Source organism: Ruegeria sp. H9, assembly GCF_056532915.1.
The window spans coordinates 1,077,958-1,187,506 of the sequence record NZ_JBQFNX010000001.1; the positions used below are offsets into that span (position 1 = coordinate 1,077,958).

Consider the following 109,549-nt stretch of genomic DNA (forward strand, 5'->3'; position numbering starts at 1 on the left):
TCTTTGGAAGCCAGCGAAGCTTTCTGTAGACTCTCCCATTGGGGGTCATTGGGGGCGATTTCGGAGCCATCTTCACGGTATCCTGCACACATCCGGCACCAGAAAGCTTCGGCCAGCGCGAGCCCGCTTATGGAAGAGCCTGCCGCAAGTGCATCACGAAGTGACGGCAGCAAGAACCCGGGGTGTCGCGCCGATCCATCGAAAGCAACCCGGCGCGTCGTGTCGTGAATGGCCGTATTTGCAAATCGCGTCTCAACCTGCTCAAGGTATTCATTTGCAGTCGCTCCGGGGACGGCTGCGACATGAGGCAGAATTTCTTCTTCTTGGACCTTTCTGAAAAACGCCAGGATATCCCGGTCCTGCATGCAATCCGAAATTGTCGGGACATTAAGTATTTCGCCGACATTAGCAAGCAACTGGTGACCGCCGTTCAAAATGCGCAGTTTCATCGTCTCATAGCTTTGGACATCACGGGTCAGCGTGACGCCAACCTGTTCAAGGGGTGGGCGCCCGGCGCAGAAATCGTCCTCGATCACCCATTGGCGATAGTTCTCGTGCGATACGGGTGCTTGGTCATCGACGCCAAGTGCGTGGCATTGTGATATCACTTGGTCTGTTGTAGCAGGCACGATGCAATCCACCATTGAATTGGGGAATGCGCCGTTCTGGTCTATCCAGTCGGCCAGAGCAGGGTCAGACAGGCGTGCTAGACCGACAACGCAGTTCCTCAGGATAACGCCATTATCCGAAAGGTTATCGCAGCTCAGCGCGGTGAAGGGTTTGATGCCCTGCGCCCTGCGCTGCTTGAGCGCCGCAATGATCGCACCGAAGGCCGTGCGCGGCTGGTTTGGATTTGCTGCATCATGAAGAATTTCTTGGTGATCTGTGTCGAGGGCACCCGTGTTGGCATCTCGGTAATATCCACCTTCGGTCACTGTCAGAGACACAATCTTGATGGAAGGCTCGGACATCTTGCGGATCAACGCTGCATTGCCGGCCTCGACCGGAAGATAATCGATCATCGGACCAATTACCTCGGCGGACATCCCTTTCGGGTCCAGTTCGATCAATGTCGTCAAGCAGTCCTGCGCCAGCAGACGCCCTCGCATCTCGGAATCGTAGCTTCGCAAACCGGCTCCGATGATTGCCCAGTCGTGGGCCTGACCTTGCTGCATCAACTGGTGGATATACCAAGCCTGATGCGCGCGGTGAAAATTCCCGAGACCGATATGGACAATGCCGGGCGTCAGGTCCGAGCACCTGTAAGATGGGGTCCTGACAGTTGTCGGCAGGTTTGAAAGGTTATCTCGCCTTAGATGTACTGCAGGATTTGCGTTTGCCACAGGGTTCATCAGCTCATCCAGTTTCCGCCATCGACGTTATATGTCTGGGCGACAATGTACCTGGCTTCGTCAGAGGCCAGAAACACCGCCATCCCGGTCAGATCCTCTGCGCGACCCATCCGCCCATAGGGAACAGCTGCCGCCACTTCGCGTTTCTTTTGGCCGAGCGGTTTATCTTCATGTTTTGCAAAGAACGCATCAACGCCGTCCCAATGCTCGCCATCAACAACACCCGGAGCAATTGCGTTCACGTTGATCCCATGAGCGATCAGGTTCAGCCCTGCCGATTGGGTCAGCGATATGATCGCCGCCTTGCTGGCGCAGTAAACTGCGACCAAAGGTTCCCCCCTTCGCCCAGCCTGAGATGCCATGTTGATGATCCGACCTTTGGTCCCGTGCTCGATCATGTGCCGGGCGACCGCTTGCATCGTGAACAAAGCACCCGAGACGTTGATGTCAAAAACGCGGTTGTAGTCTTCCCGCTCAATCTCAACGATTGGGGCGGCGGTGAAGATTGCCGCATTGTTGATCAGAATGTCGATAGGGCCGAAATGTGTAGCGGCTCTTGCGACGGCCTCATCTATGCTTTGTTGGTTTGTCACGTCCATCTCGATGGCGAATGCAACCTGACCCAATTCTGCGGCGGCGTCTTTCGCACGCTGGATGTCGATGTCGGCGATGGCAACACGCGCGCCTTCTGCAACATAAGCTTTGGCAAAGGCCAATCCGATGCCTCGCGCAGCCCCGGTGATCAGGGCGGTTTTGCCTGCCAAGCGTGTCATTCGATCCGCAAGCCTTTCGCGTCAAACCGATGGATGACATCTGCACGCGGTGTCAGGTGAATTCGATCCCCATGGCGGAAGCCGACCTCACCATCTGCGCGGACGGTAATGGTTTCGGCCAGGCCGGTCTCGTGGACGTGAAAAAAGGTGTCCGATCCCAAGTGTTCTGAAACGCTGACGATCCCGGACCATTCACCTTCAGTTTCCGAAACCGCGATGTGTTCCGGGCGAATACCGATTGTTTGTGCACCGTGTTTCGCCGCCTCTGGTCCTTCGATGAAGTTCATTTTGGGCGAGCCGATGAACCCTGCAACAAACAAGTTGCGCGGCGTCCGATATAATTCAAGCGGGCTGCCGACCTGTTCGATCACACCGGCCTGAAGCACGACGATCTTGTCGGCCATTGTCATGGCTTCAACCTGATCGTGCGTCACGTAAATCATCGTTGTCGCCAGACGTTCGTGCAGTTCGCTGATCTCTAGCCGCATGCCGACGCGCAGCGCCGCGTCTAGGTTTGAAAGGGGCTCGTCGAACAGGAATGCCGCGGGCTCACGAACAATGGCGCGACCAATGGCAACGCGCTGGCGTTGCCCACCGGAAAGCTGTCCCGGGCGGCGGTCGAGATAATCGCTCAGGTTCAGGACGCTTGCCGCGCCTTCGACTCGCTTGTCGATTTCGGCCTGATCCAGCTTGGCCATACGCAAGGGAAAGGCGATGTTCTTGCGCACACTCATATGCGGGTACAAAGCATAAGACTGGAACACCATTGCCAGACCACGTTTGGCGGGCGGTACGTCGGTTGCATCCGCGCCATCAATGTCGATGGAGCCCGAAGTGATGTCCTCTAGCCCAGCAATGAGCCGCAACAGCGTGGACTTGCCACAACCAGAGGGCCCGACGAAGACGGTGAATTCACCGTCCTCGATAGTCAAATCTAGTGGTGGAATGACCTCTACGTCACCGAAGCTTTTGGTCACTGACTTGAGTTGGATACGTCCCATAGTCGTCTTCCTTATTTCACAGCGCCGAAAGTCAGGCCGCGGACAAGTTGTTTCTGGCTGAACCAGCCAAGGATGAGGATTGGTGCGATCGCCATGGTCGATGCCGCGCTGAGCTTGGCGAAGAACAGGCCTTCGGGGCTGGAATAGCTGGCGATGAATGCGGTAAGCGGCGCTGCGTCAACGGCAGTCAGGTTGAGCGTCCAGAATGCCTCGTTCCAGGCAAGAATGAAGTTCAGTAGCACGGTCGAGGCGATGCCGGGCACGGCCATGGGTGTCAACACATAGAGGATTTCTTCTTTCAGCGTGGCACCATCCATCCGGGCGGCTTCCAGAATCTCACCGGGGATTTCACGGAAATAGGTGTAAAGCATCCAGACGATGATCGGCAGGTTGATCAGCATCAGCACCACGACCAGCCCTCCGCGCGTGTCCAGTAGACCCAACCGGATGAACAGCAGATAGATCGGGTAGAGAACACCCACCGCGGGCAGCATCTTGGTGGACAGCATCCACAGCAGGATGTCCTTGGTACGCTTGGACGGCACGAAGGCCATGGCCCATGCTGCGGGCACTGCGATGATCACGCCCAGAATGGTTGATCCACCTGCGATGATCACCGAATTCCACAGGAACCGCATGTAATCCGAGCGTTCCTGTACGATTGCATAGTTCTCGAGCGTCCAATCGAAGTTCAGGAACAGCGGTGGGCTGGCGATCGCCTGAGCCTCGGTTTTGAAGCTGGTCAGGATCGTCCAGAGGATCGGGAAAAAGATCAGCAGACCAACGGCCCAGGCAAGGGCGGTGTTCAGCGATTTACGACGGGATGTGACGGCGCGGGCCATGGTCGTTCCTCCTCACGCGTCCAGGTTTTTGCCGACGATGCGCATCAGGAAGATGGCAACGATATTGGCAAGGATGATGGCGTAGACACCTCCGGCTGATCCAAGGCCGACATTCTGGCTTTCCAGCACGCGCTGGAATATCAGGTAGGTGAGGGTTCGGGTGCCGAAGGCGCCGCCGGTGGTCACGAAGATTTCGGCGAAGATCGACAGAAGAAAGATCGTCTGGATCAGGATCACGATGGTTATCGCGCGGCTCAGATGTGGCAGGACGATGTGATAAAAGCGTTTCAGGACTGGCGCACCATCCATTTCGGCTGCTTCCAGCTGTTCACTGTCCAGTGACTGAATTGCGGTCAGCAGGATCAGTGTCGCGAAGGGTAGCCACTGCCATGAGACGATCATGATGATCGAAGTCATCGAGGCCTCGGATAGCCATGAGATCGGCTCGGCCCCGAAAAAGCGCCATAGATGGGCCAGCAACCCATTCACAGGATCCATGAACATGTTCTTCCACACCAACGCAGACACCGTGGGCATGACAAAGAAGGGAGCGATCACGAGGATACGGACAACGCCCTGACCCCACATGGGTTGATCCAGCAGCATCGCTAGTAGAATGCCTAGAATTACGGTGATCACCAAGACGCCGCCTACGATCATCAACGTCGCTTGCACCGCGGGCCAGAAGGAGCTGGACGAGACGAACCGGACATAGTTGTCGAACCCGACCCAGCCCAAGTCGCCACCGCGAAGGGGCAGATACTTCTTGAAGGAAAAATACAGCGTCATCGTCAGGGGCACGAGCATCCAGCCAAGTAGCAGGACCACTGCGGGTGCCATCATCAGGCGCGCGACGGATCGGGAATGTTGAGTTGCCATGACGCAAACCCTCTCTGTTCAGGCATAACCAAAGCCTGCGAGAAAAACGCGAGTTGTGGAAGGGTAGAGCGGGGGGCAGACCTCTGCCCGCCCGCCGGGGAGGGATGCCTCAGTAGCCTGCGGCTTCCATTTCTTCGGTGGTGAAGGCCTGCGCTTTGGCGAGTGCTTCGTCCACTGACTGCTGTCCGGCATAAACTGCCGAGAACTCCTGACTTACTTGCGTAGCGATACCGGCAAACTCGGGGATCGCGACGAACTGGATACCCGTGTATGGCGTCGGCTGTGCGCAGCAATTCTGTGGATCGGCCATCAGGATCGACTCTAAGGTCATGTTCGCAAAGGGAACTTCCTTGTAGTTCGGGTTCTCATAGAGCGAGGTTCGCGCGCCCGGCGGCACATTGGCCCAGCCTTCATTTTCGGCCACCAACTCAATGTAGTCTTTCGAGGTCGCCCATTCGATGAATTGCTTTGCCGCGTCCTCTTGCTGCGTGCCCGCTGGGATCGCTAGCGCCCAGGCCCACAACCAATTGGCGCGTTTATCTACGCCTTCCGAGTTCGGTGCCAGTGCAAAACCAACCTTGTCTGCCACTGTCGAGTCGTCAGGGTTGGTCACGAAGGACGCCGCGACGGTTGCGTCGATCCACATGCCACACTTGCCCTGCTGGAACAGCGACAGGTTTTCATTGAACCCATTGGTGGCGAAGCCCGCCGGGCCAGATTCATTCATCATGTCGACGAAGAAAGTGAGCGCTTCTTTCCATTCCGGCTGATCGAACTGGGGCTTCCAATCCTCGTCAAACCAGCGTGCGCCGAAGGAATTGCCTGTCACGGTGATAAAGGCGCCGCCTTCACCCCAACCAGCCTTGCCACGTAGGCAGATGCCGTTGATGTCATTGTCCCGATCCGTCATCGCAGCGGCAGCTTCGCGGATGAATTGCCAGGTCGGCGCGTCGGGCATTTCAAGGCCGGCCTGTTCCATCAGGTCAGTGCGGTACATGATCATCGAGCTTTCACCATAGAATGGCGCTGCGTACAGCGTCCCTTCATGGCTTAGGCCCCCCGCCATTGCGGGCAGAATGTCCCCGACATCGTAGTCTTCGGACAAACCATCCAGCGGAACCAACCAGCCATTCGCGCCCCAGATGGGCGTCTCGTACATGCCGATGGTCATGATGTCGAACTGACCGCCCTTGGTCGTGATGTCGGTGGTGACGCGCTGACGCAGCACGTTCTCTTCCAGCGTTACCCATTCGACGTCGATACCGGTCGCTTCGGTGAATTTGTCAGTATAGCCCTGCATCCGGATCATGTCGCCATTATTCACGGTGGCGATCGTGATGGATTGCGCGTGGGCTGCGGCCGTAGCGACGAATGTCAATGCAGTCGCCGCGCGAAGTGCGTGCTTCAGATACATCCCTGTCCTCCCTGAGCTTGGATGTCGTGCAGAGAGCGTAGAGTGTAAATTGTCGCGCCGTCAATAAAAACTTTACGCGCGTTAAAATTATCGAGCTATGCCGAATTCCTTAATACGAGCCGCGCAGGGAAAAGGGTTTCTGTTCGCGCCTCAAATTCTCCCCCGTTTTCAATGAGTTCGAACAGCGTTTCGACACTTCTTCCGGCTACGTTGTCGTAGTCATGCGCAGCTGTGGTCAGAGAAGGGCAGGTGAATTTTGCGAACGGATGATCGTCATTTGAGGCCACGCGCAGCGTGCAATCGTTCTTGCGTCCGACCCGAATCCCCTGTTCGTAACAGGCCGCAAGAAAGCCAATTGCCAGTCGGTCATTGCTGCATAGAACTGAATTCGTCCTCAATTGACGCTCGTCCAGAACTTTCAACGCGCCCCGGTGACCGATTTCTTCAAATGCCCAGCCTATGCCGTCGACTTTGATGATATGAGGCTCAAACCCGAGACGCTCCATCACCTCAACATAAGCTTTTCGACGTTTGTTGGCGTTCGGATTCGCAGGCGTACGCATTTCAAAGAAAGATGGCGGTTCGCCCGTGCGGGTCATGTATTCGACCGTTTGTGACACAAAACTGAAATTGTCCGATCCAACAAAGGCAGCCCCCAAACCATCCAGGTTACTGTCAAACAAGACCGTTGGCACGTTGGCACAGAATTTCTCGATCGCGGATCGGTCCGAGATACGCCCCAAAGGGGCTAGCAAAACTCCGGCGGGTTTCAGGGATTGCAGGCCGTCCAGAATTTCGTTCTCGAGCTTTTGCTCGCCATGTGAGCTGAAGAGAGACGGTCGATAGCCCGCCGCGATGCAGGATTGTTCCAGATACCGTGCGATTTCTGCAAAGAAAGGGTCAGACAAATAGGGTACGACGATGCCGATATTCTTGGTCAGCTTTCGGTTCTGGTTCACCGCATAAATGTTAGGGCGGTAATCAAACCGTTCGAGCGCTTCTTCGATGCGCGCCCTTGTCGTCGGGCGAACACTTTCGGGATCATGGAAATATTTGGATACTGTGGGCCGCGAAATGCCGCTGAGGGCTGCGAACTCTTCCATGTTCTTAATCTTGGTCATGCTAGTCTGCCTGCGGATCATAGCCGCCTTGATCTTATCGTATCTTTACATATTCTTTGCGCGCGCTAAAAAATCAATAGCCAGACGGTCTCCGAGTAGTCGAATTGGGCGAGGGGTTTGAATGTATCTCGGGATCGATATCGGAACTTCGACTGTCAAGCTTGCGTACGCGGATAGGGACCGGATTCTCGCGACATCTTCGGTGGGGATACAGACATCTTCACCCCAACCCGGCTGGTCTGAGCAGCACCCGGACCTTTGGTGGAAGGCGACAGTAGACGCTTTGAACCAACTTGTGGGCCGAATTGAGTTGTCCGAAATCAAGGCCGTCGGATTGTCCGGTCAAATGCATGGTGCCGTTTTGCTGGACTGCGATCTGCGTCCGATCCGCCCGGCGATCCTTTGGAATGACAGCAGATCAGCACGCGAGTGTGATGAACTGCGTGCGGTCGAACCACAGATTGGACAGATTGCGGGTGTCCTGCCCTTGCCAGGCTTTACCGCACCTAAGATTGCATGGCTTAGACAACATGAGCCCGAACATTACGGTCGACTTGCCCATATCCTGCTGCTCAAAGACTATATCGGCTTATGTCTGCATGGAGAATTGGCAACCGATACGTCCGATGCGGCCGGAACAATGTGGCTTGATCAGGCGTTGCGCAAATGGAATGCCGCTGTCACCGAAGCCACATTTGTAAAGCCCGACTGGTTACCGCCAGTATTCGACGGTCAAACGGTTGTTGGGAAAGTGACCGCACGTGCTGCGGCAGAGACAAGGCTGAAACCCGGTATTCCCGTCGTGACCGGAGGAGGGGACGCGGCAACAGGGGCGGTGTCATTGGGTGCTACCGAGCCAGGGCGTGGGTTCATCTCACTTGGGACATCCGGTCAGCTATTTGCGGCTAATCGAAGTTATAAGCCTAACCCTGAAAGCTATGTTCATGCTTTTGCACACACGCTGCCCGATCGTTGGTATCAAATGGCTGCGATGCTGAACGGGGCAAGGCCCATTTCATGGATTGGGGATCAGTTGGGGCTGACTTCTACCGAAGTTGTCGCGCTTGCTGAAACGGTCAACGGTGATCGCGTTCCGATTTTTCTGCCCTATCTGACGGGTGAACGCAGCCCGCACGGAGACCCACGTATTCGGGCCAGTTTCTTTGGACTGGAGGATTCAACAACACGTGCTGACATCTGCCGCTCTGTAGTTGAGGCAATTGCGTTTAGCTTTGCCGATGCAGCGCTCAGTTTTGGTGACACAATTGACGACCTGCCCGAATTGGCCGCCATAGGAGGCGGCAGCCGATCAGAATTGTTGCTTGGTTTGATCGCAACGGTGATTGGAAAACCCATTGTACGATCTGATGGGGCGGATTCCGGTCCGGCATATGGCGCATCCCGGCTGGCGGCGTGTGGTCTCGGCGCGTTGACGAAAGCTGATTTGGCATATCAGCCGCCCACAACCGAAAGGTTTGAACCCACTGAAATGACTGCACTTTCCGAACGGTTGATGAAATTTCGCCGACTTTATTCTGCGGTTAAAGGTGTAAATTGATCGCACTAATAATCTTCAGTATTTAGATCGTCCCCCGCGCTAGATGGACCTGCGTTGGTGAAGCAATAGGCATGACATGGATCGACGTATGGGTGATAACTAGGTCTGAGAGGTGCAGATCATGCCTTCAATTTTCGGTAGGAATAGGTGCTGAGGATCTGAGTTTTGGGCTGAGCTATGGCTATCTTGACCACAATGAAATGCGTGATGTTAGCGACCCAGAGCCCCTCAGGAACAAATCTGCACCATTAAAGCAAGAGCGAAAGGGGTTGCGAAGCAAAAACTCGTTATCGGCATAGCCATAGATTAATCCATGTTTCTTGGCGGTTGTTGATAGATACTCGTGGCCTTCAATCTTGTGCTCAGGCGGTAGCACATACTCCCTACCTGCGCGATCCGCTTGCCGTGATTGGTAGTCTTTTCGGGCGCTCGGAAGAACTCTTTCCAACACTTTTGACTGCGAAGCATTTTTTCGATAGGCAGTTTCAATTACTCGACCGAAACGTGTTTCGCACCACAATCAGCGAATCCGCGAATTAGTTTTGCCGCGTCTTCTTCGTTGTCCGGTACAAGCGGCTGCAGCCTCGCCGAGACGGGAATCCCCAGCCTTACGAGTTCAGCCATCGCATTGAGTCGCTCGGAGACCGCCGGAAAGCAACACTTCTCTGCAGCTAGTGGTGATCGAGGTTCTTCGGGACCCGTCGTGTGAAGTAGAAGACCTCTGCATTCACAAATGAGAAGGGAACGGTTTTGTTCTCCAGCATGTACTACGCCCTTGATCAGCTCCGGTTAAAGCTGAAGGGAAACAGAAGTTTACCTGTTGGGAATGGTGCCCGGGGGCGGAATCGAACCACCGACACGAGGATTTTCAATCCACTGCTCTACCCCTGAGCTACCCGGGCACGGGAATGGCGTTTGCCATTGGGTGGAGGCCTTCTATGACTTGCCACAGGCAGTGTCCAGAGGCTTTTTGACATTTTTTCAATGCGGGCGAGACGTGGGGCTTTCGGTTGGTTGCGAGGTCGTCTCGGCGTCTTCTTCACGTTGCGATGGCACCGCATAAGAACCGTTTAGCCATTTTGCCAGATCGATATCCGCGCAGCGTTTGGAGCAGAATGGTCGAAAAGCCTGCTGGGTATCTTCTCCGCAGATCGGGCAGCTCATTTCAGAATCTCCGTCAATGGGATACGACCACGTTTGCGCTGTAGTTCGAAATGGCCAAGCGGGGTCCAACCGGCCAAAATCGTCTCGTCAGGATCGGACTTGAATGCCGACCGCAAGGCCGATTCGAAACCCCTCCGGTCTTTCTTGGGCATCGGTGCAAGGTCCAGAGTGATCTGCCCCCCCAACCCGCGCACGCGCAGGGCGCGCGGCAGGGCTTTGGCGCAGGCGAAGTTAGCTTTGGTTCCCGCCGCGAGAGATGTGTCGGCGCCGGTGTTCACATCCACCGCAACCAGCGCGCGGGTCGGTTGGATATAGAGGTGTCCTCCACCGGGAAGCGCTTCGGAAATCCCCTTTGTTGCATCGAGCGCATCAACGACACCGTGGTCCTCAAATCCGCCGGATGCGGTCACGACCTCGGCCGGGTCCGTCCAATCACGCCAGGCCAGGATATGCGGACCATCGCCCTCGCTCAGCAATTCTGGTTCACTGCCCGTATCAGCCAATACCTGCTCGGCAAGTACCAGCATGGCTGAGATATCTTCAGCGATTTCATCTGCATCCGCCGCCTGACAGCACGAGCGCAGGATCAGGCCGTGCGTGCTGTTTCCCATTTGCTCATGCGCGATTTCGAGAAGTTGGTCGCGCATATCTTCATCACGGATTCGGCGCGAGATGTTCAGGCCGGGCGCGTCAGGTGTCACGATCGCAAAGCGGCTTTTGAACAAAATACGATTCGAGACGGGTATGGCTTTGCCGGGCTCGGCATATCCAGTCACCTGCACCAGTAGCAAAGCACCGGGCGACAACCCTTTGACTTGCCTCAGAAAAGCCGGGCCGTCGGGTGTGGTGAGAAACATGCCGCCCTGACCTTTGACCGGGCGATCGGCGCGGGCGCGGTAGATCGTACCTGGCGCAGGGGCATCTGTGGCGATCAGGAAATCGTCGAGAACACCATCCACCATCAGAGCTGCAGCTTCGCGTCCCTGAATATGATCCAGAATGATGGTACGACCCTTCATGAAACCTCGCGATATAAGGGATAGCCGATGCCTTGCAGCAGTGCAGCAGTTTCGGACAGGGGTAGGCCGACAATACCGGTGAACGAGCCTGAAATCCACGGGATGAACGCACCGGCAGGACCTTGTATTGCATAGGCTCCGGCCTTGCCCTGCCAGTCATCCGTCGCAAGATAGGCATTGATTTCGCTGTCGGACAGACGTTTCACTTTTACCTGAGAAACCACATCACGCTGGAGGATTTTAGCCCCGCTCCGCACAGCGACCGAAGTGATCACCCGATGGCGTCGGCCGGACAGGGCGTGCAGAAACTCTGCAGCTTGTCCCGCGTCTTCGGGTTTGCCAAGAATGCGGCGACCCAGTGCGACCGTAGTGTCAGCACATAAGGTGATATCATCGCTATCAGCTTGAACAGCCTGAACTTTTTGCCGGGTAATGCGGCTGCAATAGGGGGCTGGCAGTTCGCCATTCAGCGGCGTTTCATCGATATCCGGCGGACGGATCGCATCGGGCCGAACGCCAAGCTGCGCCAGCAGGTCCAGCCGCCGCGGGCTGCCCGATCCGAGGATAAACGCCATGTACGAAGCGTTACTTGAAGCGATAGTTGATCCGACCCTTGGTCAGATCATATGGGGTCATTTCGACCTGAACTTTGTCGCCGGCCAGAACACGGATGCGGTTCTTGCGCATCTTGCCTGCCGTATGTGCGATGATCTCATGGCCGTTTTCCAGCTCGACCCGAAACGTCGCATTAGGCAGGAGTTCCTTCACGACACCGGGAAATTCGAGCGTATCTTCCTTGGCCATGTTGTCTCCATCATTAGGTTGCACCTGCAGAATCTGCAGATCGTGCGCTTAAATGAGCCTATTTCGGCCTTATTTCAAGGGCGAAGTCACCTAAAGGGGTGATATTGTGACTGAATCGACCCGAGCGTCTTGCTCGGTCCAGTGCGTGCGGTTCAATACCCACCCGTCTGCGCGGACGTTTGCAATTGTGGACAGGTCGGCCTCGGCATAGGTCCAGCCGGCGGTATTCAGCGTGCCCTCGGCAAGCACTCCCGTCGGTGGGAACCCGATATCGGGCGGGCCAAACACGCCACCCATGCCGGTATTCATGTCGACTGCTTCGGACCATTCATTGCCGCCAACTAACGATGACATTACCGTAACACATTGATTTTCAAGGGCACGAGACATGGCACCGATCCGCACACGCCAATACCCGGACAGGGCTTCGGTGCAGGATGGAACGAGGATCAAATCGGCCTCGCTCAGGGCCCGACCCAAGAGAGGGAATTCACTGTCATAGCAGATCAGAACGCCGATTTTACCCAATGCGGTATCAAACAGTTTCAACGGACCGCCCGGGGCGATGTCCCAGGCCTCGCGTTCAAACCGTGTCATGATCTGCTTGTCCTGATGATCGAGACGACCGTCAGGAGCGTAGAACACTGCGCGGTTCACCGGGCGCCCTGGTCCGTCGATGACCGGGGCGGAAGCCCCCAGAATGTATGTGTTGTACATCTTTGCAAGGCGCGAATGCACAACTTGTACATCTTCCATCCGGTCGGAAACCGCCCGGATTGAGCGTTCGAGATCACCGGCCACCTTAGGGCCGTCGAGCGTCGACAACTCCATTGCGCCGTATTCGGGAAAGACCAGAAGGTCGGCACCTTGTCCCGCGGCCTCGGAAACCCATGCCTCAAGCTTGTCTTCATATTGAGCCCAACTATCGAGCCAATCGAGGTCGTAGGCGGCGGTGGCGATTTTCATTCCCAAGTCCTATGTCTGGTCGCTGCGCGACACTAGAACAGCAGATCGTCCAGGGCTACTGCAATCGCGGCGCGGGTGGTTCTGAAACCTATGTTGCGACTTACTGTTTCGAGGCGGGTGTGTGTTTATTGGCAGGCTTTCTCGGCCGCCGGTGCAGAGATTGCATCGAATGGCTGATCAGAGGTCGTTTTGACCTATCGAAGAACCTGAACGAAACAGGCAAGGAACTCCACCTCGGGCATCAACTTTGCAACTTCTTCAAGCGCGCGAAGGGGTAGTTTTACATCAAGAACATTGGCCCCGGGGATATCGACTCACAGAAACAAGGCGTTGTCATTTGTAACGGCACCGAGCACCAAGGATGCGGTCTGAAGGGCAAATCCGGAGATCAGGTATGTCGTCGATCCGGTCGGTCAGGCTGGTTTGTGCAATCCCGAAAAAGCGGTGAAATGCCCTGTCCAGACTTTCGTGAATCTCGAACCCTTCATCGAAAGCGAGGAAGGCAAATCCTAGTGAAATCTACAGCCAGATGATGTGCTTCCGTCGCAGGAAAACCTGAAAATTAGCCAAGGCGACTTAATGGACGCGATCAGGCTGTCGCAAAACGGTCACTAACACGCGCTCTGATCGTCGATAAACTGCGGCTCAATCGAGGCTTCAGGTTCATTTTGGGTGTGGATGTCGGGCTTGATTACCGGATCGGATCACTCGGGATTTTCCGCACGGAACAGGGCCCATGCGTCCTGCGAGGTGCCGTCCGGCTTGGTGCATATGCCTACCTGACCCGAACCAGTGTCTTTGATCTTGTAGCTGCCGCCGATCTCAAGGCAGTAGGCTGCTGCTGGGTTCACCACCTGATGCGTTTTTTCATGTGCCTTGCGGTACAGCTCCCATGCATCGGCGGACGTACCGTCGCTCAGTGCGCAGCGAGACGTGGTCAGGTCATATTCGCCTCCAATTGAGCCACAGTACACGGCGGCGGGATTTGCAAGGCCGACCGGCTTGCTGCCATCCGCGCCCGCATGGTGTTCACGAAAATAGGTCCAGGCATCGATCCGGGTGCCGTCGGGCAATTGGCAGATACCGCTCTGACCGTCCGGACCGTTATGGATACCGTAGAGCCCGCCTTGCGCGATGCAATATGTTGCCGCGGGATTGGCCAGACCGGTGTTGGCAGAGCTTGCGGCGGGCAGGGCCATTGAAAAGGCCATCGTCAGGGTCGCAATCGTGCCTGCGGAATTCAATAGACGCTTTGTCATGGTCACCTCGCAACATTGTGGACAGGGCAGGTTCTGAGGATTTTCGCCGTTTTGCAGATCGATCCGGTCCTGCGCGGATACTTGGATCAGAGTTGTTCCACCTTGATCGAGTCTGCGGGATAAAAGGCCAAGTGATCCTTGATTTCGGCCACCGCGTCGATCGGGTTTTCATAACTCCAAGCGGCGTTTTCGGTGACTGAGGATTTGTTTATGATCGAGAAATGCGTGGCGTCTCCCTTGCCTGCGCATTGGGTGACTTTGTTGGTCCGATCCAGAAAGGCCATCGCAATGTCCGCACGCGGGAAGTAGATAACCGGGTCTTTGTCGCCTTCCAGAAGTTCCAGCGCGTTGTTGGTTTCACCCAAAATCGCGCCGCCTGAACGGACGCTCCATTTGCCCGGTGCTTTGCGGATCGTGATGGTGTCTGTCATTCCTGTTCCTTCCCTCGTCGTGTCAGGGCTTCTCCTCTGCCCAAACTATGTAACAATCCGGTGTCAGACCGGTGCGGTTGCGGCATCCAACCACAGTTGAGCGGCGTCGCCCAGCCTTGGCCGGACTTTTTCCGCCACGTCGCGGTGATAGGCGTTCAGCCAAGCACGTTCCTCTCGTGACAGCATATCGACTACAATCAAACGCCTGTCGATTGGGACATAAGTCAGCGTACGCCAGTTCAGCATGGCGCGTTCGTCGTCACCGCTGGGCAGGTTTGGGGCATCTTCCACTACGACAAGGTTCTCAAGCCGGATGCCAAAAGCACCCTCGCGGTAATATCCCGGCTCGTTCGACAGGATCATGCCCGGCTCAAGCGGGACATGGCTGACCCGAGACAGGCGCTGAGGGCCCTCATGCACGCTGAGATAGGTACCGACCCCATGACCAACCCCATGGTTGAAATCCTGCCCGGCCAGCCACAGCGGCAGCCGCGCTACGCATTCGATATCGCGTCCTGCCAAGCCAACAGGCCAGCGTAGCATCGACATGGCGATCATGCCTTTGAGGACGCGTGTAAAGCAGGCCTTCTCCTCATCCCCAACATCGCCGATTGCAATTGTGCGGGTGATATCGGTGGTGCCGTCCAGATATTGCCCACCGCTGTCCAGCACCAGCAGGTGACCGTTTTCCAGCCTGCTGTCGGTTTCCTCGGTCACGCGATAATGCATGATGGCCCCGTTCGGCCCGGTGCCCGCGATGGTGTCGAATGAGATATCCTGCAGCGCGTTGTCCCGGCGGCGGCTTTCTTCCAGCCGCGTTACTACCTGTGTCTCGGTCAGGGTGCCGGGCTTCTGCGCGTCCAGCCAACACAGCAGTTCGATCACCGCTGCGGCATCTCGCAGATGTGCCTCGGCCGTGCCTGCGATTTCGGCCGGGTTCTTGCGGGCTTTGGGCAGGGCGCAGGGATCGCCGCCATCGACCATACGGTCCCCCAGCGCATCCGCTACGATCTGCGGAACCGTTCCCGGATCGACCTGTACCTTGCCTTCAAGTGCCTCAACCGCTGTCAGGAACGCGTCGGGTTGGTGTTGGGTGACCTGCGGGCCCAGATGATCCCCGATCCCGGTCAGTTTGGCAGCGGCCATGAACAGATCCACCCGCCCATCACCGTGCAGGATGGCAAAGCCATGGGCCACAGGGTTGTATGCGATGTCCGCGCCGCGAATGTTCAACAGCCACATGATCGAATCCGGCAAGGTGATCACCGCTGCCGCACGATCTGCGCTCTGCAGGTCACTCGCGAGGCGCTTGATTTTGCTCTCGGCGCTTTCACCTGCAAATTCAATCGGATGTGCCCTGACAGGATTCATCGGAGGGTCGGGTTGATCCGCCCAAATTCGGTCTACAAGGTTATCACAGCGCACCAGTTCGACGCCGCTGCCTTCAAGCTCTTTCTGTGCAGACGAAATCTGTCCTGCAGCGTGGAGCCACGGATCAAACCCGACTTTGCCGCCATTTGGCAATTGCTCTTTCAACCAGGCGCTCAGGCTGACATCTGGCCATGGGACCGGCGTGTAATCCTGTGCGACCTGGGCCTTTACCTGAGTGCGATAGCGCCCGTCGATGAAAACCCCGGCAATGTCCGTGAGCGCCGCGCAAAACCCCGCAGAACCGGTGAATCCGGTAAGCCAGGCCAGCCTTTCATCCCGAGGGGCCACATATTCACCCTGATGCGCATCCGCACGCGGGATCAGGAAGCCCTGCAGGCCTTCGCGCGCCAGCTCGTCCCGCAAAGCGGCCAGTCGTGGTGGGCCTTGCTCGGGGCGTGCGGTCACTTCGAAACTCTGGAACATGGGCGGCCTCATTCGTCAGTCTTGCTGCGCGCAAACCTGCGGCCTGCGGTAGGAAAAGTCCAGCGCCCCGGCGCACACTATTCTTCTGTCTCAAGAAAGCGTTGAATGGCCTGGATATACGGGTTGTAGGCCTCATTTCCAGGTAATGGTATCTGGTTGCCGGTCTCAAGGATCACAAGCGAGGCATTGGGGATTCCAGCCGCCAGTTTGCGCGCCTCGGACAGGGGGTGAACGGCTGTGTGCCGCCCGTGCAGAACCAGCGTGGGGCATTGCACCATCGGAAGAAGTTGCAGCACCGAGGTGCTATTGGCGATGTCACGGTAGTGAAGTCTTTCCTCGCTTGAATAAAGTGTCTGCAATTCATTCACCATGTGCCGAACGCTATCCAGCGGACCTTCGGGAAAATAGCTGAATTCAGCGCCCATAGCATAGCCGCTGCCCGGCTTGTTCCAGCCTTCCGCGATCAGTGACCGGATCGAGTCGGGTTGTTTGGTGTCTTCCCGGTAATCTCGCCCTTCAGCCCATCCGCCGGAGATAACCAGCTTGTCAATCCGCTCGGGGTGTCTTGCGGCGAAGTGTAGGGCAGGGAAGGTGCCGCCCATTTCACCGAGAATGGAAAAGCGGTCAAACCCCGCTGCATTCACGACGGTCAGGATTTCTTCTATTCTGCGGTCATACACCGCCTGATGGTCGATGTTTGAGGTGACGTCATTGTCCTTGTTGTAGCGTAACAGGCGGAAACGGTTTGCCATGTCCTGTAACCGGGTACGCTCGGACGGGATGCGCCATTCCGCCTCCAGATCGTGCACGACCGAACCGATGCGCAGCACCGGCAACCCATCACCGGAAAGCGTGTATGGAACAGCGCGGCCCTTCGCACCGCGCGCGTAACGCAGCCGTTGCGTATGGTTGTCTACGCCTGAATCGGTGTCGGCGTCACAGGTCACATCCGCCGCCATTTGCAACCCGCGCCGTACGACTGTCCGAATGATCCGCTGCGCTTTGCCATCATCGCCGACTGCTTTACGCGCCGCTGCAATTCGTGCGCTGATGGTAGAATCCGAGACAAAGCGGCCACTCCATACCCGCGCGATGATCTCGTCCCGGGGCACCAGCTTACCTGGGTGCTGGGCCAAGAGGACCAATAGATCGAATACCTGAGGTTCGATTGCGACGGGCTCACCCCGGCGGGTCAGGACGTGTCGATCCACATCCAGAATACAGTCTGCAAACTCATAGCGCATGGGGCAAATACACTCCGTTTCTCGCGGAACGACAAGGTTCAACAACAATCTCAAGGGTTTCTAGGGCGTATCTCAGGACCAGCTACAAGCAGGCCGGGCAGGGTTGGGACACTATCCAAGCAGATAAACAGGAGAACGAATGATGTTCCTGCCCTTCGATATAGCGCTTATGCGCTATCCGTTGCGCCACCATAAGCAAAGTCGCCTTCAGCGGTGCAAAAACTGGCTTGGATGGCACTAAGTCTGCACTGTCGAAGCAGGGCCGTCAACTGGCCCGCTTCATCCCCATCACGCGCGCGCGGGCGCGCGGGTCGCTGTCGAACAGTGCGGCCAACTGCTCGGTCATAGCACCTGCAAGCTGCTCGACATCGGTGATCGTGACGGCGCGATCATAATAGCGGGTCACGTCATGGCCGATCCCGATGGCCAACAATTCTACCATCTTGCGTTTTTCCACCATTGCGATCACGTCGCGCAGGTGTTTTTCCAGATAGTTCGCCGGGTTCACGCTGAGCGTGGAATCATCCACCGGCGCGCCATCCGAGATCACCATCAGGATCTTGCGGGCCTCACGCCGCGCGAGCATCCGGCGATGCGCCCATTCCAACGCCTCACCGTCGATGTTTTCCTTCAGCAGGCCCTCTTTCATCATCAGACCCAGATTGGGTCGCGCGCGACGCCATGGGGCATCGGCGCCTTTGTAGATGATGTGGCGCAGATCGTTCAGACGCCCCGGTTGCTGCGGGCGGCCATCGTTCAGCCACGCCTCGCGCGCCTGACCGCCTTTCCAGGCCCGGGTGGTAAAGCCCAGAATCTCGACCTTGACGTTGCAACGTTCCAGCGTCCGCGCCAGGACATCTGCACAGATCGCGGCAATCGAGATCGGACGGCCCCGCATCGAGCCGGAATTGTCCAAAAGCAGCGTCACCACTGTATCGCGGAATTCGGTATCTTTTTCGACCTTGAAGCTTAGCGGCGTGGTCGGGTTGGCCACGACGCGCGCCAGACGTCCGGCATCCAGAATGCCTTCCTCGCGGTCGAATTCCCAAGACCGGTTCTGCTGTGCCTGCAAGCGGCGTTGCAGCTTGTTGGCGAGACGGCTGACCGCACCTTTCAGCGGCTCCAACTGCTGATCCAGATACGCACGTAGGCGCTCCAGCTCTGCCGGTTCCGCCAAATCTTCAGCTGCGATCTCTTCGTCGTGGGTGTTCAGATAGACCTTGTAATCCGGGTCCGCCTCGGACGCAGGTGGCGGGGCAGGCGGTTCTAGCGGAGCCTCGCCCTCGGGCATTTCAGCCTCATCGCCCATCTCATCCTCGGCCATCTCGTCCATCGAGACCTGGGCTTGAGACTGGTCCTGCTGTTCTTCCTGAGTTTGCTCAGGCGTCGCGTCGGCGTCCTGTTCGTCCTGATCATCCTGCCCGGTGCTGTCGGGATCGGGCTGCTCTTCGGCGTCTTCTTCGGCCTGATCTTCCTGTTCGTCGTCCAGTTCATCCGGGTCATCACCCAGCTGATCGCCGTAACCCAGATCTTTGATCATCTGTCGGGCGAACTTGGCAAATTCGGCCTGGTCCGAGAGGATTTCGTCAAGATTTTCCAGCGTCCCGCCGGCCTGTTCCTCGATAAATCCGCGCCACAGGTTCATGACATTCTCGGCGGCAGGCGGCATGTCGCGGCCCGTGGCCAGATGCCGGATCAGATAGCCCGCCGCCACAGCCAATGGCGCATCCGCAGGCTGTTTGCACTGATCATAGCCGCGCCGGATCGCCTCATGCCCGATCTTGACGTCGATATTCGACGCGGTGCCGGGCATATCCCGCGCACCCATCGCCTCGCACCGGGCGGTCTCCATCGCCTCATAGAGATCCCGCGCCATATCACCCGGAGGGGCATATCGCGCATGGGTCGCGTCATCATGATATTTGCGTTGTAAAGCTAACGCGTCTGCCGTCCCGCGCGCCAAAAGAACCTCTTCGCGCGTCATCCGGCGAGAGACCTGCGGCAAACGCATCGACTCGCCCGACAGGCCCGATGGATCAACAGTGTAGCTCACCGACAATTCGGGGTCGTCGGCCATAACTTTAGTAGCCTCGGCCAGAGCCTTCTTGAACGGATCAGCAGGATTGTCGTTCTTCTGCACCATGTTCAATCGCCCTTTGTGTTGCAGTGACCCGCCGCATCAATGCGAAACCGGATCCCCCTTCATCTGGCCAAAAATACCTCCGCCGGAGGCATTGCGCCCCGGAGGGCGCAATTCATATTGCTTAGCCCAAGCTCGCGCTCGCCGCGCTTTCCGGCAGTTCCTCATCAAAGCAGCGCTGATAGAACTCAGCAACCGTCTGGCGCTCTAGCTCGTCACATTTGTTCAGGAACGACAGGCGGAAGGCATAGCCGATGTTGCGGAAGATTTCTGCGTTTTGGGCCCAGTTGATCACGGTCCGGGGGCTCATCACGGTGGACAGATCGCCGTTCATGAAGGCGGTCCGGGTCAGGTCGGCGACGGTGACCATCTGGCTGACGGTCTTGCGGCCCTCGGCGGTGTTGTAATGCGGCGCTTTCGACAGAACGATCATAGTCTCGGCATCGTGGCTGAGATAGTTCAGCGTCGAAACCAGAGACCAGCGGTCCATCTGCGCCTGGTTGATCTGCTGAGTACCGTGATAGAGGCCGGTGGTGTCGCCCAGACCCACAGTGTTGGCCGTCGCAAACAGGCGGAAGTTCGGGTTCGGTGTGATGATCTCGTTCTGGTCCAGCAAGGTCAGTTTGCCGTCATGTTCCAGCACGCGCTGGATCACGAACATCACATCCGCACGGCCTGCGTCGTATTCGTCGAAGACGATGGCAACGGGGTTGCGCAGCGCCCAGGGCAGGATGCCTTCGTGGAATTCAGTGACCTGCTTGCCGTCGCGCAGTTTGATCGCGTCCTTACCAATCAGGTCGATCCGGCTGATATGGCTGTCGAGGTTCACGCGCACGGCAGGCCAGTTCAGACGGGCGGCAACCTGTTCGATATGGGTCGATTTCCCGGTGCCGTGATAGCCCTGAATCATCACCCGGCGGTTATGGGTAAAGCCCGCAAGAATCGCCAACGTGGTTTCGGGATCGAACTTGTAGGTCGGGTCGATCACCGGCACGCGGTCGCTGCGTTCGGCAAAGCCTTTGACTGCCATATCGCTGTCAATGCCAAACACCTCGCGAACCGAAATGTCCTCGGTGGGTTTTGCGTTGATGTCGATCGATCCGTCAGCCATGCGCCTTGTCCTTATCCTTTGGCCCGTTCACCGGGTTTGAACCCGTGTGTGGTGCAACATATTGCGGGCAAGGGCAAGGGAAAGAGGTGACCGGATCACGTTAGCCAGATGTTTCTTTGAAACTGGCCTTATGCTGGCGCGGGTTCTAGTGAAAATCCCGGCTTGGGAACAGACGCTTGGCCTGTTCGCGCGGATGGCGCGCGCTTGGGCCGTTCTGCCGGGGGCGCGGGGTGTCGTCCGCTTGCGGTTGGGTGATGCCGATGGCCTCGTCCAGCGGATGCCCAAGCTCGGACAGTTTGTGCGACATATCGGTGATTTCCTGCGCGATCAGATGCACGACGATTCCCTCACGTTGCAGATATCCACGGACCTGCAGCAGCCGCCCGCCCATCACGATGCGGCGAAATCGTTCATAGACCTTGGGCCAGACAACCACATTGCTGACACCGGTTTCATCCTCGAGCGTCAGAAAGATCACGCCCGAGGCAGTTCCCGGCCGTTGGCGTGTGATCACCAGCCCGCACACGCTGTAGCGGCCCAGCGGGATGTCCTGCAGCGTGGCATGGGGCACAAGGCCGGGGATGGAGGGGCGCAACAGCTCCATCGGGTGCGAGCGCAGGGTCAGGCGGGTCGAGACGTAGTCTTCGACAACCTCCTCGCCCAGATGCATCACCGGCAGGTTGACCTGCGGCTCATTGATGCTCTCGCCATCGATGGGGTCATTGAACAGCGGCAGAGCGGTTCGGCTGCGGATGGCTTTGACATGCCACAGGGCGTCGCGCCGGGTCAGGTCCATGCCGGAGAACGCATCCGCCTCGGCCAGGCGCGTCAGAACATCCGGGCGCAGTCCTGCGCGCAGCCATAGCGTTTCGGGGTCCGGATACCCATTGCCGCGCGCAGCCACGATCCAATCCGCATCCTCCTGCTTGAACCCCTTGATCTGGCGAAAGCCCAGCCGCAGGGCCAGCGCCCCGTCAGCACGGCGTTCCAGCAGGTTATCCCAGGTCGAGGTGTTAACGCAGACCGGACGAATCTCGACCCCATGCTCGCGCGCGTCGCGCACGATCTGGGCGGGGGCATAAAACCCCATGGGCTGCGAGTTCAGCAGCGCGCAGGCAAAGACCGCCGGGTGGTGGCATTTCATCCAGGCCGAGACATAGGCCAGCATGGCAAAAGCCGCTGCGTGGCTTTCGGGAAAGCCGTAATCGGCAAAGCCTTCGATCTGGCCAAAGCAGCGGTCGGCGACCTCGGGCGTATAGCCGTTGTTCAGCATCCCCGCGATGAACTTGTCGCGATAGGTGCCAATCGTCCCCATGCGCCGGAATGAGGCCAGCGAGCGGCGCAGGTGATCCGCCTCTTCCGCCGAAAACCCTGCACCAACCACGGCGATTTGCAGGGCCTGTTCCTGAAACAGCGGCACGCCCAGCGTGCGCCGCGTCACCTCTTCCAAGGCAGGGCCGAAGGGTTCGGATTTTTCCAGCCCGTTGCGCCGTCGGATATAGGGCTGCACCATATCGCCCTGGATAGGGCCGGGGCGGACGATGGCAACCTCGATCACCAGATCGTAGAATTCGCGCGGTCGCATCCGGGGCAGGAAATTCATTTGTGCCCGGCTTTCGACCTGAAACACGCCCACCGCATCAGCGGCACACAGCATGTCATAGGTCGCCGTGTCCTCTTGCGGGACGGTCGCGATGCTGAGGGTTTCGCTGTTGTGCTGTTGCATCAAGTCAAACGCCTTGCGGATGCAACTGAGCATCCCCAGCCCCAATATATCCACCTTCAGAATGCCAAGCGCGTCGATGTCATCCTTGTCCCATTCGATCACGGTACGGTCTTCCATCGCGGCGTTTTCGATCGGGCATAGCTCATCCAGCCGCCCTTTGGTGATGACGAACCCGCCCACATGCTGCGACAGATGGCGCGGGAAGCCGATGATCTCGCCAATCAGGCGAACCGTCTGCATCAGGCGCCGGTCTTTGAGGTCGAGGCCCAGTTCCTGCAACCTCTCGGCATCAACGCCGCCATTGCTCATCCCCCAGATCTGGCCGGACAGGCCCGCGGTCACGTCCTGAGACAGGCCCATCACCTTGCCCACCTCGCGGATTGCCGCGCGGGATCGGAAATGGATGACCGTGGCACAGAGGCCCGCGCGGTGGCGGCCATATTGCTCGTAAATCCATTGGATCACCTCTTCGCGCCGCTCGTGTTCGAAATCCACATCGATATCCGGCGGCTCACCTCGGTATTTCGAGACAAAACGCTCGAACACCATGGCGATCATGTCGGGGCTGACATCGGTGATGCCCAGCAGATAGCACAGGATCGAATTGGCGGCCGAGCCCCGCCCCTGACACAGAATGCCCTGCGAGCGGGCGAATTGCACAATGTCATGCACGGTCAGGAAATAGGCCGGGAAATCCAGATCGGCGACCAGGGCCAGTTCCTTTTTCATCAGGTTGATGGCCTTCTCGGTCGGGCCATCGGGATAGCGCCGTTTCAACCCCTCGCGCGCCAGACGTTCTAGCCGCGCCAGCGGGGTTTCAGTGCTGGCGATCTCGTCGGGGTATTCATAAGACAACTCACTTAAGTCAAAGCTGCAGCGGTCGGCGATTTCCAGCGTGCGGCGCAGCGCGCCGGGGTGGTCCTGAAACAGCCGGGCCATATCCGCGTAGCCTTTTAGCCGCCGCTCGGCATTGGGCAGGGCGCGGGTGCCGATCTGGTCAATCGTGATGTGTTCGCGCATGCAGGTCAGCACATCGGCCAGTTGGCGGCGGTTGCCACGGTGCATCAGCACATCGCCTACCGCCACCATCGGGGCCGAGGCCCGCAGCGCCGCCTGCGCACAGGCCGCCAGATAGGCCCGGTCACTGCCGTCATAACGCGGCACGGCCCCCAGAAACACCGCATTGGGGAACTGCCGCCGGACGGTCTGAATGTCGGGGATGGCCTGTTTCAACCCTGCCTGAGGCAGCGCGATTAGGATCATCCCCTGACAGGCCGCCAGCATGTCCTGCAGGTCCAGATGACAGTCGCCTTTCTCGGCCCGTCGCTTGCCCAGCGTCAGCAGCCGGGTCAGCCGCTGATAGGCGGCTCGGTCGCGGGGCAGGGCCAGCCAGTGCACCGCGCTGTCGCGCAGAACCAGACGGCAGCCGACGATCAGCTTGGGCAGAGCGGGCACATCTGGTTTGTCGATCGGCTGCACATGCCCGACCTCTTGCCGGGATGAGGAATCGAGCCGGTGTTGCGAGCGGATTTGAACTGCGCCTTCCGCCTCGCGCCGCAGTTCTTTCAACGCGCTCCAGCCCCGGACCACCCCGGCCAGTGAGTTCCGGTCGGTGATCGCGATGGCCTTCAGGCCCAGCTCTGCCGCGCGGGTCACCAGCTCTTCTGGGTGCGAGGCTCCGGTCAGGAAGGTGAAGTTGGTGGTCACGCCCAGCTCGGCATAGCCGGGGTCCTGCGCGTGCGAGCTGGGCGGGTTCGGTTTGCTCATGCGAATTCCCCATGCACAAACCATCCCGGATTTTGCGGCGTGTAATACAGCCACAACCGCCGCCCCTGCCGGGTTTCAACCTGCCAGTAATCGCGCAAGCCCGTGCGCCAGTTTTCATCTTCTAGCCACCATTCGGGGCAGATGCGTTCGGGGCCGGTTGATCGGCCTGTGGTCAGCGACATGCGCCGCCAGCGAAAGCGGCGCGGCGGGTGCGGGCCTGATCCGGCGATAGGTTCTGGCGGAAACAGCTGCAGAGGGCGAGGGCGCAGGGCGACCCAACCGCCTGCAGGGTCGGAATAGGCGGCGGGCGAGATGATGAAGCTGCGTTCGGGGATATGGCTTTGCGCGGGCAGCAGGCGGTGGACCTGTTCCAACCCGATGCGGGTGCCGATGCGGGTGATCAGGTCATCCAGTTGATCTTTGCCCCGGCTTGCGGCGCGGCTGATCTGGCGCACCGGCAAGGGTTCCACCAGCGTGGCCTCGAGCCGCAGTTGATCGACGCCAAAGCCTGCATCCACCTCGGTCAATCCACGCTCGAACAGGGGCAGGATGCGATACGGATCACGCAGAGGGCGGGCCAGCCGCAGCTCGACCTGTTGGTGGTCCTGATCCACCCGGCGCAAGGTGATGCACAGCTTGCGCGCGCCCATTTCCTGCGCTTTCAGCTTGTCGCAGAGCCGTTCCAGCAGCCGTTCCGCCCCGGCCATCATGTCGGACAACAGCCCAATGGGCTCGGGCAGGGTCATGCGCACGCCGTAATGGGGCGGATCGGCCAGCGGGGTAATCTGTTCGGGCTGATCCCCCAACGCCTGATCCAGCCGCATCAGTACCTCGGGGCCAAAGCGGCGTGTCAGCGGCGCGCGCGGGGTTTGCGCCAGTTCGCCAATCCGGCGCAGTCCCAGCCGTTGCAGCGCGACCGAGGTATCCTCATCCAGCCGCAGTGCTGCCACCGGCAGGGCGCGGATGGCCTTCAGCGTATCCTGGGTCGCAACCCCTTCGCCATAATGGGCCAAAGCCCAGGCCGCACCGCGTGTCGGGGCCAGACCGATCTGCACCGCCAGCCCGGCCCGGGCCAGACGCCTGCGTATGTCGGTCAGCATCATCTCTTCCCCGCCCGCAAGATGCGCCGATCCTGTGATGTCCAGAACCAGCCCATCCTCACCTTCCAGCCCGACCCAGGGGCAATAGCGCGTGGCCCAGCGGCGCAGGGCGTGCAGAAACCGTTGATCTCCTTGCGGGTCGGCAGGATGGCTTTGCAGATCGGGACAAAAGGCGCGGGCATCAGAATAGGGCATGCCGCTGTGCAGGCCCTGCCGCTGGGCCTGTACATTCAGGCAATACACCCGGTTTGCATTGTTCTGTTTCAGCGTCAGAACAAACGGCCCATCGACCGGGCGCACACGCAAAGCCCGGTCACTTGCCAGCCGGGGAAACCAGAGTGAAACGATGCGGCGCTGCATCCCGCCGAACATATAAAAACCCCCAAATGTTCTACATTTGTTCTTATATGTTCTTGACCCTCAAAGAGTCGAGTCCTTGAGGGTCAGATTGTCAGGGATTCAGAGCCGGGCGCTTACTTCAACGCCCGTGCCAGAAAGGCTTGTGTGGTCTGGTGTGTCGGGTGGTCAAACACCGCTTCGGGCGGGCCTTCTTCGATGATCCGACCGCTGTCGAGGAAACAGATCTTGTCGGCGGCCTCGCGGGCAAAGCCCATTTCATGCGTGGCCATCATCATCGTCATGCCCTGTTTCTTGAGCATCAGCAGAACATCCAGCACCTCGCCCACAAGTTGGGGATCGAGGGCCGAGGTGATTTCATCAAACAGCATGACCTCAGGCTGCATGGCCAAGGCGCGCACGATGGCAACGCGCTGCTGCTGCCCGCCCGACAATTGGTCGGGATAGTTGTGCATCCGGTCGGCCAACCCGAACCGGGCGAACAGCGCTTCGACCTCGGGCTGCAATTCAGCGCGCGTGAGCCCACGCACCCGGCGGGGCGCGAGCATGACATTCTCAAGCGCGGTCATATGCGGAAACAAGTTGAAGCTTTGGAACACGATCCCGATCCGGGCGCGCACCGATTGCGGGTTCAGACCGGGGATCGAGATATCCTCGCCATCCAGAAAGATCGCGCCGTCTTCGATGGGTTCCAGCAGGTTGATACAACGCAGCAGAGTTGACTTGCCCGACCCGGATGCGCCGATTAAGCAAACCATTTGGCCCTCATCAACGGTGAGATTAATCCCTTCACAGACCGTGCGGTCGCCAAAGCGTTTCACCACGCCCTGAAGTTCCAGTTTGGGCATCAGCGCCTCACTCGCATTTGGCGGGCCATCAGGTGATCGGCGTAGCGTGTGGCGGGGATGGTGACGATCAGGAAGATGATCGCCGCGCCCACATAGGGGGTGAAATTCGCCAGCAGCGACTTGAACACTCCGGCCTGACGGAAGATTTCGACCGGGCCGATAAAGCTGAGCAGAGAGACATCCTTTTGCAGCGCAATCAGCATGTTCATCTGTGAGGGCACCACGTTGCGGATCGCCTGCGGCAACACCACGTCGCGCATCACTTGCCGTTCCGACAGACCCAGCGACAATGCGGCGGCGCGTTGGCTGTGGTGAACACTATCGATGCCGGAACGGAAGATCTCGGCCACATAGGCCGAATAGGTCAGGATCAGCGCCAGCGAGCCCCATATGTAAGGCGAATTCCACGGGCGCGGCAGGCCCAGCCCCGGAATGCCGAAGCCGATCAGATAGACCGTCAGGATCACAGGCACGCCGCGAAAAATGTCAGTGAACGCCGCGCCAAAGATGCGCAGCGGAAACAGGGCGGGCGATTTGGCATCCCGCGCCAAGGCAATCAACAGGCCAAGCACGGCGATCGCCGGTGCGGACCACAAAAAGATCATCACGTTGATCCGAAACGCTTCAAGCAGTTTCGGGAAGGTTTTGACAAGCGTCTCGCCGTTAAAAAAGCTCTGCTGAACCTTCGACCAGCCCGGAGCCAGCGGCACCAGAAAGTAAATCGCGGCCACAACTGTGACCGTGCTTATCGTGGCGATCACCAACGACCTGCGTCGTTGGTGCGCCTCGTACCGTTCGCGGCGGGTCATCCCCGCCGCCTTATGATCTGCCATGTTACTTGATCAGAGGGACACCAGTGGTGTCCTGCAGCCATACGGCTTCGATTTCGGCCAGTTTGCCGTTAGCTGCCAGTGCCGCCAGCGCCTCGTCCACGCAGGCTTTCAGCGGGTTGCCTTCTTCCATCAGCATGCCGAAATGATCCGGATTGTCATTTTCATCCGCCGGGAACTGACCGATGACCTTTGAGCCTTCGATCATCACTGCGCTCAGGAACAGGGCGGTGGGCAGGTCGAACAGGGCCGCATCGATCTGGTTGGCCGACATGGCGGCGTTAACGTCAGCATTGTCACCATAAAGCAGCGGATCACTGTCAGGTTGGATGATGCTGGCCAGTTTTGGCACCGCCGTGGTCGAGCCAACGGCCCCCCATTGCAAACCTTTCAGCGCTTCAAGCGTCGGGGCTGTGTCGGTCGAATTGGGGCTGACCAGAACTGCCATCGGGGCGGTGTAGTAGGGGGCAGAGAAATCGACCACCTGATCCCGCTCGGGCGTGATCGAGTATTGCTGCATGTTGACGTCGAATTCCTTGGCGCCGGGCTGGATCGCCTCGTCGAAGGACGAGCGGACCCAGACCACATCATCAGCCGCGAACCCCATTTCTTCGGCGACGGCGTAAGCCACAGCAGCCTCGAACCCTTCGCCGCTTTCAGGCGCGTCGTCGATCACCCACGGATAGTAGGCCGGGTTGCCCGTTGCGATGGTGAATTTGCCGTCTGTCAGCGTTTTGCCAGCCGCACATTGGTCTTGCGCATAGGCCGCTGTTGACAAAAACAGAATTGAAGTTGCCGCGATCGAGAGTGTCTTGGACATCCGATACAAACCTCCTGTTGGATTGGGTTGCGGTCAAAGTAATTCTGCCTAACCCGACTGTCCAGCGGATGCTTGATCGTCGACCATCATGAGGGGTTGGCGTTCATGTGTCCGATGACATTGTGCCGGTCTCTTCGCCTGCCAGGAATCCCAAGGACGGCACAGTGAGGAAACCTGTTGCATCAGTGACCGCACGCTCGGCCAACGGTCGGAATGTGGCGCAGGAACTGGCAATATTCTGCCGGGGAGCAGCTGGGCTCTTTTCTTTTTCCTAAAGATATTATTAAAACTGCTTCACCACTCAAACCGGCAAAGAACCTTCTTGCAGTACAACGCACGCAATACCGATACGATCTGGTCGCGCCTGCCCGGCGTCGCGCGAATTGCCGTTGTTTTGGGACTTTTCAGTCTGATCTCGGCCTGTGCTAAGAATCCGAATGAGGTGGACTTGGATCCCGAACGTCAGGCCATGGCGTTGCAAGAGGTCTCAAGAAAACATGCGCTGGGACAAAGGGTGTGGTGCGTGCCCTACGCACGCAACCTCAGCGGCATCGAAATTCGTGGCAACGCCAAGGATTGGTGGGGCAAGGCCCGCAATGGGTTTGACCGGGGTAATGAACCGGAGGTCGGTGCGGTGATGTCGTTTCGGGCCACCAGAGGGATGCCCCTGGGACATGTGGCTGTCGTGTCCGATATTGTCACCGAGCGGGAAGTCATTGTGAACCACGCAAACTGGCTCCGGAATAAGGTGTCGTTGCAGATGGGCGTGAGGGACGTGTCCAAAAACAATGATTGGACGCTTGTTCGGGTTGAAAGCCGGCCGGGCAGTTACGGCAGTTCGTACCCGGTGAACGGGTTTATCTATCCGAATTTTGGTGAGTAATCTAAGCTCTCCGCGCCCCCGCCGGTAGCTGATACGGTGAAGCCGAGCGTCCGACGTGCCGCTGTCATCCGGGCGCGTGTGTTCGGTGGCGGGTATGTTTACTTTGACACATGATCAATGACTGCAGGGCGGACTAAGCCGTCGCAGGCCTGTCAGGCAGAGATCATGACTTCGCCCTCAATTTCCATTGCGAAACCGAGCGGTAGTCCAGACACACCGATAGCAGAACGCGCATGGCGACCGATGTCTGGGCCGAACACCTCAATTATCAAATCGCTAAAGCCATTTACCACAACATGTTGATCCGAGTATCCGGGCGCAGATGTCACCATACCAAAGACGCGGACCCATCCAACAATTCTTGATAGCTCGCCTATTTCTGCTTTCAGGTTAGCCAGTACCGTTAGTGCCACTTCGCGGGCCTCAGCATACGCTTGATCCGTAGTAATTTCGGCTCCGACAACTCCAAAGGGCCCGGCCAGACTACCATCCATTGCGTTTTTTGGGTGACCAGAGAAAAAGGCTCGGTCACCTCTGACATTAACAAATTCGAAGGGTATGTGCAGGCCATCCGGTAACTTGGTAGGCGCAGGTAATTTCAAGCCCAATTCTTCGAGCCTGCTTTCTGGCGTCGACATAGTAATCCCTCCAACTAATGCATGACCTGCAAGCTAGGCGGAAAGAAAACCAATGTCATCTTCGGGCTCGTTCCTGCCATTTGAATGTAAACCGAGTATCCTTGGCATCAGCTAATACGCTTGGATGGTGTCCACATAAAAAGAAACCCGCCAAAAGCTGGCGGGTTTCATCTGTTTTAGCAATACTACAGTGGTCGGATCAGCCGAACACACGTCCCAGCGCGCCGTCGACGGCGTCGGTGATCTGGTCGATATCGTCCGCTGTTGCAATCAGCGCTGGCGAGAAGCACAGCGTGTTGTTGCGGCTGGGGATCGAGCGGTTGGTGGCACCGATGATGACGCCCTGCGCCATACAATCAGCAACCACGGCCTGAACGCGCTTTTCGTCCATCGGATCCTTGGTGGTCCGATCGGTTACCAGCTCGGCGCCGAGGAACAGACCCTTGCCGCGCACGTCGCCGATGACTTTGTGCTTTTCCATCAGCGCCTGCAGGTTGCCCATCATGCGATCACCCATGTCGACGCAGTTCTGCAGCAGGTTTTCATCCTGAATGATGCGCATGTTTTCAACCGCTGCCGCCGGACCGGCAGTGCAGCCACCAAAGGTCGAGATATCACGGAAATAGTTCATCGGGTCTGCCGCGTCGTCTTTGAACATGTCAAAGACTTCCTCGGTGGTGACCATGCAGGCGATCGCGGCATAACCCGAGGCAACGCCCTTGGCCATGGTCACGAAGTCCGGCTTGATGCCGTATTGCTGATAGCCGAACCAGGTGCCGGTCCGACCTACGCCGCAGACAACCTCGTCAATGTGCAGCAGGATGTCGTATTTCTTGCAGATTTCTTGCACACGGGGCCAATAGCCTTCAGGCGCTTCGATGACGCCACCGCCTGCGGTCACGGGCTCAAGGCACAGGGCGCCAACGGTGTCGGGGCCTTCGCGCAGGATGACCTCTTCGATCTGATCTGCAGCCCATTCGCCAAAATTCTCTTCAGGTGCGCCGTCCAGCTCGTGCTTGCGGTACTCCATGCAGTGAGGCACGCGCACGAAATCGGGTGCAAAGGGACCGTACTGCGCGGTGCGCTCGTCCTGACCACCTGCCGACATGGTCGCCAGGGTGGAGCCGTGATAGTCGCGGTCGCGATACAGGATTTTGGTTTTCTTGCCGCCATATTTCTTGTGCGCGATCTGGCGGATCATCTTGAACGCCTTCTCGTTCGCCTCAGAACCTGAATTGGTGTAGTACACGCGGCTCATGCCCGGCATCTTGTCGATCAGCATTTCCGCGAAATTCGAACCGGGGATCGAGCCTGCGGTGTTGGCGAAGTAGCACAGCTTCATCAGCTGGTCATAAACCGCCTTACAGATAGATTCGCGGCCATAGCCCACGTTCACGGTCCAGACACCGCCTGATACGGCATCCAGGTGCTCTTTGCCCTTTTGGTCCCACACGCGCATGCCTTTGCCTTCGACAATGATACGGGGATCGTTGGTCTCAAACGGCTTGTGCTGGATCAGGTGATGCCAGAGGTGGGCGCGGTCGGCTTCGACGACGCGGGAAAGATCGTTTTCGTTGAACGTGCCGTCCATGACATGTCCTTTCAAAAGTGGGGCGCGCGGGGAATCAGTAGGTCCCGGCGGGCACAAAGTGACGTGATACTGCAGATCAACGCGAATGGTGCGCGTGAAGTAGGGCCAGATTAGCCCATAGGATATCTCCAGTGTAGCTCAAACTCGTATTAATACGGGTTTGTTATGACGTAAACTTTGTGCTCAATACGACAATCTGACGAGTTTGGGAGGATCGCCGGATGACAGCCACACCTATCTACCAGCAACATCTGGATAAAACCCCGGCGAATTTCACGCCGTTGTCTCCGCTGAGCTATCTTGAGCGGACGGCGGCAGTGTATCCGGATTACCCATCCGTTGTGTATGGCGAGCGCCGGTATAGCTGGGCAGAAACCTATGCGCGGAGCCGACGTCTGGCCAGCGCGCTGACTACGCGTGGCGTAGGCGTGGGCGATACAGTCTCGATCATCGCGGCCAATATCCCCGAGCTGTATGAGGCGCATTTTGGCGTGCCCATGGCAGGGGCGGTGCTGAACGCGATCAACACGAGGCTAGATGCGCCGATCATCGCCTTCATTCTGAACCATGCCGAAGCCAAGGTTCTGCTGGTCGATCCCGAGTTTTCAGGCGTCGTGAAACAGGCGTTAGCGCAGGTGGATCACAACATTCTGGTGATCGACATCGAAGACGCCAGTTTTGACGGTGGCGAGCGATTGGGAGATCTGACCTATGAGGCTCTGTTGGCCGAGGGTGATCCAGAGTTCGACTGGTCTTTGCCCGCAGATGAATGGGATGCGATCACGCTGAACTATACCTCGGGCACCACCGGCAACCCCAAGGGTGTGGTCTATCACCACCGCGGCGCGGCGCTGAACGCAACGTCGAATATCCTGACATGGGGGATGCCGCAGCATTCGGTCTATCTGTGGACGCTGCCGATGTTTCACTGCAATGGCTGGTGCTTCCCGTGGACGATGGCGGCCAATGCGGGCACCTCCGTCTGCCTGCGCGCCGTGCGGGACGAACCGATCTATCGCGCCTTCCGAGAAGAGGGTGTGACCCATTTCTGTGGCGCACCGATCGTGTTGAATATGCTGGCCAACGCGCCCGATCATCTCAAGGATTTCACGCAGCAGATCAAGGCGATGACCGCTGGCGCTCCACCGCCGGCCAAGGTGATCGAAGCGATGGAAGGGATGGGTGTTGAGGTTACCCATGTCTATGGCCTGACCGAGACCTATGGTCCGTCCGTTGTCTGTGCATGGAAGGACGAATGGAACGAGAAAGGCGCGGAAGATCGCGCCGCGCTGAAGGTGCGTCAGGGGGTGAAATACGTCGCCCTGTCCGGGTTGATGGTGGCTGACCCCGAGACGATGGAACCCGTGCCTTCGGATGGCGAAACCATGGGTGAGATTTTCATGCAGGGCAACATTGTCATGAAGGGCTATCTCAAGAACGCCGAGGCGACCGACAAAGCCTTCAAAGGCGGGTGGTTTGCCTCGGGCGATCTGGGCGTGATGCACCCGGATGGCTACATCGCGCTGAAGGATCGGTCCAAGGACATCATCATCTCGGGCGGCGAGAATATTTCATCGGTCGAGGTTGAGGATACGCTTTATAAACACCCGGCTGTTATGGAGGCAGCGGTGGTGGCCCGCCCGGATGAGAAATGGGGTGAAACGCCGTGTGCATTTGTTGAATTGAAACCGCAGGCAGAGGCGAATGAAGCTGAAATTATTGCCTTCTGCCGGGATCATATGGCCCATTTCAAAGCACCCAAGACGGTTGTGTTTGGGGCGTTGCCCAAGACGTCGACGGGGAAGATTCAGAAGTTCATCCTGCGCGACCGGGCGCGTGAATTGGGTTAATCGAAGATCGACAAATCAAGCGGCAGCATCTCGCCCATCCAGATAGCGCGATCCCGGTGATCGGCCAAGTGATCGCCGGTTTCTGGATGGGTGAAAATGGTCAGCCCTTGCCGGTTCAGGATCAGCCAGGGAAAGACCTGATCAAAGGCTTCGGCTGGAAAGCCCAGCTGGCAACTCCATCGCGGATGCGGGCCAACATTGCGCGCATGCATGTGGCCCATCTGGACAGCGGGAAACAGACGCGCGGCCTCTTCACAGACCTGCCGTGCCGTGTCCTGAGTGTCGGCGTCGAAATAGACATGGGCGTGGTAACCGGTGATCTCGGGCATGGGGGTCTCCATCTGTCGTTGCGGAAAACCTAAGGGCGACCCGAGCGCTTGTGCACCCGCATCGCCACACAGACCCTGTGCGCCGGATCAGAGCGGAGCGTGAAGGTCGGGATGGGCTGCGGCAAAGGCAGAATGCTCGGCGCAGACCGCCTCGACTGCTGTCAGGCGTGGCATGTCGGAGAGATCAACTTCCCACCGGCGCGCATTATAAAGCTGCGGGATCAGGCAGATATCCGCCAGACCGGGGGTGTCACCAGTGCAGAACGGGCTCTGATCAAAGCCACCCAGCAGTGATTCAAATGCCAGCAGGCCGGGCCTAATGAAGTGGCGCATCCAGTCGCCGGGCATGTCACCTGCACCTTGGCTGAGCGCGGTGGCATGTTTGGCAACCGACAGGTTGCAGACCGGATGGATATCCACCGCGATACTGTGCGCCAATGCCCGCGCCGCGGCTCGCTTGGCCGGATCGGTTGGCAGCAGACCCAGTTCGCGGGTCTCATCCAGATAGTCGAGGATCGCGAGCGATTGGGTTAGCCGAACCCCATCGATATCCAGCACCGGGACCAGACCTTGCGGGTTGCGGTCCAAATGATCCGGGGCGCGATGCGCCCCGTTCACCAGATCCACGACGACCGGGCGGTAGGTGATCCCAGCCAGATTCAGTGCAATCCGCACCCGGTAACTGGCGGACGAACGCCAGTAATCAAACAGAACCACTTCGGACATACGATGGTTAGCCTTTGCTTAGTTCCTTGGCATGCAGCCAGTCGGCATGCTGAGGGGCTCGTTTGGTGCGCGACCATTCTTCGAGCATATCCCATTTGACCGAATCCAGCCGGGCCAGCATGGCCTCTTCCTCGGGGTCGGGGCAAGCCAGTTCCACCCGGTGACCGTTCGGATCGAAGAAATAGATCGAATGAAAGATCGAATGATCCGTGACACCCAGAACCTCGACGCCGTTGGCTTCGAGATGGTCCTTGAATGCGATCAGCTCATCACGGTCCTTCACCTTGAATGCGATGTGCTGCACCCAAATCGGCGTGTTGGGATCGCGCCCCATTTCCGGCTTGGTAGGCAGCTCAAAAAACGCCAGCACATTGCCATTTCCGGCATCCAGAAACAGGTGCATGTAGGGATCAGGTTCATGGGTGGAGGGCACATGGTCTTCGGCAATCGCCAGAATGAAATCCATGTTCAGCATCTTGCCGTACCATTCTACGGTCTCTTTCGCGTCCTTGCAGCGATAGGCGACGTGGTGAATCTGTTCGATTTTCATGGGCTTACTCCTGTTTCAGGGCTGCGGCGTCCAACGCCTGCTTCAGCACCGCGTTGTCGCCGATGTGGTTTGCCAGAACCAGCACAAGGCGCGCGTTGAAAGCATCGCTTTCGGCTTTCTCAAGCCCTTCATGGGCGGCCACCAGATCGGCATAGAAATCGTCTGCCTGGGTCAGATTGGATGAGAGGATCAGATCAGCCATGTCGCTTACTCCTTGCCTGTGGCGCGGCGCACCGCGTGCCGGAATGCATTTTCTTCGTAGGTGTCGCGGCGGGCGGCCACGTGCTGATCGGGACGGATCAGATAAACCGCTCCGCTGGCATCGCCTAAATAGCGGCGCTTCAGCGTTAGGGTCGGGTCGTCTTTGACCGAGAGTGCCAGGCGTTTGACGATGATGCCATCGACCTCGATCTCATCTGGTGCATCGGCGTCGATGGTCAGCAGCGTGAACTGTCCAGCCAGTTTAGGCAGTAGAAAGCCGTCACCCAAGGGCGCATCGGGGCAGGACGCTCCGGGACGCGTCTGCGTCGGCCCGTTCAACGCATCCGCCGAATTCAACGACGAGCCGTCATAGACGCAAGGTACGCTCAGGCGGCCAGAATTCACCATCGGGCGGGCGAAGTCATAGTGCTCGCTCAAGTCCAGCACCGCGTCGCGCAGGATGCGTGACATCTGCGATTTCGGGGTGATGAAATCGGTCGAGCGGGTTGAGTTCAGGATATTCTCGTCCGCGCCGTAAATGCGTTCCTGATCGTAACTGTCCAGCAAAGATTCAGGGGCGTTGCCCTCAATCACCAGTTTCAGTTTCCAGCACAGGTTGTCGGTATCCTGCACGCCCGAGTTTGCGCCCCGTGCGCCAAACGGGCTGACCTGATGGGCACTATCACCGGCAAAGATCACGCGGCCATGGCGGAATTGCTCCATCCGGCGGCACTGGAAGGTGTAGATGCTGACCCATTCCAGCTCGAAATTTACCTCCTCGCCCAGCATGGCCTTGAGGCGCGGGATCACGTTTTCCGGGCGCTTTTCGCGTTCCTTGTCGATATCCCATCCCAGTTGCAGATCGATGCGCCAGACGCCATCGGGTTGTTTATGCAGCAACGCAGATTGGCCTTTGTTGAACGGCGGATCGAACCAGAACCAGCGTTCCGAGGGGAAATCGGCCTCCATAATCACATCAGCGATCAGGAAGTTGTCTTCGAACACGCGGCCCACAAAATCCTTACCCATCATGGCGCGCATGGGTGAGCCCGCGCCGTCGCAGGCGATGACCCAATCCGCTTCGATGGTGTACGAACCCTCAGGCGTTTCGACCTCAAGCTTGACGTGATCGGGGTGGGTTCCAACGGCTTCGACCTTGTTGCGGCCGCGGATTTCGATCGGTGCACCCTGCGCTTGCAATTCGCGGACGCGGTCGACCAGAAACTGCTCGAAATAGTATTGCTGCAGGTTGATGAAGGCCGGGCGCTGATCGCCGCTGTCGGGCTGCAGGTCGAACTCGTAGACCTGACGTTCGTCGAAGAACACTTTGCCCTTGTTCCAAAGAACGCCTTTGTCCACCATCGGCTGCCCGCAACCCAGACGGTCGAGGATTTCCAGCGGGCGCTTGGCAAAACAAATGGCGCGGCTGCCGAAGCTGACCTTGTCGTTGTCGTCCAGCACCAGCACCTCGACCCCTTGCTGGGCCAGATCGATGGCGGCGGCCAGACCCACCGGACCGGCCCCAACAACGATGACCTTGTGGCGCACGGGCGCTGGCGCGGATTGATCCGGGCTGGCCTCGTAGGCATAAAGTGGAACTTCAAAAATCTTGTTCACTCTCTCTCTCCCATTTCTGGCGCATCGGGCGCACCTCATCTGTTCCCCGGCGCAGTTGCGCCGGAGGTCTTGCGTTAGAGTTTCACCGTCAAATCCGGGCCGCCACGATCTGGATCAAATCCGGCCCGGAATTCTTAGCCCTGCAGGGCCTCCCACATCTCCAGATCGCGCTGGGCGGTCCAGATACGGGGCGTGTCGATGCCGCGGGCCTCGTCATAGGCGCGGGCAACATTGAAGGGCAGGCAGTGTTCGTAGATCGCATAGTCGGCGAATTTTGGGTCGCATTCTGCGCGCACGGCGTCCCAGGCTTCTTTCAGCGAACCGCCACGCGCCGCGACCTTTGCTGCCGGGCGGTAGGTGCTTTCCACGAAATCGCGGGTGTTTTTGATGGCCGCGTTGACCATGTCTTTACCGACCAGAGCGTCGCCGCGCCCCGGCGCGATAGCGTCTACGTCGAACCACTTGATCTCATCCAGCGTATCGCCCCAGTCGCTGAAATGCCCGTCGCCGCAATAGCAAGCCGAGTGGTATTCGACGATATCACCGGTGAACATGACATTCTGATCGGGCACGTGGATGACGATATCGCCAGCGGTATGCGCACGGCCCAGATGCATCAGGTCGATCCGGCGGTTGCCCAGATAAACCGTCATAGTGTCGCTGAAGGTGGTGGTGGGCCATGTGAGGCCGGGGATGCTTTCGTGTCCTTCAAAGAGACGCGGGAAGCGTTGGAATTCGCTGTCCCAGTCTTCCTGACCGCGTTCAACCACCATGGCGCGCGCCATATCCGACATCAGGATCTGTTGCGCACCAAAGGCGCTCGCGCCCAGCACGCGTACTGCGTGGTAATGGGTCAGCGCCACATGGGTGATCGGCTTGTCAGTCACCGACCGCACGCATTCGATCACCTTGTTGGCCAGACGCGGCGTCGCCTGCGCCTCGACAATCATCACGCTGTCATCGCCGATGATCACGCCCGAGTTCGGGTCGCCTTCGGCGGTGAAGGCATAGAGCCCTTCGCCCACCTCGGTGAAGCTGATTTTCTTTTCCGACATGTCCCCCTGGGACGCAAATGCCTTGGTCATATCAGTGATTTCCCTTCTGGACAGCGACTGGCTTTGATGATGTTGTCGCCATATGTTTGAGCGTCGATTTTTGCCCTATTGGGCAACCGCTTGTGTTGTCATTGCCTGCGCCATCATCCTGCTGTGGATGGGCCGCGAACCGATTTGCAAATGCGGTTATGTCAAGCTGTGGCATGGTGAAACCTTCAGTTCCGAAAGCTCGCAGCATCTGACCGATTGGTACACGCCCAGCCACATCATTCATGGCTTTCTGTTTTACGGTCTTCTGTGGCTGGTGGCGCGCCGCCTTGCCGTTGGCTGGCGGTTGTTCATCGCCACCTTGATAGAAGTCGCGTGGGAGATTTCCGAGAACACCAATGCCGTGATCGAACATTACCGCGCGGTCACGATCTCGCTGGATTACTACGGCGACAGTGTCGTCAACTCGATCGCCGATATTGGCGCGATGATGCTGGGGTTCTGGTTGGCGCGTCGCCTGCCGATCTGGATGACGGTCACCATTGCGCTGGGGTTCGAGATCGTGACCACCGCGCTGATCCGCGATGGTCTGACGCTGAACGTGCTGATGCTGCTTTATCCCATCGAGGCCGTTAAGGACTGGCAGAGCGCGCTCTGAATATGCGGACTGGACCTGCATCAATCTCTGGCGAATGGATTTTCGAGTGCGGGCAGCACGGTGCCGGTGCAATCGCCGAACCCGATGGTATAGCCGTCGCCCTTGGCTGCGCCGGTCAGGGTCAGCGTGTCCCCGTTCTCGATGAAGGTGCGGGTCTCGCCTGTGTCCAGCGTCAGTGGCTCTTTCCCGCCCCAGCTGAGTTCCAGAAGTGATCCGCGCTCTGGCTTGTTCGGCCCCGAAATGGTGCCGGACCCCAACAGGTCGCCCGTGTTCATCGGACACCCAGACGTCGAGTGATGCGCCAACTGCTGCGCCGCCGAGTAGTACATCTCGCGATAATTGGTTCGTGCGATGGTCGTGGCGTCTTTATTCTCGGGCGCCATCGTCACGGCCAAATCGATGTCATAGAGCATCGGGCCGCAATCCTTCAGGTGGTCCAGCAGGGCAAACTCACGATCGGGCGTATCGCAACGGAACGGTTCCAGCGCCGCTTTGGTCACGATCCACGGGCTGATCGAGGTCGCGGTCGCCTTGGCCTGAAATGGCCCCAGCGGCTGGTATTCCCAGGCCTGAATATCGCGCGCGGACCAGTCGTTTAGCAGGACATAGCCAAAGATGTTGTCATCGGCTTCCTGCACTGAAATTGGGCCGTCAGACGGTGTGCCCACGATTGCACCCATCTCTAGTTCGATATCAAATCGACGGCTGGGCAGGAAAGCAGGCAGGTCCTGATCGGGCGATTTCAACTGACCCCAGGGGCGACGGATATCTGTGCCTGAAACGACAACAGACGACGCGCGGCCGTTATAGCCGATGGGGATGTGCAGCCAGTTCGGCGGCAATGCGTTTTCCGGGCCGCGGAACATGGTGCCCACGTTCTGGGCATGGTGGCGGCCCGCGTAGAAATCGGTGTATTCGCTGACGGCAAAGGGCATGTGCATCTCGGCCTCGTCCTGCGGGATCAGCAGACCTTCGATCTTGTGCTGTTCGTCCGAATCTTCAGCCAATAGCGTAGAAAGGCGGTCGCGCAATGCAGCCCATACGGCAGGGCCTTCTTCCATTAGCGGATTCCAGAAGGGCAGATCGAACAGCGGCTCATCCGACAGCGCGATTAATCCATCAGCTTCGGCAGCAGTCACGTCGAAGATCATGTCGCCGATGGCAACGCCGCAGCGGGGCTCGGTGGTTTCGGTCGAGAACACGCCATAAGGCAGGTTGTTCAGCGGGAAGGGGTGGTCGGCGGAATTGGCCGATGCGACCCAGGATTTCTTCAAAGGCATATTGCGTCCTTATGTCTTTCGGTTACGAGGCGGCGCGCAGGGATTTGAAGCCCAGCAGGACTGCCGCCAATATCATGAAGCTGCCACCGATCCGGTCGAGCCAAAGCCTTGCCGGCCCCTGCAGGCGCCGGGCCAGCCAACTGGCAGTGGAGCCATAGGCCATCAGAAACAACCCGTCTATGATCAGATATGTGGCCGAGAGGATGGCGAATTGCGGCCAGAATGGCAGCGCGCCATCGATGAACAGCGGAAACAGAGCGGCGAAGAACACCACCGCCTTGGGATTCGCGGCAGAGGTGATGAAGCCCTGCATCCAGAGCGCCTTGCGGCTGGCACGTGGCGCATCGTTGGTTTCGGCAACGCGTGCCTTCACGATTTGCTTGACGCCGAGATAGACCAGATAGGCCACGCCCAACCACTTGATCACGGTAAAGGCGGTCCCGGACGTGGCGATCAGGGCAGCCAGACCCAGACCGGCGGCCAACATTTGAAAGAAATTGGCCGTCAAATCACCCGCAGCGGTAAAAAAACCTCGCCGCAGCCCATTGGTTGCCGAGTTCGACAGCATCAGCAACTGGCTTGGCCCCGGTGTGCTCATCAGCAGCAACACCGTCGCCACATAGGTGATCCAGATATCAAAACTCATCTCGTCTCCGGTGATCCTTCAACTTGTCACTTGTCGAATAATAGTTGATTTTGTAACTAACAAGGATGACCCAGCCTAAAAATGACCAAAAAGATGAGTTTGATTTGCGAAATTTCCTGCCGTTCCTGTTGAATCAGGCGGCCGAGGAAAGTTCGCTTGAGTTTCAGCGCGTTTACAAGGATCGCTACGGAATGCTGCGCACCGAATGGCGGGTGCTGTTTCATCTGGGCAATCATGGTGAGATGACCGCACGCGACATTGTTGAGCGTGCCAAAATCCACAAAACCAAGGTCAGCCGTGCGGTCAGCCGATTGCAACAGCGCCGATATTTGCAAAGGTTGCGGGATGAAAATGACCGGCGGGTTGAGCGGCTATCGCTGACCTCGGCTGGCCAGAAGGTTTATCGCGAGTTAAGCGGTATCGCGCAGGATTATGATCAGAAACTGGCATCGCGTTTCACCACGGGTGAGGCCGCTTTGCTGCGCATGATGCTGCGACGTCTGGCCGGAATGGATTAGGGTACTGGTAATCCGGTACAGCTGCCCCCAGATCAACGTCATAACGGACACAGGAACGACACATGACAGCGCCGGATTCCCCAACGGCAAAATCCCATGATCTGATAGATTGGTTGGTGACCCGCGGCCTGGAAGGGGCCGACAAACAAGAACTTCTGGACGGGTATTGCACCCGTTTAGTTGATCTTGGTGTGCCCTTGATGCGCTTTCATGCGGCGCAACCGGCCTTGCATCCCGTCTATGGCGGAACGGGCTATAGCTGGTACCGCAGCAAAGGAAGTAATCTGGAAACCTTCGAGTATTCCGAAGAGCCCAGTGAAGTTTGGACACAAAGTCCGCTGTATGCCGTATTGCACGAAGATATCGATGCTATCCGTGAACGGCTGGTCGATCAGAACGAACCCAGCCGTTTTCCCCTGCTAAACGAGTTGCGGGAAAACGGGGCCACGGACTATTACGCGACTGGCATCAGCTTTGATGTGCCGGCTCAACGCAACCCCTATGATGCGAAAGAGGCAATCGACGGCGTCTTGATGTCCTGGTCCAGCAATGCGCCGGAAGGATTCTGCGACGATGATCTGGATGTGATCAATACGGCGCTACCGCATCTGGGGCTGGCTCTGAAGTCAGCCTCGAACGCGCGGGTGTCGAAAGATTTGATGCGGGTTTATCTAGGGCGCGATGCCGGTCGTCGGGTCTTGTCCGGTGAAATCCGTCGCGGGTCACTGCAGCAGATCGATGCGGTGATCTGGAACTTCGATCTAGAAGGGTTCACCAGCCTGTCAGAAGAGATGCCAGGGATCGAAGTTATAGATATGCTGAATGACTACCTGGGTGTGGTGGTCGATGTTGTTCATCAATGCGAAGGCAACATCCTGAAGTTCATGGGCGACGGTGTCATGGCGATGTTTGATGTCGGCGAGATCGATGCCGATGCCCGCGCCGCGCTGGCTGCGGCGACCATGCTGCAAGAGCGTATGGCCGAATTGAACACTCAGCGGAGTTCACGGGGTCAACCGGTTTCGAACTATACGCTGGCATTGCACTCTGGTGAGATCCTCTATGGAAACATCGGCTCCGAAAGTCGGCTGGATTTCACCGTCATTGGTCCGGCGGTCAATCAGACGTCCAGAATTGCGGGGATGCATCGGTCACTGGGGCAGCGGATCCTGATTTCCGACGATGTAGCCCGCGCTGCCCATCCCTGCGATCAGGATCTGATCTCGGTCGGTCGCTATATGTTGCGGGGCGTGGCAGAGCCAAAAGAGTTGTTTACCATCTACAGAACGGCTGGCTAGGTCTGGCCATTGTACAGCTGCTTAATGCGGTAGCTTAAGGCCAGGGGTCAACACCACTATTTTTCAACGCTGACCAATCCAGAATAATCTGTCTTGGCAACGCTGCGAATGGCGTCTGAGATAAAGCTGAATGCGCGATGGTGGCCACTGGAGGCGCGCCAGACAAGGCCAATCGACCTATTCAGGCGGCCGGGCCTATAGGGCACAAGTGCCACGTCCCCGCCAAATTTGGGCACTTCGGACGCCACATAAAGTGATGGAAGGAATGAGATTCCGATATTCATAGCGGTCATCTGACGAATGGCATCCAAACTGGTGCCTTCATAGTCATACAGCAGATTTGCGCCGACCTCCTTGGTCAGGTTTTCGATCTGGCTGTGGAGGGTGAAGCGCCGCGACAGGACCAAAACGTTTTCCCCCTTTAGATCTTCGTCTTCTACGTATTCCTTTTTTGCCAGCGGATGGCTGAGGGCCACAGCCAGATGAAGAGGCTCTCGCAGTAATCGCTGAACAAAAACATCGGCCGATTTCACCGGCAGTTGCGTCAGAATAACGTCGTGCATTCCGCTCAGCAGTTCTTGCAGTAGTTCTGAGGGGGGGCCGTCACGCACGATCAATCTCAGATCCGGGTGGTTCTGATGCAAATGCAGAAAAACGCGCGGCAACAGATAGGGCCCCAGCGTTGGGGATGAGCCGAGGCGAAAACTTCCTGAAAGTTCGGATTTCATCCGATTGTGTGTTTCTTGCAGGGCCATCACATCAGATAGTATGCTTCGGGTTTGCTCAAGAATTTCTCGTCCTTCAGGCGTCAGCATCGCTCCGGCGCGGCCTCGTTCGACGAGGTTCAGACAAAGCACAGATTCCAAATTAGCAATCTGCAGGCTAAGAGAAGGCTGGCTAATGCCGATACGCTCGGCGGCTTTCCTGTAGTGGCCAGTGTCGGCCAGCGTACGGAAATAGGACAGTTGTTTCAATGTCAGCTGGATGTCGATCAATAGGTTTTTCCAATCAAATATTGTTGAATAATAGGCTATCCTATTTTGTTGGAATATCCAACAATTGGCGCAGTCTCTTGTTTCAGAGCACTTGGTGTTGGTGTGTTCGCTCGGAGGACGTCATGAACATTCAAAACAAATCTATTCGATCTGAACACTCCTGCGGGCATACGAGATCAGTTGATCTGCGCAGATTGAGGTCGCAGGGTGTTCTTTCCGAACGTGAAGTCAAATGGTGTCAGACGAACGGTGTCGAGGTCGCTTACGACCCGATTCAAATAGGCTGGGTCCCACTGGAATGTGAGGATGACATCCTGGGCACATTCGAGCGTCCGAATCCCCGGCCATTTCACTTCCGTGCATGGGATCTGAAGGACTCGGCAGTGTATGCGGCGATGCTTTCCTCTGAGCGCCTGTGGCGCTATCTGCCGGAGGTCTATCCAGGCCCAATCAGTGCGGACGATGCCGCCCAATTGATCGAACTGGGTTACGAAAATCATCATCAGGTGTTGGCCATCGAGAAAGATGGGCACGCAATCGGACAGGTTCGTATGCTAGAAAAGGGATCGGGCAGCGCCGAAGTCAGCTATTGGTTGGGTGAGACGCATTGGGGCAAGGGGTACGCCAGTTCGATCGTCGCACAGTACTGTGACGAATATTTGCGCCAACGCCCCAAGGTTTACCGGGTGATCGCGGTTGTGCACACAGACAATTTGGCATCTCAAGCTGTTCTCCGGAAATGTGCGTTTACCGACTCTGCGCGCGACGGAGAGTGGCTTACACTTGAGCGGCTACGTAGAGCATCTTAAGGCACTTGGATTTACTTTGGTTAGCTGTGCATACGCTGCCACGCGGCTAGAAATCGATCTCTACACCCGGCAAGCTCAGTTCCTTCATCATGTCGCGCAGTTCCTGGCGTGCGGCGATGTTGGAGATATTGAGCTGCTTGACCCCGATATCCTTGAGGTCCAGCAAAGTCAGTCCGCGCGGGAACAACTCGCGGAAAATCACTCGCTCGGAAAAGCCCGAGGCGACGCGGAAGCCGATGCGCTGTGACAGCATTTCGATCGCGCGTTGCATCTTTTCCTTGTTGACCATGCGCTGGGTCCCGACCCGGTTGCGCACCACCACCCAATCGATGGGTTTCAGCCCGGCCTGTGCACGCAATTGGCGCGCGTTCCAGACCATCTCGGAATAGACCGAGGGGCCAAGGATTTTCTCACCTTTGGAATCGATCCGCGCCAGCAGGTCAAAATCGATGAAACTGTCGTTCAGCGGTGTAATCAGCGTATCGGCCAGCGAATGTGCAACCTGGCTGAGTCGAGTGTGCGAACCGGGGCAGTCGATCAGGATGAAATCGCTATCGCTTTCCAGTTCGGCCACGGCGGCCGAAAGGCGGTGGTCATAGATGTTTTCACCGGGTTGCAGAGCGCTGGCGTCAATCTCGGGCAGGTCGTGGTGGCGTGGGCTGGGCAGAGACAGGTCTGAGCCGTTCAGGAAGTTCAAGCGGTTCTCGAAATACCGGCCCAGACTGCGCTGCCGCAGGTCAAGATCGAGTGTGCTGACCTTGTGCCCCAGCCGTGCCAATGCGGTGGCCACATGCATCGACACGGTTGATTTGCCTGCGCCGCCCTTTTCGTTCCCGACCACAATGATATGTGCCATGCCTGTATTCCCAAGTCCCGCCGTGTTTGCCTACACGTTGTTAGCAGCCACTATATGTTGTGTAGGCCGGGAAGGGAAGAACCTCGGGCCGTCTTGAGCGCTATTATCAAGCCTCAAATTGGAAAAGTGCTTGGTACTTGGGGGTTAGGGTAAATCCTTGCCAAACACACACCCCTGTTTCACTGTCCATTCTATGGATTTGTGATCGAGGGCAGCCATTGGATCATCTATTTCTGAACGTTTTGAACGTGGTTCTGCCTGTCCTGATTTGCGCTGGAATCGGTTACGCTCTGGCTGTGATCAGGGCCCCTTATGACAACAAGGTTATTGGCGGGATCGTCTCGCGGGTCGGGTATCCGACGCTAATAATCTCGCACCTTTCAACCACCCAGATTGCGGTCGGCACCTTTCTTGATGTCATGATGGCCGCCGCTTTGGCGATTGCAGGTTTTGGGCTGTTGGGGCTTGTCGCGCTCAAACTGATGCGGCTGCCGGTGCGGGCATTTCTGACGCCACTGATGCATGGCAATGTCGGCAATATCGGCCTGCCCATTACCCTTTTGGCGCTGGGCGATGCGGGAATGGCCTATACGATGGCATTTGTGGTGGTTGTGCTGATCAGTATCTTCACGATCGGCATGTGGATTCCGGCCGGAGAGTTCTCGCCCAAGAAACTGGCGACTTCGCCGATTATTTACGCGGTCGCACTGTCGCTGGTGTTGATGGCGACGGGCACCAGCCTGCCGCAACCGGTGGCCAAATCCTTTGATATTCTGGGTGGGCTCTCGATCCCGCTGATGTTGCTGACGCTGGGCCACACGCTGGCGACCCTGCGGATCAAAAGCCTTGGCCGAGCCGTTTTGCTGACAGCGCTGCACCTGCTGATGGCTGCGGTGATTGCCAGCGCGTTGGTCTGGAGCTTCGGCTTCACCGGGGCTGAGCGGGGCGCGGTGATCCTGTGCTGTTTGATGCCATCCTCTGTCGCGACCTATTTGTTTATCGATCAGCATGCGCCGGAATACGGACCCGATGTGGCCGGGTTCATTCTGATTTCGACTCTGTCCACGATCCTGGTGCTGCCATTGGCGCTGTCCTACTGGATCTAATAGGCGCTGGGCGCGCAGCGCGCTAAAAACAGTATCTATCAGCAAAAAACCGTTTAATAATAGGCACAACACGGTGCCCGAAGGGCCAGCGCGCTATTCCTGAACGGGGGACAGGCAGATGCCAAAAGACGTCACTGAGGACATATCCGGCGCGGGAGGGGCACGTCTGGTTCTGGTGATGACCGCGCTGTGCATGATGGTTGTTGGCTTCAACACAACCGCCGTTGCGACGATCCTGCCAAATCTGAAGGCCGAGTTCGATCTGTCGCCTTCCAGCCTGCAATGGGTGATGGCGATCTATACAGTGGTTAGCGCGACCCTCGTCACCATCGTCAGCCGACTTGGCGATATCACCGGCAAGATGGGCGTCTTCTTTGCCGGAATGATCGTGTTCGGTCTTGGCTCGGCCCTTGTATTGTTTTCGCAGGATGCAGCCATGTTGCTGGCAGGCCGCGGGGCCCAAGGTGCCGGGGCGGCAGCGCTGTTTGGCACCTCGCTTTCGCTGCTGACTGCCGCCACGCCCGAGGAACAACGGGCCAGCGTCACCGGTGCCTGGGGCGCGATCGTCGGGCTGGCAATTGGTGTTGGTCCGATCGTTGGCGGCGCGTTTGCGCATTACCTCAGCTGGCGGGGCGTGTTTGCCACCGATCTGGCGCTGCTGATCGTGGCCTTTGCGGTCGGGTTGCGGGTCAGCAAAGAGCATTACGTCCCCGACACCCGTCTTGCAGGCGCAAAGTTCGATCTTGCGGGTGCAGTCGCATTGGTCCTGCTGCTTGGCCCGCTATCCTTCGCGCTCAGCAACGGGGAAAGCCACGGATGGGCCACAAGATCGACCCTGATCCCGCTTGCCGTGTCGGCTGTAGCGGTGATTGCACTGATCATCACCTCGCGCCGCAGCGCGGACCCTCTGATCGAGCTGCGCTACTTCCGCCACCCCCGTTATTTCATGGCGGCGGCAGGGATGTTCATTACCGGCTTCGCGCTGTTCAGCTTTTTCGTCTATTTCAACGTCTTCGTGCAATCGCCAGATGCGTTTGGCCTGTCCGCTGTTGGGGCGGGGGTGGCGATCCTGCCGTTGAGCCTCAGTATGTTCGTCGTGTCCGTGGTGGCTCCGCGTTTTCTTGCACCTTACAGTTTTCGATGGCCGGTGATCCTGGGCATGGGGTTCATGACCTGTGGGTTCATGCTGTTGACGACAACGACGAACACAACCGGCATGGGTGCGATTTGGTGGAAGCTGGTGATTATCGGGATCGGGCTTGGCATCGGTTTTTCGTTATTGCCGCGTCTCGGGCTGCGCTTGTTGCCGGAAGAACATATGGGGCAGGGCTCGGGCGTAGTGAATGCGTTCCTTTATTTTGGGGCCACGCTTGGTGCGGTTGTCGGCGGGTTGGCTGAAGCGATCACCACCCGGCGCGGCCTGACCGAAGTGATCAACGCCTTGCCCACCGGGTCCGAGCAACGGGCTGATCTGGCCCATGCGTTGACACATGGCACTGCAAGTCAGGTGCAGCAGCTTATAGCGGCGCTTGATCCGACCACGGGCGAAGCGTTGGCGCGCGCCTTGCGAGATCTGCAGGATGATGCATTTAACAGTGCCATGCTTGTCGCCGCTATCGCTGCGCTTTTGGGGATGATCCTGGCTGCCGTAATGCTGCGAGGCCCCGTGCCTCCACCGCACAGCGCGGTTGATCTGACAAGGGACTGATCGTCGGTGGGGCCACTTGTGACCGGCACCCAATCGGCCTAGGTTTTCGCCATGTGTGGAAAATTTGCAGCCGGTCACCTGACGCAGCGGGAAATGCTGGCGATTACCGAGTATTTTCTCTACGGCAAGGTCTCGCCTGATCTGCCCGAACAGCTGCCTTCGGGCGGGTACAATGTGTCTCCGACCAATCGGGTTGGCATGGTCCGTTGGGACGGAGACCGGGCCGAGCTGGCGACGGCGCGCTGGCAGATCAAGGACCCGCGCAGCAAGAAGCCGATGATCAACTCGAAGATCGAAAATGTCAGCTTCTGGCAGGAGTACTGGAACAAGGGGCGCTGTCTTATTCCGGCGCTGGGCTATTACGAATGGCCCAAGGATCAGGGCCATAATTGCCCGGTCTACATTACGGTTCAGCGCAATGCCCCGGTGATGTTCTTTGCGGGGTTTTACCGAACGGATGATGGCAGCCATAGCTGTACGATCCTGACCCGGACACCCAGCCCGCAGATCGCGCATATTCACAGCCGAATGCCGGTGATCCTGACCCCGGATGAGATCGAAAACTGGCTATCAGGCGTCACGACCGCGCAAGAGGCGCAGCAGTCGTTGGGTGCGCAGTACGAAGGCCGGTTTGAATATCACACCGTCAAACCCATCAAGCGCGGAGCTGAGGGCGAAGATATGATTGAGCCTTACACGCCCCCGGTCCAGACCGGGTTTGATTTCTGAAACAGCCGCAAAGTGCAGTGGGGTAATTCCAAAACAAAAAAAGGCCGCCCAATTGGACGGCCTTTCGCATTTCAACCAGGTCGGGATTAGAAGCCCAGACCTTCGTATTTCTTCTTGAACTTCGACACGCGGCCGCCTGCGTCCATCAGGCGCGACGAACCACCGGTCCATGCGGGGTGCACGGAAGGGTCGATTTCCAGAGCCAACTGGTCGCCTTCGCTGCCCCAGGTGGATTTCATCTGAACCACAGAGCCATCGGTCATTTTGACGTTGATGACGTGATAATCGGGATGGATGTCTTTTTTCATCTTTCCGCTCCTTACGCCTCGGCGCCAGCCTTGGGCTTGTAGTTGGTGACTTCTGCGATACGCGCGGATTTACCACGGCGCGAGCGCAGGTAGTAAAGTTTGGCGCGACGAACGCGGCCACGGCGGACAACGGTGATGCTGTCGATATTGGTCGAATGCAGCGGGAACACACGCTCCACGCCTTCGCCAAACGAAATCTTGCGAACGGTGAACGAACCGGCGATGCCGCTGCCACCTTTGCGCGCGATGCAGACGCCTTCATAGTTCTGCACACGGGTACGCGACCCTTCGGTCACTTTAAAGCCGACACGGATGGTGTCACCGGCTTTGAAATCGGGGATGTCTTTCCCCAGGGCGGCAATCTGTTCCGCCTCAAGCTGTGCGATCAGGTCCATCGCAGTTACTCCTATCTGCTCGTGGTTGGTCCACGAAGTTTGGGCACGGCCTGAGAGCTCTTGGTCTTCACCGGGTCCTGCGCACAGCCCGCCAGAGGTCAGATCGAATGTTCCTTTTGGTCCGGTCCGCCCTGTCGCGCCGGTGCCGAAGAAAGCTGGGCGTCACGTCAGGATGCAAACCAAAACACCGGAGTCGCATAACGCCACACCGGATTGCGCTGCTTTACGGGCTTTGCGGGCGGGGATCAAGCCTTATTCTTGGTGAAACAGGTGAGTTTTTGCCACCCGTCAAATCCACCGTTGCCTTGTTCACCAGATCAGGCATTCTGGGATTAATTATAAGAGCAGATATTTGATACAGGATCATAAGATGCGCAAAGCACTTCTGCTGGCCGTTATGGCGCTTGCACTTGTCTCATGTGGTCGCCGCGGCCCGCAACCTCAGGCGGTTGAGCCGCAGGCCTTCGCGGACACGACCCCGCCTTCGATCATCTACCCCGCCTTTGGTGACGCTGACCCGCACCCGTGGGAGGGACGTCATCCCGGCCATTACCCGGTGCATGGGCTGGATGTCTCGCGTTGGCAGGGGCCGATTGATTGGCGCACCGCGCAGAAGAACGGTGTCAGCTTTGCCTTCATCAAAGCCACCGAGGGCGGAGATTTTACCGACCCGATGTTCGACGAGCACCGACGCGGCGCACAAGCTGCCGGAGTGCCGTGGGGGGCCTATCACTATTATTATTTCTGCCGTCCGGCCCATGAACAGGCGCGTTGGTTCATCCAGAACGTGCCCAAAGGGGCCGACCTGCCGCATGTGCTGGATATGGAATGGACGCCCCATTCCAAAACCTGCACCCTGCGCCCTGATGGCCGAACCGTTCGGGCCGAGGCGCAGCGGTTCCTTGATATTCTCGAGCGCCACTATGGCCGACGCCCGATTGTCTACACGACGGTGGATTTCTACGGCGACACCGATATCGGACGACTTCCCAAAACTGAGTTCTGGCTGCGCTCGGTCGCGGGCCACCCGCGCAACGTTTATCCAGGCTCGGTCTGGCGGTTCTGGCAATACACCGGCACCGGGCTGGTGCCGGGGGTTCAGGGTAAGGTGGACATCAACACCTTCAACGGCACGCCGGAAACCTGGGCGTTGTGGAAGGCAACCCGTTAGTCTTAGCCCTTATCTTCTGATTTTCGATAGGCGTCCCACAGATCCGGCCGCCGTTCGCGGGTGATCTGTTCCGACATTTCATGACGCCAATCCGCAATGCGTCCATGGTGGCCTGACATCAGGATCTCGGGGATCGGGCGGCCTTTCCAGTCGGCGGGGCGGGTGTATTGCGGATGCTCCAATAAGCCAGAGGAAAAGCTCTCCTCCTCGGCTGAGGCCTGGTTGCCCAGAACGCCCGGGATCAGCCGCACGGTGGCGTCGATCAGGGCCTGTGCGGCGATTTCACCCCCGGTCATGACAAAATCACCCAAGCTGATCTCTTGCACGCCGTAGTGCTCCAGCACGCGCTCATCGACGCCTTCGAAACGACCACATAACAGGGTCATGCCATCGCAGCGAGCCAGGTTTTGCATCATTTTCTGATCCATCCGACGCCCACGCGGGCTGAGGTAGATCAACGGCCAGTTGCCCCGGATGCCCGCCATCGTATGCTCAATGGCCTCACCCAGCACATCGGCACGCAGCACCATGCCCGCACCGCCGCCCGCCGGGGTGTCATCCACATTGCGGTGCTTGCCGATCCCGAATTGGCGCAAATCCACAGTTTCCAACTGCCATAGCCCTTCTTGCAGGGCCTTGCCGGTCAGGCTTTCGCCTAGAACACCGGGGAAGGCAGATGGGAACAACGTGATAATCTTGGCCTTCCACACCCCGTGCAGATCGGGCGTCGGCGTCATCAACTCGCGCGGCTTCAACGTTGGACGGATGGCTTTGCGGCCATGGGACTTTCCGGGTTTATCTGTCATCTCGAGCCGATCAGATCATTTTGGGCGCTTTGAACCAAAGCGGTCTTTTGATCGATCAGCGCAGCATCGTCCAGATCGGATCGGTTCATTTCCAGCATCTGCTGCAAGACATCCTCGGGCAGGCGTGGGTTTGATCGGGTCGGGCCTACCAATTCGGCGGCTTTGTCCGCAGGCAGGTCAAGGAATTCAGCAAAAGTGCTTCCAAGCCCATGTCGCTGGCCCTGCAGGTCTTCCAGCCATTCGGTGCGGACCGAGACCGAGGGCAAACGGTCGCGCACAGCCGCCGCAGCAACCTGAGGCGACGGCACCGGTTCAAGTCTTGCGCGGAAAGCCTCAAAATCCTGAATTAGGCGCGAGCGTTGAAGATCATGTGCCCACAGGCTGCGCAGCCAGCTTCCGCGTTGGCGCAAGGAGTAGTAGATCGTGATATGCACCTCTTCCCCGGCAAACCGGTCGCGGATCAGGCCGACAAGGCACGAGGCAAGCTCGGGCGCGGCCTCATAGCCCACCGCGACATTGCGGCTGGGGCGCAGGCCCGAGAAGTTTTCTTCACTCAGAACCAGCCCGCGTTTCTGGCCGAATTCCAGCGAATTCAGAAAGTGCCGCATCTGATCCTTGAAATCGCTCATCGCGCCGGGGGTGCCGTAGACGGAATAGCGTGTGGCTGCTTCGGACAAGCCGGTTTTGCGGGTCCGATAGGGCAGGACCAACGCATGGTGCGGCCAGATCAGTGAGCGGTTTTCGAACAGAAAGGACTGTGCCGCCGTCGTCCCGGTCTTGTGCAGACCCAGATGCAGCAACACGCGGCGCATTACAGCAGGCCCTCGGGCGGATCAGCGATGATGCGGCCCTTGTCCAGATCAACGGTCGGAACGGATTCGAGTGTAAACGGCAGCAGCACGGTGGCCTTTAAGCCCGGACCGTGCAGTTCCAACAGATCCGCCGCGCCGTGATTTTGAACCGATTTCACCCGACCCAGCAGGGTGCCGCCGGTGTCATAAACCTCAAGCCCGATAAGGTCGGTGTGGTAAAACTCATCATCCGGCAGCGACGGCAATTGATCGCGCCGCGCGTAAAGGCGCAGGCCATTCAGCGCATCCGCCGCTTCCTTCGTCTCAATGCCACCCAGCCGGGCGGCAAAGCCGTTCTTGATCGCGCGGGTCAGGACTACGGGATAGCGCTCTTTACCTTCTTCGTCTGTCAGCGGCGAATAGCCTTCGATATCCTCGGGGACGGCACAGAAACTTTTCAGCCGCACCTCGCCGCGCACCCCATACGAGCCCGCGATGCTGCCTACGCAGATCAGATCACTCATTTCGACCATCCGTCACACATAGCCCGTCCCGCCATTGTCCGATCACCTCGCACGCCTCGCGCTGGTTCGAGCGTTCGAAGAATACGCCCACAATAAATGCGATCGCCAGCAGGATGGGAAGACGTAACAATCCGAACATGTCTAGCGCACCTCGATGGGCAGAGAGGCGTCGCGGCATTCCCAGCCGACCTGCTCCAGCTCCGGCGTATCGGATTGGGCCTCGGGCCAGCCCAAGCAGAAATATCCGATCAACCGCCAGTCCTCGGGGACATCCAGATCGCGCACCATCTGGTCCGGGTCGAGGATCGAGACCCAGCCCAGGCCCAAGCCTTCTGCCCGCAAGGCAAGCCAGAAGAGCGTGATGGCTGAGACGACGGAATAACGCCGCATTTCGGGCATAGTGCCTGCGCCGAGACCTTGACCTTTGTCGGTGGCATCGTCGCAAAACACAGCCAGCTGCACCGGAGCTTCTTTCATCCCGGACAGTTTCAACTGGCTGTACAGCTGCGCCTTTTCGCCGGAATACCCGCTCAGCGCCCGCTCGTTGGCCGCTTGGAAATTCTTCAGCGCCGCGTCGCGCGCGGCCTGACTTTCGATGCGGATCACGCGCCAGGGTTCGCTGAGCCCAACAGAAGGGGCCAGTCGAAACGCGTCGAGGCAGCGCGTAAGCACTGCCTCGTCAATTGCATCGGTGCGAAACCGGCGCACATCACGCCGGAGCCGCATCAACAGATCGAACTGCGTGCGAAAATCGTCGGAAAAGGCCTGATCCTGCACGCGCCTGACTGCTTATTCTTCTGCAGCAGCTTCTTCAGCCGGTGCAGCAGCCGCTTCGGCAGCTTCAGCAGCCTTGGCAGCTTTCTCTTCCGCGCGTTCCTGAGCTTTCTTGCCCGGAGTACCCTTGTTGGGGTTGTTGCGCTCGGCCTTGTCACGGGCGCCGGCAGCTTCCAGCATACGTGCGATCCGGTCGGTGGGCTGTGCGCCCTGATCCAGCCAGTACTGGATGCGCTCCATGTTCATTTTCACGCGCTCTTCGCTGTCTTTCGGCAGCAGCGGGTTGTAGGTGCCCAGTTTTTCGATGAAACGACCATCGCGCGGCATACGGCTGTCAGCCGCAACAATGCGATAGAAGGGACGCTTTTTCGAGCCGCCGCGGGCGAGACGAATTTTCATTGCCATGGTGGTATCTCCTTTAGATGGCGTTTACCGGGATCGTTTCCGGTTAATTCTGATGTTTCTTGTGGTGTCGGATGACTTCCTGAATGATGAAATTCAGAAAAGCCTTGGCGAAATCGGGGTCCAGATCGGCCTCTTTCGCCAGGTCTTCTAACCGTGCGATCTGCGCAGCCTCGCGCGACGGATCGGACGGGGGAAGGTCGTGTGCGGCCTTGAGCTTGCCAACGGCCTGCGTGTGCTTGAACCGCTCGCCCAGCGTGTAGACAAGGATCGCATCCAGCCGGTCGATGCTTTCTCGATGGTCTTTCAACAGCGCAGCAGCCTGTGTCACGGGGTTGTTCATTGGCCGGTCCTTTCGGTGGTCAAATCAATCTGCGGATGACGCCAGATCTGAGCGTGCTTGCCCAAAAGCTCGGCTCTCTCAATCTCCAGCGTTGCGCCCAGCCGTTCGGCCAGAGCGCGCGAGCGATCATTGGCATGGGCGATGTAAGAAATCACACCGTTCAGCCCCTGATGCCGCGCTGCATAGTCGCGTGCAGCCGCGGCGGCCTCAAAGCCCAGACCTTTGCCTTCGGCCTCTGCCATCAGCGTCCAGCCCAGCTCGGGCTCCGCCCAGCCGGGTACGTAGATCACGCCTGCCCATCCCACGAATGCGCCGCTGGCCTTTTCAGTCAGATGCCACAGACCATAACCACGCAGCGCCCAATGACCCAATCTGTTCGAAAGAGAGCTCCAGCTTCCAAGAGCGTCCTTGGGACCACCAACCATATGGCTGCGCTCGGTCGCGTAGAACACGGTCATCGCAGGCAGATCGTCCAGATGCGGCGCGCGAAGGATCAGGCGATCGGTTTCGACGGTGGGTATAGTGAACGAGGTCATGCGTATGCCTCCACGCCACCGTTTACCAGATCGGCAGGCGCAGAATGACGCCAGACCTGCATCGCCCCGAAAGCCGGGTGTTCGAACATATATTCGAACTGCGCGCCCAGCCGTTCCGCGACAGCCTTGCTGCCCAGATTATCCGGATCGATCAGCGAGATTGCGGTTTCCCAGCCCAGCACGTCATAGGCATGTGCACGTGCAGCCAGTGCCGCTTCGGTCGCATAGCCCTTGCCGGTCGCGTGGTTCATCAGGGTCCAGCCAATTTCGGGCTCGGGCCAGCTATGCGGGTTCCACAAGCCAACATGGCCTACATAGGTGCCCGTGTCTTTTTCCTCGACACCCCAGAAGCCATATCCCCGCATCGCCCAGTGGCCTAACAGCATCGCAACAGCGCGCCATGTCTCATCCGGGCGTTTCGGGCCGCCGACGAATTTCGAGGCGTCGCTGGCAAAAAACTCTGCCTCAGCCTCAAAATCGGCCTCGCAGGGGGCCCGCATGATCAGGCGTTCGGTTTCCAGCGTTGGTATGGCCATGGCAAGTGTCATGCCTGCACCTCGCCGTATCGCCAGACATGCTGGGTTGGACCAAAGGCGCTTTCGGCAACGGCGTCGCGCGTTGCACCCAGACGCTGAGCCAAAGCGTTCGAACGAGCGTTGGACTGCGAAACGTAGCTTACGAACTGGCCGGACCCGAGCAGATCGAAGCCAAAATCGCGAACGGCGCTGCACGCTTCGGTCGCGTAACCTTGCATGCGGAACTTGCTATCGAACATATAGCCAAGCTCGGGCTCGTGATCGTCCCATTCGAGGCCCAGAATGACGAAGCCAATGACCTGATCGTCGTCCTTTAGCGAGACCGTGAACAGGCCATGCCCATGCAAAAGCCAGCCCGATGTGTAGTAGGAAAACTCAGTCCAGGCGTCCTGTTCGGTATCGCCAAAGCTGTCCTTGCAGATTGACGTCCATACCGGCAGGTCGTCCAGAGTGGGTGCACGCAGAACCAGCCGCCGGGTCTCAATGACAGGCAGGGCCGCGCGATACTGCGCTGCTGCCATCGCCGCCTTTCCGGACGGGGGCTGGGTGCAGCGTGCTGACGTCACTTTTTCTTTCCAAAACCGCTCAACCCCGGGGGCAGGCCCATGCCGCCACCCATTCCGGGCAGACCGCCGGGCATCTTGCCGCCCATCGCTTTGGCGGCTTGTTCCAGCGCCTTGGGGTCCATGCCTGCAGCCATTTCCTCGGGGCTGGGGCCACCTTTGCCGAACATGCCTTTCATGGCCTGTTTCAGCATCTTGCCTTTGCCCATTTTGCCCATCTTTTTCATCATGTCGGACATCTGCCGGTGCATCTTGAGCAGCTTGTTGAGATCGCTGACCTCCATACCCGAACCGGCGGCGATGCGTTTCTTGCGGCTGGCTTGCAGCAGTTGCGGGTTGGCGCGTTCGCGTTTGGTCATCGACTGGATCAGCGCGATTTGCTGGCGCAGGATTTTATCGTCCAGACCGGCCTGATCCATCTGCTTGGCCATCTTGTTCATGCCCGGCATCATACCCATCATGCCCTGCATGCCGCCCATCTGGATCATCTGCTCCAGCTGCATTTTCAGGTCGTTCATGTTGAACTGACCTTTGACCATGCGCTTCATCATGCGCTCGGTCTGTTCCATCTCCATCGTTTCCTGGGCCTTTTCGACCAGAGCGACGATGTCGCCCATGCCCAGAATACGCCCCGCGATCCGGTCCGGCTCGAAGGTTTCGAGCGCGTCCATCTTCTCGCCCAGACCAACAAAGCGGATCGGCTTGCCGGTGACTGCGCGCATCGACAGCGCCGCACCGCCACGTCCGTCACCGTCCATCCGGGTCAGGACCACGCCCGAGATGCCGACCTTGGCATCAAACTCTTCGGCCACTTCAACAGCGACCTGACCGGTCAGGCCGTCGACCACCAGCAGCGTCTCGCGCGGGTCGACCACGTTACGAACCTGCTCGACCTCGTCCATCAGGACTTCGTCGATATGCAGACGACCCGCGGTGTCGAGCATATAGACGTCATAGCCGCCGAGCGTTGCCTGTTGCTTGGCGCGCTTGGCGATATCAACCGGCGTCTGACCGGGTACGATCGGCAGCGTATCTACACCAACCTGCGTGCCCAGAACCGCAAGCTGATCCATCGCCGCTGGGCGATAGACGTCGAGCGAGGCCATCAGGACCTTCTTGCCCTCTTTCTCTTTCAGGCGTTTCGCCAGCTTACCGGTGGTGGTTGTCTTACCGGAACCCTGCAGGCCGACCATCAGGATCGGGGCAGGCGGGTTGTCGATCTTCAGCGCACCGGGGTCTTCTTCGCCGCGCAGTGTATCGACCAACGCGTCGTGCACGATCTTAACGACCTGCTGGCCGGGCGTGATCGATTTGGTGACAGCTTGACCGGTCGCTTGTTCCTGTACTTTCTTGACGAACTCGCGCGCCACCGGCAGCGAGACGTCGGCCTCAAGCAGGGCAACGCGGACTTCGCGCAGGGCGGTTTTCACGTCTTCTTCAGACAGGGCACCCTGTTTGGTCAGCCGGTCAAAGACGCCGGAAAGGCGTTCGGATAGATTTTCAAACATGCCTTCGGCCTCCTTAGCCGGTTATCTGGTGGCGTGCCCTAGATAGGACGCGTCGGTTAAATGCACAAACGCCCCCACGGGCGAAACTCGCTGGTGGGGGGCGATCCCTGAACGACTCAAGGGACCGGAAGATCAAACGCTTCCGGATGTTGGCGGCGATTTAGGCCGATTGGCTGGCAGAGTCAACCTTGCGTGCCGGAAGCCAATCGTTGACCGCATCCACCAGCCGATGCGCACCGCGCCCGCTGGAATAAGTCTCGACAATGGGATGCCGCCCGGCGCTCATGCCTTCATCCAGTATCAGGACAGGGCGATAGAGGGTCGATGTGCCATTGTCGCTACGCGAGGTCGTGCTTTCGGTTTCCGCGTGCGAGAGGTGCGAGAGCTCATGTTCTACGGCATCATATCCAAAGACTGACTGTCTGCGGATCAGGATGCTGTTATTATTGCGATCCAGTATGACCTGCACGCGCCGGACAAAGGCGCAAAATGCACCAAAACCCATGCCTCCGCCGAATAGTGCGAAGAAAATGCCGAACAAGATACCCTCGCCACCTTCACTGGCCAAGAAGACGCCCGCGCCGACAAATGCCAGAATGAAGAAAACCAGCGTGATGCCGATGAACCATGGCGTATTGGACAGGATCAGTTGGCTCGGAGTGTTACGCGTGACTTTCATGGCGGCACGCTAGCACCGAATGCCGCGCCTGTCGTGGCTTGAATTTACCTGTCGGTTGGGCGATGAGCGCGCCATACGAGGAGGTTCCCATGGACGCATCATCTGCCTTTCAGGATACGTTGCCGCTCAGCTCGGATGCGCTTTTGGCGCAGTTGGATGAATGGGGGCTGCCCTATCGGTTGCATACACATATCCCGCTGCGCACGGTTGAGGATGCAAAGGGGGTGGAAGGCCAGTTCATGGTGCCGGGTGAAAACACATTGCGGCTTAAGAACCTGTATCTGCGCGACAAGAAAAAGCGGAATTATCTAGTGACGCTGGAACAGAGCCGCGAGATCGACCTCAAGGCGCTGGGCGCGGAGTTGGGGGTTGGCAACCTGTCCTTCGGCTCGGCGGATCGGCTGTTCCAGAACCTCGGCATCCGCCCTGGCGCGGTCAGTCCGCTGGCGATGATCAACGGCGTTGAGAACAACGTTAAGTTCTTCATGGACGCCGCCGCGCAACAGGCCGATGTCATCAACATGCACCCTTTGGTCAACGACCGAACCGTCGTTTTGTCGCGCGAAGACCTGATGGTGTTCTTTGATAAGATCGGGTGCGAGATAAACTGGCTGCCGTGATCACCCCTCAAGCGCTTCGTTCAAAGCGGCAGCGACATGGGCGGCGGAGGGGTTGACGAACAGGTGACCGTCCGCCTCGAACACCGGATCGTCCAGATGATCGGGGAAGGCCAGAGGCAACTCGGTACAGGCCAGCAAGATCGCGGTTCCGGGTGTGGCGTGTTTGTTGCAGAAGGCCAGCAGGCGCGCATGTGCGGTGTCGGATGCGCCGCCGTAGAAATCACTGTCGATCATCGCCTGCATCTCGGCGATCTCAGGCTCGGGCAGGCGTGTGTTTGCCGTGATACCCTCGGCGGCCAGCCGGTCGGCATAGTTTGTGGCCTGCATGGTGACTGCGGTTCCAAGGACCAAAGCATTGGTGGCGCCGGTCGAGGCGGTCGCGTCGGCGGTTGCGTCAAAAATGCTGAGAATAGGCATGGAGACGCCTTCGCGGATCGTGTGAAGCCGCGCGTGTGGCGTATTGGAGGCGATGATGCCGAAATCGCAGCCTGCGTGTTCCAAAGTCAGCAGTGCTTCGCGGAACACCGCGTCGAAAGCGGCCCAGCTGTCTTCGTCACCGGCCACGCCGCGCAAGGCGCGGGTTTTGGCTTGGGTGACGGATTCGATGGTCATGGGTGGGATGGGCAGCGGCGATCCGTGGCCGCGTTCAGCAAAATACCGACCCGCGCCTTCAGCGATCGCCCGGTAGTAGTCGACAGTTGAGGCCCAGCCAACACCGCCCAATATTCCAATCTTTTTCATGTGAAACGCCCAGTCTGCCGATTTGCCTCGGCGCAGACTGGACGGTTCAAGGGGGGCAGGTCAATCAGGCTGCCAGTTTGGTGACAGCTTTCTGCGCATTGGACAGGGTTGTTTCGGGGTCCAGTGCCATGCGATCTGCGGCGATGACCTCGACATCATGGATGCCGATGAAGCCCAGAACATGGCGCGCATAGGTGGTGGCAAAGTCGATTTCGGAGCCCACCGCCGTACCGCCCGATGCAACAGCAAGGATGGCGCGTTTGCCTTCCAGCAGACCTTTCGGTCCTTCTTCGGAATAGGAGAATGTCAGACCGGCACGGGCGACCAGATCAATCCAGGCCTTGAACGCGGCGGGAACTGAGAAGTTGTAGATCGGCAGGCCGATGACGATCGTGTCGGCCTTTTGCAACTCGGACACCAATTCGTCCGACAGGGCCAGCAGGTCTTTCTGTACCGCGTCACGCTGGTCGGCGGGGGTGAAATTGGCGCCGATCCAGTCCTCGGTCAGCAGGGGCAGGGGAGTGGCCAGATCGCGGCGGATGATACGCCCGGCGTTCAGGTGGCGAACCACGCGGTCGGACAGATCGCGGGTGGCAGATCCAGTGCGGCGGGCCGAGGCGTCGATATGCAGGATGGTTTTGGTCATTTCGGGGCGTCCTTTGTTGCGGAATTAGCTTCTGTTGCCCCAATATGGCTGTTGCGTGCATGAACAAAACTCGGATATATCAACAAGCATTGTTAGAATTTGCACATTGGATCAGATGCAATGGACAATTGGGATGAAGTGAGAACCGCCTATCAGGTGGCGCGTATGGGAACGGTCAGCGGGGCAGCGGACGTGCTGGGCGTGCACCACGCCACCGTGATCCGCCATATCGACGCAATCGAGGCGCGGCTGGGCGTCAAACTATTCCAGCGTCACGCGCGTGGGTACACACCAACCGAAGCGGGTGAGGACCTGTTGCGGGTCGCGCAGGCAACCGAAGATCAGTTCAACCAGTTGGTTGGTCGCATGAAGGGGCGCGGAGACGATGTCTCGGGCGAGATCGTGGTCACCTCACTGGCCTCACTGGCCCCGCTCATCGTACCGACGCTGACCGAGTTCCAGCAGACCCACCCGGGATTGATCGTGCGCTATCTGACCGGCGACCGCCTGTTCCGGTTGGAATATGGCGAGGCGCATGTGGCGATCCGCGCCGGGGCCGCGCCGGATCAACCGGACAATGTGGTGCAGCCGTTCATTCCACAAGAGGTCGGACTATTCGCCAGCAAGGCCTATCTCGCGCGCCACGGCAAACCCGCGGACGTTGCAGATTTCGCCAATCACCACTTCGTCGGCAATGATGATGAAAACAGCCGCGCGCCGTTTTCCCGCTGGCTGCGTGCCAACGCGCCGGAGCAGGCGATCACTTTCCGCTGCACCAATAATTTCTGTATGCGAGAGGCTGTTCTGGCCGGTGCAGGCATCGGCTTTATGGCCCGTTGGGAGGCCGCGCGCGATCCCGATCTGGTCGAGGTGATGGCACCGTTGCCCGAGTGGTCTGGCAAGCTGTGGCTGGTGACTCATGTGGATCTGCACCGGACCACCAAGGTGCAGGCTTTCCTATCCTTCCTGAAAGATCAATCCAGGGGCTGGCTGCCGTGACACCGCAGGCGCGCGGCCATCTGGCCATGCTGACATTCTCGGCTTTGGTGGCGGGCAGTTTCTCGCTTGGCTCAATGGCGGCAAATGAGATCGCACCGTCGGCGATCACGGCAGCGCGCTTTGCGATTGCGGCGGTTGTGATCGGCATCGCTGCGATTGCCACAACGGGCATTCCGCGCAGCGCGGCTCGGGCACCATGGCGCTATCTGGTGCTTGGCGGATTGTTCGGAGCCTACTTTGTCCTGATGTTCTACGGATTGAAAACCGCTCCCCCGGTCAGCGCGGCGGCGGTCTTTACGCTGACCCCGGTCATGTCGGCGCTGGCCGGGTGGGTGCTGCTGCGCCAGATCACCACCCCACGCATGGCGCTGGCCCTGACGGTCGGTGCGGTCGGTGCGCTGTGGGTGATCTTCAGAGCGGATTGGCAAGCCTTTCAGGTCTTCGAGATCGGAGGCGGCGAGATCATCTATTTCTGGGGTTGCGCCGCGCACGCCGTCTATACGCCGATGATACGGCGATTGAACCGGGGCGAGCCTGCGGTGGTGTTCACCTTCGGTACGTTGGTTGCGGGGTGTTTGATCCTGACGGTCTGGGGCTGGTCCGATATCCGTGCAGTAGATTGGGGCAACCTTCCCGGGATTGTCTGGGTGACGCTGCTTTATATCTCGTTGTTTGCGACCGCCGCCAGTTTTGTACTGGTTCAGTTTGCAGCCCTGCGTTTGCCCGCGGCAAAGGTCATGGCCTACACTTACCTGACACCCAGCTGGGTGATCCTGTGGGAAATCGCTTTGGGACGACCAGCGCCGACAGCGTTGGTGTTGGTTGGTGCCGGGCTCACCGCTGTTGCGCTGTTGTTGCTGCTGAAAGGAGAAGACGCGCCTGCAAACACTCCGGTGCGCTCGAATTGAAGCTTGTGATTTCTACCTGATGTGGCAGCCTGCCTGGCACCACCAAGGAGCTGGGCCATGAAAACAATGTCACTTATTCCCGCATTGCTGGCGCTGTCCGCCTGTGCCCCCGGTAGCGCGAAAGACGCTGCAGAGGCGGACCTGCAAGCCAGCTGCGAAGCTCTGGTGGGCGCCGAAACCGGCACAGGGCCTGATGGTGTCAAAGCGATGTCTACCCAGTCCAGCCCGACAGGCTCGGTCACCAGCGTATTCGTGGCAGGGGCCGAGGCTCCGTGGCTCTGTCGTGCCGACCCAACGGGGGTTGTGACCGGGGTGGAATATAGCCGCGAGGGCTGAGCCTGCCGTTTGGATCGTCCCGACGGGTCAGACTGGCGAACCGCCCGGGTCGACATATCTCAGGATCAGGAGGACGCCAATATGTTCAAACACATCATGGTCCCGGTCGACCTGCACTTGCCGCCCGAGGTCAAGAAAGCCACCGAGGTTGCGGCGCAATTGGCCAAATGGCAGGGCGCCAAAGTGACCATCGTCAGCGTCACCGGCCCGCAGCCTGGGGATAGCCACCTGACTACAGACGCGATCAAACAAGAATTGCTGACCTGCGCCAATGAAATCGCGGTGCAAAGTGGGGCGCAGGTGGACACACGCAACATTCACTCGGTTGATGTCGCGGTCGAGATCGACAAGGACCTGACCCACGCAGCAGAGGAAATGGGGGCCGATCTTATTGTTGTGGGAACCCACGCACCCCGGATCACAGACTATATCCTGTCCAGCCACGCGGGATATCTGGCCAAACACGCCAGCATGTCGGTCTTAGTTGTGCGTTAGGCCTCATCCGGGGGCAGTTCAACTTCTAGAAACCGCTCGAACGCATCCAGATTGACCGGTTCGAACTGTCCGAACCCCTGCATCCAAACCGAGGCCGCACGAAGCGCGTCGGGTTCTAGTTTGCACCACTTCACCCGTCCGCGTTTTTCCTGAGAAATCAGACCTGCTTTGGTCAGGATCACCAGATGCTTTGAAATCGCGGCCAGCGACATTTCGAACGGTTCGGCCACGTCGGTGACGGCCATGTCATCTTCCAGCAGCATCGCTAAGATGGCACGGCGGGTGGGATCGGCGAGGGCTGCGAAGACAGTGTCGAGGTCGTTGGACATGGTTCCGCTGAACCATAGCCTGTGAGTTTGGTCAACCATTTGGTTGAATATGCGGATTCAGGCTTATCCGCCCGGTCAGCGAACAATACGCCATCGGCAGGTTTCACGCGATCTGTAATTTTATTATAAAAATCATATACTTAGCGACGTTCATGCTGCGGCTTCATTGCCGTTGACTCTGCGCCCTCAGCCCCTTAGCACCCTACCCAAGACTGTGCGAGGGAAACGCCCGTGACCGAAGATGACCAAAAGCAGCGTATGGCGCAGCTGGAGGCCAAGATCGAAGCGGCGAAAAAGGCCAAAGCGCCGAAACCTCGTGCGGATGCTGACGTATCCGGAGGCGAGCTTGCCTGGAGGATGGTCATCGAAATGGTTTCCGGTCTGGGGATCGGATTTGGCATCGGATACGGGCTGGACAGCCTGCTCGGGACGATCCCGATCTTTCTGGTGCTGTTCACATTGCTGGGCCTTGTCGCGGGCGTGAAGGTTATGCTCCGCAGCGCGAAAGAGGTTCAAGAGAAACAAGCGGCCGCAAGCGCGACCGAGAAGGACGAGAGGGACTGAACGTGGCAACCGAGACCACCGCAGAAAAAGGCAGCAGCCTGGCTTTCCATCCAATGGACCAGTTTATCGTCAAGCCGTTGTTCGGCGACGGTGCGATTGCCTGGTACACGCCCACAAACGTGACCCTGTGGTTGTTCCTGGCGATTGCGGCGATCTTTGCCCTGCTGGTTCTCAGCACGTCCAAGCGCGCCATTGTTCCGACGCGGATGCAGTCGGTGGCCGAGCTGGCCTATGGTTTCATCTACAAGATGCTGGAAGACATCTGCGGCAAGGAAGGCGTCAAGTACTTCCCCTATGTCATGACCCTGTTCATGTTCATCGTCTGCGCGAACTTCCTGGGCATGTTGCCCATGTCCTTCACCACCACATCGCATTTCGCCGTGACCATCCCGCTGGCGCTGGCCGTGTTCCTGACCGTGACCGTTTTGGGTTTCGTCAAAAACGGCGCTGCGTTCCTGGGCTTGTTCTGGGTCTCCAGCGCGCCGCTGGCGCTGCGCCCTGTTCTGGCGATTATCGAGCTGATCTCGTACTTCGTACGCCCTGTCAGCCACTCCATTCGTCTTGCCGGTAACGTCATGGCAGGCCACGCGGTTATCAAGGTGTTCGCAGGCTTTGCCGCGATTGCCGTGATCTCGCCCGTGTCGGTTCTGGCGATCACCGCAATGTATGGCCTTGAGGTCCTCGTGTCCTTCATTCAGGCCTACGTCTTCACCATTCTGACCTGTGTGTATCTGAAAGATGCGCTGCATCCGTCGCACTAAGGTCCGAACCCCCAACATCGAAACTTCCAAATCGTAAGGAGAATTCTCATGGAAGGCGATCTCGCACACATCGGCGCAGGCCTGGCAGCAATCGGTTCCGGCGCAGCCGCAATCGGGGTGGGCAACGTTGCAGGCAACTTCCTGGCCGGCGCCCTGCGCAACCCTTCGGCGGCTGCTTCGCAGACCGCAACCCTGTTCATCGGTATCGCGTTCGCAGAAGCGCTGGGCATCTTCGCATTCCTGGTCTCGCTGCTGCTGATGTTCGCCGTATAATCTGCGGAACCTGATCCTTACGCGCAGATGGGCCCAAGCCATAGCGGCCCATCTGTTGTAAAGACAACGTTCCGACGGAGGACATCATGGCGACTGAACCCATTGCTGAAGAAGTAGTAGGCACATGCGTTGATTCCAGCGGCTACGCCGTCGGGATGCCGCAGCTCTGCTTCGATTGGTTCCCCAACCAGATTTTCTGGCTGGTCATCACGCTGGTCGTCATCTTTCTGGTCCTGTCCCGCGTGGCTCTGCCCCGCATCGCGGCAATCCTGGCTGAACGCCAGGGGACCATTACAAATGACCTGGCTGCGGCCGAAGATCTGAAGGCCAAAGCGGTCGAGGCCGAAGAGGCCTATAACAAAGCGCTGGCCGATGCCCGTTCTGAGGCTCAGCGTATCGCAGCGGAAGCCCGCGCCGAAATCCAGTCTGGTCTGGATGACGCGATTGCCAAGGCGGATGCGGAAATCGCTGCAAAGGCGGCTGAATCGGAAAAGGCAATTGCCGAAATCCGTGCCGGTGCGCTGGAAAGCATTCAAGTGGTTGCCAAGGATACGGCGGCTGAACTGGTCACAGCACTGGGCGGCGAGGCGGATGCCAAAGCCATCAACAGTGCAGTAGATGCGCAGACGAAAGGATAAGTGACATGCGGAACACTCTTGCCCTTATCCTGACCGTTGGTGCCGCCAGCCCCGCGCTGGCCGCAAGCGGCCCGTTCTTCTCGCTTGCCAACACTGACTTTGTCGTCACTCTGGGCTTCATCGTCTTTATCGCGGTCCTGTTCTACTTCAAGGTCCCCGGTATGATTGGTGGTGCGCTGGACAATCGCGCCGAAGGTATTCAAGCCGAGCTGGACGAAGCCCGCGCCCTGCATGAAGAAGCACGCAGCCTGTTGGCCTCGTACGAGCGCAAGCAGCGCGAAGTTCAGGGTCAGGCCGAAGCTATCGTTGCCGCGGCCAAGGAAGACGCGGTTCTGGCAGCTGAACAGGCTAAGGTGGATCTGGAAAAATCCATCGCGCGCCGTCTCGCGGCAGCGCAGGATCAGATCGCATCGGCTGAGGCATCTGCTGTCAAGGAAGTCCGCGATCAGGCCATCACCGTAGCGGTTTCGGCAGCCAACGCCGTGCTGGCCAAACAGATGACCGCAACGCAGGCGAACAAGCTGATCGATGCATCCATCGCGGATGTGGGTGAAAAGCTACACTGATCGCCTGGATCATATGATTTGAAAAACCCGAGGGCTTCAGGCTCTCGGGTTTTTTCTTTTCGTGGCTTCCAGTTTGAAGGATCAGACCTCTCCAGTCTCGTGCTTCAAACGCTGTTGCGCGATCTCTTCATTGCGCAGGGCCTTCTGCTGATCGGCCATGCAGCTTTTGACAAAGTTCAGATGATCTTCGACCGCCTTCCGTGCCCCTTTCGGGTCGCGGTCCTGCAGGGCTGTGTTGATGGCGCGGTGCTGGTCCAGAATCGCGTCGCGGGTGGTGCGTTGCTGGAACATGATCTGTCGGTTGTAGAATACGCCCTGCCGCAGCAGATCGAACATCGACCGCATCATATGCAGCATCACCACGTTATGACTGGCCTCGATGATCGCCATATGGAACTGGGCGTCCAGATGCGCCTCTTCTTCGGCTGCATTGCGGGCGTGGGCGTCTTCCATCTTGTCCAGTATGGTCTGCACCACCTTCAGATCGCTGCCCGAGCCCATGCGGGCGGCACGCTCAGCCGCTAGACCCTCCATGTCACGCCGGAATGAGAGATAGTCGAACACTGCCTCGTCGTGATTGCCGAACAACCGGATCAAAGCTGGCGCGAAGGCCGAGCCCAGAACCTCGGCCACATAGATGCCCGATCCGGCCTTGGCAGTCAGCAATCCCTGCTCCTGGAGGTCCGAGATTGCCTCGCGCAGCGACGGGCGCGACACGCCCATCCGCTCGGCCAGCTCCCGTTCCGAGGGCAGGCGTTCTCCGGGGCGCAGAATGCCGCGCAGGATCAGCAGTTCGATCTGGCGCACAACAGCCAGTGACAGTTTTTCGGTTTGAACTTTTTGAAAAGGCATCTGGCTACCACTTGGAATTGGTCAAGTCACTTGACCACGTTTGTAAGGGGCGTTCAAGTCGCTCACAGAGGTTGAAACATTAGGTCAGAATTATTGACATAAGAGGCGCATTGCCTAATCTGCGACCCAAGGGCGGAGGAGGCCCCCTACGATGGATCAGCTCTACGCCACCCGAACCGCTCGGATGAAGGCTTCCGAAATCCGCGAATTGCTGAAACTGCTGGGCGAGCCCGGTATCATTTCCTTCGCAGGCGGTATTCCCGACCCCGCTTTGTTTCCAGCAGAGGCTTTCGCCGAAGCGTTTCAAAATGCGCTTAGCCCAGATCAACAGGCGCAGGCGCTGCAATACTCGGTCAGCGAGGGCTATGCCCCGCTGCGTGAATGGCTGGCCGACCATATGCGTGGGATCGGCGTTACGTGCGGCATCGACAACATCCTGATCACCTCAGGCTCGCAGCAAGCGCTGGATTACTTGGGTAAGTTGTTCTTGTCACCGGGTGATACTGCGTTGGTTGGGTGGCCCACATATCTGGGCGCGCTCAATGCGTTTGACGCTTATGAGCCGCGCTTTGACCAGCTTAGCATCAATGGCAATCGTGGGGCTGCCGAATACCAGGCCGCCGCCGGCAACAGCCCGATCAAATTCGCTTATCTCTCCGCCGATTTTGCAAATCCGACTGGTGAGACGGTCGATCTGCGGGGCAGGGAGGCGCTGCTCGATCTGGCAGATGAATTGGATTGCGCAGTGATCGAGGACGGAGCCTATCAGGCGCTGCGCTATGACGGCGATCCGATCCCTCCGATCCTCGCGTTGGAACAGGCGCGCAAGGGATCGATCGAGAACTGCCGGACGATCTATTGCGGCAGCTTCTCGAAAACTCTTTCACCGGGGTTGCGGCTAGGTTGGGTGGTTGCAGCAAAACCGGTGATCTCGCAACTGGTGCTGCTGAAACAGGCGGCTGATCTGCATTCTTCTACGATCAACCAGATGGCGGTGTATCAGGTGGCACGGGATCGCTTTGACACTCATGTCCCCATGCTGCGCCAGACCTATGCCGCGCGCCGCGATGCGATGCTTGAGGCGCTCAAAGAGCACATGCCCAATGGCGTCGACTGGACCCGACCCGAGGGCGGCATGTTCATTTGGGTCACTCTGCCCAAGGGAATGAACGGCGCCGACCTGCTGGCGAGGGCGCTGGAAACGGTCAAGTTGGCCTTTGTCCCCGGTCAGGCCTTCTATCCCGACGACACCGGGTCGAATACCATTCGACTGAGTTTCTCCAACTCGGATGAGGACACGATCCGCGAGGGTATACGCCGGTTAGGAGAAGTGTTGCGCGCCTGAAACGGGGAAAGGTTTCATTAACCATATTGTCGCTAATAAAGCAGCATGATCCGCGTGCTCGCTTTCCTGTGCCTCGCCGCCTGCTCGGGTGGTACACCCTATTTTCGCGACTTGCCCGCAACGCGCGTCGCGGTGAATGGCAGTATCTTCGACGTCCGCGTCCGCAATGAACTGGCCGAGGCCGTCCGCGTGAACCCGCAATACGCGCCGCGTCTGGGTCCGATCCGCGATCGGGCTGCGCTGGCCATGGCGCAGGTCTCGGGCTGTCCGCTTCTGGATGTTCTTGGCGATGCGGCCGTCACTGTGGGCGTGCTGGGCTGCGACCAGGAACTGGGGGAAAAACTGATTTTCGGCGCACTCCTTCGCCGTCCCTATGAATGCGTTGATTACGGATATTACGAAGACTACGGATATCAGGTCTTTGAATGCTCGCCTTACTGAGATACGCGGGACTCCGCGTAGTTTTGCCAAGATGTTGTGGATAACTTGGTCCAATCTCCCATATCCTGCGCAATCACGTTGACACCTCCCCCATCCGTTGCGCAGACTTCTTACCCATAGGAATCATACCAAGAGCAGCCATTGCGCTTTAGCAAACTCAAACTGACCGGCTTCAAAAGCTTCGTGGACCCGACCGATCTGATCATCGCGGACGGGCTGACCGGAGTGGTTGGTCCGAATGGCTGCGGCAAGTCCAATCTGCTGGAAGCGTTGCGCTGGGTGATGGGTGAAAACCGTCCCAAATCCATGCGCGGTGGCGCGATGGAGGATGTGATCTTTGCGGGCGCTGCCACTCGCCCTGCGCGCAACTTTGCCGAGGTGGTCCTGACCATGGACAACTCGGAACGTTTGGCGCCATCCGGCTTCAACGACAGCGACCAGTTGGAGATCGTCCGCCGCATCACCCGCGATGTGGGCAGTGCCTACAAGACCAACGGCAAGGACGTGCGCGCCCGCGACGTTCAGATGCTGTTCGCGGACGCCTCAACCGGCGCGCATTCGCCAGCACTGGTGGGGCAAAACCGCATTGCCGAGCTGATCAACGCCAAGCCTCGTGCCCGCCGCCGCATTCTGGAAGAGGCCGCTGGCATCTCCGGGCTTTACCAGCGACGCCACGAGGCTGAACTGAAACTGAAAGGCACCGAGGCCAACCTGACCCGTGTGGATGACGTTTTGGAACAGTTGGGCGGGCAGTTGGCGCAACTCGCCCGTCAGGCCCGTCAGGCAGCGCGTTATCGTGAGATCGGCGAGCTGTTGCGTCAGGCCGAAGGGATGCTGCTCTATCGCCGTTGGAAAGAGGCCGACATGGCCCGTCAGGCGGCCGAGGAAAAGCTACGCGACCGGATCACCGAAGCCTCTCGCGCCGAGGCATCCGCCCGTGAATCCGCCGCCAAACGCGCTGAGATCGAGGAAACCCTGCCGCCCCTGCGTGAGGAAGAGGCCATCGCCGCAGCCGTCCTGCAGCGCCAGCAGGTGCAGCGCGATCAGCTGTCGGATCAGGAAACCCGCGCACGCCAGACGATCGAGACTCTGACCAACCGTATCCAGCAATTGGGCAACGACATCGAACGCGAATCCGGTCTGAACCGGGACGCGGGTGAGATGATCGAACGGCTGGAATGGGAGGCCCGCGAGCTTGCAAAAGCCGCCGATGGCTATGACGAAAAGGTCGCTGAAGCTGCTGAAGTTGCGCGCGAGGCCGCGTCGGTGTTGCAGGATCGCGAAGATCACCTGTCGCAGGAAACCGAAGACATGGCCCGTCTGGTGGCTCGCCACCAATCGGCGCAACGACTGGTTGAAGACAGCCGCAAGACACTGGCTCGTTCCGAGGGCGAGGAAGAAAAGGCCCGCGCCGCCGTGGACGAGGCGCGCAATGCCCTTTCCCGCGCCAGCGAGGCGTTCGAGACCGCGCAAGAGGGTGAGAAAGAAGCCCGCGAAGCTGCTGAGGCAGCGGAAGAAGCACTGGCCGCCGCCGACGAGCTGCGCAACGACACGCAGGCGCGTGAGGCCGAGGCCCGCGCCAAACGCTCCGAGGCTGAGGGTGAACTGGGCGCGATAAGGGCCGAGACCACCGCGCTGGCCAAGCTGGTCGAACGCGACACGGCTGAGGGTGGGCAAGTGCTCGACATGCTGCGGGTGGCAACGGGCTTTGAAAAGGCGTTGGGGGCTGCGCTGGCGGATGACCTGCGTGCACCATTGGTCGAGGGCGACGGACCTTCAGGTTGGGTGCAGGTAGCGGGCTATGACAGCGACCAGCCCTTGCCCGATGGGGCCGAGCCGCTGGCGTTGCATGTGTCCGGCCCCGACCGCCTAAGTCGCCGTATTGCGCAGATCGGTCTGGTCGATGCGGATCAGGGCGCGCGCCTGCAGGCGTCGTTGAAACCGGGTCAACGACTGGTGTCGCGCTCGGGTGATCTGTGGCGCTGGGACGGATTCCGCGCCTGGGCCGAGGATGCACCAAGCGCTGCCGCCCTGCGTTTGGAGCAGCTCAACAAGCTTGAGGCGCTGAAACAGGAACTGACCCGCACCGAGGCGCAGGCCGAAGGTGCCCGCGCCGCGCATGAAGCGCTGTCACAGCAACTGGCCAATGTAACCGAGGCTGACCGCCGCGCCCGCGAGGCCCGCCGTGCCGCGGATCAGCGCATGGCGGAAACCGCGCGGATGCTCAGCCGGGCTGAGGCGGATCGAAATCTGGCGCAGGGCAAGCTGGAAACACTGACCCTCGCGGTCGACCGTCACAAGGAAGACGCCATGTCCGCCCGCGCACAACTGCGTGAGGCTGAAGGCGCGTTGACTGGCCTGGGCGATCTCGACAGCGCCCGCGCGCAGGTCGAGGACATCAAGCAGACGGTCGAGGCGGCGCGGATCACCATGCTGACCCACCGCTCGACGCATGATGAATTGCGCCGCGAGGGCGAGGCGCGCACCCGGCGCACGCAGGAGGTGACTAAGGACCTCAGCGGTTGGCGGCATCGTCTGGAAACGGCGGAAAAGCGGATATCGGAACTGGCCGAACGCAAGGAAAGCTCGGAAGAAGAACTGACCGAGGCGATGGCGGCCCCCAGCGAAATCGCCGAGGCACGGGAAGAACTGAACGAGCTGATCGAAACCGCTGAGTCTCGGCGCGCCGAAGCCGCCGACAAGTTGGCCGAGGCCGAGACCCAGCAGCGCGAGGTGGTTCTTGCCGAGCGCGAAGCCGAACGTCTGGCCTCGGAGGCGCGCGAAAGCCGCGCGGCGGCTGAGGCGCGTTGCGACGCCGCCAAGGAAAGCGTAGTCGCCGCAGCAGAACGCATTGCCGAGGATCAGCAACTGACGCCGAACCAGCTGCTGAACCAACTGGACGTGAACCCTGACCAGATGCCCGCCGCCGACGCACTTGAAGCCGAAGTGAACCGCCACAAGCGTCAGCGCGACGCCATGGGCGCAGTGAACCTACGGGCTGAAGAGGACAGCAAAGAAGTTCAGGAAGAATTCGACACGCTGAACGGCGAAAAGGCCGATCTGGAAGAGGCGATCAAGGCCCTGCGCAGCGGCATCGCCAGCCTCAACCGCGAGGGTCGCGAACGCCTGCTGACCGCGTTCGAACAGGTGAATTCCAACTTCGCCATGCTGTTCAAGCACCTGTTTGGTGGCGGCGAGGCCAATCTGGTCATGGTCGAAAGCGACGATCCGCTGGATGCGGGCCTTGAGATCATGTGCCAGCCGCCGGGCAAAAAGCTCTCGACTCTCAGCCTGCTGTCGGGCGGCGAACAGACGCTGACCGCGACCGCGCTGATCTTTGGCGTGTTCCTTGCCAATCCCGCGCCGATCTGTGTGCTTGATGAGGTCGACGCGCCGCTGGACGATGCCAACGTCACCCGCTTCTGCGACTTGCTGGATGAGATGTGCCGCCAGACCGATACGCGTTTCCTGATCATCACCCACCACGCGGTGACCATGGCGCGGATGGATCGGCTGTTCGGTGTGACGATGCAGGAACAGGGTGTCAGCCAACTGGTTTCGGTCGATCTGAAAAAGGCCGAGCAGATGGTCGCTTGATCGATCACTGCAACGTTATGAGCCATCACCCGTGTATGAGGGTAGGCTAGCATCATGATCCGATATTTCACCCTCGCATTGCTCGCGGCCAACCCCCTCTGGGCTGCCGAATGGCCCACGAAACCCGGTGACGTCCCCTTGACGCCAGAAGAATTGGAGGCTTTGGCCGGTCGTACTCTCACTTTCTACGACGACGGCCAGTCCAAATACTCGGCTGGAGGGGCCTATTCTTATACCTATGCCAGCGGAGAATCCGCCTTTGGCACCTATTCCATCGCCGGGGACGGCAGTGTTTGCATCGCGTATCGCAATGGGTTCAGCCGATGCGACCTATATGTCCGCAGTGGTGAGCGGTTGATCCTGATCGACGAGAAAGGCGATCGCTATCCGGTCAGAGCGAGTAATTGATCTGTTTTTCCCGATCAGTTGGTAAATTTGATAGAGCCTTTGAGTAAAAACGGAAGAAAACGGGATAATCATCGTCAAATCAAGTTGTAGAATGCCCTGGATCGAAAAACTGAAGGGGATGCCAAATGTGCCGTTTTTTGGCTTGGGTTGGGGAGCAGCGATATCTGGATGAATTGATCCAGGAGCAAGAGCAATCGCTTGTCATCCAAAGCCGCAACGCGTTGATCGGGAAGACACCAATCAATGCCGATGGGTTTGGACTGGCCTGGTATTCTGATCGCGAAACGCCCTGTTTCTACAAGGACACTCATCCCGCATGGTCCGATGCAAATCTCAAACAACTGGCTCATCACACACGATCACGACTGTTTTTGGCCCATGTAAGAGCGTCGACAGGCACTGCGACCTCGCGCAACAACTGTCACCCATTTGGATTTGGCAAATGGAGCTTCATGCACAATGGCCAGGCTGGAGGGCATGACCAAATCCGGCAGCAGCTCGATGCTATGATCCCGGCACATTTATACGGGCACCGAATGGGTGCGACAGAAAGTGAAGCGATCTTTTTGATTGCTCATGGCGAAGGTCTGGATTCAAATCCGATCGAGGCAATGGCACGGGCCGTGGGGCGGGTGGAAGCGCTGTCCCGACAATGCGGATCGTCGCCTTATATGCGGTTTGCTGCGTGCTGGTCAGACGGCAAGCGTGTATTTGCGGCGCGCTATGCGTCTGATCGTTATGCACCCAGTCTGCATTACCGAACCTCAGAAGACGGGATAGTGATATCGTCCGAACCGCTTGATGCAGACAGTGACGGCTGGGTTGAAATACAGCCCAATACCGCCATCGTCACAGAAGGCTCGCTGGTATCTATCCATGCGTTTGATCCGTCAGTGAAACGTGAACCTGCAAAGGTTGCCTAGGCGCTGACCCTTATAGCTGCTTCAGCAGCTGTGTCGTTGGCCACGCATCCGCTGGCAAACCCAGACGCAATTGTTCAGCCTGCACAGCCGCACGGGTTCCGGCCCCAAGGATGCCGTCGATCTTGCCTACATCATAACCCCGTGCCTGTAGCTTGCTCTGCAACTGCTTCATCTGTGCGCCCGTCAGCCCCGGCGCGGGGTTGCCTGCGTCGTAGATCTGCGCGCCTTCCAGCCGTGTGCCGAAATAGGCGGCGGTCAGGACGTAAACGAAGCTCTGGTTCCATTCGAAATAGACATCGAAATTCGGGTAAGCCAGAAAGGCGGGTCCTTTATGCCCTTGTGGCAGGATCAGCGAGGCAGGCAGATTTGCCAAAGACCCACTGCGCGCCTGCACGCCCATCGCCTGCCATTCGGACACCGAGCGGGGCTTGCCGGGGCCAGAGAGAGACCAGTCCATTTGCGCGGGCACGGTGACCTCTTGCAGCCATGGCTGACCCGGTTGCCAACCAAGATGCGACAGCATCTTGGCCCCGGACATCAGTGCATCCGGTGCCGAGGTTTTTAGCGAAACCTTGCCGTCTCCGTCCCCATCCACGCCGTTTTCCAGAATGTCGCGGGGCAGCATCTGGACCATGCCGATTTCACCGGCCCAAGCCCCGGTGGTGCGGGCGGGGTCAAAATTGCCCTGGCTGTACAGCTCGATCGCGGCGAAAATCTGCGGGCGGAACAACTCGGGGCGGCGGCAGTCGTGGGCCAGCGTCACCAGCGCGTTGCGGGTGTTGAAATCGCCCTGAAAGGACCCGTAGTCGGTCTCGAACGCCCAAAATGCCAGTAGCACACCGCGCGAAATGCCGTATTCCTGCTCAATCCGGTCAAACACCGCGTCGTATTTGCCCGACATGGCCTTGCCCCGGTCGATCCGGTTCTGTGAAATCAGGCGCCGCGAGAAGTCGATGAATGGTTTCTGGAATACGCCCTGCGCGCGGTCGGCTTTCAGAACGGCTCCGTCCTGCTGCACGCCCTTGAAAAAGCTGTTGACGGTGGATTTGTCGTAACCCTGCTGAATGGCTTCGGCTTTCAGCCCTTTGACGAAGGTATTGAACCCACCGCCGCATTGGGCGAGTGCAGGCGAGGCGAAGAGGGCGGCGGCAATAAGGCCGGAAAGGAAACGCATAAGGCTGATCCGTCAGAATATGAAGTTGAACCCAACCCACACCGACACGAGCCCAAGCGCAAGCCCCCATACCTGCCAGAGCATGTCTGATGCGCGAAAAACCTCCGCCGCGTCGATATTCTGCCGCGCATTCCCGTTCACCCAAGCAAGATCCCGCATCTGGCCATCATAGCTGCGCGGTCCGGCCAGTGCGATATCAAGCGCACGTGCCATCGCGGCCTCGGGCCAGCCTGCGTTGGGTGAGATATGGCGGCGTGCATCCTCAACCATCTCTCCCCAGCGCGACCATTGGCTGGACAGCGCGACGATCATTACGAAGGTCAGGCGTGCTGGGACAAGGTTCAGCACATCATCCAGCCGCGCCGCTGCCCAGCCGAAGGCGCGGTATTTGTCGTTGCGATAACCGATCATACTGTCGGCGGTGTTGACGACCTTGTAAACCAGCAGCCCCGGCAGACCTGCGACCAGAAACCAGAAGGCTGGGGCAATCACCCCGTCGCTCAGGTTTTCGGCGGCGCTTTCGATGGCCGAGCGCGCCACCTGCGCCTCGGTCATATCTCGCGTATCGCGCGAGACAATCATGGCGACCTGCGCGCGCCCTTCGGCAAGCGAGGTCAACAGGCCTTCGCCAACTGCGCGAACATGGGTGATCAGGGATTTCTGGGCCAGAAGGATGGCGCAGACCACGATCTCGACGATCGGACCAAGCAGCTCCAGCAACCGGCCAAGGATGAGTGCCACCGCAACCAGGATGAGCACCGTCGCAACCCCTTTGAGGCGGCGATACGCCCCATGGTTCAGCCGGTTGTCCAGCCAGCCAATCGCGTTGCCCATCAGTACGGCAGGGTGGCGAATCCGCGACCACAGCCAATCCGGCTCACCCAATGCTGCGTCCAGACACATAGCGCAGACCAATAGGAACGCGGTGCTCACAGCGCTGCTTCCAACCGGGCCCAACCATCTGCTGGCGGTAATCCAAGGCGCAGGTAGGTCCGGGAATAGGGGAAAATTCGGCTCCAGATATGCGCCCGCGCCAATCGGTCTTGCCAGGCGGTCGCGTCATCAACGTCGTAGAGGCGGAACAGGCTGGTGCCGCCAATCAGCCGCGCACCTTTGGACGTTAAAAGCTGATCCAACCGTGTTGCTTCATTTGCCAGACGCATGCGCGTTTCATCAGCCCATTTTACATCGTGCAACGCTTGCGCGCCGATCCGCAGTGCCGGGCCGGATACGGCCCATGGTCCGGTCAGGTCGTTCAATCGTGCAATCAGATCGGGATGGCCAATTGCAAAACCCAGTCGCAACCCGGCCAACCCCCAAAATTTGCCAAAGCTCTTCAGCACCACGATGCCGGGCCGCTGGGCCAGATGAATCAGCGAGGCTTCGGGCGTTACGTCGCAGAAGCTTTCATCGATCACCGTCAGCGGCGCGTCGACATCCGCGTCCTGCCAGATGCGCCCATCAGGATTGTTGGGGTTTACGATGACACGTGCCTGAGCCGGGCCGCTCTCGTGCACCGTCCAACCCTGAGCGGTGAATGCAGCGGCATGTTCGTTATAAGTGGGCATCGTGATCTGCACGCGGCCGGCTTTGGTCAGCGCGGGCACGCGGGCAATCACCGCAGAGGCACCAGGCGATGGCAGAATCTCGGCCCCATCAGGCACGTTCCAAAACACCCGCGCCGCGTCCGAGAGGCGTTCGAACGCGCCATGATCCGGCAGTTCCTTCCAGTCCGGAGGCTGCAGGCCCGAGACCTCATAAGCATGCGGATTGATCCCCGTGGACAGATCGATCCAGTCTGCGCGCGTGCCCCCAAACCGCGTCATCGCGCCATCCAGCCCTCCGCCATGATCGCGCGCAGCCCGAGGGTTCAATCTGTCATCCTGTCCAACCATCTGCCCCAGCCGGAATCGCCTATTTCTCATGCTTCAAGCGGATTTTTGCCGTTCTTACAAGCGAATCCGCCCGATCACGGCGCTGTGCGGGCCTTGTTAACACTTTGTTAAGGAAATCGCGTGATCACGGACAACAGGGGTCGGCACCACTCACCCATATCACGTGCCGAGGTTGTTGCAAATGAAAGTACTGATTGTTGAGAGTAACCCCGATCTAGGTCGGGTCTGGCAGCGGCATCTGCAAAGGCAGGAGGCCGAAGTCACGCTGGTCGAAACGCAAGAGGCCGCGATCCTGGCACTGTATGGTACCGCATTCGATATCATCGTGCTGGATCTGGTTCTGGAAACCGGCAGCGCCTTGGCGGTTGCCGATTTCGCAAGCTATCGCAGGCCCGAGGCGCGAGTGATCTTCGTCACCAACACCACATTCTTCTCGGACGGATCAATCTTTGCCCATAGCGCCAATGCCTGCGCCTATGTCCAAAGCTCGACCCCGCCCGAGGATCTGGCGGCCATGGTCGAACACTACGCGGCGGGGCGCTGATCCCGCCCATGGGGTTCTGAATAGTCCAACGTTGGATTCACCGGAATAATTCGGTGCGGATTGATGCTGTCATGGCTGAAGTGATAGTGGCGCACGATGTGGTTCATGTTCACTGTCTGCGCCACGCCGGGCCATTGATATAGCTCCCGCGTAAAGGCCCAGAGGTTCGGGTAGTCCACCAACCGACGCTTGTTGCACTTGAAATGTAAATGATAAACCGGGTCGAACCGGATCAATGTGGTGAACAGGCGCCAGTCGGCCTCAGTCACGCGGTCACCCATAAGATAGCGGTTCCGGGCCAGACGATCCTCAAGCCAGTCCAGCGTGTCGAACAGAGGGCCAACCGCGGCGTCATAAGCTTCTTGCGAGGTGGCAAAGCCGGATTTGTAGACCCCGTTATTGACATCGGAATAGATGCGCGCGTTGACCTCTTCGATCTCGTCCCGCATTGCCTCGGGCCAGTAGTCGTCTGTGTTGCCGGTGATCCCGTTGAAAGCCGAGTTGAACATGCGGATGATTTCCGAGCTTTCGTTTGACACGATCGTTTTCTCAACTTTGTCCCACAGGATCGGAACCGTAACGCGGCCCGAATAGTGAGGGTCGGCACGAGTGTAGATTTGATGGGCAAATTCTGATCCGAACAGTTTGTCGCCCGTCGCTCCATGCGCGTCCGTCTCAAAGGTCCAGCCTTTATCCAGCATATCCGGATGTACCACCGAGACCGAGATGTGGTCGCTCAGCCCTTTCAACTCACGAAAGATCAGTGTGCGGTGCGCCCATGGACAGGCGTGGCTGACGTAGAGGTGATAGCGCCCCGATTCCGCCTCGAACCCGCCACGCCCCGAGGGGCCGGGCGCGCCATCGGCGGTGATCCAGTTGCGAAACTGTGCGGCCGAGCGTTTGAACGCCCCGCCTGTGGATTTGGTGTCATACCAGGTGTCATGCCATTCGCCGTCGACAAGCAGGCCCATCGTTATTCCTTTCGCATTGCGATTGGGTCAAAGATAGGCCGTCTTGCGCCACGATCCTATTTCACCGGGCGCGCATCAGGCCTGCATGCGCGCACAGGTGGGGTGCGGTGTCTGGGCACCAGAACCGCAATGCCAAAACTTATGTGACGCCGTTCACTGGATTTTTACAGGAATCGCGTCAGACTAATGAGTGTTAAGGGGGGAAGTTTATTATGAGTACCTATGTTTCCAAGGAAATTCGCGCCGAATTGGATGCGGCCCGAATCGCCACCCTCAAGAAATCCAGCCGTTTGCGGGTGGAGGTTGGCGACAATAGCTTCAAAATTTTGACATTGTGGAAGGATGGTTTCACCGTCGAGGCCGAAACCACGCCGCGCCTGCGTGGGCTCGTCGATATCTATGACGGTGCCAACCACATGTATCAGTGCCTGATAATCGCAGACGAAGAAGCGGTGGGTGAAATGCGCTATGAGTTCAAGCGTAACACTGTGGCGACGGACAAGGCTCCACTGGATTTCTACCGCGCCCCGGATGCACCGATCGCATTGCTTGAAAACCGCGACTGACGCGCGCACCGTTTGATCTTTGGCACCGACGCGCCACCGGCGCTCGGGCGGTAATGGGGCCTCAAGATTCTCAGGGATCAGGCCGGACGGTTTAGTCGGAGGCCGCCAGGGTCAGGTGCACAGGAGCCAAACCATCGATGCCGCCTTCAATTCGGTCTCCGGCGACCACAGGCCCGACCCCGGCGGGTGTGCCGGTCAGGATCAGATCGCCGGGGCGCAAATGGTAGAAACCCGATAGATGGGAGATCAGTTCATCGATCTTCCAGACCAGCTCAGACAATGTGGCGTCTTGTACGACCCGCTCATTGATGCTCAGATAGATGCGCTTGTCATCAGATGGGCTCCAGTCATCGGCGCGGGTCAGCGGAGCGAAGACCGCGCCGTTTTCCACATCCTTGCCCAGATCCCAGGGGCGCTGCTTGTTGCGCTCGCGGATCTGCAGGTCGCGGCGCGTCATGTCCAGCGCACAGCCATAGCCAAAAATCGCGTTGCGGGCCTCAGTGGCTGTGGCCCGAAAAACCGGTTTGCCGATTGCAACGGCCAGTTCCATTTCGTGATGATAATCCTCGGTGCCTGCCGGATACGGCACATGCGCTCCGGTCAAAACCGCGTTGGGCGCGGATTTGGTGAAGTAAAACGGCGCCTGACGATCCACCTCATGCCCCATCTCGGCAGCGTGGGCGGCATAGTTGCGGCCCACGCAAAAAATCCGCCCGATCGGATAGGTCGCCTGTTCCCCCTGCACCGGGATGCTTGGGATGTCCGGAAGCGTAAAAAGGTGGTTGGGCATGACGTGCCTCCGTTTTTTTTTGAACGGGGTTCATTGTAAATCGCCAAAGGCTGCCTTCAATCGCGCACAGGCCTCTTCGACCCGCTCGCGTTGGGTGGCCAGATTGAAGCGCTCGAAGGTTTCTCCACCGGTGCCAAAACCGGGGCCTGAGGATGTCGCGATCCGCGCATCTTCGCGTAGGCGGCGGACAAACTCATCGTGGCTCATACCCGTGCCCGAAAAATCGACCCATGCCAGATAGGTCGCCTGCAGAGGCATCGACCACAGGCCCGGTATCTCGGCGATGGCAGCATCAAACAGCTTCCGGTTCGCGTCCAGGTGGGCAATTTGTTCATCGACCCATTTTGCACCTTCCGGCGAATAGGCGGCAGTGATCATCGCCACACCCAACGCACTGGGGTCATAGTCCAGCGTGGTGATCCGGTGCCGCATCTCGGCCCGCAGTTTGGCGTCGGGAATGATCATGTTGCCGGTACGCTGACCGGCGATGTTGAATGTTTTCGACGCCGCGGTCAGTGTCACCGTCCACGGGCGCGCGTCGGGGGCGGCCGTATCCATCGGTACGAAGGTATTGCCCGAATAAACCAGATCATGGTGAATCTCGTCCGACACAAGGATCAGCCCGTTGCGCTCCGCAAACGCCGCTACAGCGCGCAGTTCATCCGGCGTCCAGACCCGACCTGACGGGTTCTGCGGCGAGCACCACAGCAGCAGCTTTTCTGATCCGTCCAACCGCGACTGCGCATCGTCCAGATCAAGCCCATAGCTGTCGCCATCGCGTATCAGCGGGCATTCCACCACGCGACGGCCGGATTTGTTCACCTTATGGGCAAACTCATGGTAGACGGGCGTGAAGATCACGACGCCATCTCCCGGTTCACTCCAAACATCCAGACACAGGGCAATCGCATTGCCCAACCCTTGCGAGGTCAGAATCCAATCGGTATCGATCTCCCAGTTGTGGCGTGTCTTCATCCACCACTGGATTGCATTCAGATAATCCGGGTGCATCCATGAATATCCAAACGCGCCATGATCGGCCGCTTCCCGCACCGCCTCGATCACGCAAGGGGCCGTGGCATAGTCGGAATCAGCCGTCCACATGGCCAGCCCATCCTCGGGGGCGACACCGTAAAGCTGCTCCATCTTATCCCATTTTGAAGAGTTGGTGCCCCGGCGGTCGATCAGGTCGTTGAAAGTCATGTCATCTCCATCTGTCGAGGCGAAAGCTAACCACAAATCCATAAGGTGCAAGAGGGCCGTTGCGGAGGCGGGCGCGATGGCCTAAATCAGCCCCATGAAACGCAATATCCTGATCCATCCCGATCCCCGCCTGAAAAAGGTCTGCGCGCCGGTGGCCGACATCACCGACGATCTGCGCAAACTGGCCGATGACATGCTGGAGACGATGTATGACGCGCCCGGCATTGGCCTTGCTGCGCCGCAGATCGGTGTGCTCGACCGGCTGATCGTGGTGGACTGCGTCAAAGAAGAAGGTGAGGCCCCACGCCCACTGGTGATGTTCAACCCCGAGGTCATCGCCTCCTCGGACGAGACCAACGTTTACGAAGAAGGCTGCCTGTCGATCCCTGAGCAATATGCCGAAGTTACGCGCCCGAAGACGGTTGATGTCACCTGGCTGGACCGTGACGGTAATCTGCAGCAGGAAACCTTTGATGATCTCTGGGCGACTTGTGTGCAGCATGAGATCGACCATCTGAACGGTAAGCTCTTCATCGACTATCTCAAACCGCTCAAGCGTCAGATGATCACGCGCAAAATGCAGAAGCTCAAGCGCGAAAAGGCCCGTACATGACGGTGCGGACCTGCCTGCCGTGGCCCGACAAGCGCCTGCGCACCAAGGCCGAGGACGTCCCCGAGATCACCGACGACATCCGCACCATCTGGGATGACATGATCGATACGATGGAGGCGATGCCGGGCGTTGGCCTCGCTGCGCCGCAGATCGGAGTGATGCTGCGGCTGGCCGTCGTGGATGGCTCGACCCAGCGGGGCAAAGCTGTGCGACTGGCTAACCCCGAGATTCTGCACAGCTCGGTTGAGCTGCGTGAACATGACGAGGCCAGCCCGAACTTGCCCGGCGTGTCTGCCAAGGTGAAGCGACCGCGCGCAGTGACCGTGAAATTTCTCAACGAACAGGGCCAGATCGACCGCCGTGATTTTGTCGGCATCGAAGCCACCAGCGTGCAGCATCAGATCGACCACCTGAACGGGCGGATGTATTTCGACCGCCTCAGCAAGGTCAAACGCGACATGCTGCTGCGCAAGGCGCGCAAATCCACGTAGGCCGGGCTTCAGCCCGGCACCCACCCAACCCCCGGAGCCGACGATGCGCATAATCTTCATGGGAACCCCCGATTTCTCGGTCCCGGTACTGGATGCGCTGGTGAACGCGGGGCACGAGATTGCCGCCGTCTATTGCCAACCGCCACGCCCCGCCGGTCGCGGTAAAAAAGACCGTCCAACCCCGGTGCACGCGCGTGCCTTGGCGCTGGGCTTAGACGTTCGCCACCCCAACTCGCTGAAATCGCCCGAAGAACAGGCCAGCTTTGCCGCGCTGAACGCCGATATCGCGGTGGTCGTCGCCTATGGCCTGATCCTGCCACAACCTATTCTGGACGCGCCAACCCATGGCTGCCTGAACATTCACGCCAGCCTGTTGCCGCGCTGGCGTGGGGCCGCGCCAATACACCGCGCGGTCATGGCAGGCGATGTGCAAACCGGTGTTTGTATCATGCAGATGGAGGCCGGGCTGGATACAGGCCCCGTTCTGCTGCGCGAAGCCACCGATATCGGCATCGAGGAAACCACCGCGCAACTCCATGACCGCCTGTCGGATATGGGCGCGGCTCTGATCGTTGAGGCTCTGGCCAAACTGCACAGCCTTACACCTGACCCGCAGCCCGATGAGGGCGTGACCTACGCCGCCAAGATCGACAAAGCCGAGGCGCGGATCGATTGGTCGGCCCCCGCGTCCGAAGTCGATAGAAAAATCCGCGGTCTCTCCCCGTTCCCCGGCGCATGGACCGAGGTCGAGGGTCACCGGATCAAACTGCTGGCTTCGCGGCTGGCCGAAGGACGGGGCACTCCGGGCGAGGTGCTGGACGACCACCTGCGCGTGGCTTGCGGCGAAGGCGCAGTTGAGTTGCTGCGCTTGCAACGGGCAGGCAAGGGCGCGCAGGATAGGGAAACTTTTCTGCGGGGATGGCCCATGCCGGCCGGGACCCGCCTGTCATCGGAGTAGGCGTACATGATCATGATCATGATGGGCACGGTCGTGATTGCCGGGATCGTAGGCTATCTGTCTGAACAGACTGGCTTTACCCATAACGGCTATCTGCAGTCGATCATCATCTGCGTGGGTGGTGCTTTCCTGTTCTATTTCGTGCGCATCATGTTCGGCATCAGCTTTGGCCCGCCGGGGTTGGACGCGGTGCTGTCCTCGATCGGTGCGCTGATCATCGTGCCCACGCATTGGAGGAAATGATATGCCGATCATCGCCCTGATCATCGTCGGAGCCGCTGCAGGTTTCCTCGCCACCCGCCTAATGCGGATCGAGGCCGATATTCCAACCACCATGCTGATCGGCATTGTCGGCGCTTTGGTGGGCGGTTTGGTACTGCGCACGCTCATCACTGTGATGGGCTGGCTCTCAGGGTTTATCGGCGCCGTTCTGGGGGCGCTCTTGGTGATCTGGATCTGGCAGACATATATCCGCCGCTGATCGCTTGACCCGACCGTGATCTGCGACCAATGTCCCGTCAATTCTTTGTTGAAAGGCCTCTCATGTCGCATGATCTGACCGCCGGAGACGTCGCGCTGATGGGTGTGCCGTTGGACCTGCATTCCTCATTCCTGCAAGGCCCCGCGTTTGCCCCGGGTCGCATCCGCGAGGCGTTGCATTCCGGCGCGGCCAACCTGACCGCCGAGGATGGCACTGATCTGGGCGCAGCCGACCGTTTCAAAGACACCGGCGATCTGGATGTGTTCGAGATGATGGGGCAGGAACCCATCGACCGGATCGAGGCAGGGGCCGCCGCCCGGATTGAAACCGGCGCACGGCTGCTGTCATTGGGCGGTGATCACTCGGTGGCCTTTCCGCTGATCAAGGCGCATGCCGACCGGTATGAGGGGCTGAATATTCTGCATATCGACTCACATCCCGACCTCTATGACAGTCAGCAGATCGGCCCGCTGGGCCATGGCTGCCCGTTTGCCCGCGTGATGGAGACAGGCAAGATCAACCGTCTGGTGCAGGTCGGGATCCGCACCATGAACAAGCACCAACAGGAACAGGCCGACAAGTTCGGGGTCGAGGTGATCGACATGCGCAACTGGAGCCCCGATCTTGAGATCAGCTTTGACGGCCCGGTCTATCTGTCACTGGACCTTGACGCGCTGGACCCCGCCTTTGCCCCCGGGGTGTCGCATCACGAACCCGGTGGCCTCAGCACGCGTGAGGTGATCGACCTGATCCACCGGTTCAAGGGCCAGTTGATTGGCGCGGACATTGTCGAGCTGAACCCGCATCGCGATCCCTATGGCATGACCGCCATGGTGGCGGCGAAATTCGTCAAGGAAATCGGCGCGCGGCTGCTCAGTCGCTAACGTTCGTCGCAGATTGCGGCAGTGCCAAGGCGAGGGGCGGACCGTGTAGTCATGTCGAACCGGTTCGCCTCGGACGCCGTCATCCAGTGCATCTCTTCCTCGGATGCTGCATCCAGCGTGAACCAGTAGAAGTCGGGATCGACGCCGATATCTTCGAAATAGTTCAAATACCGGTCATGCTCGGGGTGATCTTCGGGTAGCTCCGCAGCGACATAGCCGCCGCCGCCCCAGCTGTGGACCCCCACGCAGGCGCCGGGTTCCAGCACGCGTCGGTTACCCGCTAGAAACAAATCGGTGCCGCCCGAGGCCACCAGCCCGTTTGACGGAACCACCGTGTCGAACCCTTCCTCACGCACTACGCGACTGAAGACCACATTCGAGTCATCATCGACCGAACCTTCGATATTTTGCAGCACCAGCGTCTTAATCTCGGGGTTCTCGTCCATCACTTCTTCAAACGCGCTGAGCGTTGTATGGTCGATCGTTCCGGACGCGACGATCTGATTGCCCACTGCCGTGAAGCTGACCGGGGCGTATTGCTCTGCACATGCCGTTAGCAGCAGTGCCGTGGCCAGAAACGAAAGTCTGTAGGTCATCGCGATCTCTTGTCCGTTTCTACCCTATTGCCGAGGCGGTCGGGCCTTGTAAACCGGCAACTGCCAACCGAACAGCAGAGATCCGGCGCGCAACGCCCAGCAAATCAATGCACATAAGCCCAATGCCAGCAGGCCTTCCAGCCCGAGGCGGGTGGCAAACACAGCGGTCAAGGCTCCGATAAAGGCGCAGGATACATAAAGCTCACCCTGTTTCAGTACCAGCGGCACCTCGTTGCACACCACGTCACGCATCAAGCCGCCCAAACAGCCCGTGGTCACCCCCATCAGCACTACGATGATACCGGATTGATCCAGTGACAACGCTGCACCCGTGCCAGCAGCGACCGCGATGGACAGGGCGAAACTGTCCAACCAGACCAGCCAATTATACCGGCTTTCGACCAGATGAGCGGTAAAAAATACCAGCACCGCAGCGCCGCAAGCGATCAGGATATAAGCGGGCTGACCGACCCAGAAGATCGGATGTCGGTCCAGCAGCAAGTCGCGTACGGTACCACCGCCCACTGCCGTCAGACAGGCGATGAAGGCAAACCCGACCAGATCAAGCTGCGCTCGGCTGGCCACCAGCGCACCGGTCAGCGCAAAGACCAAAACCGAGGCGTAATCCAGCAGGGCAAGCCCGCTCACGCCTGCGCCTTCTTAGGTTTGAATGGGGCCATGCCGGCGCGCGCCAGTTCGTCGGCCTTTTCATTCTCCGGGTGGCCCGCATGGCCCTTGACCCATTCCCAGGTCACCTGATGCCGCTCTTGCGCCTCATCCAGCCGCTGCCACAGATCGACATTTTTGACCGGCTTCTTGTTCGACGTCTTCCAGCCGTTCCGCTTCCACCCGAAAATCCATCCCGTCACGCCGTTCTTCACATAAGCGCTGTCGGTGACGATGGTCAGTTTCGAGGGCCGCTCCAGCGTCTCCAAAGCACTGATTGCAGCCAGCAGTTCCATCCGGTTGTTGGTTGTCTCGGCTTCGCCTCCGCTCAGCTCGCGTTCTTTCAGGATGGTCTCGCCATCCATCGCGCGCAGCAGTACGCCCCAGCCGCCGGGGCCGGGATTTCCGGAACAGGCACCATCGGTATAGGCAAAGAGATCAGGCATGAGCGAATACCAGAATGAACCCGTCGTAAGACCCGGCCAAACCCTTACCCATTCCCTGCATGGTACGATCAATGGTGAAACCTGCCGAGGTCAGGGCGTCCTTGATCTGGGTCTCTGAGTAATAGGTATAGTAACGGTCCAAATCATCGCGATGCTCGCCCGTGCCCAGCTTCATTCCTAGAAACAGCTGCCCGCCCGGCTTCAGTGCGGTGTGGATCGCGTTCAGATAACGCGGGAAATCGGCGCGCGGGGCGTGCAGCAGGCAGAAACTGGCATAGACGCCGTCATACTCTGACACCTCGGTGACGTCTTCGAAGGTGCCAAGGTGGGCGTCAACACCGTTGCTCCGCGCATGTTCAACAAAGGCAGGGGTTGCATCCAGCGCCCGTACCTTCAGCCCTTGCCGCATCAGAAACGCGCTGTCTGATCCGGGACCCGAGCCCAGATCCAGCACATATCCACCCTCGCGGACCGCATCTACAAAAGCCTGACGCGCCTCTAGCTGCTCGGCGGGCAGGGGGATCCTTAGGTAATCCGCAACGCGATCCGTGTAGGCCTTGATGGTCCGTTCATCACTCACAGGTAAACTCCCACAGCAAGACAGGTCAGCACGACAGCGGTTAGCAGGACGCGCAGCCGCATCCACCAGACCGGGGTCAACCGCCAATATGAGAACATGGCGTCCAGCAAAAGCAAGCCCGCAAACCCATACATCAGGTTGGTGCCCGCATTCACCGGACCGCCGCCGGTCGTGAAAAATGCCCAAAGTGCAGGCAACACCGACAAAGTGTAACAGGCCGCAGCTTTGCTGCCTGAGGTTTTGGTGGCGAAGCCCCACAGCACGCCCGACATGAAACTCAGGATCACCGAGCCATAGAATAGCTGAATATACGGCCCCACGAAGCGCGACCCCAGCGTCTGCCGACCCCAATCGTTCAAATCACCGTTCAGATAAGTCAGCGCGCCCCAGACAAACGGGATCAGCCCAGCCAAACCAAGGAATAACGGCGCGCGGGGGATGCCGCTCATGCTGGTTCCCGCAATACGCGGGGAACTTTGAACTCGACATTCTCGACAGCGGTTTCGACCAGTTCGACGGTGACATCGTAGTGGTCGCGGAATGCATCGATCACCTCGTTCACCAGCACCTCGGGCGCGGATGCCCCGGCGCTAACCGCAATGCTGGAAATTCCTTCCAGCGCACGCCAGTCGATCTCGGTCGCGCGCTGCACCAGCTGCGCATAACTGCATCCGGCGCGCGAGGCGACCTCGACCAGACGACGTGAATTCGATGAGTTCGGCGCACCCACCACCAGCAAGGCATCGGCCTTCGGAGCGACAGCTTTCACCGCTTCCTGCCGGTTGGTGGTGGCATAACAAATGTCTTCCTTGTGCGGCCCGACGATGGCGGGGAAGCGGGCCTCAAGCGCGGCAATAATGTCCTTGGTGTCATCCACCGATAGGGTTGTCTGGGTGACAAAGGCCAGCTTTTCGGGGTTACGCACAGCGACCTGCGCCACATCTTCGACCGTTTCAACCAGCAGCACCTCGCCATCGGGCAGCTGTCCCATGGTGCCGATTGTTTCGGGATGGCCCTTGTGACCAATCATGATCATCTGCAGCCCGGCATCCGCGTGGCGCTGCGCTTCGACATGCACCTTGGATACAAGCGGGCAGGTGGCGTCGACATATATCATCTCGCGCTGGGCTGCTGTGGCGGGCACCGATTTTGGCACACCGTGGGCCGAGAAGATCACCGGGCGATCATCAGGGCATTCGTCCAGCTCTTCGACAAACACGGCACCCTTGGCGCGCAGACCGTCGACGACGAATTTGTTGTGAACGATCTCATGGCGCACATAGACAGGCGCCCCCCATTTTTGAAGGGCCATTTCCACAATCTTGATGGCACGGTCCACTCCGGCGCAGAACCCGCGCGGGGCGGCCAGATATAATGTCAGCGGCGGCTTTGTCATTCGGCGATCTCCTGGACCGAACACCTAGGTCTTTTCATTGCCATGGTCCAGACAGCACTGCGTCATTTCACTGACATGAATCGCTGTTAGCACAAGGGTGTTTTCAGCACCTATACCTTTAAAGTCGCGCGGCCAGGGCTTCTGGCCCTGGCCGCGCATATTCTTGCCAACCCCCATTGGTGGGTGGTGGGGTTTGGTGGGGTCAGTGCCCGCCTGCAGCTGCGACGCTGCGGGGTTCAGTCGGCATCTCGCGCGGAGGGCGGCCGATCACGTCGCGCAGGTCTTCCAGCTCAATGAAGTTATCGGCCTGGCGGCGCAGTTCGTCCGAAATCATCGGCGGCTGACTACGGATGGTCGAAACAACGGAAACACGTACGCCCTGCCGTTGCAGGCTTGCGATCAGCGGGCGGAAATCCCCATCGCCCGAAAACAGTACGATATGATCAACGCGTGGTGCCAGTTCCATGGCATCGACGGTAAGCTCGATATCCATGTTTCCCTTGACCTTCCGACGCCCCATGCTGTCGGTGTATTCCTTGGCCGGTTTGGTGACCATGGTGAAGCCATTATAGTGCAGCCAGTCCACCAGAGGCCGGATCGGGGAATACTCGTCATTTTCCAGTAGCGCTGTGTAGTAGAAAGCTCTAAGCAGTTTGCCTCTGCGCATAAATTCCTGACGCAGCAACTTGTAGTCGATGTCAAACCCCAGTGCTTTGGCGGCTGCATAAAGATTCGAGCCGTCGATGAACAGCGCTAGCCGTTCGTCCTTGTAAAACATAAAATGGTCCTTCCGGTATAAGCCACCGCACCGTGAGCTCCGTGAGTGATAAAGTAATAGGTCAGTGCAATGGTGTCCTTAAAATAGGTGTTTTAGGCTTTATCGCAAGTATTCTCTGGTCCGAATATGGGGTCTGAAGTGGACAAAACCTTGTCAAAAGCGGTCATTGCCCTAGGGGCAAATCTCAGTCTGAGAGGTTGTGGGCCCAAGGTGACACTTGAGCGGTCGCTGATCGCGATGGCCGAGGCGGGCTTGGTGATTCGCAAGACAAGCCGGTTTTTTGCCACCCCATGCTTTCCGGCAGGGGCAGGGCCGGACTATGTCAACGCAGCGGTTTTGATCGAATCGGACCTCACGCCACAGGGTGTTCTGGACCTGCTGCACCGCATCGAACATGATTTTGAGCGCGCCCGTGAACAGCGTTGGGGCATGCGCACTCTGGACCTCGATCTGGTCTGTTGGGATGAACTTGTGCTGCCGGATGACGCCGAATACCAGCGCTGGCTGACCCTTCCCCCCGAAGATCAGACCAAATCTGCGCCGGAACACCTTATCCTGCCCCATCCGCGCTTGCAGGACCGCGCTTTTGTGCTTGTTCCCATGTTGGATGTCGCCCCCGATTGGCGCCATCCCGTTCTGGACCGGACAGTGACGCAGATGGTTGCAGCCTTGCCGCCCGATGAGGTGGCAGAGGTCAAGCCTCTGTGATCCTCGCATTTGCGGCATTTCTTGCTTGTCAAGGCGGGGATTCGCGCTTAGATAAACCTCTTCCTGCCACGGATTCATTTACGGAGAGCGCCCCATGGCCCGCGTTACGGTCGAAGATTGTGTAGACAAGGTCCCGAACCGGTTCGAACTGGTGATGCTTGCAGCCCACCGGGCGCGCGAGATTTCTGCTGGTGGCCCGATCACCGTTGACCGCGATAACGACAAGAACCCTGTCGTCTCGCTACGCGAAATCGCCGACGAAACCCAAAGCGCTGATGAGCTGCGCGAGCGTCTGATCGAAGCCAACCAGACCCAGATCGAGGTTGATGAGCCCGAGGAAGATCAGATGGCCCTGCTGATGGGTGCGGAATCTGACAAGCCTGCGGATGACGACATGTCGGAAGAAAAGCTCCTGCGCGCTCTGATGGAGGCCCAGGGCCAGGGGTAACCCAAGCGACAAAGGTGCGGACCGGATGATTTCAGAAGAAGACCTGATTGCGCTGGTCCGCAATTACAATCCCAAGACAAATGCCGACCGCATCGAAAGGGCCTATGAATTTGGCCAACAGATGCATGAAGGCCAGTTCCGCCATTCCGGCGAGCCCTATTTCTCTCATCCCGTTGCCGTTGCCGCCATCCTGACCGAACAGCGTCTGGATGATGCGACCATTATAACGGCCCTGTTGCACGACACGATCGAAGACACCAAAGCCAGTTATGGCAAGGTTACCGAACTGTTCGGGGATGAGGTCGCCAAGCTGGTCGATGGCGTCACCAAGCTGACCAACCTGCAGCTGTCCAGCCGTGAGACCAAACAGGCCGAGAATTTCCGCAAGCTGTTCATGGCCATGTCCAAGGACCTTCGGGTTATTCTGGTCAAACTCGCCGACCGCCTGCACAACATGCGCACGATCAAGGCGATGCGCCCTGAAAAGCAGGTGCAAAAAGCGCGTGAGACAATGGATATTTACGCGCCGCTTGCGGGCCGCATGGGGATGCAATGGATGCGCGAGGAACTCGAAGACCTTGCCTTCCGCGTCCTGAACCCCGAAGGCCGCCAGTCGATTATTCGCCGCTTTATCACTCTGCAACGCGAAACCGGCGACGTGATCCATCGCATTACCGGCGACATGCGGCACGAATTGGAAAAGGCGGGCATTGAAGCCGAAGTCTTTGGCCGTGCCAAGAAACCCTATTCGATCTGGCGCAAGATGCAGGAAAAGGATCAGGGTTTCTCACGTCTGTCCGACATCTACGGGTTCCGCATCATCACCCAGACCGAAGAAGACTGCTATCGCACACTCGGTGCCATCCACCAGCGCTGGCGCGCGGTGCCAGGGCGATTCAAGGACTATATCAGCCAACCGAAATCGAACGGTTATCGTTCGATCCACACAACAGTTTCGGGGCGCGACGGCAAACGGGTCGAGGTCCAGATCCGCACCCGCCAGATGCACGATGTGGCCGAAACCGGCGTTGCAGCGCACTGGTCCTATCGCGACGGTGTGCGGTCCGAAAACCCCTTTGCGGTCGACCCGGCAAAGTGGATCGCAAACCTGACCGAGCAATTCGACAGCGAGGATGATCATGAGGATTTCCTCGAAGCTGTGAAGCTCGAGATGTATTCGGACCAGGTGTTCTGCTTCACCCCCAAGGGCGATGTGGTGAAACTGCCGCGTGGGGCGACGCCGATTGATTTTGCTTACGCAATCCATACCCGCATTGGTCATGCCTGCGTGGGGGCCAAGGTCGATGGCATTCGTGTGCCGCTCTGGACCCGGCTCAAGAACGGTCAATCGGTGGACATCATCACCGCCGATGGCCAGAGCCCGCAGGTCACTTGGCTTGAGATCGCAGTTACCGGCAAAGCCCGCACCTCGATCCGCCGCGCCTTGCGCGAGGTCGACCGGGAACGCTTCATCAAGCTGGGTAAGGAACTGGCCCGCGCCGGGTTCGAAAACCTGGGCCGCAAAGCCACCGACAAGGCGCTGGAAACCGCTGCCAAACACCTGCGTTTAAAAGATCGGGACGAGTTGCTGGCCCGTCTGGGCAGTGCCGAGTTGACCGCCCATGAGGTGGTCGAAGCGGTATATCCCGAACTCACCAAGGATGATGGCGACGCGATCTCGCCCCGCCGTGCTGTGATCGGGCTTGAACCGGGCCAGAAATTCGATCGTGCCCCCTGTTGCCAGCCACTGCCAGGCGAGCGCATCGTCGGAATTACATATCGCGGCAAGGGTGTTGTCGTGCACGCCATCGACTGCGATCGCCTGACCGAGTTTGAAAATGAACCCGAGCGCTGGGTTGATCTGCACTGGCATTCGGGCACCCACCCCGCCGTCTATGGCGCGACGCTGGATTTGACCATCGGCAATGATGCCGGGGTGCTGGGGCGTATTTGCACATTGATCGGCGAGAAAAAGGCCAATATCTCGAACCTCGAATTTGTCGACCGCAAACCGGATTTTTATCGGCTGATGATCAATGTCGAACTTCGCGATCTTGAACAGCTGCATTCGCTGATGCTGATGCTCGAGGCTGAAAGCGACGTTGCTGCGGTCGAACGGTACCGGGAAAGTGCGAAACCCGCCGTTGCGGCTGGCTGAGAAGGGGTGATCACGAGTGGTTTTCAAGCGCCGAGATCGCCGCTCGCCTGTCCAAGTCGCGTCAGAGTTCGTCTATCCGCGCGGCGGATGGACCCGTGCCTTTCACTATGTCAAACATCGGGTTCGGCGCCTGCCTGACAGCCCGGAACGCATCGCGCGTGGCATCGGGGCAGGGGTGTTTGCCTCGTTTACGCCTTTCTATGGCTTGCATTTCCTGGTCGCCGCCGTGCTGGCGCGGCTGCTGAACGGCAACATTCTTGCCGCGCTCAGCGGCACGTTCTTTGGCAATCCCCTGACCTATGTGCCGATCGCGGTCATCAGCCTGCAAACCGGGCATTTCCTGCTAGGGACCAAGTTCCGCAAAGACGATACCGATGGGTTGATGGGGAAATTTGCGGATGCGATGGGCGATCTCAAGGACAATTGCATCGCCATGTTCACCCATCGCGAGGCGGACTGGCACGGGCTTAGCCGGTTCTATGACGATGTGTTCTTTCCTTATATGATCGGCGGCGTCATTCCAGGCATCGTGGCCGGAGTGATCTGCGCCTATCTTAGCCTGCCGCTTATCCGTACTTATCAGCAACGCCGCCGCGCCAGAATCAAAGCGAAGTTTGAACAAATCAAACGCCTTGCTCAGGCAGAGGCTGACGTTCCCCCGACAAAACCACTAGGCTCGACCTCAGGGACAATGAAGGATTCGAAAGATGTCTGACAACCGTTTGCGTCTGGGCGTGAATATCGACCACGTAGCCACCGTGCGGAATGCGCGCGGCGGGGCCTATCCGGACCCACTACGCGCCGCCCGGATCGCGGAAGAGGCCGGGGCCGACGGCATCACAGCACATCTGCGCGAAGATCGCCGCCACATCTCGGACGCCGATATCGACGGGTTGATGGAGATCCTGTCGGTGCCGCTGAACTTCGAGATGGCCGCAACGGACGAGATGCAGAAAATCGCCCTGCGCCACAAGCCGCACGCTGTCTGCATCGTTCCCGAAAAGCGCGAGGAACGCACAACCGAGGGAGGGTTAGAAGTCGCGCGCGAGGAAAATAAGCTGGCCCATTTCATTGCGCCCTTGCGCGATGTGGGCTGCCGCGTGTCCATCTTTATCGCCGCCGACCAGCGCCAGATCGACGCCGCCCACCGCATTGGGGCCGAGGTGATCGAACTGCACACCGGTGCCTATTGCGATTTCCACGCCGAAGGCAAACTGGACGACGCCGCGCGCGAACTGGAAGCCCTGCGCGAGATGTCCGCCTATGCCCATTCGCTGGGTCTTGAAGTTCATGCGGGTCACGGGCTGACTTACGACACCGTACAACCGGTGGCAGCCTTCCCTGAAGTGCGAGAGCTGAATATCGGCCACTTCCTGATCGGCGAGGCCATCTTTCGCGGCCTCACCCCGGCGGTTCACGAAATGCGCCGCCTGATGGACGAGGCGCGGGCATGATCACACCCGGTTTTGTGGCGATCTGGTTTGCATGGCTCATGGCCGGGGGCTCTCCGGGCCCTGCCACCATGGGCATCGCCGGAACCGCCATGAACGAAGGCCGCACCGCCGGTCTGGCCTTTGCGCTGGGCATCTGCGCCGGGTCCGCCGCGTGGGGCATCGCCGCCGCACTGGGGCTGTCGGCGATCATGCTGGCCAATGTCTGGGTGTTCGAGGTGATCCGCTATATCGGCGTCGCTTATCTGGGCTGGCTGGCGCTCAAGGCGCTACGTCGCGCGCTGACTTCGGATGAGGTCGCGCTGGGCAATCCGGTCACCGGCTCATTGGGCACGATATTTGCCAAGGGTGCAGCGATCCACCTGACCAACCCCAAGGCGATCCTCAGCTGGGGCTCGATCTACGCCATCGTTGCGCCAAATGACGCCAGCCTTGCTATGCTGCTGGGTTATTTCGCCATGCTCTATGCGGGTTCACTGCTGATCTTCATCGGCTACGCCTTCCTGTTTTCGTCTGCGCGCATGGTCAACGCCTATCGCCGCACCCGCCGATGGTTTGATTTTGCCTTCGCGGGTTTCTTTGGCGTGGCCAGCTACAAGATCCTCACGGTGCGCCTGTCATGACCTCTGAGGTGCAAGGATGATCCGACATTGCGTGATGCTGCGACTCAAGCCTGATCACGACACCGCAGAGCTTGCCGCTGTGATGGATGGGCTGGGCGTGGTCGCAGACCGTTTGTCTGGCTGCGGTGGCTTCATCCACGGCCCCAACCGCGATTTTGAGGCAAAATCCCCAAGCTATCCCTACGGCTTCACGCTGGATTTCGCGGCTCAGGCCGACCTACAGCGCTACGCCAGTGACGAAACCCACCAGCAACTTGGCGCACGGCTTGTCGCGCTGTGCGTGGATGGGGCCGAGGGCGTCTTGGTGTTCGATCTGGAAACGCCCGACGCGGCTGACCAATAGGAGACGAGGGACTGTCATGAAAGCAATCACCTATCGCGGATTTGGTGCGGCGGCGGATGTCCTTGAGTTGGTCGACCTGCCCACGCCCAACCCCGGCCCGGGCGACGTTCTTGTCCGGGTCCACGCCAGCGGCATCAACCCCTCAGACGTCAAGCTGCGCGGCGGCGCGCGCCCTGGCGCTGTGATGCAATACCCTATGGTTGTTCCCCACTCGGACGGGGCCGGAGTGATTGAGGCCGTAGGCGAAGGGGTCGATCCCGCGCGCGTCGGCGAACGTGTCTGGATCTGGAACGGCCAATGGCAACGCGCTTTTGGCACTGGGGCCGAATACATCGCGCTACCCTCCGAACAGACCGTATTCCTTCCAGATACGACCGGCTTCGCCGAGGGCGCGTGTTTTGGTATCCCCGCCTTGACTGCATGGTACGCGCTCTATTGTGACGGACCGATCACTGACCAGACTGTGCTTGTGACCGGCGGCGCAGGCACGGTCGGACGCTACGCCTGCCAGATGACCGCACTGGGCGGCGCACGCGTTATCACAACGGTCAGTTCAGATGAAAAAGCCGCCCATTCGGGCGCGTCCGAATGGATCAACTACCGCACGCAAGACGTGGCCGAGGCGGCGATGGACATGACCAACGGCGCAGGCATAGACCGCATTGTCGAAGTTGATTTCGCCGCCAACCAACCCGCTTCCCTTTCTATGATCCGCCCTGGTGGCACCATCGCCAGCTATGCCTCGGCTTCGCAAATGAAGCCCGAACTGGATTTCTATGGCTTCATGTTCAAGAACATCCGCCTGCATATGCTGATCGTCTACCAACTCGACGCCGCGGCCCGCCGTCGCGGCGAGGCGCAGTTGGGCCAGTGGCTGGAACAAGGCGCACTGTCCCACGCCGTCGTCCCTGGCGGAGGGCTGATGGATGCGGCAAATGCACACGTAATGGTCGAGGCGGGGCAAAAGCTCGGGACCGTTGTGTTGGAGGTCTGACATGATCCTCGGCATCGGCACCGACCTCGCAAATATTGATCGCATTCAGGGCACGCTCGACCGGTTCGGCGACCGCTTCCGTAACCGTGTCTTCACTGAAACCGAACAGCGCAAGGCTGAGCGTCGCGCCGATACTGCGGGCACCTACGCCAAACGCTGGGCCGCGAAAGAGGCGTGCTCGAAGGCGTTAGGCACCGGCCTGCGGATGGGGATCGCTTGGAAAGATATGGCGGTGACCAACCTGCGCACGGGTCAGCCCGTTATGCATGTCACCGGCTGGGCCGCCGAGCGTCTGAAAGAAATGACTCCCGAAGGCCACGAGGCGATCATTCACGTCACCCTGACCGATGATCATCCCTGGGCGCAGGCCTTTGTGGTGATCGAGGCCCGTCCGCTTCAAGAAGCGCCCGCGCAGCCTTGACTTGCCTCCACCCGACACGCATGTAGCACCCCAACCACGCATAGACTGGAGAGAGCAGTATGGCCGAGGAAGCCAAATCCGGAAACGCCGTCTGGGAGACGATCAAAACTATCGTCTACGCCCTGCTGATCGCGGGCGTTTTCCGCACGCTTTTCTTTCAGCCGTTCTGGATTCCCTCAGGCTCCATGAAGCAGACGCTGCTGATCGGTGATTTCCTCTTCGTCAATAAGATGGCCTATGGCTATTCCTACGCGTCCTGCCCTAGCCTGATCATCCCCAGCGTCGGCCTGAACATCGATGCCGAGGATGTGTGCGGTTGGATGCAGGGTGATGACAACTCCCGTCTGCTGGGTGGCGATCCCGAGCGGGGCGATGTCATCGTCTTCCGCCATCCGGTAACAGGGCGCGACTATATCAAGCGACTGATCGGCCTGCCGGGTGATCGTATCCAGATTCGTGAAGGTCAAATCATCCTCAACGACACTCCTGTGCCGCAGCAACCCGATGGTGTGTTCACCGAAGTTGCTGAACCGCAGGGCCCACAAGGCCTGCGCCCGCGCTGTTCCAACGGTCCCGTCGGGATCGGCGGTGTTTGCGAAAAGAACCGCCTGATCGAGACCCTGCCAAATGGCGTGTCCTACGACGTGCTGAACATCGGCAATCAGGGATCGGACAATACCGGGGTCTATACTGTACCCGAGGGCCACTATTTCTTCATGGGCGACAACCGCGACAACTCGGCCGACAGCCGCTTGCCGCAATCCGCCGGTGGCGTGGGCTATGTTCCTTACGAAAACCTGATCGGTCGCGCCGACCGGATCATGTTCTCCTCCGCTGGCCGGTCCATGCTGTTCTTCTGGACATGGCGCGGTGACCGCTTCTTCAAGGCGGTCAATTGAAGCTATCGGCTGAGATAAAGGCGTTCCAGCAACGCTTGGGGTATGAGTTTTCCGACCCTGAACTGCTGGTGCGTGCGCTGACCCACGGCTCGGTGTCCTCTGCCACGCGCCCCGACAATCAGCGTCTTGAATTTTTGGGCGACCGCGTCCTGGGTCTCGTCATGGCCACTGCTTTGCTTGAGGCCGACAAGAAAGCTTCCGAAGGCCAACTGGCCCCCCGTTTCAACGCGCTGGTGCGCAAGGAAGCCTGCGCCGATGTGGCCCGCCAGATTGATCTGGGTGCGGTGCTGAAACTGGGCCGGTCCGAGATGCTGTCCGGAGGTCGTCGCAAGCAGGCCTTGCTGGGCGACGCGATGGAGGCGGTCATCGCGGCCATCTACCGCGACGCAGGATTCGAGGCTGCCCGAGACGTGATCCTCGCCCTCTGGGGCGATCGCATCCACAAGGTCGAGGCCGACGCCCGCGATGCAAAAACCGCCCTGCAGGAATGGGCACAGGCCCGCGGCCAGAAACCACCCAGCTATGTCGAGGTCAAACGCACCGGCCCTGACCATGCCCCGATCTTCACGATCGCCGCTCGTCTGCAAAATGGTACCGAAGCTCAGGCCACCGCAGGCTCCAAGCGACAGGCCGAACAGGCAGCGGCAAAGGCTCTGTTGGAACAGTTGTCTTGATCCGTTTTGCGGCCAGATCATGAAGATCAGACCCGCCCAAAAAACCGACGCCGCCAGCCTTGCGGCCCTGTCGATTGAGGTCTGGATCGGAACCTACCTAAAGCGTGGTGTGAATTCCTTCTTTGCCGAATTCGCACTGTCCGAATTCACAACCGCCCGGTTCGAAGCCATATTGGACGACGGCCAAGATCTCTTGATGGTTTCTGAAAACGAAGACGGGATCGACGGCTATATTCGGCTTGCGGAAAGTCGCGCCGCACCTGTGGACGGGCTTTCTGACCTAGAAATCGTGACGTTCTACGTCCAGCACCGCCATCAAGGTAAAGGCATCGGCTCAGCGCTGCTCGATATCGCGATTGACTACATGCGTGAAAAAGGGCGCCCGTCGATTTGGCTGACAACCAATTCCGAGAACACGCCCGCAATCGACTTCTATCTAGCCAAAGGGTTCCGGCAGGTCGGAGTCACAGATTTTCGGATCGGGGACCAAGCCTATCCGAACCAAGTTCTGGCGTTGAACACTACAACCTGATCGCGCGATCAAGCCCGGCCAATGCCGGCACCGGCCGACCGGGCAGCGTCGCCTTAAGGGCCGCAGACTGGCCTTCGCTCACAGATATCCGCGATGCGACAAATCCCTCTGGCCCGTCCGCGCATTCTGCTATAGGGGTGCGCACTTGCAAACAGGATCGCAGGACACATGAGCACACGCGCCGGATTTATCGCCCTGATCGGAGAGCCCAACGCAGGCAAATCCACCCTTCTGAACCGCATGGTCGGAGCCAAGGTCTCGATCGTGACGCATAAGGTGCAAACCACCCGTGCTCGTATCCGTGGCGTGGCGATGGAGGGCGATGCGCAACTGGTCTTTGTGGATACGCCGGGCCTCTTCAAACCACGCCGCCGTCTGGACCGTGCCATGGTCGCCGCCGCTTGGGGCGGGGCTGCGGATGCGGATGTGGTCGTGCTGATGATCGAGGCGCATCGCGGTATCACCGAAGGTGTCGAACGCATCCTCGAAGGCCTCGAAGAGATCGGGCAGGGCCGCACCATCGCACTTGCGATCAACAAGATCGACAAGGTGCCCTCGGAAAAGCTGCTGGCGCTGACCAGTGACCTGAATGCGCGTTATCCCTTTGCCGAGACCTTCATGATCTCGGCCGAAAAAGGCCACGGTGTCGACGACCTGCGCAAATGGCTGGCCTCGGAACTGCCCGAGGGCCCGTGGCTCTATCCAGAAGACCAGATTGCGGATCTGCCTCTGCGCATGATCGCGGCTGAGATGACGCGCGAGAAACTGACTCTGCGCCTGCATCAGGAACTGCCCTACCAGCTGACCGTCGAGACCGAGAACTGGGAAGAGCGCAAGGACGGCTCGGCCAAGATCGATCAGGTCATCTATGTTATGCGTGATGGCCACAAAGGGATTGTGCTAGGCAAACGTGGTGAGACCATAAAGGCCGTCAGTCAGGCGGCGCGTGCCGAGCTGGAAGAGTTTTTGGACCGCAAGATTCACCTGTTCTTGCAGGTGAAAGTCCGGCCAAACTGGCTGGAGGAGTCCGAGCGCTACTCGGAAATGGGTCTGGATTTCAAAGACGGCAACGCATGACCCGGGCCAAGAATTTTCGTCGAAAATTCTCAACCCCTACGGAAAGGTCAGAACCATGACCCGGCTGACGGCTGAATTCTGGGTGCATGCCTATCTGGCGCGGCTGCGGTTTCAGGAAATACCGGCTTTTGTTGTGGCGCATGGGGATGACACCGCTGGGGCGGTGCTTATCAAACTCAACACACTCAACGGGCGGGCCGCAGCCTTTCAGCGCAGTTTTGATCTGATGAGTGGCGAGCGCAAATGGGTGGAGCTCTCATCCGGAGAAGAGGCAGACGTAGATGCCGCCATCACCCGCCAACGCAGTTTTGACCCCGACCTTTGGGTGATCGAAGTGGAAGACCGCCAAGGCAGGCACCTGCTGGGTGAAGAAGGTCTGGACTAACCCGCGCCAAATGATCTTGGACGTGCGGCGCAAAGCGACTATTTTGCTTTGCAACCGGCTGAATGAAACGGCCCAATCTTCCGGGGGCCGCAGGAACAGGAGGGGGTTGAGTGGCTGAAACGCTTGCCCAGAAACTGGAAAACTCAAATCTCGGTCACTGGATGCAGCGGTTCGAGGGGTTCATGGTCTTCATCGGCGTCGTTGGCCCCTTCGCCACGCTTCCACAACTGATCAAGCTTTATTTCACCCACTCCGAACATGCGACCGGACAGTCGCTGCTGTCCTGGTCTCTGTATGCTGGGCTGTCGTTTTTGTGGTTCGCCTATGGGCTGGTGGTGGGCAAGTTGCCCATCTATGTGGGCAACGGTATCTCAATGGTGCTGAACCTGCTGATGGTTATCGGCATTCTGATTCACGCAGGTATGACGTTCTAGGGCGCGCGATCAGCCTGCATCGCTAAAATAGACAAAGCTCATCTTGTTGCCATCAGGATCGCGCGCATAAGCGCCATAGAAGTTCGGGCCATATTGAGGTCGATCTCCGGGATCACCTTCATTTGTTCCGCCATTGGCAAGAGCCTCGGCATGCACCTCGCGAACTTCCGCTTCACTTTCGCAAAGCAAGCCAACCATGTTGCCGTTTCCAACCGTCGCGGCCTCTTTGTCAAAGGGCGTCGCGACCCACATGGACCCACCGCCCCGCAGCTCGTAACAAACAGCGTGGGGCATATATTCAGCAATAACCTTGCCGCCGATTTTGGGCACAACCGCATCGTAAAAGCTTCGCGCTTTGACGACATCATTTGAACCGATCATGACATAGTTAAGTGACATTTCTTAAATTCCTCCGTGCAGAACATAAAGTGAACACTATTGCGTGAACAGATGTCACGCAACGTGTTTTTGGTGTTCCACAGGGTCAACCTAACGCGTTTCCATCTTGAACCTGCAACGGCCATAAGATTTCCTGCGTATATATCTGGTGACCTGACGAGGCCAAACTTGGACTGGCGTGATCACGGCATTCTTCTGACTTCTCGCCGTCATGGTGAGACAGCGGCGATCATCGAGGTCTTTACCGAAGCCCATGGTCGTCACGCCGGAATTGTGCGCGGTGGCACCAGCCGCAAGATCGCCCCGATCCTGCAACCCGGCGCGCAACTGGACGTGCTTTGGCGCGCGCGGCTCGAAGAACATCTTGGCACCTTTCAGGTCGAACCCCTGCGTTCGCGCGCTGCAGCGGCGTTTTCAGGGCGGCTGGCGCTCGCCGGATTAAATGCGGTGGTGGCGCTGCTGTCCTTTTGCCTGCCCGAACGCGAGCCTCATCCGGCGATCTATCAGCAAACAGAACAGTTGATGGACCTGCTGGGTCAGGATGAGGTCTGGCCACTGGCCTATCTGCGCTGGGAACTGGCGCTGCTGGAAGAGCTGGGCTTTGGCTTGGATCTTTCGGCCTGCGCAGTGACAGGGGCGACCGAGGGGTTGGTCTATGTCTCTCCGAAAACCGGCCGCGCGGTCAGTGCGGCGGGGGCAGGGGACTGGGCCGATAAGCTGCTGCCTTTGCCCCCCTGCCTGCGCGGCGAAGGCGCGGCTCCGGATACCGAGATTGCTGAAGCCTTGCGCACGACCGGGTATTTTCTGGAAAACCATCTGGCTCCGTCGCTGGGTCATACGCCTTTGCCGGACGCACGCGCGCGATTTGTGGCGCAGTTTACTCGGCGGCTTTGAACACCATCTCGTGCCCGTCTTCATTGCGCAGGATCAGCACATCGCCGGACACCTCGGACTGGGTCATCGCCATCAGTGCGGCGAAATAAAACCCCTCGGCTTCAAGCCCGGCGCAAGCCGCGCGGGTGGCGGCAAGATCGGTGATCTCAAACCACGGGTAGGGTGCATTCAGTGTACCTGAATAGGTGTTGCACGGGGCATTGCCCTCAATCCGACCCTCTTCGGGGAATCGCAAAAGGGCGCTGGCCTCAAAAGGCTGCCCGTCGATCTCTTGCAAAGCCCATGTCTGATCCGCTGCGCCATAGGCGGCGACAGTCTCATCCTTGTCGCATTGGAACAGGGTTAAAAGGGGCAGGAACAAGGCCATACGTAACATCGCAATATCCTGTCAGTAGGGGTTCACACCGCTGATTAACTCTTCGCGCACTTCAAGGCGGGGGCGCCAGTTGTATTTGGTGTCCTCGCGCACCTGATCCCAATAAAGCACCCCGCTGTTGCGCCACGGGTCAAGGATGATGCCTTCATACATTGAATCTCCCTTAGCGCTGATCAGAGCCGAATGGTGGATGATCCGGAACGCAGTTGGAGGCGACGTGGCCCAGTGTAGGTCCAGCGTGCGAAAGTTCTCTTGCTTCAAACGCGTGGTCATGGCCTGCGCCCAATCATTGCACAGACCTTTTTCGCGAAATCCGTTGATGACCTTTGCGTTGTGGATGATGGCTGGATCGGTGACGTTCCAGTCCTGTTTCAGTTGATTGGAATAGGCAAAAGATATCTCGGCTGCACGCCGCGCCTCGGCAGGGTCAACCTTGGGGTCAAGCTGCTGGATCGCTTGTGCCAACTGGTCCACATCATCGGGCCCGGTGTTTGGTGCCATGGCGCATCCGGCAAGGGCCATGCAGGTGGCCAAAACTGCGATGATGATCTTCACGCTCGATTCTCCTCTGGCCAGCTTGGGCGCTGGGTTTGGTTGACGCCCTTTACCCGATTTCTGCGCTCGATCCGAGGGGGAAGTTTCGCCCATTAAGCCCTGAAACCGAGTTGTACAACTCGGAAGAAATAGGCCTGAAGGTCCGTACAACACGGAAGAAAAAGAAAACCCGGCGCAAGGCCGGGTTCAGTTGGGGAAACCGCGTCGCTTCGGGCGTCAGCCCAGCAATCGACGCGCGATGACTTGCGCCTGTATTTCTGCGGCGCCTTCAAAGATATTTAGGATGCGCGCGTCACAAAGCACGCGGCTAATTTTGTATTCCAGAGCGAAGCCGTTTCCGCCATGAATCTGCAGCCCGTTATCCGCCGCAGCCCAAGCAACTCGAGCGCCCAGCAGCTTGGCCATCCCGGCCTCAAGGTCGCAACGTTGACCGTGATCTTTTTCCCAAGCAGAATAATAAGTTAGCTGTCGCGCGATCATGATCTCGACCGCCATCATCGCCAGCTTGCCCGAGACGCGAGGGAAATTGATCAGAGATTTGCCGAACTGCTTGCGGTCTTGTGCATATTGCATGGCAATGTCCAAAGCACTCTGCGCTACGCCGATGGCGCGGGCAGCCGTTTGGATGCGGGCAGACTCGAAGGTTTCCATTAACTGCTTGAAACCTTTGCCTTCTTCGCCGCCCAGCAGGTTTTCGCCCTTCACTTCGAAGCCGTCAAATCCCAGCTCGTATTCCTTCATGCCACGATAACCCAACACCTCAATCTCACCACCAGTCATGCCGGGCGTGGGGAAGGGGTTCTCGTCGGTTCCAGGTGTCTTTTCAGCCAGGAACATGGACAGCCCACGGTGATCGGTACTGTCGGGATTAGTCCGCGCCAACAAGGTCATCACATGGGTGCGCGCCGCGTGCGTGATCCATGTTTTATTTCCTGTTATCTTATAGTTACCATCTTCACCCTTGACGGCCCGCGTGCGCAGGCTGCCCAAATCCGATCCGGTATTGGGTTCAGTGAAAACAGCGGTTGGCAGGATCTCGGCGCTGGCCAGTTTTGGCAGCCAGTTGGCCTTTTGTTCATCCGTACCGCCCGCGATGATCAGTTCTGCGGCGATTTCGGACCGTGTGCCCAGAGAACCCACACCGATGTACCCGCGCGAAAGCTCTTCCGAGACCACACACATTGAGGCTTTGGATAGGCCGAACCCGCCGAATTCTTCGGGGATGGTCAGACCGAACACGCCCATCTCGGCCAGTTCCTCGATAATCTCGATTGGGATCAGTTCGTCCTTCAGGTGCCATTCGTGGGCATTAGGCTCAACCTTTTCAACGGCATAGCGGCGAAACTGGTCTCGGATCATCTCCAGTTCTTCGTCCAGACCAGACGCACCAAACATGGTGGCACCGGACTGGTCCTGCATCAACTCAACCAGACGCGTGCGCGCGGCCTGAGAGTTGGCTTGCGACATCAGTGTCTGCACTTCGCTGCATTGGAATCCCGACAGAGCATCCCAGCCAAGGCCAAGATCCTGCAAACGTACAACCTCGCCCTGGTTCATCGGAATACCACCGGCGATCTGATGCAAGTATTCCCCAAAGGCGATCTGATGCAACAGCTGCTCCATCTCGCCGAATTTTCCCTCGGCCTGAAGCGCCTCGGCCCAGCGCTGCATCTGCTGCAGCGACTGGTGGTATGTGGCCAGCCAAGCCAGCCCATGTGCGGCTGTCTGATTGGCCTCGATCAGTGCGCCCGATATTCGCCCTTCGCTAGTCACCTGCGCGCGAACCGATTCGACCGCCTTATCGAACACCGCTTGAACGCCGGGCAGGGCGGCTGCGCTGAGTGTTAGAAGATCGGGCAAAACCGCTGGCTGCGTCATGTTCGTCACATCCTGTCCGTCATGGGCCATGAATCACGTCCTCTGCTGGGTTGTCTGGTCATATCATGCTGCACATGCAGCGCAACAAAAATACGCAAATCATCCATAAAAAGTTCAAAAATTGCTTAGTGACTTTTGCAGTGCAGAAATTTTTTGGACTGGTATGAAGGGTCGATGGGACTGTTTTCACTTATGTCGCCGCAGGATTTCTGTCTGGCTTTGGTCGTTGCCTTCGTCGCGGGCTGGGTCAAAGGCATGGTCGGTTTTGCCATGCCAATGGTGCTTGTTTCTGGTCTTAGCATGATGCTGCCGCCTGAGCTGGCGCTGGCAGGTCTAATCTTGCCCACGCTGGTGACCAATGGGGTGCAGGCCTTGCGGGAAGGTTTACCTGCGGCGGCGGCGTCAGTTCGAAAGTTCAAGGTATTTCTGAGCGTTGGACTGGTCTGTCTATTGGCCAGCGCGCAGCTGATCAACATCTTGTCGCCCAAGGCATTTCTGCTGATCTTAGGCGCACCAGTTTCGTTCTTCGCTCTGATGCAACTACTGGGGCTGAAACTGACGCTGCAAGCGCCCTCAATGCGGGTTGAGGCTATGGTGGGTGCGGTGGCCGGTGCTGTCGGCGGCATCTCGGGCGTGTGGGGACCACCAACCGTGGCCTATCTGACAGCCTTGAATACACCGAAGAAGGATCAGATGCGGGTACAGGGCGTGATATACGGTCTGGGCGCCGTGGCGCTTATTGTGGCGCATCTGGGTTCGGGTATTCTAAGGACTGACACAGCGGTGTTCTCAGCGCTGCTGATTATCCCTGCCTTGGTGGGAATGCGCGGGGGTCAGTTTCTGCAGGATCGTATCGATCAGGCACAGTTCCGCAAACTCACTCTGCTTGTACTGCTGATTGCAGGGCTGAACCTGCTGCGCAGGGGTCTTTTGGGTTAATTGCGTCTTTCAGCAAATCGAAAGGCGAAATAGAGGCCCAACATTAGGAAAAAAAGACCTGAGATATCACCGATCAGATAGGCGATATACTCGGCCGTTGCGCTGCCGAAGGCCATGTTGGTGAGAACGGACACCAATACCGATGTGATGATTCCAACGCCCATCACGCACAGCCAGCATGGCTTCCGATCGACGCGCGGAAACAAATCCCAGCCCAACGCCTTGCAGACATAAAAAACCGCTGGAACTGTGGTGACCGCGATAGTGATCGCCAGCAATCTGCTGGGCAGAAGAACATCCCAACCGCCCACAAGGGCAAAGACGATGGCAACGCCGGGCAACAGTGCGAATATCGCCCTCCATCCCAATAACCAAGCCGACAGAACCCGCACGCCGTGCGGCAGGAACAATAAGCTGGCATAGCTGGGGTATGCGGGAAAAAACACGTTCTGAAGCGGCATCAGCACCTGGAATGTTAGGAACGATGCAGCGACATAGGCCAAAGAGGCATAGAATGTTTCAGAGGCCCATCTGCGCACGAGGTCAGCCGATTACAGATCTGGGGTGGCGATCACCTGGGCGCATGAACCAGATACCGTCCGCGATTGGCGCTACCGCTTTGCGACAGATAACCCTTTTGAACCAGAGATTTCAGCGCGCGGAAAAATGTCGGGCGAGATACGCTTTTGACCAGCGTGTGTTCGATCAGACCAAAGGTGCGTACTTCACGATCATCTTTCGACAGTTCTTCGGCGGCATAGTAGATGTCGCGCTCAACCGGTGAGAGTTCTTCCAGCCCAAGAGTGCGCTCCATGCTTTGCATCAGTTTGCGCAGTTCGGTGAGTTTTGAGATTTCAGTCATTACTTGCCTATAGTTTCCGTGACGGACCGAGGCAGTTCGAAAGGCTGACCTTTTGAACACATCACGCCGACACCCATCCCCGTGTAGAAATAATCATTACCTTGTTGAACGGCCCGAGACATGATGTGAGTAAGCTAGCCCGGATCGCCCGATGTTCAAATTTAACAGAAGCCGCTGCCAAAGGACGCCGGGCTTCGAAGCGTCTTGGGTAAATTGCGATAGCGCATGTTGCACGTTATCGCAATGAACTTGTCTGTGTGCACACAAGGTGCCGAAGCGTAAGCTTTGGTGGGTCAGGGGCCATGATGGCCCCTGAATTCGATCAACCGATCGCGACAGCTTTGATGTCTTCGTCGATGAAGGGCAGGTACTGCTCGAAGTTTTCCGCGAACATGTGCACCAGCTTTTCCGCCTGTCTGTCGAACGCTTCCTGATCGTCCCAGGTGCGGCGCGGATCCAGCAAGACCTCGGGCACACCAGGGACAGAGACCGGCACATCGAAGCCGAAATTGGCGTCCTTGCGGAATTCCGCATCAGTCAGTGATCCTTCCAGCGCAGCCGTCAGCAGCGCGCGGGTGGCCTTGATTGGCATGCGACTGCCCACGCCGTAGGCACCTCCAGTCCAGCCGGTGTTGACCAACCAGCAGGTCGCACCATGCTGAGCAATCTTATCGCGTAGAAGGTTGCCATAAGCCTCGGGGCGGCGTGGCATAAAGGGCGCGCCAAAGCAGGTCGAGAAGGTGGGCTGCGGTTCGGTCACGCCACGTTCGGTCCCGGCGACCTTCGAGGTAAAGCCGGAAAGGAAGTGATACATCGCCTGCGCAGGCGTCAACCGCGCGATCGGAGGCAGAACGCCGAACGCATCGCAGGTCAACATGATGATGTTCTTAGGGTGCCCGCCCAATGCAGTTTTCGACGCGTTGGAGATGTATTCCAACGGGTAGGCGCAGCGCATATTCGCGGTCAGCGAGTCGTCGTTGAAATCCAGCTCTTTGGTCTCGGGATCAAAAACCATGTTCTCGATCACAGTGCCAAATTTCGAGGTGGTGGCGTAGATTTCTGGTTCGGCTTCGGCGTTCAGGTTGATGGTCTTGGCATAGCAACCACCTTCAAAGTTGAAGGTGCCTCGATCCGACCAACCGTGTTCGTCATCACCGATCAAGGTGCGCGACGGGTCGGCGGACAGGGTGGTCTTGCCGGTGCCGGACAGGCCGAAGAACACAGCAGTGTCGACCGGGTTGCCAACCGCGTGGTTAGCCGAGCAGTGCATCGGCATCACGCCTTTTTCGGGCAGCATGTAGTTCAGCAGGGTGAAGACGGACTTCTTGTTCTCGCCGGCGTATTCGGTGCCGCCGATCAGGATCAGCTTGCGATCAAAGTTCAGTGCAATCACCGTTTCGCTGCGGCAGCCATGCTTTTTGGGGTCCGCCTGGAAGCTGGGACAGTTGATGATAGTAAAGTCAGCCGTGAAATCATCCAGATCCTCACGATCCGGGCGGCGCAGCAGGTGGCGGATGAACAGGTTGTGCCACGCCAGCTCGGTTACCATGCGCACATTGATCGAGTAGCTGGGATCAGCCCCGCCCACGAGGTCCTGAACGAAGTAGTCGCGGCCTTTCATATGGGTCAGCATATCTTCATAGAGCGCGTCAAAACCTTCAGGGCTCATGGCGGCGTTGTTTTCCCACCAGATGCTGTCGGCAACACTGTCTGTCTTGACGACATGCTTGTCCTTGGGCGAGCGGCCAGTGAATTTGCCGGTGGTGACCAGAAAGGCGCCGCCATTGCCAAGGGTGCCTTCGCCGCGCTTCAGCGCTTCTTCGATCAGCGCCGGTTCCATGAAGTTGTAATAGACATTGCCCAGACCCTCGATGCCCTGATCTTCGAGGCGGAATTGCGGGTTAACCCGTCCAGATGTCATGTGTGTCTTCTCCTGTGGCGGCGCGAGGGCCTTGGGCCGGGTGCACCATTGGGGCGGATACCGGAAAGAGCCGGCGGTCAAGCGCCTCTTATCACGGTATTTTGGGACATGAACAGGAGGGTTGGGGGTAGTTAGCGCAACCAAGTTGAGGTTTAGCGCCATCACGATTTGTCTGCCGTAAATCAAGGCAGCTATTTGGGCGCAGCAAGGCAAATTTGCCGCATACCTGCCGCAAGAATGGCACGATTCGAGGTTACGAGTTGATTCGGTGGCTCAAAACCGCCAACAATGCCTTACAAAAAAGCGTATTATTGCGCGAGTGAGCAGGAATAGGGGTGAACCCGATGTCAAAGATTGCACTGGTGGACGACGACAGAAATATCCTGACGTCTGTGTCCATGACACTCGAAGCCGAAGGGTTTGAGGTCGAAACATACAACGATGGTCAGGCTGCGCTGGACGCTTTCAACAAAAAGCTGCCAGACATGGCCGTACTGGATATCAAGATGCCGCGGATGGACGGCATGGATCTGCTGCAAAGGCTGCGGCAGAAAACCCAGATGCCCGTGATTTTTCTGACCTCCAAAGATGACGAGATTGACGAGGTTCTGGGTCTGCGCATGGGTGCAGATGACTACGTCAAGAAGCCGTTCTCTCAGCGGCTGCTGGTCGAACGGATTCGCGCCTTGTTGCGCCGTCAGGAAGCGGTCGATGGTGATGTGACCAACGCGGCCTCGGGCGATACAAAAGTGATGGAGCGGGGCGAGCTTCGGATGGATCCGCTGCGCCACGCAGTCAGCTGGAAAGGCAATGATGTCTCGCTGACAGTTACCGAGTTTCTGCTGCTGCAGGCCTTGGCGCAACGTCCGGGCTTTGTCAAAAGCCGCGATCAGCTGATGGATGTCGCTTATGATGATCAGGTCTACGTGGATGACCGGACCATTGACAGCCATATCAAGCGTCTGCGTAAGAAGATGCGCGCCGCCGATCCCGAGTTTTCGGCGATAGAAACGCTGTACGGTATCGGGTATCGTTACAACGAAGAATAGGCGCGGCCGTTTTATCAAGCCGAAGGGGTCTCGTGCGCGATACTGAACAAGCCAACCAAGTGCACGACGCAGACGTCGTTCTTGGGGATGACTGGGTCATCCCCCAAGACCCTGATGCTGCCGAGCTACAGGCCAAGCGTTCGCGACGAAACCTGTTTTCTATGCGCTATTCGCCCCTGGCGCGCAGGATCATCACCTTCAACCTCATTGCCCTTGTCATTTTGGTGGCAGGGCTGCTGTATCTGGACGACACGCGAAAAGAACGGGTTCAACAAACCGCGCAGAACCTGGTCGGTGATGCGCAACTTGTCAGCAACGTTTTTGAAACCCAGCTGCGTCAACCCTCTGCCAATGGTGCAGGCACATTGGATGTCCGTGATACGCTAGCGGGTCTCAGCTTGCCCGAAGGCGGCGAGGTTTTTGTTTATGACGGCACGGGCACTCTGATCGGTTGGACACGCGGGGCGTCCATGGCCGACAAATTGCCCAGCCTTTTGCATCAGGACGCCGATAGCGCCACTGGAAGCACTTTGATCAGCGACGCATTGAATGCGGTTTGGAATGGTGTGTCTGCGGTCTTTAGCGGTTCTTCCGAAAGCGAGGCTCCGACGCTGGCGCAACGGGTGCAGGAAATGATCCCGCAGGCGCTGAACGGCGGATTGCAAGTACAGGCCGTGCACGACGATAAAGGCAAGACGGTGATTGTCGCCGTGGCCCCGATCCTATTGGACGATACGCCTGTGGGTGCCGTTGCTATGGCGGGCCCGGCGGGCGAGATCGATGCGCTGGCCCGCAAGGAGCAAGAGCGGATCCTGCAGATGTTTGTGGTGGCACTGCTGGTCTCGATCGGTCTGAGCCTCGTTTTGGCCTCAACGATTGCCAATCCTCTTGCTGATCTGGCCGCCGCTGCCGAGATGGGCAAGGACCGCGGAGCCGGAGTGAACCCCGGACGTATCCGCATCCCGGATCTCAGTGCGCGCCCGGATGAAATCGGCCGTCTGAGCCAGGCTTTGCGCGGGATGGTCACGGCGCTTTATAACCGCATTGACGCGAACGAACAATTTGCGGCCGATGTCGCGCATGAGATCAAGAACCCGTTGGCCAGCCTGCAATCCGCCGTGGGCACCATGCGCATGGTCAAACGCGATGATCAGCGCGAAAAGCTATTGGGCGTGATTGAGCATGATGTGCGGCGATTGGATCGACTAGTCAGCGATATCTCGAACGCATCGCGGCTGGACGCGGAACTGGTGAAAGAAGAAGAGCAGCCCTTTGACCTGCTCAATCTGCTTGGGAACATAAGCCAGT

The 109,549-nt window shown here is 58.7% G+C and carries 127 protein-coding genes and 1 tRNA gene (2 of these 128 running past the window's edge); 53 read left to right on the forward strand and 75 right to left on the reverse strand.

Annotated features, from left to right (window positions below):
- The 7 genes from ACR0CZ_RS05035 to ACR0CZ_RS05065 all read right to left on the reverse strand — a co-directional run.
- On the reverse strand, positions 1-1,352 hold the 5' portion of the coding sequence (locus ACR0CZ_RS05035) for a mannitol dehydrogenase family protein (protein ID WP_480537040.1). Its footprint begins 148 nt before the window's first position; only the first 1,352 of its 1,500 coding nucleotides appear in the window; its start codon is at positions 1,350-1,352; its stop codon lies off the left edge, out of view.
- The gene (locus ACR0CZ_RS05040) at positions 1,352-2,125 is read right to left on the reverse strand and encodes an L-iditol 2-dehydrogenase (protein WP_170392708.1); all 774 of its coding nucleotides are present in this window, start codon (positions 2,123-2,125) and stop codon (positions 1,352-1,354) included. The genes ACR0CZ_RS05035 and ACR0CZ_RS05040 overlap by 1 nt, the downstream gene beginning before the upstream one ends.
- On the reverse strand, positions 2,122-3,126 hold the full coding sequence (locus tag ACR0CZ_RS05045) for an ABC transporter ATP-binding protein (protein ID WP_170392707.1): 1,005 nt from the start codon (positions 3,124-3,126) through the stop codon (positions 2,122-2,124). The genes ACR0CZ_RS05040 and ACR0CZ_RS05045 overlap by 4 nt, the downstream gene beginning before the upstream one ends.
- A gap of 11 nt (positions 3,127-3,137) precedes the next feature.
- Positions 3,138-3,968, reverse strand: coding sequence for a carbohydrate ABC transporter permease (locus ACR0CZ_RS05050; protein WP_010443328.1), 831 nt, complete (start codon positions 3,966-3,968; stop codon positions 3,138-3,140).
- A 12-nt stretch (positions 3,969-3,980) separates the two neighbouring features.
- Positions 3,981-4,847, reverse strand: a complete 867-nt coding sequence (locus tag ACR0CZ_RS05055) for a carbohydrate ABC transporter permease (RefSeq protein WP_170392706.1) — start codon at positions 4,845-4,847, stop codon at positions 3,981-3,983.
- A 109-nt stretch (positions 4,848-4,956) separates the two neighbouring features.
- Positions 4,957-6,261: an ABC transporter substrate-binding protein gene (locus ACR0CZ_RS05060; protein ID WP_170392705.1), complete on the reverse strand. Its 1,305-nt coding sequence runs from the start codon at positions 6,259-6,261 to the stop codon at positions 4,957-4,959.
- 95 nt (positions 6,262-6,356) lie between these two features.
- Positions 6,357-7,382, reverse strand: coding sequence for a LacI family DNA-binding transcriptional regulator (locus tag ACR0CZ_RS05065; protein ID WP_170392704.1), 1,026 nt, complete (start codon positions 7,380-7,382; stop codon positions 6,357-6,359).
- A 121-nt stretch (positions 7,383-7,503) separates the two neighbouring features.
- On the opposite strand from ACR0CZ_RS05065, the gene xylB reads away from it, so the two are divergent.
- Complete coding sequence (xylB, locus tag ACR0CZ_RS05070) at positions 7,504-8,940, forward strand: xylulokinase (protein WP_170465160.1); 1,437 nt, start codon at positions 7,504-7,506, stop codon at positions 8,938-8,940.
- A gap of 489 nt (positions 8,941-9,429) precedes the next feature.
- On the opposite strand, the gene ACR0CZ_RS05075 is transcribed toward xylB, so the two are convergent.
- The 18 genes from ACR0CZ_RS05075 to ACR0CZ_RS05160 all read right to left on the reverse strand — a co-directional run bounded on the left by ACR0CZ_RS05075 (position 9,430) and on the right by ACR0CZ_RS05160 (position 28,380).
- Entirely contained in the window at positions 9,430-9,564 is a 135-nt protein-coding gene (locus ACR0CZ_RS05075) for a hypothetical protein (RefSeq protein WP_480537039.1), read from the reverse strand.
- 203 nt (positions 9,565-9,767) lie between these two features.
- Positions 9,768-9,842, reverse strand: a tRNA-Phe gene (locus ACR0CZ_RS05080).
- 79 nt (positions 9,843-9,921) lie between these two features.
- Positions 9,922-10,104 carry a DNA gyrase inhibitor YacG gene (locus ACR0CZ_RS05085; protein WP_170392703.1) on the reverse strand — a complete coding sequence of 61 codons (183 nt, stop codon included), beginning with the start codon at positions 10,102-10,104 and terminating at the stop codon, positions 9,922-9,924.
- Positions 10,101-11,123 carry a ribonuclease E/G gene (locus tag ACR0CZ_RS05090; protein ID WP_170392702.1) on the reverse strand — a complete coding sequence of 341 codons (1,023 nt, stop codon included), beginning with the start codon at positions 11,121-11,123 and terminating at the stop codon, positions 10,101-10,103. Before ACR0CZ_RS05090 ends, ACR0CZ_RS05085 begins: the two co-directional genes overlap by 4 nt.
- A complete protein-coding gene (locus ACR0CZ_RS05095) occupies positions 11,120-11,698 on the reverse strand; it encodes a Maf family protein (RefSeq protein WP_170392701.1) in 579 nt (192 codons plus the stop codon). Before ACR0CZ_RS05095 ends, ACR0CZ_RS05090 begins: the two co-directional genes overlap by 4 nt.
- A 10-nt stretch (positions 11,699-11,708) precedes the next feature.
- The gene (gene infA, locus ACR0CZ_RS05100; RefSeq protein WP_005978431.1) at positions 11,709-11,927 is read right to left on the reverse strand and encodes a translation initiation factor IF-1; all 219 of its coding nucleotides are present in this window, start codon (positions 11,925-11,927) and stop codon (positions 11,709-11,711) included.
- A gap of 90 nt (positions 11,928-12,017) precedes the next feature.
- Positions 12,018-12,893: a carbon-nitrogen hydrolase family protein gene (locus tag ACR0CZ_RS05105; protein ID WP_170392700.1), complete on the reverse strand. Its 876-nt coding sequence runs from the start codon at positions 12,891-12,893 to the stop codon at positions 12,018-12,020.
- Between the two features lie 704 nt (positions 12,894-13,597).
- On the reverse strand, positions 13,598-14,152 hold the full coding sequence (locus ACR0CZ_RS05110) for a DUF333 domain-containing protein (protein WP_170392699.1): 555 nt from the start codon (positions 14,150-14,152) through the stop codon (positions 13,598-13,600).
- Positions 14,153-14,238: 86 nt separating this feature from the next.
- Positions 14,239-14,583 carry a DUF427 domain-containing protein gene (locus ACR0CZ_RS05115; protein WP_480537038.1) on the reverse strand — a complete coding sequence of 115 codons (345 nt, stop codon included), beginning with the start codon at positions 14,581-14,583 and terminating at the stop codon, positions 14,239-14,241.
- Between the two features lie 63 nt (positions 14,584-14,646).
- Positions 14,647-16,437 (reverse strand): aminopeptidase P family protein, encoded by a 1,791-nt coding sequence (locus tag ACR0CZ_RS05120; RefSeq protein WP_170465158.1) that lies wholly within the window; start codon positions 16,435-16,437, stop codon positions 14,647-14,649.
- A 77-nt stretch (positions 16,438-16,514) separates the two neighbouring features.
- On the reverse strand, positions 16,515-17,681 hold the full coding sequence (locus tag ACR0CZ_RS05125; protein ID WP_170465156.1) for an alpha/beta hydrolase: 1,167 nt from the start codon (positions 17,679-17,681) through the stop codon (positions 16,515-16,517).
- Positions 17,682-17,946: 265 nt separating this feature from the next.
- Positions 17,947-19,824: a cobaltochelatase subunit CobT gene (gene cobT, locus ACR0CZ_RS05130; protein ID WP_170392695.1), complete on the reverse strand. Its 1,878-nt coding sequence runs from the start codon at positions 19,822-19,824 to the stop codon at positions 17,947-17,949.
- A 121-nt stretch (positions 19,825-19,945) separates the two neighbouring features.
- Positions 19,946-20,932: a cobaltochelatase subunit CobS gene (gene cobS / locus ACR0CZ_RS05135; RefSeq protein ID WP_010437533.1), complete on the reverse strand. Its 987-nt coding sequence runs from the start codon at positions 20,930-20,932 to the stop codon at positions 19,946-19,948.
- Positions 20,933-21,077: 145 nt separating this feature from the next.
- Complete coding sequence (locus tag ACR0CZ_RS05140; RefSeq protein WP_480537037.1) at positions 21,078-24,425, reverse strand: error-prone DNA polymerase; 3,348 nt, start codon at positions 24,423-24,425, stop codon at positions 21,078-21,080.
- Positions 24,422-25,897: a Y-family DNA polymerase gene (locus ACR0CZ_RS05145; RefSeq protein WP_170392693.1), complete on the reverse strand. Its 1,476-nt coding sequence runs from the start codon at positions 25,895-25,897 to the stop codon at positions 24,422-24,424. Before ACR0CZ_RS05145 ends, ACR0CZ_RS05140 begins: the two co-directional genes overlap by 4 nt.
- 101 nt (positions 25,898-25,998) lie before the next feature.
- Positions 25,999-26,730 carry an amino acid ABC transporter ATP-binding protein gene (locus ACR0CZ_RS05150; protein WP_170392692.1) on the reverse strand — a complete coding sequence of 244 codons (732 nt, stop codon included), beginning with the start codon at positions 26,728-26,730 and terminating at the stop codon, positions 25,999-26,001.
- Positions 26,730-27,563 (reverse strand): amino acid ABC transporter permease, encoded by an 834-nt coding sequence (locus ACR0CZ_RS05155; RefSeq protein WP_170392691.1) that lies wholly within the window; start codon positions 27,561-27,563, stop codon positions 26,730-26,732. The genes ACR0CZ_RS05150 and ACR0CZ_RS05155 overlap by 1 nt, the downstream gene beginning before the upstream one ends.
- Before the next feature lies 1 nt (position 27,564).
- Positions 27,565-28,380 carry an ABC transporter substrate-binding protein gene (locus ACR0CZ_RS05160; protein ID WP_170392690.1) on the reverse strand — a complete coding sequence of 272 codons (816 nt, stop codon included), beginning with the start codon at positions 28,378-28,380 and terminating at the stop codon, positions 27,565-27,567.
- A 322-nt stretch (positions 28,381-28,702) separates the two neighbouring features.
- On the opposite strand from ACR0CZ_RS05160, the gene ACR0CZ_RS05165 reads away from it, so the two are divergent.
- Complete coding sequence (locus tag ACR0CZ_RS05165; protein ID WP_170392689.1) at positions 28,703-29,263, forward strand: CHAP domain-containing protein; 561 nt, start codon at positions 28,703-28,705, stop codon at positions 29,261-29,263.
- 152 nt (positions 29,264-29,415) lie between these two features.
- Here ACR0CZ_RS05165 and ACR0CZ_RS05170 read toward each other — a convergent pair whose 3' ends face one another.
- Positions 29,416-29,901 (reverse strand): RidA family protein, encoded by a 486-nt coding sequence (locus tag ACR0CZ_RS05170; RefSeq protein WP_170392688.1) that lies wholly within the window; start codon positions 29,899-29,901, stop codon positions 29,416-29,418.
- 199 nt (positions 29,902-30,100) lie between these two features.
- Entirely contained in the window at positions 30,101-31,492 is a 1,392-nt protein-coding gene (locus ACR0CZ_RS05175) for an aminotransferase class III-fold pyridoxal phosphate-dependent enzyme (RefSeq protein WP_170392687.1), read from the reverse strand.
- Between the two features lie 221 nt (positions 31,493-31,713).
- Between ACR0CZ_RS05175 and ACR0CZ_RS05180 the strand changes: the two genes are divergently transcribed.
- Positions 31,714-33,342 carry an acyl-CoA synthetase gene (locus ACR0CZ_RS05180; RefSeq protein WP_170392686.1) on the forward strand — a complete coding sequence of 543 codons (1,629 nt, stop codon included), beginning with the start codon at positions 31,714-31,716 and terminating at the stop codon, positions 33,340-33,342.
- Here ACR0CZ_RS05180 and ACR0CZ_RS05185 read toward each other — a convergent pair.
- From ACR0CZ_RS05185 to ACR0CZ_RS05210, 6 genes are all read right to left on the reverse strand, one after another.
- A complete protein-coding gene (locus ACR0CZ_RS05185; protein ID WP_170392685.1) occupies positions 33,339-33,671 on the reverse strand; it encodes a DOPA 4,5-dioxygenase family protein in 333 nt (110 codons plus the stop codon). The genes ACR0CZ_RS05180 and ACR0CZ_RS05185 overlap by 4 nt on opposite strands.
- An 87-nt stretch (positions 33,672-33,758) precedes the next feature.
- Positions 33,759-34,397: a maleylacetoacetate isomerase gene (maiA, locus tag ACR0CZ_RS05190; RefSeq protein ID WP_170392684.1), complete on the reverse strand. Its 639-nt coding sequence runs from the start codon at positions 34,395-34,397 to the stop codon at positions 33,759-33,761.
- A 7-nt stretch (positions 34,398-34,404) separates the two neighbouring features.
- Complete coding sequence (locus ACR0CZ_RS05195) at positions 34,405-34,947, reverse strand: VOC family protein (protein ID WP_170392683.1); 543 nt, start codon at positions 34,945-34,947, stop codon at positions 34,405-34,407.
- Between the two features lie 4 nt (positions 34,948-34,951).
- A complete protein-coding gene (locus tag ACR0CZ_RS05200; RefSeq protein ID WP_170392682.1) occupies positions 34,952-35,149 on the reverse strand; it encodes a DUF2783 domain-containing protein in 198 nt (65 codons plus the stop codon).
- A 5-nt stretch (positions 35,150-35,154) separates the two neighbouring features.
- Positions 35,155-36,765 (reverse strand): FAD-dependent oxidoreductase, encoded by a 1,611-nt coding sequence (locus ACR0CZ_RS05205; RefSeq protein ID WP_480537036.1) that lies wholly within the window; start codon positions 36,763-36,765, stop codon positions 35,155-35,157.
- 134 nt (positions 36,766-36,899) lie between these two features.
- Entirely contained in the window at positions 36,900-37,850 is a 951-nt protein-coding gene (locus tag ACR0CZ_RS05210; RefSeq protein WP_170392680.1) for an MBL fold metallo-hydrolase, read from the reverse strand.
- A gap of 52 nt (positions 37,851-37,902) precedes the next feature.
- Between ACR0CZ_RS05210 and ACR0CZ_RS05215 the strand changes: the two genes are divergently transcribed.
- Positions 37,903-38,466 carry a DUF2585 domain-containing protein gene (locus ACR0CZ_RS05215; RefSeq protein ID WP_170392679.1) on the forward strand — a complete coding sequence of 188 codons (564 nt, stop codon included), beginning with the start codon at positions 37,903-37,905 and terminating at the stop codon, positions 38,464-38,466.
- A gap of 20 nt (positions 38,467-38,486) precedes the next feature.
- Here the strand turns inward: ACR0CZ_RS05215 and fahA are convergent, their stop codons facing one another.
- Both fahA and ACR0CZ_RS05225 read right to left on the reverse strand, forming a co-directional pair.
- On the reverse strand, positions 38,487-39,746 hold the full coding sequence (gene fahA, locus ACR0CZ_RS05220) for a fumarylacetoacetase (protein WP_170392678.1): 1,260 nt from the start codon (positions 39,744-39,746) through the stop codon (positions 38,487-38,489).
- A gap of 22 nt (positions 39,747-39,768) precedes the next feature.
- Positions 39,769-40,392, reverse strand: a complete 624-nt coding sequence (locus ACR0CZ_RS05225; protein ID WP_170392677.1) for a LysE family translocator — start codon at positions 40,390-40,392, stop codon at positions 39,769-39,771.
- A 65-nt stretch (positions 40,393-40,457) separates the two neighbouring features.
- Between ACR0CZ_RS05225 and ACR0CZ_RS05230 the strand changes: the two genes are divergently transcribed.
- Together ACR0CZ_RS05230 and ACR0CZ_RS05235 are read left to right on the forward strand one after the other, a co-directional pair.
- Positions 40,458-40,910: a MarR family winged helix-turn-helix transcriptional regulator gene (locus tag ACR0CZ_RS05230; protein ID WP_170392676.1), complete on the forward strand. Its 453-nt coding sequence runs from the start codon at positions 40,458-40,460 to the stop codon at positions 40,908-40,910.
- 62 nt (positions 40,911-40,972) lie between these two features.
- The gene (locus ACR0CZ_RS05235) at positions 40,973-42,208 is read left to right on the forward strand and encodes an adenylate/guanylate cyclase domain-containing protein (RefSeq protein ID WP_170392675.1); all 1,236 of its coding nucleotides are present in this window, start codon (positions 40,973-40,975) and stop codon (positions 42,206-42,208) included.
- 56 nt (positions 42,209-42,264) lie between these two features.
- Here ACR0CZ_RS05235 and ACR0CZ_RS05240 read toward each other — a convergent pair whose 3' ends face one another.
- Positions 42,265-43,203, reverse strand: a complete 939-nt coding sequence (locus tag ACR0CZ_RS05240) for a hydrogen peroxide-inducible genes activator (RefSeq protein ID WP_255611813.1) — start codon at positions 43,201-43,203, stop codon at positions 42,265-42,267.
- A 122-nt stretch (positions 43,204-43,325) separates the two neighbouring features.
- Here ACR0CZ_RS05240 and ACR0CZ_RS05245 point away from each other — a divergent pair, with 122 nt between their 5' ends.
- Complete coding sequence (locus ACR0CZ_RS05245; RefSeq protein WP_170392674.1) at positions 43,326-44,012, forward strand: GNAT family N-acetyltransferase; 687 nt, start codon at positions 43,326-43,328, stop codon at positions 44,010-44,012.
- A gap of 46 nt (positions 44,013-44,058) precedes the next feature.
- On the opposite strand, the gene ACR0CZ_RS05250 is transcribed toward ACR0CZ_RS05245, so the two are convergent.
- Entirely contained in the window at positions 44,059-44,868 is an 810-nt protein-coding gene (locus tag ACR0CZ_RS05250; RefSeq protein WP_170392673.1) for a division plane positioning ATPase MipZ, read from the reverse strand.
- A 218-nt stretch (positions 44,869-45,086) separates the two neighbouring features.
- Here ACR0CZ_RS05250 and ACR0CZ_RS05255 point away from each other — a divergent pair, with 218 nt between their 5' ends.
- The 3 genes from ACR0CZ_RS05255 (at position 45,087) to ACR0CZ_RS05265 (ending at position 48,411) form a co-directional block, all read left to right on the forward strand.
- On the forward strand, positions 45,087-45,974 hold the full coding sequence (locus ACR0CZ_RS05255; protein ID WP_170392672.1) for an AEC family transporter: 888 nt from the start codon (positions 45,087-45,089) through the stop codon (positions 45,972-45,974).
- A gap of 118 nt (positions 45,975-46,092) precedes the next feature.
- On the forward strand, positions 46,093-47,682 hold the full coding sequence (locus tag ACR0CZ_RS05260; RefSeq protein ID WP_170392671.1) for an MFS transporter: 1,590 nt from the start codon (positions 46,093-46,095) through the stop codon (positions 47,680-47,682).
- 51 nt (positions 47,683-47,733) lie between these two features.
- Complete coding sequence (locus tag ACR0CZ_RS05265) at positions 47,734-48,411, forward strand: SOS response-associated peptidase (RefSeq protein WP_170392670.1); 678 nt, start codon at positions 47,734-47,736, stop codon at positions 48,409-48,411.
- Positions 48,412-48,497: 86 nt separating this feature from the next.
- Here ACR0CZ_RS05265 and rpmE read toward each other — a convergent pair whose 3' ends face one another.
- Both rpmE and rplS read right to left on the reverse strand, forming a co-directional pair.
- Positions 48,498-48,719 (reverse strand): 50S ribosomal protein L31, encoded by a 222-nt coding sequence (gene rpmE, locus ACR0CZ_RS05270; protein ID WP_170392669.1) that lies wholly within the window; start codon positions 48,717-48,719, stop codon positions 48,498-48,500.
- A gap of 11 nt (positions 48,720-48,730) precedes the next feature.
- Positions 48,731-49,114, reverse strand: a complete 384-nt coding sequence (rplS, locus tag ACR0CZ_RS05275; protein WP_170328369.1) for a 50S ribosomal protein L19 — start codon at positions 49,112-49,114, stop codon at positions 48,731-48,733.
- A gap of 370 nt (positions 49,115-49,484) precedes the next feature.
- Here rplS and ACR0CZ_RS05280 point away from each other — a divergent pair, with 370 nt between their 5' ends.
- Positions 49,485-50,285 (forward strand): glycoside hydrolase family 25 protein, encoded by an 801-nt coding sequence (locus tag ACR0CZ_RS05280; RefSeq protein WP_170392668.1) that lies wholly within the window; start codon positions 49,485-49,487, stop codon positions 50,283-50,285.
- A gap of 2 nt (positions 50,286-50,287) precedes the next feature.
- Here the strand turns inward: ACR0CZ_RS05280 and trmD are convergent, their stop codons facing one another.
- The 12 genes from trmD to ACR0CZ_RS05340 form a co-directional block, all read right to left on the reverse strand.
- Positions 50,288-51,091: a tRNA (guanosine(37)-N1)-methyltransferase TrmD gene (trmD, locus tag ACR0CZ_RS05285; protein ID WP_170392667.1), complete on the reverse strand. Its 804-nt coding sequence runs from the start codon at positions 51,089-51,091 to the stop codon at positions 50,288-50,290.
- Positions 51,088-51,903, reverse strand: coding sequence for a hypothetical protein (locus ACR0CZ_RS05290; protein ID WP_170392666.1), 816 nt, complete (start codon positions 51,901-51,903; stop codon positions 51,088-51,090). Before ACR0CZ_RS05290 ends, trmD begins: the two co-directional genes overlap by 4 nt.
- Complete coding sequence (rimM, locus tag ACR0CZ_RS05295) at positions 51,903-52,406, reverse strand: ribosome maturation factor RimM (RefSeq protein ID WP_170392665.1); 504 nt, start codon at positions 52,404-52,406, stop codon at positions 51,903-51,905. The genes ACR0CZ_RS05290 and rimM overlap by 1 nt, the downstream gene beginning before the upstream one ends.
- Positions 52,399-52,545, reverse strand: coding sequence for a hypothetical protein (locus ACR0CZ_RS05300; protein ID WP_170392664.1), 147 nt, complete (start codon positions 52,543-52,545; stop codon positions 52,399-52,401). The genes rimM and ACR0CZ_RS05300 overlap by 8 nt, the downstream gene beginning before the upstream one ends.
- A 2-nt stretch (positions 52,546-52,547) precedes the next feature.
- The gene (gene bluB, locus ACR0CZ_RS05305) at positions 52,548-53,183 is read right to left on the reverse strand and encodes a 5,6-dimethylbenzimidazole synthase (protein WP_170392663.1); all 636 of its coding nucleotides are present in this window, start codon (positions 53,181-53,183) and stop codon (positions 52,548-52,550) included.
- A gap of 12 nt (positions 53,184-53,195) precedes the next feature.
- Entirely contained in the window at positions 53,196-53,585 is a 390-nt protein-coding gene (gene rpsP / locus ACR0CZ_RS05310) for a 30S ribosomal protein S16 (protein ID WP_010437590.1), read from the reverse strand.
- Positions 53,586-53,628: 43 nt separating this feature from the next.
- Positions 53,629-53,925 (reverse strand): chorismate mutase, encoded by a 297-nt coding sequence (locus ACR0CZ_RS05315; RefSeq protein ID WP_170392662.1) that lies wholly within the window; start codon positions 53,923-53,925, stop codon positions 53,629-53,631.
- Positions 53,922-54,461 (reverse strand): GNAT family N-acetyltransferase, encoded by a 540-nt coding sequence (locus ACR0CZ_RS05320; protein WP_170565131.1) that lies wholly within the window; start codon positions 54,459-54,461, stop codon positions 53,922-53,924. Before ACR0CZ_RS05320 ends, ACR0CZ_RS05315 begins: the two co-directional genes overlap by 4 nt.
- The gene (locus ACR0CZ_RS05325) at positions 54,458-55,009 is read right to left on the reverse strand and encodes a GNAT family N-acetyltransferase (protein ID WP_170392660.1); all 552 of its coding nucleotides are present in this window, start codon (positions 55,007-55,009) and stop codon (positions 54,458-54,460) included. The genes ACR0CZ_RS05320 and ACR0CZ_RS05325 overlap by 4 nt, the downstream gene beginning before the upstream one ends.
- Positions 55,006-55,563 carry a GNAT family N-acetyltransferase gene (locus ACR0CZ_RS05330; RefSeq protein ID WP_480567060.1) on the reverse strand — a complete coding sequence of 186 codons (558 nt, stop codon included), beginning with the start codon at positions 55,561-55,563 and terminating at the stop codon, positions 55,006-55,008. Before ACR0CZ_RS05330 ends, ACR0CZ_RS05325 begins: the two co-directional genes overlap by 4 nt.
- A complete protein-coding gene (gene ffh, locus ACR0CZ_RS05335) occupies positions 55,560-57,068 on the reverse strand; it encodes a signal recognition particle protein (RefSeq protein WP_170565125.1) in 1,509 nt (502 codons plus the stop codon). Before ffh ends, ACR0CZ_RS05330 begins: the two co-directional genes overlap by 4 nt.
- Positions 57,069-57,228: 160 nt before the next feature.
- The gene (locus ACR0CZ_RS05340; RefSeq protein ID WP_480537034.1) at positions 57,229-57,747 is read right to left on the reverse strand and encodes a hypothetical protein; all 519 of its coding nucleotides are present in this window, start codon (positions 57,745-57,747) and stop codon (positions 57,229-57,231) included.
- Between the two features lie 89 nt (positions 57,748-57,836).
- Here ACR0CZ_RS05340 and ACR0CZ_RS05345 point away from each other — a divergent pair, with 89 nt between their 5' ends.
- Positions 57,837-58,367 (forward strand): prolyl-tRNA synthetase associated domain-containing protein, encoded by a 531-nt coding sequence (locus ACR0CZ_RS05345; RefSeq protein WP_170392656.1) that lies wholly within the window; start codon positions 57,837-57,839, stop codon positions 58,365-58,367.
- On the opposite strand, the gene ACR0CZ_RS05350 is transcribed toward ACR0CZ_RS05345, so the two are convergent.
- Together ACR0CZ_RS05350 and ACR0CZ_RS05355 are read right to left on the reverse strand one after the other, a co-directional pair.
- The gene (locus tag ACR0CZ_RS05350; protein ID WP_170465150.1) at positions 58,368-59,108 is read right to left on the reverse strand and encodes an aspartate/glutamate racemase family protein; all 741 of its coding nucleotides are present in this window, start codon (positions 59,106-59,108) and stop codon (positions 58,368-58,370) included.
- A gap of 64 nt (positions 59,109-59,172) precedes the next feature.
- Positions 59,173-59,754 (reverse strand): FMN-dependent NADH-azoreductase, encoded by a 582-nt coding sequence (locus ACR0CZ_RS05355; protein WP_170392654.1) that lies wholly within the window; start codon positions 59,752-59,754, stop codon positions 59,173-59,175.
- A 120-nt stretch (positions 59,755-59,874) separates the two neighbouring features.
- Between ACR0CZ_RS05355 and ACR0CZ_RS05360 the strand changes: the two genes are divergently transcribed.
- The 4 genes from ACR0CZ_RS05360 (at position 59,875) to ACR0CZ_RS05375 (ending at position 62,492) form a co-directional block, all read left to right on the forward strand.
- Positions 59,875-60,753: a LysR family transcriptional regulator gene (locus tag ACR0CZ_RS05360; protein ID WP_170392653.1), complete on the forward strand. Its 879-nt coding sequence runs from the start codon at positions 59,875-59,877 to the stop codon at positions 60,751-60,753.
- Positions 60,750-61,661, forward strand: coding sequence for a DMT family transporter (locus ACR0CZ_RS05365; protein WP_170392652.1), 912 nt, complete (start codon positions 60,750-60,752; stop codon positions 61,659-61,661). Before ACR0CZ_RS05360 ends, ACR0CZ_RS05365 begins: the two co-directional genes overlap by 4 nt.
- Before the next feature lie 57 nt (positions 61,662-61,718).
- Positions 61,719-61,997, forward strand: coding sequence for a hypothetical protein (locus ACR0CZ_RS05370; RefSeq protein WP_170392651.1), 279 nt, complete (start codon positions 61,719-61,721; stop codon positions 61,995-61,997).
- An 81-nt stretch (positions 61,998-62,078) separates the two neighbouring features.
- Positions 62,079-62,492: a universal stress protein gene (locus ACR0CZ_RS05375; RefSeq protein ID WP_170392650.1), complete on the forward strand. Its 414-nt coding sequence runs from the start codon at positions 62,079-62,081 to the stop codon at positions 62,490-62,492.
- On the opposite strand, the gene ACR0CZ_RS05380 is transcribed toward ACR0CZ_RS05375, so the two are convergent.
- Positions 62,489-62,821, reverse strand: a complete 333-nt coding sequence (locus ACR0CZ_RS05380) for an ArsR/SmtB family transcription factor (protein WP_170392649.1) — start codon at positions 62,819-62,821, stop codon at positions 62,489-62,491. The genes ACR0CZ_RS05375 and ACR0CZ_RS05380 overlap by 4 nt on opposite strands.
- 231 nt (positions 62,822-63,052) lie before the next feature.
- On the opposite strand from ACR0CZ_RS05380, the gene ACR0CZ_RS05385 reads away from it, so the two are divergent.
- The 5 genes from ACR0CZ_RS05385 (at position 63,053) to ACR0CZ_RS05405 (ending at position 65,623) form a co-directional block, all read left to right on the forward strand.
- Entirely contained in the window at positions 63,053-63,385 is a 333-nt protein-coding gene (locus ACR0CZ_RS05385; RefSeq protein WP_170392648.1) for an AtpZ/AtpI family protein, read from the forward strand.
- 2 nt (positions 63,386-63,387) lie between these two features.
- Positions 63,388-64,146, forward strand: a complete 759-nt coding sequence (locus ACR0CZ_RS05390) for a F0F1 ATP synthase subunit A (RefSeq protein WP_170392647.1) — start codon at positions 63,388-63,390, stop codon at positions 64,144-64,146.
- A gap of 48 nt (positions 64,147-64,194) precedes the next feature.
- Complete coding sequence (locus tag ACR0CZ_RS05395) at positions 64,195-64,419, forward strand: F0F1 ATP synthase subunit C (RefSeq protein WP_005981269.1); 225 nt, start codon at positions 64,195-64,197, stop codon at positions 64,417-64,419.
- Between the two features lie 86 nt (positions 64,420-64,505).
- Complete coding sequence (locus ACR0CZ_RS05400) at positions 64,506-65,057, forward strand: F0F1 ATP synthase subunit B' (RefSeq protein WP_170392646.1); 552 nt, start codon at positions 64,506-64,508, stop codon at positions 65,055-65,057.
- Between the two features lie 5 nt (positions 65,058-65,062).
- Complete coding sequence (locus tag ACR0CZ_RS05405) at positions 65,063-65,623, forward strand: F0F1 ATP synthase subunit B (RefSeq protein WP_170392645.1); 561 nt, start codon at positions 65,063-65,065, stop codon at positions 65,621-65,623.
- An 81-nt stretch (positions 65,624-65,704) separates the two neighbouring features.
- Here ACR0CZ_RS05405 and ACR0CZ_RS05410 read toward each other — a convergent pair whose 3' ends face one another.
- Complete coding sequence (locus tag ACR0CZ_RS05410; RefSeq protein WP_170392644.1) at positions 65,705-66,475, reverse strand: FadR/GntR family transcriptional regulator; 771 nt, start codon at positions 66,473-66,475, stop codon at positions 65,705-65,707.
- A 151-nt stretch (positions 66,476-66,626) separates the two neighbouring features.
- Here ACR0CZ_RS05410 and ACR0CZ_RS05415 point away from each other — a divergent pair, with 151 nt between their 5' ends.
- The 5 genes from ACR0CZ_RS05415 to ACR0CZ_RS05435 all read left to right on the forward strand — a co-directional run bounded on the left by ACR0CZ_RS05415 (position 66,627) and on the right by ACR0CZ_RS05435 (position 73,189).
- Complete coding sequence (locus ACR0CZ_RS05415; protein ID WP_170392643.1) at positions 66,627-67,820, forward strand: aminotransferase-like domain-containing protein; 1,194 nt, start codon at positions 66,627-66,629, stop codon at positions 67,818-67,820.
- A 45-nt stretch (positions 67,821-67,865) separates the two neighbouring features.
- Positions 67,866-68,261: a hypothetical protein gene (locus ACR0CZ_RS05420; protein ID WP_170392642.1), complete on the forward strand. Its 396-nt coding sequence runs from the start codon at positions 67,866-67,868 to the stop codon at positions 68,259-68,261.
- A 141-nt stretch (positions 68,262-68,402) separates the two neighbouring features.
- A complete protein-coding gene (locus tag ACR0CZ_RS05425; protein WP_480537033.1) occupies positions 68,403-71,858 on the forward strand; it encodes a chromosome segregation SMC family protein in 3,456 nt (1,151 codons plus the stop codon).
- 54 nt (positions 71,859-71,912) lie between these two features.
- Positions 71,913-72,266 carry a hypothetical protein gene (locus tag ACR0CZ_RS05430; RefSeq protein ID WP_170392640.1) on the forward strand — a complete coding sequence of 118 codons (354 nt, stop codon included), beginning with the start codon at positions 71,913-71,915 and terminating at the stop codon, positions 72,264-72,266.
- A gap of 125 nt (positions 72,267-72,391) precedes the next feature.
- On the forward strand, positions 72,392-73,189 hold the full coding sequence (locus ACR0CZ_RS05435; RefSeq protein ID WP_170392639.1) for a class II glutamine amidotransferase: 798 nt from the start codon (positions 72,392-72,394) through the stop codon (positions 73,187-73,189).
- Positions 73,190-73,199: 10 nt separating this feature from the next.
- Here the strand turns inward: ACR0CZ_RS05435 and ACR0CZ_RS05440 are convergent, their stop codons facing one another.
- The 3 genes from ACR0CZ_RS05440 to cobD are packed head-to-tail and all read right to left on the reverse strand — an operon-like array spanning position 73,200 to position 76,258.
- Positions 73,200-74,363 (reverse strand): lytic murein transglycosylase, encoded by a 1,164-nt coding sequence (locus tag ACR0CZ_RS05440; protein WP_170392638.1) that lies wholly within the window; start codon positions 74,361-74,363, stop codon positions 73,200-73,202.
- Between the two features lie 12 nt (positions 74,364-74,375).
- On the reverse strand, positions 74,376-75,296 hold the full coding sequence (gene cbiB, locus ACR0CZ_RS05445; protein WP_480537032.1) for an adenosylcobinamide-phosphate synthase CbiB: 921 nt from the start codon (positions 75,294-75,296) through the stop codon (positions 74,376-74,378).
- Positions 75,293-76,258, reverse strand: coding sequence for a threonine-phosphate decarboxylase CobD (cobD, locus tag ACR0CZ_RS05450; RefSeq protein WP_170392933.1), 966 nt, complete (start codon positions 76,256-76,258; stop codon positions 75,293-75,295). The genes cbiB and cobD overlap by 4 nt, the downstream gene beginning before the upstream one ends.
- A gap of 181 nt (positions 76,259-76,439) precedes the next feature.
- Here cobD and ACR0CZ_RS05455 point away from each other — a divergent pair, with 181 nt between their 5' ends.
- The gene (locus ACR0CZ_RS05455; protein ID WP_008756687.1) at positions 76,440-76,802 is read left to right on the forward strand and encodes a response regulator transcription factor; all 363 of its coding nucleotides are present in this window, start codon (positions 76,440-76,442) and stop codon (positions 76,800-76,802) included.
- On the opposite strand, the gene ACR0CZ_RS05460 is transcribed toward ACR0CZ_RS05455, so the two are convergent.
- Complete coding sequence (locus tag ACR0CZ_RS05460; RefSeq protein ID WP_170565081.1) at positions 76,784-77,773, reverse strand: glutathione S-transferase family protein; 990 nt, start codon at positions 77,771-77,773, stop codon at positions 76,784-76,786. The genes ACR0CZ_RS05455 and ACR0CZ_RS05460 overlap by 19 nt on opposite strands.
- A gap of 212 nt (positions 77,774-77,985) precedes the next feature.
- Between ACR0CZ_RS05460 and ACR0CZ_RS05465 the strand changes: the two genes are divergently transcribed.
- Positions 77,986-78,339, forward strand: coding sequence for a hypothetical protein (locus ACR0CZ_RS05465; RefSeq protein WP_170392635.1), 354 nt, complete (start codon positions 77,986-77,988; stop codon positions 78,337-78,339).
- A gap of 91 nt (positions 78,340-78,430) precedes the next feature.
- Here the strand turns inward: ACR0CZ_RS05465 and ACR0CZ_RS05470 are convergent, their stop codons facing one another.
- Positions 78,431-79,129 (reverse strand): fumarylacetoacetate hydrolase family protein, encoded by a 699-nt coding sequence (locus ACR0CZ_RS05470; protein WP_170392634.1) that lies wholly within the window; start codon positions 79,127-79,129, stop codon positions 78,431-78,433.
- A 30-nt stretch (positions 79,130-79,159) separates the two neighbouring features.
- Positions 79,160-80,332, reverse strand: coding sequence for a MalY/PatB family protein (locus ACR0CZ_RS05475; RefSeq protein WP_170392633.1), 1,173 nt, complete (start codon positions 80,330-80,332; stop codon positions 79,160-79,162).
- Between the two features lie 94 nt (positions 80,333-80,426).
- Between ACR0CZ_RS05475 and def (ACR0CZ_RS05480) the strand changes: the two genes are divergently transcribed.
- Genes def (ACR0CZ_RS05480) through speB form a run of 6 tightly spaced genes read left to right on the forward strand, consistent with a single transcriptional unit; the run spans position 80,427 to position 83,759 of the window.
- Positions 80,427-80,945 (forward strand): peptide deformylase, encoded by a 519-nt coding sequence (def, locus tag ACR0CZ_RS05480; protein WP_170392632.1) that lies wholly within the window; start codon positions 80,427-80,429, stop codon positions 80,943-80,945.
- Positions 80,942-81,436, forward strand: a complete 495-nt coding sequence (gene def / locus ACR0CZ_RS05485) for a peptide deformylase (protein ID WP_170392631.1) — start codon at positions 80,942-80,944, stop codon at positions 81,434-81,436. Before def (ACR0CZ_RS05480) ends, def (ACR0CZ_RS05485) begins: the two co-directional genes overlap by 4 nt.
- Positions 81,437-81,479: 43 nt before the next feature.
- Positions 81,480-82,394, forward strand: coding sequence for a methionyl-tRNA formyltransferase (fmt, locus tag ACR0CZ_RS05490; RefSeq protein ID WP_170392630.1), 915 nt, complete (start codon positions 81,480-81,482; stop codon positions 82,392-82,394).
- A gap of 6 nt (positions 82,395-82,400) precedes the next feature.
- Positions 82,401-82,637 carry a hypothetical protein gene (locus ACR0CZ_RS05495; RefSeq protein ID WP_170392629.1) on the forward strand — a complete coding sequence of 79 codons (237 nt, stop codon included), beginning with the start codon at positions 82,401-82,403 and terminating at the stop codon, positions 82,635-82,637.
- A 1-nt stretch (position 82,638) separates the two neighbouring features.
- Positions 82,639-82,875, forward strand: a complete 237-nt coding sequence (locus ACR0CZ_RS05500; protein ID WP_170392628.1) for a GlsB/YeaQ/YmgE family stress response membrane protein — start codon at positions 82,639-82,641, stop codon at positions 82,873-82,875.
- Between the two features lie 29 nt (positions 82,876-82,904).
- Entirely contained in the window at positions 82,905-83,759 is an 855-nt protein-coding gene (speB, locus tag ACR0CZ_RS05505; protein ID WP_480544534.1) for an agmatinase, read from the forward strand.
- Here the strand turns inward: speB and ACR0CZ_RS05510 are convergent.
- The 7 genes from ACR0CZ_RS05510 to ACR0CZ_RS05540 form a co-directional block, all read right to left on the reverse strand.
- Complete coding sequence (locus ACR0CZ_RS05510; protein ID WP_170392626.1) at positions 83,756-84,355, reverse strand: COG3904 family protein; 600 nt, start codon at positions 84,353-84,355, stop codon at positions 83,756-83,758. The genes speB and ACR0CZ_RS05510 overlap by 4 nt on opposite strands.
- A 24-nt stretch (positions 84,356-84,379) precedes the next feature.
- Entirely contained in the window at positions 84,380-85,003 is a 624-nt protein-coding gene (locus ACR0CZ_RS05515; RefSeq protein WP_170392625.1) for a trimeric intracellular cation channel family protein, read from the reverse strand.
- Entirely contained in the window at positions 85,000-85,467 is a 468-nt protein-coding gene (gene rnhA, locus ACR0CZ_RS05520; protein WP_170733738.1) for a ribonuclease HI, read from the reverse strand. Before rnhA ends, ACR0CZ_RS05515 begins: the two co-directional genes overlap by 4 nt.
- Entirely contained in the window at positions 85,460-86,047 is a 588-nt protein-coding gene (locus ACR0CZ_RS05525) for a class I SAM-dependent methyltransferase (RefSeq protein WP_480537031.1), read from the reverse strand. Before ACR0CZ_RS05525 ends, rnhA begins: the two co-directional genes overlap by 8 nt.
- On the reverse strand, positions 86,044-86,496 hold the full coding sequence (locus ACR0CZ_RS05530) for a DUF3429 domain-containing protein (RefSeq protein WP_170392622.1): 453 nt from the start codon (positions 86,494-86,496) through the stop codon (positions 86,044-86,046). The genes ACR0CZ_RS05525 and ACR0CZ_RS05530 overlap by 4 nt, the downstream gene beginning before the upstream one ends.
- Positions 86,493-87,443: a 4-hydroxy-3-methylbut-2-enyl diphosphate reductase gene (gene ispH, locus ACR0CZ_RS05535; RefSeq protein ID WP_170392621.1), complete on the reverse strand. Its 951-nt coding sequence runs from the start codon at positions 87,441-87,443 to the stop codon at positions 86,493-86,495. Before ispH ends, ACR0CZ_RS05530 begins: the two co-directional genes overlap by 4 nt.
- A 202-nt stretch (positions 87,444-87,645) precedes the next feature.
- On the reverse strand, positions 87,646-88,221 hold the full coding sequence (locus ACR0CZ_RS05540; RefSeq protein WP_039541714.1) for a LabA-like NYN domain-containing protein: 576 nt from the start codon (positions 88,219-88,221) through the stop codon (positions 87,646-87,648).
- A gap of 126 nt (positions 88,222-88,347) precedes the next feature.
- Here ACR0CZ_RS05540 and folK point away from each other — a divergent pair, with 126 nt between their 5' ends.
- The 15 genes from folK (at position 88,348) to ACR0CZ_RS05615 (ending at position 99,368) form a co-directional block, all read left to right on the forward strand.
- Positions 88,348-88,929 (forward strand): 2-amino-4-hydroxy-6-hydroxymethyldihydropteridine diphosphokinase, encoded by a 582-nt coding sequence (gene folK / locus ACR0CZ_RS05545; RefSeq protein ID WP_480537030.1) that lies wholly within the window; start codon positions 88,348-88,350, stop codon positions 88,927-88,929.
- A 94-nt stretch (positions 88,930-89,023) separates the two neighbouring features.
- A complete protein-coding gene (gene rpoZ, locus ACR0CZ_RS05550) occupies positions 89,024-89,377 on the forward strand; it encodes a DNA-directed RNA polymerase subunit omega (RefSeq protein ID WP_010437681.1) in 354 nt (117 codons plus the stop codon).
- Between the two features lie 25 nt (positions 89,378-89,402).
- Positions 89,403-91,535 (forward strand): RelA/SpoT family protein, encoded by a 2,133-nt coding sequence (locus tag ACR0CZ_RS05555; RefSeq protein ID WP_170392619.1) that lies wholly within the window; start codon positions 89,403-89,405, stop codon positions 91,533-91,535.
- Positions 91,536-91,551: 16 nt separating this feature from the next.
- Complete coding sequence (locus ACR0CZ_RS05560) at positions 91,552-92,250, forward strand: DUF2062 domain-containing protein (RefSeq protein ID WP_170392618.1); 699 nt, start codon at positions 91,552-91,554, stop codon at positions 92,248-92,250.
- Positions 92,243-92,989, forward strand: coding sequence for a pyridoxine 5'-phosphate synthase (locus ACR0CZ_RS05565; RefSeq protein ID WP_170392617.1), 747 nt, complete (start codon positions 92,243-92,245; stop codon positions 92,987-92,989). The genes ACR0CZ_RS05560 and ACR0CZ_RS05565 overlap by 8 nt, the downstream gene beginning before the upstream one ends.
- Positions 92,986-93,609, forward strand: a complete 624-nt coding sequence (locus ACR0CZ_RS05570; protein ID WP_170392616.1) for a LysE family translocator — start codon at positions 92,986-92,988, stop codon at positions 93,607-93,609. Before ACR0CZ_RS05565 ends, ACR0CZ_RS05570 begins: the two co-directional genes overlap by 4 nt.
- Before the next feature lie 16 nt (positions 93,610-93,625).
- Positions 93,626-93,952: a Dabb family protein gene (locus ACR0CZ_RS05575; RefSeq protein WP_170392615.1), complete on the forward strand. Its 327-nt coding sequence runs from the start codon at positions 93,626-93,628 to the stop codon at positions 93,950-93,952.
- Positions 93,953-93,968: 16 nt separating this feature from the next.
- A complete protein-coding gene (locus tag ACR0CZ_RS05580; RefSeq protein ID WP_480537029.1) occupies positions 93,969-94,946 on the forward strand; it encodes an NADPH:quinone reductase in 978 nt (325 codons plus the stop codon).
- A gap of 1 nt (position 94,947) precedes the next feature.
- A complete protein-coding gene (gene acpS, locus ACR0CZ_RS05585; protein WP_170392613.1) occupies positions 94,948-95,367 on the forward strand; it encodes a holo-ACP synthase in 420 nt (139 codons plus the stop codon).
- Between the two features lie 59 nt (positions 95,368-95,426).
- Positions 95,427-96,266: a signal peptidase I gene (gene lepB / locus ACR0CZ_RS05590; RefSeq protein ID WP_170392612.1), complete on the forward strand. Its 840-nt coding sequence runs from the start codon at positions 95,427-95,429 to the stop codon at positions 96,264-96,266.
- Positions 96,263-96,940 (forward strand): ribonuclease III, encoded by a 678-nt coding sequence (gene rnc, locus ACR0CZ_RS05595; RefSeq protein ID WP_170392611.1) that lies wholly within the window; start codon positions 96,263-96,265, stop codon positions 96,938-96,940. Before lepB ends, rnc begins: the two co-directional genes overlap by 4 nt.
- A 19-nt stretch (positions 96,941-96,959) precedes the next feature.
- Positions 96,960-97,472 (forward strand): GNAT family N-acetyltransferase, encoded by a 513-nt coding sequence (locus ACR0CZ_RS05600; protein WP_170392610.1) that lies wholly within the window; start codon positions 96,960-96,962, stop codon positions 97,470-97,472.
- A gap of 168 nt (positions 97,473-97,640) precedes the next feature.
- Positions 97,641-98,549 carry a GTPase Era gene (gene era / locus ACR0CZ_RS05605; protein ID WP_170392609.1) on the forward strand — a complete coding sequence of 303 codons (909 nt, stop codon included), beginning with the start codon at positions 97,641-97,643 and terminating at the stop codon, positions 98,547-98,549.
- A 55-nt stretch (positions 98,550-98,604) separates the two neighbouring features.
- A complete protein-coding gene (locus tag ACR0CZ_RS05610) occupies positions 98,605-98,934 on the forward strand; it encodes a DUF1491 family protein (protein ID WP_170402292.1) in 330 nt (109 codons plus the stop codon).
- Positions 98,935-99,044: 110 nt separating this feature from the next.
- The gene (locus ACR0CZ_RS05615) at positions 99,045-99,368 is read left to right on the forward strand and encodes a SemiSWEET transporter (protein ID WP_170392607.1); all 324 of its coding nucleotides are present in this window, start codon (positions 99,045-99,047) and stop codon (positions 99,366-99,368) included.
- Between the two features lie 9 nt (positions 99,369-99,377).
- Here the strand turns inward: ACR0CZ_RS05615 and ACR0CZ_RS05620 are convergent, their stop codons facing one another.
- Positions 99,378-99,767, reverse strand: a complete 390-nt coding sequence (locus ACR0CZ_RS05620; RefSeq protein WP_170402289.1) for a VOC family protein — start codon at positions 99,765-99,767, stop codon at positions 99,378-99,380.
- Positions 99,768-99,935: 168 nt separating this feature from the next.
- Between ACR0CZ_RS05620 and recO the strand changes: the two genes are divergently transcribed.
- Positions 99,936-100,661 carry a DNA repair protein RecO gene (recO, locus tag ACR0CZ_RS05625; protein ID WP_170392605.1) on the forward strand — a complete coding sequence of 242 codons (726 nt, stop codon included), beginning with the start codon at positions 99,936-99,938 and terminating at the stop codon, positions 100,659-100,661.
- Here recO and ACR0CZ_RS05630 read toward each other — a convergent pair.
- The 3 genes from ACR0CZ_RS05630 to ACR0CZ_RS05640 all read right to left on the reverse strand — a co-directional run bounded on the left by ACR0CZ_RS05630 (position 100,645) and on the right by ACR0CZ_RS05640 (position 103,500).
- Positions 100,645-101,037 carry an META domain-containing protein gene (locus tag ACR0CZ_RS05630; RefSeq protein ID WP_170425223.1) on the reverse strand — a complete coding sequence of 131 codons (393 nt, stop codon included), beginning with the start codon at positions 101,035-101,037 and terminating at the stop codon, positions 100,645-100,647. The two genes, recO and ACR0CZ_RS05630, sit on opposite strands and share 17 nt — an antisense overlap.
- 12 nt (positions 101,038-101,049) lie before the next feature.
- Positions 101,050-101,592, reverse strand: a complete 543-nt coding sequence (locus ACR0CZ_RS05635; RefSeq protein WP_480537028.1) for a hypothetical protein — start codon at positions 101,590-101,592, stop codon at positions 101,050-101,052.
- 216 nt (positions 101,593-101,808) lie between these two features.
- Entirely contained in the window at positions 101,809-103,500 is a 1,692-nt protein-coding gene (locus ACR0CZ_RS05640; protein WP_480537027.1) for an acyl-CoA dehydrogenase family protein, read from the reverse strand.
- Between the two features lie 144 nt (positions 103,501-103,644).
- On the opposite strand from ACR0CZ_RS05640, the gene ACR0CZ_RS05645 reads away from it, so the two are divergent.
- The gene (locus ACR0CZ_RS05645; protein WP_170392601.1) at positions 103,645-104,409 is read left to right on the forward strand and encodes a sulfite exporter TauE/SafE family protein; all 765 of its coding nucleotides are present in this window, start codon (positions 103,645-103,647) and stop codon (positions 104,407-104,409) included.
- On the opposite strand, the gene ACR0CZ_RS05650 is transcribed toward ACR0CZ_RS05645, so the two are convergent.
- From ACR0CZ_RS05650 to ACR0CZ_RS05660, 3 genes are all read right to left on the reverse strand, one after another.
- Positions 104,406-104,948, reverse strand: coding sequence for a hypothetical protein (locus tag ACR0CZ_RS05650; RefSeq protein WP_255611805.1), 543 nt, complete (start codon positions 104,946-104,948; stop codon positions 104,406-104,408). The genes ACR0CZ_RS05645 and ACR0CZ_RS05650 overlap by 4 nt on opposite strands.
- 32 nt (positions 104,949-104,980) lie before the next feature.
- Positions 104,981-105,271: a hypothetical protein gene (locus ACR0CZ_RS05655; protein WP_170392600.1), complete on the reverse strand. Its 291-nt coding sequence runs from the start codon at positions 105,269-105,271 to the stop codon at positions 104,981-104,983.
- Between the two features lie 322 nt (positions 105,272-105,593).
- Entirely contained in the window at positions 105,594-107,192 is a 1,599-nt protein-coding gene (locus ACR0CZ_RS05660) for a phosphoenolpyruvate carboxykinase (protein WP_170392599.1), read from the reverse strand.
- A gap of 344 nt (positions 107,193-107,536) precedes the next feature.
- Between ACR0CZ_RS05660 and ACR0CZ_RS05665 the strand changes: the two genes are divergently transcribed.
- Both ACR0CZ_RS05665 and ACR0CZ_RS05670 read left to right on the forward strand, forming a co-directional pair.
- Positions 107,537-108,241, forward strand: a complete 705-nt coding sequence (locus tag ACR0CZ_RS05665) for a response regulator transcription factor (RefSeq protein ID WP_170392598.1) — start codon at positions 107,537-107,539, stop codon at positions 108,239-108,241.
- A gap of 32 nt (positions 108,242-108,273) precedes the next feature.
- Positions 108,274-109,549 carry the 5' portion of a sensor histidine kinase gene (locus ACR0CZ_RS05670; protein ID WP_170392597.1) on the forward strand. Its footprint extends 434 nt past the window's final position, so only the first 1,276 of its 1,710 coding nucleotides appear in the window; its start codon is at positions 108,274-108,276; its stop codon lies beyond the right edge, outside the window.

Bases quoted from the DNA above. Each gene is read 5' to 3' on its own strand.
- ACR0CZ_RS05090 (WP_170392702.1), bottom strand. From the start codon at position 11,123: ATGAAGGGTCGTACCATCATTCTGGATCATATTCAGGGACGCGAAGCT.
- ACR0CZ_RS05050 (WP_010443328.1), bottom strand. From the start codon at position 3,968: ATGGCCCGCGCCGTCACATCCCGTCGTAAATCGCTGAACACCGCCCTT.
- ACR0CZ_RS05180 (WP_170392686.1), top strand. From the start codon at position 31,714: ATGACAGCCACACCTATCTACCAGCAACATCTGGATAAAACCCCGGCG.
- ACR0CZ_RS05120 (WP_170465158.1), bottom strand. From the start codon at position 16,437: ATGTTCCAGAGTTTCGAAGTGACCGCACGCCCCGAGCAAGGCCCACCA.
- ACR0CZ_RS05665 (WP_170392598.1), top strand. From the start codon at position 107,537: ATGTCAAAGATTGCACTGGTGGACGACGACAGAAATATCCTGACGTCT.
- ACR0CZ_RS05060 (WP_170392705.1), bottom strand. From the start codon at position 6,261: ATGTATCTGAAGCACGCACTTCGCGCGGCGACTGCATTGACATTCGTC.
- infA (WP_005978431.1), bottom strand. From the start codon at position 11,927: ATGGCCAAGGAAGATACGCTCGAATTTCCCGGTGTCGTGAAGGAACTC.
- ACR0CZ_RS05475 (WP_170392633.1), bottom strand. From the start codon at position 80,332: ATGACTTTCAACGACCTGATCGACCGCCGGGGCACCAACTCTTCAAAA.
- ACR0CZ_RS05195 (WP_170392683.1), bottom strand. From the start codon at position 34,947: ATGAAAATCGAACAGATTCACCACGTCGCCTATCGCTGCAAGGACGCG.
- folK (WP_480537030.1), top strand. From the start codon at position 88,348: ATGGGGTCTGAAGTGGACAAAACCTTGTCAAAAGCGGTCATTGCCCTA.
- rpmE (WP_170392669.1), bottom strand. From the start codon at position 48,719: ATGAAAAAAGACATCCATCCCGATTATCACGTCATCAACGTCAAAATG.
- ACR0CZ_RS05340 (WP_480537034.1), bottom strand. From the start codon at position 57,747: ATGAAAGTCACGCGTAACACTCCGAGCCAACTGATCCTGTCCAATACG.
- maiA (WP_170392684.1), bottom strand. From the start codon at position 34,397: ATGTCCGAAGTGGTTCTGTTTGATTACTGGCGTTCGTCCGCCAGTTAC.
- ACR0CZ_RS05600 (WP_170392610.1), top strand. From the start codon at position 96,960: ATGAAGATCAGACCCGCCCAAAAAACCGACGCCGCCAGCCTTGCGGCC.
- ACR0CZ_RS05200 (WP_170392682.1), bottom strand. From the start codon at position 35,149: ATGGCTGATCTGATCCTCTCATCCAATCTGACCCAGGCAGACGATTTC.
- ACR0CZ_RS05245 (WP_170392674.1), top strand. From the start codon at position 43,326: ATGAACATTCAAAACAAATCTATTCGATCTGAACACTCCTGCGGGCAT.
- xylB (WP_170465160.1), top strand. From the start codon at position 7,504: ATGTATCTCGGGATCGATATCGGAACTTCGACTGTCAAGCTTGCGTAC.
- ACR0CZ_RS05400 (WP_170392646.1), top strand. From the start codon at position 64,506: ATGGCGACTGAACCCATTGCTGAAGAAGTAGTAGGCACATGCGTTGAT.
- ACR0CZ_RS05370 (WP_170392651.1), top strand. From the start codon at position 61,719: ATGAAAACAATGTCACTTATTCCCGCATTGCTGGCGCTGTCCGCCTGT.
- ACR0CZ_RS05260 (WP_170392671.1), top strand. From the start codon at position 46,093: ATGCCAAAAGACGTCACTGAGGACATATCCGGCGCGGGAGGGGCACGT.
- ACR0CZ_RS05115 (WP_480537038.1), bottom strand. From the start codon at position 14,583: ATGACAGACACCATCACGATCCGCAAAGCACCGGGCAAATGGAGCGTC.
- ACR0CZ_RS05610 (WP_170402292.1), top strand. From the start codon at position 98,605: ATGACCCGGCTGACGGCTGAATTCTGGGTGCATGCCTATCTGGCGCGG.
- ACR0CZ_RS05235 (WP_170392675.1), top strand. From the start codon at position 40,973: ATGACAGCGCCGGATTCCCCAACGGCAAAATCCCATGATCTGATAGAT.
- ACR0CZ_RS05360 (WP_170392653.1), top strand. From the start codon at position 59,875: ATGGACAATTGGGATGAAGTGAGAACCGCCTATCAGGTGGCGCGTATG.
- cobS (WP_010437533.1), bottom strand. From the start codon at position 20,932: ATGGCTGACGGATCGATCGACATCAACGCAAAACCCACCGAGGACATT.
- ACR0CZ_RS05640 (WP_480537027.1), bottom strand. From the start codon at position 103,500: ATGGCCCATGACGGACAGGATGTGACGAACATGACGCAGCCAGCGGTT.
- ACR0CZ_RS05660 (WP_170392599.1), bottom strand. From the start codon at position 107,192: ATGACATCTGGACGGGTTAACCCGCAATTCCGCCTCGAAGATCAGGGC.
- ACR0CZ_RS05470 (WP_170392634.1), bottom strand. From the start codon at position 79,129: ATGCCCAACCACCTTTTTACGCTTCCGGACATCCCAAGCATCCCGGTG.
- lepB (WP_170392612.1), top strand. From the start codon at position 95,427: ATGGCCGAGGAAGCCAAATCCGGAAACGCCGTCTGGGAGACGATCAAA.
- ACR0CZ_RS05540 (WP_039541714.1), bottom strand. From the start codon at position 88,221: ATGTTTTACAAGGACGAACGGCTAGCGCTGTTCATCGACGGCTCGAAT.
- def (WP_170392632.1), top strand. From the start codon at position 80,427: ATGAAACGCAATATCCTGATCCATCCCGATCCCCGCCTGAAAAAGGTC.
- ACR0CZ_RS05410 (WP_170392644.1), bottom strand. From the start codon at position 66,475: ATGCCTTTTCAAAAAGTTCAAACCGAAAAACTGTCACTGGCTGTTGTG.
- ACR0CZ_RS05580 (WP_480537029.1), top strand. From the start codon at position 93,969: ATGAAAGCAATCACCTATCGCGGATTTGGTGCGGCGGCGGATGTCCTT.
- ACR0CZ_RS05225 (WP_170392677.1), bottom strand. From the start codon at position 40,392: ATGAGTTTTGATATCTGGATCACCTATGTGGCGACGGTGTTGCTGCTG.
- ACR0CZ_RS05095 (WP_170392701.1), bottom strand. From the start codon at position 11,698: ATGGCGTTTATCCTCGGATCGGGCAGCCCGCGGCGGCTGGACCTGCTG.
- ACR0CZ_RS05355 (WP_170392654.1), bottom strand. From the start codon at position 59,754: ATGACCAAAACCATCCTGCATATCGACGCCTCGGCCCGCCGCACTGGA.
- def (WP_170392631.1), top strand. From the start codon at position 80,942: ATGACGGTGCGGACCTGCCTGCCGTGGCCCGACAAGCGCCTGCGCACC.
- ACR0CZ_RS05315 (WP_170392662.1), bottom strand. From the start codon at position 53,925: ATGAACAACCCCGTGACACAGGCTGCTGCGCTGTTGAAAGACCATCGA.
- ACR0CZ_RS05375 (WP_170392650.1), top strand. From the start codon at position 62,079: ATGTTCAAACACATCATGGTCCCGGTCGACCTGCACTTGCCGCCCGAG.
- ACR0CZ_RS05465 (WP_170392635.1), top strand. From the start codon at position 77,986: ATGAGTACCTATGTTTCCAAGGAAATTCGCGCCGAATTGGATGCGGCC.
- ACR0CZ_RS05655 (WP_170392600.1), bottom strand. From the start codon at position 105,271: ATGACTGAAATCTCAAAACTCACCGAACTGCGCAAACTGATGCAAAGC.
- ACR0CZ_RS05320 (WP_170565131.1), bottom strand. From the start codon at position 54,461: ATGACCTCGTTCACTATACCCACCGTCGAAACCGATCGCCTGATCCTT.
- ACR0CZ_RS05530 (WP_170392622.1), bottom strand. From the start codon at position 86,496: ATGAGCGGCATCCCCCGCGCGCCGTTATTCCTTGGTTTGGCTGGGCTG.
- ACR0CZ_RS05075 (WP_480537039.1), bottom strand. From the start codon at position 9,564: ATGGCTGAACTCGTAAGGCTGGGGATTCCCGTCTCGGCGAGGCTGCAG.
- ACR0CZ_RS05500 (WP_170392628.1), top strand. From the start codon at position 82,639: ATGCCGATCATCGCCCTGATCATCGTCGGAGCCGCTGCAGGTTTCCTC.
- ACR0CZ_RS05185 (WP_170392685.1), bottom strand. From the start codon at position 33,671: ATGCCCGAGATCACCGGTTACCACGCCCATGTCTATTTCGACGCCGAC.
- trmD (WP_170392667.1), bottom strand. From the start codon at position 51,091: ATGACAGATAAACCCGGAAAGTCCCATGGCCGCAAAGCCATCCGTCCA.
- ffh (WP_170565125.1), bottom strand. From the start codon at position 57,068: ATGTTTGAAAATCTATCCGAACGCCTTTCCGGCGTCTTTGACCGGCTG.
- ACR0CZ_RS05105 (WP_170392700.1), bottom strand. From the start codon at position 12,893: ATGAAAATCGCCACCGCCGCCTACGACCTCGATTGGCTCGATAGTTGG.
- ACR0CZ_RS05420 (WP_170392642.1), top strand. From the start codon at position 67,866: ATGATCCGCGTGCTCGCTTTCCTGTGCCTCGCCGCCTGCTCGGGTGGT.
- ACR0CZ_RS05215 (WP_170392679.1), top strand. From the start codon at position 37,903: ATGTTTGAGCGTCGATTTTTGCCCTATTGGGCAACCGCTTGTGTTGTC.
- ispH (WP_170392621.1), bottom strand. From the start codon at position 87,443: ATGACAAAGCCGCCGCTGACATTATATCTGGCCGCCCCGCGCGGGTTC.
- ACR0CZ_RS05395 (WP_005981269.1), top strand. From the start codon at position 64,195: ATGGAAGGCGATCTCGCACACATCGGCGCAGGCCTGGCAGCAATCGGT.
- ACR0CZ_RS05160 (WP_170392690.1), bottom strand. From the start codon at position 28,380: ATGTCCAAGACACTCTCGATCGCGGCAACTTCAATTCTGTTTTTGTCA.
- ACR0CZ_RS05575 (WP_170392615.1), top strand. From the start codon at position 93,626: ATGATCCGACATTGCGTGATGCTGCGACTCAAGCCTGATCACGACACC.
- ACR0CZ_RS05045 (WP_170392707.1), bottom strand. From the start codon at position 3,126: ATGGGACGTATCCAACTCAAGTCAGTGACCAAAAGCTTCGGTGACGTA.
- speB (WP_480544534.1), top strand. From the start codon at position 82,905: ATGTCCCGTCAATTCTTTGTTGAAAGGCCTCTCATGTCGCATGATCTG.
- ACR0CZ_RS05175 (WP_170392687.1), bottom strand. From the start codon at position 31,492: ATGGACGGCACGTTCAACGAAAACGATCTTTCCCGCGTCGTCGAAGCC.
- ACR0CZ_RS05645 (WP_170392601.1), top strand. From the start codon at position 103,645: ATGGGACTGTTTTCACTTATGTCGCCGCAGGATTTCTGTCTGGCTTTG.
- ACR0CZ_RS05380 (WP_170392649.1), bottom strand. From the start codon at position 62,821: ATGTCCAACGACCTCGACACTGTCTTCGCAGCCCTCGCCGATCCCACC.
- ACR0CZ_RS05415 (WP_170392643.1), top strand. From the start codon at position 66,627: ATGGATCAGCTCTACGCCACCCGAACCGCTCGGATGAAGGCTTCCGAA.
- ACR0CZ_RS05345 (WP_170392656.1), top strand. From the start codon at position 57,837: ATGGACGCATCATCTGCCTTTCAGGATACGTTGCCGCTCAGCTCGGAT.
- ACR0CZ_RS05440 (WP_170392638.1), bottom strand. From the start codon at position 74,363: ATGCGTTTCCTTTCCGGCCTTATTGCCGCCGCCCTCTTCGCCTCGCCT.
- ACR0CZ_RS05210 (WP_170392680.1), bottom strand. From the start codon at position 37,850: ATGACCAAGGCATTTGCGTCCCAGGGGGACATGTCGGAAAAGAAAATC.
- ACR0CZ_RS05110 (WP_170392699.1), bottom strand. From the start codon at position 14,152: ATGACAAAGCGTCTATTGAATTCCGCAGGCACGATTGCGACCCTGACG.
- ACR0CZ_RS05630 (WP_170425223.1), bottom strand. From the start codon at position 101,037: ATGTTACGTATGGCCTTGTTCCTGCCCCTTTTAACCCTGTTCCAATGC.
- ACR0CZ_RS05570 (WP_170392616.1), top strand. From the start codon at position 92,986: ATGATCACACCCGGTTTTGTGGCGATCTGGTTTGCATGGCTCATGGCC.
- cobT (WP_170392695.1), bottom strand. From the start codon at position 19,824: ATGGTGCAGAAGAACGACAATCCTGCTGATCCGTTCAAGAAGGCTCTG.
- ACR0CZ_RS05555 (WP_170392619.1), top strand. From the start codon at position 89,403: ATGATTTCAGAAGAAGACCTGATTGCGCTGGTCCGCAATTACAATCCC.
- ACR0CZ_RS05140 (WP_480537037.1), bottom strand. From the start codon at position 24,425: ATGAGCAAACCGAACCCGCCCAGCTCGCACGCGCAGGACCCCGGCTAT.
- ACR0CZ_RS05055 (WP_170392706.1), bottom strand. From the start codon at position 4,847: ATGGCAACTCAACATTCCCGATCCGTCGCGCGCCTGATGATGGCACCC.
- cobD (WP_170392933.1), bottom strand. From the start codon at position 76,258: ATGGTTGGACAGGATGACAGATTGAACCCTCGGGCTGCGCGCGATCAT.
- ACR0CZ_RS05455 (WP_008756687.1), top strand. From the start codon at position 76,440: ATGAAAGTACTGATTGTTGAGAGTAACCCCGATCTAGGTCGGGTCTGG.
- ACR0CZ_RS05155 (WP_170392691.1), bottom strand. From the start codon at position 27,563: ATGGCAGATCATAAGGCGGCGGGGATGACCCGCCGCGAACGGTACGAG.
- rpoZ (WP_010437681.1), top strand. From the start codon at position 89,024: ATGGCCCGCGTTACGGTCGAAGATTGTGTAGACAAGGTCCCGAACCGG.
- rimM (WP_170392665.1), bottom strand. From the start codon at position 52,406: ATGAGTGATCTGATCTGCGTAGGCAGCATCGCGGGCTCGTATGGGGTG.
- ACR0CZ_RS05065 (WP_170392704.1), bottom strand. From the start codon at position 7,382: ATGACCAAGATTAAGAACATGGAAGAGTTCGCAGCCCTCAGCGGCATT.
- rpsP (WP_010437590.1), bottom strand. From the start codon at position 53,585: ATGGCAATGAAAATTCGTCTCGCCCGCGGCGGCTCGAAAAAGCGTCCC.
- ACR0CZ_RS05350 (WP_170465150.1), bottom strand. From the start codon at position 59,108: ATGAAAAAGATTGGAATATTGGGCGGTGTTGGCTGGGCCTCAACTGTC.
- ACR0CZ_RS05230 (WP_170392676.1), top strand. From the start codon at position 40,458: ATGACCCAGCCTAAAAATGACCAAAAAGATGAGTTTGATTTGCGAAAT.
- fmt (WP_170392630.1), top strand. From the start codon at position 81,480: ATGCGCATAATCTTCATGGGAACCCCCGATTTCTCGGTCCCGGTACTG.
- ACR0CZ_RS05435 (WP_170392639.1), top strand. From the start codon at position 72,392: ATGTGCCGTTTTTTGGCTTGGGTTGGGGAGCAGCGATATCTGGATGAA.
- ACR0CZ_RS05280 (WP_170392668.1), top strand. From the start codon at position 49,485: ATGCGCAAAGCACTTCTGCTGGCCGTTATGGCGCTTGCACTTGTCTCA.
- acpS (WP_170392613.1), top strand. From the start codon at position 94,948: ATGATCCTCGGCATCGGCACCGACCTCGCAAATATTGATCGCATTCAG.
- ACR0CZ_RS05510 (WP_170392626.1), bottom strand. From the start codon at position 84,355: ATGACCTACAGACTTTCGTTTCTGGCCACGGCACTGCTGCTAACGGCA.
- ACR0CZ_RS05300 (WP_170392664.1), bottom strand. From the start codon at position 52,545: ATGTTCGGATTGTTACGTCTTCCCATCCTGCTGGCGATCGCATTTATT.
- ACR0CZ_RS05145 (WP_170392693.1), bottom strand. From the start codon at position 25,897: ATGTTCGGCGGGATGCAGCGCCGCATCGTTTCACTCTGGTTTCCCCGG.
- ACR0CZ_RS05430 (WP_170392640.1), top strand. From the start codon at position 71,913: ATGATCCGATATTTCACCCTCGCATTGCTCGCGGCCAACCCCCTCTGG.
- ACR0CZ_RS05325 (WP_170392660.1), bottom strand. From the start codon at position 55,009: ATGACACTTGCCATGGCCATACCAACGCTGGAAACCGAACGCCTGATC.
- ACR0CZ_RS05405 (WP_170392645.1), top strand. From the start codon at position 65,063: ATGCGGAACACTCTTGCCCTTATCCTGACCGTTGGTGCCGCCAGCCCC.
- era (WP_170392609.1), top strand. From the start codon at position 97,641: ATGAGCACACGCGCCGGATTTATCGCCCTGATCGGAGAGCCCAACGCA.
- fahA (WP_170392678.1), bottom strand. From the start codon at position 39,746: ATGCCTTTGAAGAAATCCTGGGTCGCATCGGCCAATTCCGCCGACCAC.
- ACR0CZ_RS05290 (WP_170392666.1), bottom strand. From the start codon at position 51,903: ATGCGCCGCGTGTTGCTGCATCTGGGTCTGCACAAGACCGGGACGACG.
- ACR0CZ_RS05565 (WP_170392617.1), top strand. From the start codon at position 92,243: ATGTCTGACAACCGTTTGCGTCTGGGCGTGAATATCGACCACGTAGCC.
- ACR0CZ_RS05125 (WP_170465156.1), bottom strand. From the start codon at position 17,681: ATGCGCTATGAGTTTGCAGACTGTATTCTGGATGTGGATCGACACGTC.
- ACR0CZ_RS05620 (WP_170402289.1), bottom strand. From the start codon at position 99,767: ATGTCACTTAACTATGTCATGATCGGTTCAAATGATGTCGTCAAAGCG.
- ACR0CZ_RS05040 (WP_170392708.1), bottom strand. From the start codon at position 2,125: ATGACACGCTTGGCAGGCAAAACCGCCCTGATCACCGGGGCTGCGCGA.
- ACR0CZ_RS05495 (WP_170392629.1), top strand. From the start codon at position 82,401: ATGATCATGATCATGATGGGCACGGTCGTGATTGCCGGGATCGTAGGC.
- ACR0CZ_RS05250 (WP_170392673.1), bottom strand. From the start codon at position 44,868: ATGGCACATATCATTGTGGTCGGGAACGAAAAGGGCGGCGCAGGCAAA.
- ACR0CZ_RS05170 (WP_170392688.1), bottom strand. From the start codon at position 29,901: ATGTCGACGCCAGAAAGCAGGCTCGAAGAATTGGGCTTGAAATTACCT.
- ACR0CZ_RS05085 (WP_170392703.1), bottom strand. From the start codon at position 10,104: ATGAGCTGCCCGATCTGCGGAGAAGATACCCAGCAGGCTTTTCGACCA.
- ACR0CZ_RS05150 (WP_170392692.1), bottom strand. From the start codon at position 26,730: ATGCCCAAACTGGAACTTCAGGGCGTGGTGAAACGCTTTGGCGACCGC.
- rplS (WP_170328369.1), bottom strand. From the start codon at position 49,114: ATGGACCTGATCGCACAGCTTGAGGCGGAACAGATTGCCGCCCTGGGG.
- ACR0CZ_RS05460 (WP_170565081.1), bottom strand. From the start codon at position 77,773: ATGGGCCTGCTTGTCGACGGCGAATGGCATGACACCTGGTATGACACC.
- rnhA (WP_170733738.1), bottom strand. From the start codon at position 85,467: ATGCCTGATCTCTTTGCCTATACCGATGGTGCCTGTTCCGGAAATCCC.
- ACR0CZ_RS05265 (WP_170392670.1), top strand. From the start codon at position 47,734: ATGTGTGGAAAATTTGCAGCCGGTCACCTGACGCAGCGGGAAATGCTG.